Annotated in this window: 98 protein-coding genes (2 of these 98 cut by a window edge); 61 read left to right on the top strand and 37 right to left on the bottom strand. The window is 43.4% G+C overall.

From position 1 onward, the window contains the following. On the top strand, nt 1-524 hold the 3' portion of the coding sequence (pgmB, locus tag FFM64_RS04600; protein WP_137606836.1) for a beta-phosphoglucomutase. 148 nt of this gene lie to the left of the window's left edge; 524 of the gene's 672 nt are visible here — the last part of the coding sequence; its start codon lies beyond the left edge, outside the window; it ends in the stop codon at nt 522-524. 442 nt (nt 525-966) lie between these two features. Here the strand turns inward: pgmB and FFM64_RS04605 are convergent, their stop codons facing one another. From FFM64_RS04605 to dnaA, 22 genes are all read right to left on the bottom strand, one after another. Next, nucleotides 967-1,734, bottom strand: coding sequence for a Cof-type HAD-IIB family hydrolase (locus FFM64_RS04605; RefSeq protein ID WP_137606837.1), 768 nt, complete (start codon nt 1,732-1,734; stop codon nt 967-969). A 295-nt stretch (nt 1,735-2,029) separates the two neighbouring features. After that, on the bottom strand, nt 2,030-3,847 hold the full coding sequence (locus FFM64_RS04610) for a glycoside hydrolase family 13 protein (protein ID WP_137607059.1): 1,818 nt from the start codon (nt 3,845-3,847) through the stop codon (nt 2,030-2,032). Between the two features lie 21 nt (nt 3,848-3,868). Then, entirely contained in the window at nt 3,869-6,274 is a 2,406-nt protein-coding gene (locus tag FFM64_RS04615) for a glycogen/starch/alpha-glucan phosphorylase (RefSeq protein WP_137606838.1), read from the bottom strand. A gap of 19 nt (nt 6,275-6,293) precedes the next feature. Further along, complete coding sequence (gene glgA / locus FFM64_RS04620) at nt 6,294-7,733, bottom strand: glycogen synthase GlgA (protein WP_137606839.1); 1,440 nt, start codon at nt 7,731-7,733, stop codon at nt 6,294-6,296. Continuing rightward, the gene (glgD, locus tag FFM64_RS04625; RefSeq protein ID WP_137606840.1) at nt 7,726-8,898 is read right to left on the bottom strand and encodes a glucose-1-phosphate adenylyltransferase subunit GlgD; all 1,173 of its coding nucleotides are present in this window, start codon (nt 8,896-8,898) and stop codon (nt 7,726-7,728) included. Before glgD ends, glgA begins: the two co-directional genes overlap by 8 nt. Further along, on the bottom strand, nt 8,895-10,034 hold the full coding sequence (locus tag FFM64_RS04630) for a glucose-1-phosphate adenylyltransferase (RefSeq protein ID WP_137606841.1): 1,140 nt from the start codon (nt 10,032-10,034) through the stop codon (nt 8,895-8,897). The genes glgD and FFM64_RS04630 overlap by 4 nt, the downstream gene beginning before the upstream one ends. Then, nucleotides 10,031-11,914: a 1,4-alpha-glucan branching protein GlgB gene (gene glgB / locus FFM64_RS04635; RefSeq protein WP_137607060.1), complete on the bottom strand. Its 1,884-nt coding sequence runs from the start codon at nt 11,912-11,914 to the stop codon at nt 10,031-10,033. Before glgB ends, FFM64_RS04630 begins: the two co-directional genes overlap by 4 nt. A 433-nt stretch (nt 11,915-12,347) precedes the next feature. After that, entirely contained in the window at nt 12,348-13,598 is a 1,251-nt protein-coding gene (locus FFM64_RS04640) for a glutamate-5-semialdehyde dehydrogenase (RefSeq protein WP_137606842.1), read from the bottom strand. A 24-nt stretch (nt 13,599-13,622) separates the two neighbouring features. Next, nucleotides 13,623-14,411, bottom strand: coding sequence for a glutamate 5-kinase (proB, locus tag FFM64_RS04645; protein ID WP_171000289.1), 789 nt, complete (start codon nt 14,409-14,411; stop codon nt 13,623-13,625). A gap of 52 nt (nt 14,412-14,463) precedes the next feature. Then, nucleotides 14,464-15,669, bottom strand: a complete 1,206-nt coding sequence (locus tag FFM64_RS04650) for an MDR family MFS transporter (RefSeq protein WP_137606843.1) — start codon at nt 15,667-15,669, stop codon at nt 14,464-14,466. A gap of 126 nt (nt 15,670-15,795) precedes the next feature. Beyond that, nucleotides 15,796-17,223 (bottom strand): replicative DNA helicase, encoded by a 1,428-nt coding sequence (dnaB, locus tag FFM64_RS04655; RefSeq protein WP_137606844.1) that lies wholly within the window; start codon nt 17,221-17,223, stop codon nt 15,796-15,798. 15 nt (nt 17,224-17,238) lie between these two features. Then, nucleotides 17,239-17,691 (bottom strand): 50S ribosomal protein L9, encoded by a 453-nt coding sequence (rplI, locus tag FFM64_RS04660; RefSeq protein ID WP_137606845.1) that lies wholly within the window; start codon nt 17,689-17,691, stop codon nt 17,239-17,241. A gap of 12 nt (nt 17,692-17,703) precedes the next feature. Further along, on the bottom strand, nt 17,704-19,716 hold the full coding sequence (locus FFM64_RS04665) for a DHH family phosphoesterase (protein WP_137606846.1): 2,013 nt from the start codon (nt 19,714-19,716) through the stop codon (nt 17,704-17,706). A gap of 189 nt (nt 19,717-19,905) precedes the next feature. After that, a complete protein-coding gene (rpsR, locus tag FFM64_RS04670; protein ID WP_057705745.1) occupies nt 19,906-20,142 on the bottom strand; it encodes a 30S ribosomal protein S18 in 237 nt (78 codons plus the stop codon). A gap of 35 nt (nt 20,143-20,177) precedes the next feature. Continuing rightward, complete coding sequence (gene ssb / locus FFM64_RS04675) at nt 20,178-20,783, bottom strand: single-stranded DNA-binding protein (RefSeq protein WP_137606847.1); 606 nt, start codon at nt 20,781-20,783, stop codon at nt 20,178-20,180. A 34-nt stretch (nt 20,784-20,817) separates the two neighbouring features. After that, nucleotides 20,818-21,117 (bottom strand): 30S ribosomal protein S6, encoded by a 300-nt coding sequence (rpsF, locus tag FFM64_RS04680; RefSeq protein WP_137606848.1) that lies wholly within the window; start codon nt 21,115-21,117, stop codon nt 20,818-20,820. A 255-nt stretch (nt 21,118-21,372) separates the two neighbouring features. Further along, entirely contained in the window at nt 21,373-23,943 is a 2,571-nt protein-coding gene (gene gyrA, locus FFM64_RS04685; protein ID WP_137606849.1) for a DNA gyrase subunit A, read from the bottom strand. Nucleotides 23,944-24,376: 433 nt separating this feature from the next. Then, complete coding sequence (gyrB, locus tag FFM64_RS04690) at nt 24,377-26,323, bottom strand: DNA topoisomerase (ATP-hydrolyzing) subunit B (RefSeq protein ID WP_137606850.1); 1,947 nt, start codon at nt 26,321-26,323, stop codon at nt 24,377-24,379. After that, entirely contained in the window at nt 26,320-27,444 is a 1,125-nt protein-coding gene (recF, locus tag FFM64_RS04695) for a DNA replication/repair protein RecF (RefSeq protein WP_137606851.1), read from the bottom strand. The genes gyrB and recF overlap by 4 nt, the downstream gene beginning before the upstream one ends. Then, nucleotides 27,445-27,681 (bottom strand): S4 domain-containing protein YaaA, encoded by a 237-nt coding sequence (gene yaaA / locus FFM64_RS04700; protein ID WP_137606852.1) that lies wholly within the window; start codon nt 27,679-27,681, stop codon nt 27,445-27,447. Nucleotides 27,682-28,307: 626 nt separating this feature from the next. Next, nucleotides 28,308-29,447 (bottom strand): DNA polymerase III subunit beta, encoded by a 1,140-nt coding sequence (gene dnaN / locus FFM64_RS04705; protein WP_137606853.1) that lies wholly within the window; start codon nt 29,445-29,447, stop codon nt 28,308-28,310. Nucleotides 29,448-29,620: 173 nt separating this feature from the next. After that, entirely contained in the window at nt 29,621-30,982 is a 1,362-nt protein-coding gene (gene dnaA / locus FFM64_RS04710) for a chromosomal replication initiator protein DnaA (RefSeq protein WP_137606854.1), read from the bottom strand. A gap of 507 nt (nt 30,983-31,489) precedes the next feature. On the opposite strand from dnaA, the gene rpmH reads away from it, so the two are divergent. From rpmH to FFM64_RS04755, 9 genes are all read left to right on the top strand, one after another. Then, entirely contained in the window at nt 31,490-31,624 is a 135-nt protein-coding gene (gene rpmH / locus FFM64_RS04715) for a 50S ribosomal protein L34 (RefSeq protein WP_137606855.1), read from the top strand. A gap of 115 nt (nt 31,625-31,739) precedes the next feature. Continuing rightward, complete coding sequence (rnpA, locus tag FFM64_RS04720; RefSeq protein ID WP_137606856.1) at nt 31,740-32,084, top strand: ribonuclease P protein component; 345 nt, start codon at nt 31,740-31,742, stop codon at nt 32,082-32,084. A gap of 15 nt (nt 32,085-32,099) precedes the next feature. Continuing rightward, nucleotides 32,100-32,933 carry a membrane protein insertase YidC gene (gene yidC / locus FFM64_RS04725; protein WP_137606857.1) on the top strand — a complete coding sequence of 278 codons (834 nt, stop codon included), beginning with the start codon at nt 32,100-32,102 and terminating at the stop codon, nt 32,931-32,933. 359 nt (nt 32,934-33,292) lie between these two features. Further along, on the top strand, nt 33,293-34,186 hold the full coding sequence (gene jag, locus FFM64_RS04730) for an RNA-binding cell elongation regulator Jag/EloR (RefSeq protein ID WP_137606858.1): 894 nt from the start codon (nt 33,293-33,295) through the stop codon (nt 34,184-34,186). A 242-nt stretch (nt 34,187-34,428) separates the two neighbouring features. Next, nucleotides 34,429-35,820: a tRNA uridine-5-carboxymethylaminomethyl(34) synthesis GTPase MnmE gene (gene mnmE, locus FFM64_RS04735; protein WP_137606859.1), complete on the top strand. Its 1,392-nt coding sequence runs from the start codon at nt 34,429-34,431 to the stop codon at nt 35,818-35,820. Nucleotides 35,821-35,844: 24 nt separating this feature from the next. Continuing rightward, nucleotides 35,845-37,758 (top strand): tRNA uridine-5-carboxymethylaminomethyl(34) synthesis enzyme MnmG, encoded by a 1,914-nt coding sequence (gene mnmG, locus FFM64_RS04740; protein ID WP_137606860.1) that lies wholly within the window; start codon nt 35,845-35,847, stop codon nt 37,756-37,758. 223 nt (nt 37,759-37,981) lie between these two features. Beyond that, nucleotides 37,982-38,569 (top strand): signal peptidase I, encoded by a 588-nt coding sequence (lepB, locus tag FFM64_RS04745; protein ID WP_137606861.1) that lies wholly within the window; start codon nt 37,982-37,984, stop codon nt 38,567-38,569. A 165-nt stretch (nt 38,570-38,734) separates the two neighbouring features. Next, nucleotides 38,735-40,051, top strand: a complete 1,317-nt coding sequence (locus FFM64_RS04750) for a C1 family peptidase (RefSeq protein ID WP_137606862.1) — start codon at nt 38,735-38,737, stop codon at nt 40,049-40,051. A 20-nt stretch (nt 40,052-40,071) separates the two neighbouring features. Beyond that, complete coding sequence (locus tag FFM64_RS04755; protein ID WP_137606863.1) at nt 40,072-40,449, top strand: helix-turn-helix domain-containing protein; 378 nt, start codon at nt 40,072-40,074, stop codon at nt 40,447-40,449. Nucleotides 40,450-40,650: 201 nt separating this feature from the next. On the opposite strand, the gene FFM64_RS04760 is transcribed toward FFM64_RS04755, so the two are convergent. After that, nucleotides 40,651-41,517, bottom strand: coding sequence for a DegV family protein (locus FFM64_RS04760; protein ID WP_137606864.1), 867 nt, complete (start codon nt 41,515-41,517; stop codon nt 40,651-40,653). 196 nt (nt 41,518-41,713) lie between these two features. On the opposite strand from FFM64_RS04760, the gene FFM64_RS04765 reads away from it, so the two are divergent. The 3 genes from FFM64_RS04765 to FFM64_RS04770 all read left to right on the top strand — a co-directional run bounded on the left by FFM64_RS04765 (nt 41,714) and on the right by FFM64_RS04770 (nt 43,656). After that, on the top strand, nt 41,714-42,169 hold the full coding sequence (locus tag FFM64_RS04765; RefSeq protein ID WP_137606865.1) for a GNAT family N-acetyltransferase: 456 nt from the start codon (nt 41,714-41,716) through the stop codon (nt 42,167-42,169). A gap of 447 nt (nt 42,170-42,616) precedes the next feature. Next, complete coding sequence (locus tag FFM64_RS12455) at nt 42,617-42,739, top strand: hypothetical protein (RefSeq protein WP_263389435.1); 123 nt, start codon at nt 42,617-42,619, stop codon at nt 42,737-42,739. Nucleotides 42,740-42,855: 116 nt separating this feature from the next. Next, a complete protein-coding gene (locus FFM64_RS04770) occupies nt 42,856-43,656 on the top strand; it encodes a 2-keto-4-pentenoate hydratase (RefSeq protein ID WP_137606866.1) in 801 nt (266 codons plus the stop codon). A 64-nt stretch (nt 43,657-43,720) separates the two neighbouring features. On the opposite strand, the gene FFM64_RS04775 is transcribed toward FFM64_RS04770, so the two are convergent. After that, a complete protein-coding gene (locus FFM64_RS04775; RefSeq protein WP_137606867.1) occupies nt 43,721-44,257 on the bottom strand; it encodes a phenolic acid decarboxylase in 537 nt (178 codons plus the stop codon). Nucleotides 44,258-44,376: 119 nt separating this feature from the next. Between FFM64_RS04775 and FFM64_RS04780 the strand changes: the two genes are divergently transcribed. The 3 genes from FFM64_RS04780 (at nt 44,377) to FFM64_RS04790 (ending at nt 46,926) form a co-directional block, all read left to right on the top strand. After that, nucleotides 44,377-44,922 (top strand): PadR family transcriptional regulator, encoded by a 546-nt coding sequence (locus tag FFM64_RS04780; RefSeq protein WP_137606868.1) that lies wholly within the window; start codon nt 44,377-44,379, stop codon nt 44,920-44,922. 107 nt (nt 44,923-45,029) lie between these two features. After that, nucleotides 45,030-45,491, top strand: coding sequence for a universal stress protein (locus FFM64_RS04785; RefSeq protein WP_137606869.1), 462 nt, complete (start codon nt 45,030-45,032; stop codon nt 45,489-45,491). 64 nt (nt 45,492-45,555) lie between these two features. Next, entirely contained in the window at nt 45,556-46,926 is a 1,371-nt protein-coding gene (locus tag FFM64_RS04790; protein ID WP_137606870.1) for an Nramp family divalent metal transporter, read from the top strand. A gap of 48 nt (nt 46,927-46,974) precedes the next feature. Here FFM64_RS04790 and FFM64_RS04795 read toward each other — a convergent pair whose 3' ends face one another. Together FFM64_RS04795 and FFM64_RS12365 are read right to left on the bottom strand one after the other, a co-directional pair. Beyond that, the gene (locus FFM64_RS04795) at nt 46,975-47,286 is read right to left on the bottom strand and encodes a type II toxin-antitoxin system RelE/ParE family toxin (RefSeq protein WP_137606871.1); all 312 of its coding nucleotides are present in this window, start codon (nt 47,284-47,286) and stop codon (nt 46,975-46,977) included. Continuing rightward, on the bottom strand, nt 47,276-47,521 hold the full coding sequence (locus tag FFM64_RS12365) for a hypothetical protein (protein ID WP_179951200.1): 246 nt from the start codon (nt 47,519-47,521) through the stop codon (nt 47,276-47,278). The genes FFM64_RS04795 and FFM64_RS12365 overlap by 11 nt, the downstream gene beginning before the upstream one ends. Nucleotides 47,522-48,174: 653 nt before the next feature. Here FFM64_RS12365 and FFM64_RS04805 point away from each other — a divergent pair. From FFM64_RS04805 to FFM64_RS04845, 9 genes are all read left to right on the top strand, one after another. Continuing rightward, nucleotides 48,175-49,518 (top strand): 6-phospho-alpha-glucosidase, encoded by a 1,344-nt coding sequence (locus FFM64_RS04805; RefSeq protein ID WP_137606872.1) that lies wholly within the window; start codon nt 48,175-48,177, stop codon nt 49,516-49,518. A gap of 87 nt (nt 49,519-49,605) precedes the next feature. Next, entirely contained in the window at nt 49,606-51,471 is a 1,866-nt protein-coding gene (locus tag FFM64_RS04810; protein WP_137606873.1) for an alpha-glucoside-specific PTS transporter subunit IIBC, read from the top strand. A 37-nt stretch (nt 51,472-51,508) separates the two neighbouring features. Further along, nucleotides 51,509-52,009 carry a hypothetical protein gene (locus tag FFM64_RS04815; protein WP_137606874.1) on the top strand — a complete coding sequence of 167 codons (501 nt, stop codon included), beginning with the start codon at nt 51,509-51,511 and terminating at the stop codon, nt 52,007-52,009. 441 nt (nt 52,010-52,450) lie between these two features. Further along, nucleotides 52,451-53,131: an HAD family hydrolase gene (locus tag FFM64_RS04820; protein ID WP_137606875.1), complete on the top strand. Its 681-nt coding sequence runs from the start codon at nt 52,451-52,453 to the stop codon at nt 53,129-53,131. Nucleotides 53,132-53,332: 201 nt separating this feature from the next. Then, nucleotides 53,333-54,664, top strand: a complete 1,332-nt coding sequence (locus FFM64_RS04825; protein WP_137606876.1) for a 6-phospho-alpha-glucosidase — start codon at nt 53,333-53,335, stop codon at nt 54,662-54,664. Between the two features lie 220 nt (nt 54,665-54,884). Further along, nucleotides 54,885-55,661 carry a MurR/RpiR family transcriptional regulator gene (locus FFM64_RS04830; protein ID WP_137606877.1) on the top strand — a complete coding sequence of 259 codons (777 nt, stop codon included), beginning with the start codon at nt 54,885-54,887 and terminating at the stop codon, nt 55,659-55,661. Between the two features lie 202 nt (nt 55,662-55,863). Continuing rightward, on the top strand, nt 55,864-56,445 hold the full coding sequence (locus FFM64_RS04835; protein ID WP_171000291.1) for a PTS sugar transporter subunit IIB: 582 nt from the start codon (nt 55,864-55,866) through the stop codon (nt 56,443-56,445). Next, nucleotides 56,438-56,815: a hypothetical protein gene (locus FFM64_RS04840; protein WP_137606879.1), complete on the top strand. Its 378-nt coding sequence runs from the start codon at nt 56,438-56,440 to the stop codon at nt 56,813-56,815. The genes FFM64_RS04835 and FFM64_RS04840 overlap by 8 nt, the downstream gene beginning before the upstream one ends. Before the next feature lie 14 nt (nt 56,816-56,829). Further along, nucleotides 56,830-57,315 carry a PTS sugar transporter subunit IIA gene (locus tag FFM64_RS04845; RefSeq protein ID WP_137606880.1) on the top strand — a complete coding sequence of 162 codons (486 nt, stop codon included), beginning with the start codon at nt 56,830-56,832 and terminating at the stop codon, nt 57,313-57,315. Nucleotides 57,316-57,387: 72 nt separating this feature from the next. Here the strand turns inward: FFM64_RS04845 and FFM64_RS04850 are convergent, their stop codons facing one another. After that, nucleotides 57,388-58,107 carry a GntR family transcriptional regulator gene (locus FFM64_RS04850; protein ID WP_137606881.1) on the bottom strand — a complete coding sequence of 240 codons (720 nt, stop codon included), beginning with the start codon at nt 58,105-58,107 and terminating at the stop codon, nt 57,388-57,390. A gap of 198 nt (nt 58,108-58,305) precedes the next feature. On the opposite strand from FFM64_RS04850, the gene FFM64_RS04855 reads away from it, so the two are divergent. Genes FFM64_RS04855 through FFM64_RS04865 form a run of 3 tightly spaced genes read left to right on the top strand, consistent with a single transcriptional unit; the run spans nt 58,306 to nt 63,626 of the window. After that, the gene (locus FFM64_RS04855) at nt 58,306-59,655 is read left to right on the top strand and encodes a PTS sugar transporter subunit IIC (protein ID WP_137606882.1); all 1,350 of its coding nucleotides are present in this window, start codon (nt 58,306-58,308) and stop codon (nt 59,653-59,655) included. A gap of 25 nt (nt 59,656-59,680) precedes the next feature. Then, nucleotides 59,681-62,302 carry a glycoside hydrolase family 38 N-terminal domain-containing protein gene (locus tag FFM64_RS04860; RefSeq protein WP_137606883.1) on the top strand — a complete coding sequence of 874 codons (2,622 nt, stop codon included), beginning with the start codon at nt 59,681-59,683 and terminating at the stop codon, nt 62,300-62,302. A 52-nt stretch (nt 62,303-62,354) separates the two neighbouring features. After that, the gene (locus FFM64_RS04865; RefSeq protein WP_137606884.1) at nt 62,355-63,626 is read left to right on the top strand and encodes a glycoside hydrolase family 125 protein; all 1,272 of its coding nucleotides are present in this window, start codon (nt 62,355-62,357) and stop codon (nt 63,624-63,626) included. Nucleotides 63,627-64,266: 640 nt separating this feature from the next. On the opposite strand, the gene FFM64_RS04870 is transcribed toward FFM64_RS04865, so the two are convergent. Then, a complete protein-coding gene (locus FFM64_RS04870) occupies nt 64,267-64,911 on the bottom strand; it encodes a bifunctional 4-hydroxy-2-oxoglutarate aldolase/2-dehydro-3-deoxy-phosphogluconate aldolase (RefSeq protein WP_137606885.1) in 645 nt (214 codons plus the stop codon). Nucleotides 64,912-64,971: 60 nt separating this feature from the next. Beyond that, on the bottom strand, nt 64,972-65,787 hold the full coding sequence (kduD, locus tag FFM64_RS04875; RefSeq protein ID WP_137606886.1) for a 2-dehydro-3-deoxy-D-gluconate 5-dehydrogenase KduD: 816 nt from the start codon (nt 65,785-65,787) through the stop codon (nt 64,972-64,974). A gap of 306 nt (nt 65,788-66,093) precedes the next feature. Here kduD and FFM64_RS04880 point away from each other — a divergent pair, with 306 nt between their 5' ends. Next, nucleotides 66,094-66,855, top strand: a complete 762-nt coding sequence (locus FFM64_RS04880) for an IclR family transcriptional regulator (RefSeq protein WP_137606887.1) — start codon at nt 66,094-66,096, stop codon at nt 66,853-66,855. A 105-nt stretch (nt 66,856-66,960) separates the two neighbouring features. Here FFM64_RS04880 and FFM64_RS04885 read toward each other — a convergent pair whose 3' ends face one another. Beyond that, a complete protein-coding gene (locus FFM64_RS04885; protein ID WP_137606888.1) occupies nt 66,961-67,941 on the bottom strand; it encodes a 2-keto-3-deoxygluconate permease in 981 nt (326 codons plus the stop codon). Between the two features lie 114 nt (nt 67,942-68,055). Further along, nucleotides 68,056-68,901 carry a 5-dehydro-4-deoxy-D-glucuronate isomerase gene (kduI, locus tag FFM64_RS04890; protein WP_105451946.1) on the bottom strand — a complete coding sequence of 282 codons (846 nt, stop codon included), beginning with the start codon at nt 68,899-68,901 and terminating at the stop codon, nt 68,056-68,058. 347 nt (nt 68,902-69,248) lie between these two features. Here kduI and FFM64_RS04895 point away from each other — a divergent pair, with 347 nt between their 5' ends. The 10 genes from FFM64_RS04895 to tnpA all read left to right on the top strand — a co-directional run bounded on the left by FFM64_RS04895 (nt 69,249) and on the right by tnpA (nt 78,915). Next, nucleotides 69,249-70,244: a LacI family DNA-binding transcriptional regulator gene (locus FFM64_RS04895; protein ID WP_137606889.1), complete on the top strand. Its 996-nt coding sequence runs from the start codon at nt 69,249-69,251 to the stop codon at nt 70,242-70,244. 153 nt (nt 70,245-70,397) lie between these two features. After that, nucleotides 70,398-71,357 carry a sugar kinase gene (locus FFM64_RS04900; protein WP_137606890.1) on the top strand — a complete coding sequence of 320 codons (960 nt, stop codon included), beginning with the start codon at nt 70,398-70,400 and terminating at the stop codon, nt 71,355-71,357. 668 nt (nt 71,358-72,025) lie between these two features. Then, on the top strand, nt 72,026-72,730 hold the full coding sequence (locus FFM64_RS04905; protein ID WP_137606891.1) for a GntR family transcriptional regulator: 705 nt from the start codon (nt 72,026-72,028) through the stop codon (nt 72,728-72,730). A gap of 15 nt (nt 72,731-72,745) precedes the next feature. Continuing rightward, entirely contained in the window at nt 72,746-73,534 is a 789-nt protein-coding gene (locus tag FFM64_RS04910; RefSeq protein WP_137606892.1) for a PTS mannose/fructose/sorbose/N-acetylgalactosamine transporter subunit IIC, read from the top strand. Beyond that, complete coding sequence (locus tag FFM64_RS04915) at nt 73,527-74,324, top strand: PTS system mannose/fructose/sorbose family transporter subunit IID (RefSeq protein ID WP_137606893.1); 798 nt, start codon at nt 73,527-73,529, stop codon at nt 74,322-74,324. The genes FFM64_RS04910 and FFM64_RS04915 overlap by 8 nt, the downstream gene beginning before the upstream one ends. Before the next feature lie 19 nt (nt 74,325-74,343). Beyond that, on the top strand, nt 74,344-74,823 hold the full coding sequence (locus tag FFM64_RS04920; RefSeq protein WP_137606894.1) for a PTS sugar transporter subunit IIB: 480 nt from the start codon (nt 74,344-74,346) through the stop codon (nt 74,821-74,823). A gap of 100 nt (nt 74,824-74,923) precedes the next feature. Further along, nucleotides 74,924-76,072: a glycoside hydrolase family 88 protein gene (locus FFM64_RS04925; protein ID WP_137606895.1), complete on the top strand. Its 1,149-nt coding sequence runs from the start codon at nt 74,924-74,926 to the stop codon at nt 76,070-76,072. Between the two features lie 13 nt (nt 76,073-76,085). Beyond that, nucleotides 76,086-77,852, top strand: coding sequence for a glycoside hydrolase family 35 protein (locus FFM64_RS04930; RefSeq protein ID WP_137606896.1), 1,767 nt, complete (start codon nt 76,086-76,088; stop codon nt 77,850-77,852). Then, complete coding sequence (locus FFM64_RS04935; protein WP_137606897.1) at nt 77,840-78,247, top strand: PTS sugar transporter subunit IIA; 408 nt, start codon at nt 77,840-77,842, stop codon at nt 78,245-78,247. Before FFM64_RS04930 ends, FFM64_RS04935 begins: the two co-directional genes overlap by 13 nt. 203 nt (nt 78,248-78,450) lie before the next feature. After that, on the top strand, nt 78,451-78,915 hold the full coding sequence (gene tnpA, locus FFM64_RS04940; protein ID WP_137606898.1) for an IS200/IS605 family transposase: 465 nt from the start codon (nt 78,451-78,453) through the stop codon (nt 78,913-78,915). 243 nt (nt 78,916-79,158) lie between these two features. Here tnpA and FFM64_RS04945 read toward each other — a convergent pair whose 3' ends face one another. The 5 genes from FFM64_RS04945 to FFM64_RS04965 form a co-directional block, all read right to left on the bottom strand. After that, entirely contained in the window at nt 79,159-80,151 is a 993-nt protein-coding gene (locus tag FFM64_RS04945; protein WP_137606899.1) for a LacI family DNA-binding transcriptional regulator, read from the bottom strand. Between the two features lie 669 nt (nt 80,152-80,820). Next, complete coding sequence (locus FFM64_RS04950) at nt 80,821-81,954, bottom strand: glycoside hydrolase family 88 protein (protein ID WP_137606900.1); 1,134 nt, start codon at nt 81,952-81,954, stop codon at nt 80,821-80,823. 19 nt (nt 81,955-81,973) lie between these two features. Continuing rightward, nucleotides 81,974-83,830, bottom strand: a complete 1,857-nt coding sequence (locus FFM64_RS04955; RefSeq protein WP_137606901.1) for a DUF2264 domain-containing protein — start codon at nt 83,828-83,830, stop codon at nt 81,974-81,976. A 595-nt stretch (nt 83,831-84,425) separates the two neighbouring features. Beyond that, on the bottom strand, nt 84,426-85,712 hold the full coding sequence (locus tag FFM64_RS04960) for an MFS transporter (protein WP_137606902.1): 1,287 nt from the start codon (nt 85,710-85,712) through the stop codon (nt 84,426-84,428). Nucleotides 85,713-86,091: 379 nt separating this feature from the next. Then, the gene (locus tag FFM64_RS04965; protein ID WP_171000293.1) at nt 86,092-87,033 is read right to left on the bottom strand and encodes a helix-turn-helix transcriptional regulator; all 942 of its coding nucleotides are present in this window, start codon (nt 87,031-87,033) and stop codon (nt 86,092-86,094) included. A 182-nt stretch (nt 87,034-87,215) separates the two neighbouring features. Between FFM64_RS04965 and FFM64_RS04970 the strand changes: the two genes are divergently transcribed. The 8 genes from FFM64_RS04970 (at nt 87,216) to FFM64_RS05005 (ending at nt 95,702) form a co-directional block, all read left to right on the top strand. After that, the gene (locus tag FFM64_RS04970; protein ID WP_137606904.1) at nt 87,216-88,352 is read left to right on the top strand and encodes a glycoside hydrolase family 88 protein; all 1,137 of its coding nucleotides are present in this window, start codon (nt 87,216-87,218) and stop codon (nt 88,350-88,352) included. Nucleotides 88,353-88,367: 15 nt separating this feature from the next. Continuing rightward, complete coding sequence (locus FFM64_RS04975; RefSeq protein WP_137606905.1) at nt 88,368-90,236, top strand: DUF2264 domain-containing protein; 1,869 nt, start codon at nt 88,368-88,370, stop codon at nt 90,234-90,236. 67 nt (nt 90,237-90,303) lie between these two features. Then, complete coding sequence (locus FFM64_RS04980) at nt 90,304-91,548, top strand: MFS transporter (RefSeq protein WP_379858587.1); 1,245 nt, start codon at nt 90,304-90,306, stop codon at nt 91,546-91,548. Nucleotides 91,549-91,638: 90 nt separating this feature from the next. After that, nucleotides 91,639-92,751 carry a glycoside hydrolase family 88 protein gene (locus tag FFM64_RS04985; protein WP_223876892.1) on the top strand — a complete coding sequence of 371 codons (1,113 nt, stop codon included), beginning with the start codon at nt 91,639-91,641 and terminating at the stop codon, nt 92,749-92,751. 105 nt (nt 92,752-92,856) lie between these two features. Continuing rightward, nucleotides 92,857-93,687: a hypothetical protein gene (locus FFM64_RS04990; protein ID WP_137606908.1), complete on the top strand. Its 831-nt coding sequence runs from the start codon at nt 92,857-92,859 to the stop codon at nt 93,685-93,687. A 74-nt stretch (nt 93,688-93,761) separates the two neighbouring features. Then, nucleotides 93,762-94,781, top strand: coding sequence for a sugar kinase (locus FFM64_RS04995; RefSeq protein WP_137606909.1), 1,020 nt, complete (start codon nt 93,762-93,764; stop codon nt 94,779-94,781). A 78-nt stretch (nt 94,782-94,859) separates the two neighbouring features. Further along, nucleotides 94,860-95,315 carry a YueI family protein gene (locus FFM64_RS05000; RefSeq protein ID WP_137606910.1) on the top strand — a complete coding sequence of 152 codons (456 nt, stop codon included), beginning with the start codon at nt 94,860-94,862 and terminating at the stop codon, nt 95,313-95,315. Between the two features lie 147 nt (nt 95,316-95,462). Next, nucleotides 95,463-95,702 (top strand): hypothetical protein, encoded by a 240-nt coding sequence (locus FFM64_RS05005; protein ID WP_137606911.1) that lies wholly within the window; start codon nt 95,463-95,465, stop codon nt 95,700-95,702. Nucleotides 95,703-96,186: 484 nt separating this feature from the next. Here the strand turns inward: FFM64_RS05005 and FFM64_RS05010 are convergent, their stop codons facing one another. Next, a complete protein-coding gene (locus tag FFM64_RS05010; RefSeq protein WP_137606912.1) occupies nt 96,187-96,858 on the bottom strand; it encodes a GntR family transcriptional regulator in 672 nt (223 codons plus the stop codon). A gap of 214 nt (nt 96,859-97,072) precedes the next feature. Here FFM64_RS05010 and uxuA point away from each other — a divergent pair, with 214 nt between their 5' ends. The 14 genes from uxuA to FFM64_RS05080 form a co-directional block, all read left to right on the top strand. After that, complete coding sequence (gene uxuA / locus FFM64_RS05015; RefSeq protein WP_137606913.1) at nt 97,073-98,149, top strand: mannonate dehydratase; 1,077 nt, start codon at nt 97,073-97,075, stop codon at nt 98,147-98,149. 13 nt (nt 98,150-98,162) lie between these two features. Next, the gene (locus FFM64_RS05020; protein WP_137606914.1) at nt 98,163-99,788 is read left to right on the top strand and encodes a mannitol dehydrogenase family protein; all 1,626 of its coding nucleotides are present in this window, start codon (nt 98,163-98,165) and stop codon (nt 99,786-99,788) included. Between the two features lie 21 nt (nt 99,789-99,809). After that, a complete protein-coding gene (locus FFM64_RS05025; protein ID WP_137606915.1) occupies nt 99,810-101,378 on the top strand; it encodes a tagaturonate epimerase family protein in 1,569 nt (522 codons plus the stop codon). Between the two features lie 21 nt (nt 101,379-101,399). Next, on the top strand, nt 101,400-102,818 hold the full coding sequence (uxaC, locus tag FFM64_RS05030) for a glucuronate isomerase (protein WP_137606916.1): 1,419 nt from the start codon (nt 101,400-101,402) through the stop codon (nt 102,816-102,818). A gap of 669 nt (nt 102,819-103,487) precedes the next feature. After that, nucleotides 103,488-104,783: a glycoside hydrolase family 28 protein gene (locus tag FFM64_RS05035; RefSeq protein ID WP_137606917.1), complete on the top strand. Its 1,296-nt coding sequence runs from the start codon at nt 103,488-103,490 to the stop codon at nt 104,781-104,783. A gap of 406 nt (nt 104,784-105,189) precedes the next feature. After that, a complete protein-coding gene (locus FFM64_RS05040) occupies nt 105,190-107,784 on the top strand; it encodes a sigma 54-interacting transcriptional regulator (protein WP_137606918.1) in 2,595 nt (864 codons plus the stop codon). A gap of 126 nt (nt 107,785-107,910) precedes the next feature. Next, entirely contained in the window at nt 107,911-108,333 is a 423-nt protein-coding gene (locus FFM64_RS05045) for a PTS sugar transporter subunit IIA (RefSeq protein ID WP_137606919.1), read from the top strand. 18 nt (nt 108,334-108,351) lie between these two features. Further along, nucleotides 108,352-109,470 carry a glycoside hydrolase family 88 protein gene (locus FFM64_RS05050; RefSeq protein ID WP_137606920.1) on the top strand — a complete coding sequence of 373 codons (1,119 nt, stop codon included), beginning with the start codon at nt 108,352-108,354 and terminating at the stop codon, nt 109,468-109,470. Between the two features lie 13 nt (nt 109,471-109,483). Next, a complete protein-coding gene (locus tag FFM64_RS05055; RefSeq protein WP_137606921.1) occupies nt 109,484-111,655 on the top strand; it encodes an alpha-galactosidase in 2,172 nt (723 codons plus the stop codon). Between the two features lie 237 nt (nt 111,656-111,892). After that, a complete protein-coding gene (locus tag FFM64_RS05060; RefSeq protein ID WP_137606922.1) occupies nt 111,893-112,384 on the top strand; it encodes a PTS sugar transporter subunit IIB in 492 nt (163 codons plus the stop codon). A gap of 2 nt (nt 112,385-112,386) precedes the next feature. Beyond that, a complete protein-coding gene (locus FFM64_RS05065; RefSeq protein WP_137606923.1) occupies nt 112,387-113,187 on the top strand; it encodes a PTS mannose/fructose/sorbose/N-acetylgalactosamine transporter subunit IIC in 801 nt (266 codons plus the stop codon). Continuing rightward, a complete protein-coding gene (locus FFM64_RS05070) occupies nt 113,180-114,007 on the top strand; it encodes a PTS system mannose/fructose/sorbose family transporter subunit IID (RefSeq protein ID WP_171000295.1) in 828 nt (275 codons plus the stop codon). The genes FFM64_RS05065 and FFM64_RS05070 overlap by 8 nt, the downstream gene beginning before the upstream one ends. Before the next feature lie 19 nt (nt 114,008-114,026). After that, complete coding sequence (locus FFM64_RS05075) at nt 114,027-114,953, top strand: glycoside hydrolase family 43 protein (protein ID WP_137606925.1); 927 nt, start codon at nt 114,027-114,029, stop codon at nt 114,951-114,953. Further along, on the top strand, nt 114,950-115,343 hold the 5' end (the start) of the coding sequence (locus FFM64_RS05080; RefSeq protein WP_223876893.1) for a glycoside hydrolase family 43 protein. 1,187 nt of this gene lie beyond the right edge of the window; 394 of the gene's 1,581 nt are visible here — the first part of the coding sequence; it begins with the start codon at nt 114,950-114,952; its stop codon lies beyond the right edge, outside the window. Before FFM64_RS05075 ends, FFM64_RS05080 begins: the two co-directional genes overlap by 4 nt.

Genomic DNA, 115,343 nt, shown 5'->3' on the forward strand with positions numbered 1-115,343 from the left:
GTATTAGCCGGATGGATTCACTAAACTTAATTTTGGCACGTGATCATAAAGAAGCTGATTTCACGGATGCCGAAAAAGAAGCGTTAGCGACTGAAAAGAACGACAACTATTTGAAGTTAGTTGCCCAAATGACACCAGCCAACATTTTACCTGGGATTCAGGATTTCTTAGATGATTTAAAAGCTAAGGGCTACTTACTTTCATTGGCCTCAGCTTCTAAAAACTCACCATTGGTGCTCAAGCACTTAGGCTTAAGCGACTACTTCACTAAGTCCGTTGATCCAGCCAGCTTGAAGCACGGCAAGCCAGACCCAGAAATCTTCCGTCGGGGCGCTGAAATTCTCGACTTAGATCCAGCCCAATGTATCGGGGTTGAAGATGCTGCAGCCGGCGTTCAATCAATCAATGGCGCGGGCGAAACGTCAGTTGGGATTGGCAATCTAAAAGTCTTAGCTGCCGCCGACGTCAACTTCACCGAAACCAGCCAATTAACTTTAGCCAATATTGAAAAAGCCATGGCTTAATGCTAAAAATAACCCATAATGACTGCTTAATTGCATCATTTTAGATAGAAAACAGGAAGAAGATTCTCATAAATCGAGAATTTTCTTCCTGTTTTATTTTGTCTGGAACTAGTGACTAAGTCTACCTGGCGGAGTATCGCTATTAAAGTAAACTAGTCTTTTCAACACGCTATTTAAATAATAAGCCTATGTTCAAGACTTGAATTGCTGTATTTTTGCACTAGTTCTAATAGTAGTTGTTCACTAGCGTAGGTCGAGCCGGCTGATACTCAGTGGTGAAATTTCACTTGGTCGGCATCCTTTGCCAGTCTAGTGAAAGCTGGCTTGTGAGACCGCCCTTTGGCTCACAAACGGTACCACATTCCAGCGTCAGCCAGGTCGACCGAAGCGGCAAACTCAGCTATCCAGCATATTAACAGGACAAGATAGCCATTTTTCACGCTTAAATCAGGCCAAAATGAGCCAAACCATTTTTAATCCCATCGTGCATATTATCAGTCGTAATATAGGCAGCCAAGCTTTTGACATTGGCTAGGCCATTGCCCATAGCGATTGGTTTATCAACTAATTGAAACATCTCGATATCGTTGGCAGCATCCCCAAAGGCATACGTTGGGACACCGCTGAGTCCAGCTTTGACCAAAATATCACGAATCCCAGTGGCTTTGGAAACGCCCCAAGCCATCGTATCGAGTGCGCGCGGGTTATTGCGCACAAACGTTAAATGACCACGGTAACGCCACTGATACTTCTCCGCACTAATCGGATCAAATGTTAGTAAGAAATTAATATGATGCCGGCGATAAAAATCCGGTTGTACTAAAGCCTTTTGTCCCAAACTTCGATAATTCGCCACCGTCAATGCATCACGATGGCTCAACGCAAAACTGGCGTCATTATAATAAGCCAATGCATCTTGGTGGCGGTTGGCATAATGCGTAATATCTTGAAGTAAGTCCTTGTCTAGCTCATGAGCCGCCAAAAATTGGCCCTCATATTGCACATAGCTTCCATTGGCACTAACGATCGAATCAATGCCTGTCTGCCGCATTAAATCAGCGACCTCAAATACATTGCGTCCCGTTGCAATGACTGGCAACACGTGATTAGCTTTCAACTGATGAAGCGCGGCCACACTACTGGCTGCCACCGTTTTATCGTCTTGCATCAAAGTGCCATCCAGGTCGAAAAATACTACTGCTTGGTACACACAATTACCTCCTAGTGAAACAATTGAAAACTAGTTTCGCCTAATTTTCACTAGGACTATTATACCGCGGAACTCACTCCGCTATGAAAATCAGGTTTACTGATTTCAAACGCGTTTTTCGTAAAAATTTGCACCAAAAAAGCCACGACCAATCAAGGTAAGTCATGACTTCTTTGTCGTCTCTTAAGGATCGACGGGGATACTTCTTAATGACATAATCGCGGGGTGCTGATTAAGAAGTACTCTTATAATATAACCATCAGTCTCGTTTTAAACTATCGCATTCATGTAAACTTCAAGTAAAGTTTTCAATAAGTCGTAACTCATTCCCACTCAAAGTCTGCCCGACCAAGCGCTGCTTAATGGCCGTTGCCAGTGATTCGGGGACAACCGACAGCTTGCAAGCGGCTGGGGTAATTTCGTGCGTCATCGTTGTGACGTTGATGACCACCAACACTTGCTGTCCATCTTGCCAATAGACGTAACCGATCCCGTAATCGGCTAAATATAGTGGTGCAAAATTGGCGGTATTAAGCCAAGCATGATTTTGACGCCAATGAGTCCACTGCTCAACGACCCGAATTTCGGCTAAGTCAGCATTGGCCCACGGATAGAAGGCTCGATTATCTGGATCTTTACCACCCGTCATCTTAGCTTCGTCCCCATAATACAGGCATGGCACCCCAGGCAACGTCAACAACATCCCTACCGCTAAACGTAAGCGCGCCATATCTTCTTGTAGCATCGTCAAAATACGTGGCGTATCATGACTACCGATGTTGTTAAAGTTAAATTGGAACGTCGTTTGCGGATAGTTTTCTTTTAATGTCATCAAGTCACGCCACCAATCCGCTGGTGACATGGTTCCCGTTAAAACATGAATAATTAGGCGACGCAACGGATAATTCATCACCGCTTGTAGCCCGCCACCTTCCAAATAGTGCCGACGTTGGCCGTAAGCGAGTTTATGCGAGGCATCTTCCCAGACTTCACCAATCAGCACTTTATCGGGATAACGATCCAATGCTTTTCGAATGCCGGCAATAAAATCATCTGGTAACTCATCCGCAACATCTAGTCGCCAACCATCCACGCCCCGTGACGTCCAGTAATCAATGACCGAGTCATCTGACCCAAAAATAAAGTCCCGATAGGCTTTGTTTTCTTTGTCGACGGTCGGTAAGTCCGTAATCCCCCACCAACTGTCGTATTCTGTTGGATAATTAATGAAGGTAAACCAAGGATAATAGGGACTCGTCCGTGCTTGCGCAGCCCCGACCGTATCATAATGCCCACTCCGATTGAAATAGCGGGAGTCAACGCCCACGTGGTTGAAAACCCCGTCCAAAATCACGCGCATCCCGGCGCGGTGCAATGCGCTGACTAAATGGTCAAAATCAGCTAAATCACCTAACACTGGGTCAATTTTCAAATAATCACCCGTATCATACCGATGGTTACTCGTCGCTTGAAAAATCGGCGTGAGATACAAGATTGTGACCCCTAATTTTTTCAAATACGGAATCTTTGCTTCGATACCACGCAAATTGCCGCCAAAGAAATCCCAGCGCAAAATATCCTGTCCAGGACCGCGCACGTACATCGGTCGATCACTCGCACGCCCATAAATAAAACTGTTCGGTTTCGGCGCATTAACGTGCCCATCCGGATTGCCATTATAGAACCGATCGACAAAGATTTGATAAGCAACGCCCTCGCGATACCATTTCGGTAACGTTTCAACTGCCGCTAAAGTGGTCAATTGATACATTTGGACTTGTTCGCGGCGCGCATATTGCACACCGAGGCCGCCATAACCCCCGTCAATACAACCGTAAAAGACCGTTTCATTACTCGTGCTGACTTGAAAATAGTAAAAATAGAGTCCCGCTTGGGTGGGGGTGAAGCTGACCTGATAGCCCGTCGGCGTCTTCGCCGTCATTGGTAGATCTTTCTCCGCATCCCACTGACCATCGCGCACAATACATAAGGTAACCTGTCCGATAGTATCGCTCGTTTTAACATTGATCGTAAACTGGATTGGCGTCTGCTGTGGAACCGCGCCAAAGGGGGTCTTAAATTGGGGCTGAAACGAATCATACTCAAGTTGGATCATCATCCCCGCACCTCCTTTTTAATTGAGTAATTTGGTATGCGGCACTTGCCAAATATCATCACTATACCGAGCCACCGCTAAATCAGCCGAGAAAACGCCCGACGCAGCAATATTCGCCAAGGCCTTTTGTTGCCATAACTTTTGATTTTGAAAATCATGACTGATTTGTTTTTGCTGCTGAACGTAACTTTCATAATCTGCCAAGACGAAAAATTCATCGTTATAACGTAACAACGAGTCATAGATTTCTTGGCCTTCCGTACTAATGCCCGGAATGGTCCCATCAATCAACGTATCGAGGACGCGTTTTAATTCTGGATTAGACTTGTAAAAGTCAGCGGCATGGTAATCGCCACGTTCGTAATAACCGTAAACAGCCTTCGCCGTCAGTCCAAACGAATACTCATTGACTTCGCCAGCCGCTTCGATAATATCGATATTGGCGCCATCCAAAGTCGCCAAGGAAACGGCGCCATTGGCCATCAGCTTCATATTACTAGTCCCAGAGGCTTCCTTCGAGGCCGTTGAAATCTGTTCACTGACATCCGCTGCCGGAATAATTAGCTCACCCAAGGACACCCCGTAATTTGGAATGAACGCCACTTTTAGTCGATCCCCAATCGCAGGATCATGGTTCACTAAGTCGGCCAATGCATTGATCAGTTTAATGATCGACTTCGCATAATGATAACTTGGCGCCGCCTTCGCACCAAAAATATGCACACGTGGCGGCGTGACTGTTTTGGGCTCATCCTTGATTGCTAAATACTCCCGAATAATCTCAAAAACGTGTAGTAACTGGCGCTTATAGGCATGTAGTCGCTTAATCTGAACATCGAAAATGGCATCCGTCCGTACTGTAATTCCTAATTCCGACTTGATATAGGCCCCCAACGCGGCCTTATTGGTTGTTTTGACCGCTGTCAGTTGTTTTAAAAACTTAGCATCACTTTGGTAAGCTGTCAGTGTCTTCAATTGGTTCGGTTGGCGGCGCCAAGTTGGCCCGATCTTTGAATCAATCAAGCTGGATAACGGCTCATTGGCCAATTGCTGCCAACGACGCGTTGCAATCCCGTTCGTCTTATTATTAAAGCGCTCTGGGTAAACTTGATATAAGTCGCGCAGCACGTCTTCCTTCAGAAGTTGCGTGTGCAATGGTGCGACGCCGTTGACACTGTGACTCCCAATGACCGCTAAAAAGGCCATCCGAACTTGCCCGTTGCCCAGTGGTGCCGTGCGATTAACTAGGTCTTCGCCAAAGATCGGTGTTTGGGCCTCACGATAGCGTCGATCAATTTCAACGACAATTTGATAGATTCGTGGCAATAAGCCTTTGAACATATCGATTGGCCACGTCTCCAAAGCTTCTTGCATGATCGTGTGATTGGTATAACTCATCACCTGCGTTGTAAGAGCCCAGGCGACTTCCCAAGAACAATGATGTTCATCCATCAAAAGTCGCATTAATTCTGGAATCACCAGTGTCGGATGGGTGTCATTAATGTGAATCGCCACCTTTTTAGCCAAGGCTTTGACGCCTTGATGTCGCAAGCCATAATGGCGGACGATACTCTGCACCCCAGCGGATGAAAAGAAGTATTCTTGCCGTAAGCGAAGTGCTTGACCAGCCGAATTAGAATCATCCGGATATAGGACCTGCGTAATTTCATCGATTCGATCCCGCCTTGCCTGTGAGAAGCCCGTTTTATCGGCACTGGGCGGCAATTCCGCCGACCAAAGTCGTAACGTATTGGTCACGTCATTACGATAGCCTACTAACCCAGTATCGTAGGGCACGGCCCAAACATCGTCCGTATTCTCATACATCGCCTTTAGACTGCCGTCTGGTTGTGGCGCCATCCAGACATTACCACCAAAGCGAACCAGACAAGCCTTATTTTCCCGCCGAATCTCCCAGACGTTGCCGTTTCGCAGCCAGTCATCCGGTAGTTCAACTTGGTAACCATCCATGAACACCTGCTTGAAAAGGCCATAGCGATAACGAATCCCATTCCCGTTACCCGCGATACCTAAACTGGCCATGGAATCCATGTAACAAGCCGCTAGTCGGCCTAAACCACCATTTCCTAAACCAGGATCGGGCTCAGCCGTACTAATCTCGTCAAAGTCCAAGCCAAGGTCTTTTAGCCCCTGCCGAACCGTGTCCAGTAGGCCTAAATTCAGTAAGTTGGATTTTAATAACCGCCCCGGCAAGAACTCAATCGAAAAATAATACACTTGCTTGCGATCTTGTTCGCGATACTGGTCAGACGTATGCGTCCAATTTGGCCCATCGTAACGCCGAACCAAGTGGCCTAACGCCAGAAACTGACCAAACTTCGACGTGTCACTCAAATCAGTCGCGTACAACGTTTTGATTTCTGCTAAAAAGTCTTGTTTAAATTGTGCCTGTGTTAACTTCAAAAACCGCACCCCCTCAGTCCTAACTCGTAATCATCTGATAAATATGTTGATACTTCTTAGCCGATTTTCCCCAGCCAAAGTCTGGCATCATCGCTTGTTGCTGCAATTGCCGCCAAGCCTTGGGATCTTCGTGATATAAGGTAACCGCCAATGTCATGATTTTGCGCAAAACCACGGGCTGATAGTCATCGAAACCAAACCCGGTGCCCGCACCGGTATATTGGTTATAAGGCACAACCGTATCCTTCAAGCCACCGACTAGATGCACAAGCGGCAAGGTCCCATAACGCATGGCCATCATTTGTGATAAGCCTGAAGGTTCAAATGCAGATGGCATTATGAAAATGTCACTGCCGGCGTAAATTTGTTGCGCCAGTTTAACATCAAACTTAATTTGGGCCGCAACTTGGTCAGGATAGGCTAACTGATAGATTTCAAAAGCATGTTCTAACGCCGGATCACCCGTCCCCAAGACGATGACCTGCGCCGCTTGCTTTTTGAGAAACTCGTCCAAAGCATCCAGTAATAAATCCATGCCTTTTTGCGTGGTCAACCGTGAAACGACCGCCAACACCGGGACATCAGCCTCTGGCAGGCCCACCGCTTTTTGCAAGGCCGCTTTGTCGAGTGCTTTTGGCGTTAAGTCTTTTGCAGAATAAGTCGCCGTCAACGCCGCGTCCGTCGCTGGATCATACAGTTGCATGTCAATCCCATTCATAATGCCGCTCAGCTTCGCCTGATTAGCCCGTAAAACCCCGTCTAAGCGTTCCCCGAACTGTGGCGTTTGAATCTCTTGTGCGTAAGTCGGCGATACGGTATTGACCGCATCCGCAAAATTAATGCCAGCCTTTAAAAAGTTGACCTGATCGTAAAAAGCGATTCCGTCTTCGTTAAAAGTCTGCCAACCAATCTTAAAAAGGCTATCCAAAATCACTGGATCATAAATTCCCTGAAACTGCATGTTGTGAATCGTCAGGACGGTTTTAATCTGCCGGTAGGCCTTGATCCAGTAGTACTTTTCTTTCAAAAGAACCGGAATAAACGCAGTATGCCAGTCATTTAGGTGAAGCACATCCGGAATATAGTCGACCCGTTCTAACATTTCACAAATCGCCATCTGGAAAAAGGCGAACCGTTCACCGTCGTCCCAATAGCCATACAATCCCTCGCGGCCAAAGTAGTCCTGATTATCAATCAAATAATAGTCAAGTCCATCTAACTGGAGTGTTTTGATGCCACAATATTGTAACTTGTCGCCAACTTGGACCGTGAAATGCAACAAATCTTTGACCTGATCACGATACTTTTCCGGAAATAAGGCCTCATAGTAAGGAATCACCACCCGAATCTTGACGCCAGCCGCTTTCAACGCCTTGGGCAACGCCAGGCTCACGTCACCCAGACCACCCGTCTTATAAAACGGCGCAGCTTCCGCGGCAGCAAACAGTACCTTAGTCACTCGTGACCACCTCCGTTTGGCGAAAGATATGCTGGCCCTTGCTAATAACGAGCGGTTCCGTCGGCGTGCCCTTGAGAATCAAGTTGGGACCAATGACGACATTTTTATCAATGATCACATTTTCAATCCTGGTGCCGGCACCGATCCGAGTGCCTTGCATAATCACGGCATCCTTAATCTGACTGCCACGATTAATCAGAACATTCCGGAAAATGACTGAATGGTCCACTTGACCTTCAATGTAACCCCCGGTGCCGCAGAGACTCGCCCGAAATTGCGACCCTTCGGCGAAGAAAGTCGGCACTTCATTTTTAACTTTGGTATAGATCCGCCGAGAACTATAGAACAGTGCACGGAAATTAGCTTCATCCAAGATTGACATATTCGCTGCAAAATAACTGGCTAAATCATGAATATTTGCTTGGAATCCTGTATATTCAAAGGCATTGGCATTATGCTGAATCACCGCCTGCTTCATGAGTTCTTCCAAACTAATCAAGTCACCGCGCCGATTGGCTTCATCCAAGATTTCAATCAAATCCACGGTACTCATTAAATAAATATCCATATTTTTAGCAGCTTTTTTGGCCGTTTTTGGTAATTTCGCTTTTTCAGTTGGAATCACTGCCGTTGCCATACCTTTGTCTGTTAATTGCAAAATCGTATTCTGTGGCATCAATTGTTTAGGATCAACGCTCTTATACACGGTCGTGACCGGATTATCGCGTTCTTCGTGATAACGTAACAGCGCTTTCAAATCGATATTACCCACATTTCGTGTGCTCATGACTACCGAATATTCGCTGTGACTGCGCTTCAAAAATAGGATTGAATTATCATAATAATGATGAATCAGGGTCGCCTTCTTTTCAGGCGCAACCAGCTTCAAATCATTGTATGGATACATGAACAAACCGCCCCGAATGGTATCCAGATTCCAATCACGGCCGCTACGCAGATGATCGGAGACAGAACGTCCCGATCGTGGTGACGTGACCATTACATTTTGGATACCGGCGTTAATCGCACTTGATAACGGAAAATCTAATAGTCGATAGCGACCACCAAATGGCAACATGCCGACCGGACGCGCGGTGGTTAATGGTTCTAAGGCTTCCCACGGTTCCACTAGGTTAATAATTGCGCTTACACTTCCACGTTTCATGGTTTCTCCACCCCCACAACTTCGTTATAACCAACGACCGCAATATCTGTCGCGGTGCCTTTTACAATCGCATCATCGCCAATCACCGCTTCTTCACCAATCAAGGCATGGTCAATCACCACATTTTTGCCAATCGTTGCGCCTGGCATGACCATACTGTCAACGACTCGACTCCCCATACCAACAGAGACCCGCTGTGACAAGATCGAATGGTCTACTTCACCCGCAACGTAACAACTATCAACAATCATCGAATTGTTGACCTGACTCGTCTCGGTTAAAAACATTGGCGGCAAAACTTGCGCCTTGGAATAGATCCGCCAGTTATTATCTCCAATGTTGAGTCGATTATGCGGTGACAGAAATTCCATATTGGCTTGCCATAGACTCTGAATCGTCCCGACGTCGCGCCAGTATCCTTTAAAAGCATAGGCATAAACGGATTCGTTGTGTGCCAAGTATGATGGAATGACGTTTTTACCAAAGTCCTCCATTGATTTATCAGTTGCATAGCTTTTGACCAAATAATCACGTAACGTCGACCAATTGAAGATATAAATTCCCATTGAAGCCTTGTCACTCTTGGGATGTTCCGGCTTTTCTTCAAATTCAATAATCCGATCTGTTTCATCAGTATTCATCATCCCGAACCGCTTGGCCTCTTGCTTCGTCACCGGAATAACCCCTACAGTCAGTGAGGCTTTTTTGGCCTTGTGATAGTCCAACATCGCGTCATAATCCATTTTATAAATATGATCGCCGGATAAAACTAATAAATATTTTGGATTTTGTTGATCAATATATTCAATATTTTGATAAATCGCGTGGGCGGTCCCTTCAAAGAATTTCTCGCCTTCGCTGGATGAATAGGGCTGCAACACGGTTACACCGCCATTTAAATCATCTAAGCCCCAGCTCGCACCATTGCCGATGTGCGCGTTGAGTTCCAGTGGCTGATATTGCGTGATGACCCCAACTGTATTAACGCCCGAATTTGCACAGTTGCTCAAGGTGAAATCAATGATGCGATAACGCCCACCAAATGGTACCGCGGGCTTAGCCGTCCCTTTGGTCAACTTGCCTAGCCGGGTCCCCTGACCACCAGCTAAAATAATGCCTAACATGTCATCATTCATTTTTTCGACTCCCCTTTGACTTTGACAGGCCGAATTAGCAAGGCTCCCATGGCTGGCAATGTTGCCTCAAAGCTCGCCGGTTGCCCCTTATACGGCCGATTAACCGCTGTAAATGTCGTTTCCAATTGCGTCCAAGTTCCCCCGAAAGCCTTCGCCTCCGTATTGAGTAACAATTCGTATTCCCCGGGATATGGCACCCCAATGCGATATTGCCGCCGTTCAACAGGGACAAAATTAAACGCTGCAATCACGAAACTATATTTGCGCTTCGCTTGGCGAATGAAACCCATCGTGGAGCTAGCCGCATCATCCGTATTGCTATAAACGATGCCGGTTGACTCATGGTCGAGTTCCCACAACGGCCGATTCGCATGGTAGACCTGATTCAAAGCGGCCGTATAATGCTGCATCTGTCGATTAAGTGGGTCTTTTAAATCAACCCACTCCAGTTGATCCCAATCACGCCATTCCAAAAATTGACCCCATTCTGCGCCCATGAAATTTAACTGTTTGCCAGGAAATGCCGCCATATAAGCCATCATCGTCCGTAAATTAGCAAATTGGTTATAGCGATCGCCCGGCATTTTATGCATTAAGGACTTTTTGCCATGCACAACCTCATCGTGTGAGAATGGTAAGATAAACTGCTCGTCAAACATGTAAACAAACGCAAACGTGAGTAAATTGAAATGATCATGCCGATAGAGTGGATCCATTTCAAAGAAGTCTAGCGTATCGTGCATCCATCCCATATTCCATTTGTAATTAAAGCCCAAGCCGCCCTGATCAACGCGACCGGTAACCTGTGGAAAGGCGGACGATTCTTCCGCAATCATCAAAACGTCCGGATGTCGTTTGAAGATCTCTGTGTTTAACTCTTGTAAAAACGCGATCCCTGCCAAGTTGCGATTATCGCCATACTGGTTAACTTGACCTTCACGACCCTCGTCATAGTCTAAATACAACATATTTGAGACCGCATCAACGCGAAGCCCATCTAAATGACAGGTATTCAGCCAATATAAGGCACTTGAGATCAAGAAGCTCTGAACCTGTGTTTTCCCAAGGTCAAAGTTCCAAGCACCCCAACGACGATTATCAGCCTGATTCGGATCCGCATATTCGTAAGTCGGCGTGCCGTCATACTGATATAACGCATCGTAATTACGAATAAAATGCCCCGGCACCCAGTCCACAATCACACCAAGATTGGCTTGATGGCACTGATCAACAAAGCTTAAAAACTCATCGCGGGTCCCAAATCGGCTGGTCGGTGCAAAGTAGCCCATCTGCTGATAACCCCATGACGCGTCCAGTAAATGTTCCATGACTGGCATTAGTTCCAGATGCGAATAACCCATTTGATGCGCATATGGGATCAGTTCTTCCGCCAGCTCCGCGTACGTGTAATAATCGCCATTATCGTGCCGGCGCCACGATCCAAGATGAACCTCATATATATTAATTGGGCGATTTGCGGGGTTCGATTTCTTGCGCCGCGCTAACCACAAACTGTCATGCCACTGTTCTGCAATCGGTGCCACGACTATCGCCGCATCACCAGGTTTACGCTCGAATTGTTGCGCAAATGGATCAATTTTAAGCTGCTTTTCACCAGTTGCACTCGTAATCTCAAACTTATACAAATCACCTAGCTTAACTTGCGAAAATAACCCCTGCCAAATCCCCGTTGCCCCAACTGGCGACAACGGCGCTGCTTGCCAATCGTTGAAAGTCCCGACGACCCCGACCGCCTGAGCATGTGGTGCCCAAACCCGAAAGCTAACCTGACCATCAGTTTCAACATGACAGCCTAAATAATTCTGACTTTCAAATCCCCGTCCCGTATTAAATAAATAACTCTGGGTTGCTGACGTCATTTCTGAATCTGCCAAAATAGCCACACCCCCTGCATGTGATATATTGAACAATAATAAGACTTAACTTTAGTATACGTGGGCGAACTGGCCTTGCCTATCCTTGATAAGTTCGCCTTATTAAGTTAATAATAGCCACTATAAATACCGTTATATCGGGGTTTTAGTTAATTTTCGGGCACAAACACTGCAAACTGTTGCCAGAACCCTATTCACAGGAACTCGGTCACGACAAGGTTTGGCGTCGTATCGGTCGCCCTAAGCGAATTAGCTAGAAAAAACACCTTTTTTCGTCTTGTTCATTCGGTCACTTTCTAAATGAATCAGGTTAGCACTCGGCAACTCATCACGATGACTAAAAAAGCTGGTAATACCAATTACGATGATGTAATTAGTATTACCAGCTTTTTGGCGTTATTTAATTATTTATGAACGACTATTCCCGAACTTGACCGTTCCCGTCGATCACGTATTTGTAAGAGGTGAGTTCTGCCAGTCCCATTGGTCCACGGGCATGCAATTTTTGCGTGGAAATCCCAATTTCAGCACCAAAACCAAATTCAAAACCATCCGTGAAACGCGTTGAAGCATTAATATAAACACAAGCAGCATTAATCCGTTGTTGGAATAACTTACCGGCCTGATAATTATCAGTGACGATTACTTCTGAATGTTGCGTATTATAGTGATTGATATGTTGAATCGCTTCAGCTTCGGAATCAACGACTTTAACCGCAATAATCAAGTCGTTATATTCAGTTCCCCAATCCACTTCAGTCGCGGGCACAACATCGGGCACAATTGCTTGTGTCGCTGCATCCCCACGAACCTCAACCCCCTGATCTCGTAATGCAGTAATAATGGTTGGTAAATAGTCCGCAGCAACTGCACGATGGATCAACAATTTTTCAGTCGCATTGCAAACAGATGGCCGTTGCACTTTACCATTGACGACAATCGCCGTTGCCATCGGTAATTGCGCGGCTTGATCAACATAGACATGACAGTTACCAGCACCCGTTTCAATTACAGGAACCGTGGCTTTAGCCAGCACCGTTTGGATCAAACGTGCACTTCCGCGTGGAATCAAGACATCAATATAATCCGTCAACTGCATGAATTTAGCGGCCGTCTCGTGTGAGGTATCTTGAATCAACTGAATGGCATTTTCGTCAACACCAGCATCGGCTAAAGCGCTCCGCAAGACATTCACTAGCGCTTGATTGGAGTGTAACGCTTCTTTACCACCACGTAAGATCACTGCATTCCCGGTTTTAAAACAAAGCGCCGATGCATCCACAGTTACATTGGGCCGAGCTTCAAAAATCATCCCAATGACACCTAATGGTACGCGTTCCTTCGCAATCATCAAACCAGCTTCATTGCGCCAAGCACGGTCAACATTCCCGATTGGATCTGGTAAGGCCGCAACTTGCTTGAGTCCAGTCGCCATATCCTTCAGTCGATCCGCTGTTAATGTAAGCCGATCAATGAACTTATCAGCGACCTGTGGGTTCTCAAGGTCCTCTGCATTTGCTGCTAAAATAGCAGCTTGATTTTCATCAAGCGCCGTCGCCATTGCGAGTAAAACCTCATTTTTTTTGGCAGTACTCAGTAACCCTAACGCATAACTAGCTGTTTGTGCCTGTTGACCAAGTGTCTGTAAGGTACTTGTTGCCACATCCATCTGAATTCCTCCTGTCATTTCAAGTTAACCAAATAAAGTTCCGACGGGTTCACCCGCTAAAATTTGAAAAATAATTGACGGGTCTTCGCCATTTGCCAAAATCATTTGACCATCTGCCTTTAACATCCGCTCAGCCGCCTTTAACTTAGTGATCATGCCACCGGTTCCAAAGCGACTGCCACTGCCACCAGCAAGCTCATAGGTGTGTTGTGTGACCGTCTCAATATGCGGCAATAGGTTTGCGGCCGCATCGCCATTCGGATTGCCATCATAGAAGCCATCAATATCCGACAACATAATGAGCAAGTCAGCGCCAATGTTCGTTGCAACGATTGCCGACAGCTGATCATTGTCACCAAATTTTGTTTCATGGTCCAATTCATCAACCGCAACGGTATCATTTTCATTCACAATCGGTACGATATTTTGTGCCAATAAAGCGTCAAACGTATTGAGTACGTTGTGATGACTCTTTGGATAAACAAAAATATCACGAGTCAACAGTAACTGACCGATTTTTTGTTCATAGACAGCAAAGCGTTCCTTATAAATCGAAATCAATTCCGTCTGACCAATCGCAGCAACGGCTTGTTGTTCCGGAATGGCTTTGGGACGTTGTTTAAGTCCCATATAATTTAAACCGACGCCAATCGCCCCCGATGAAACGAGGACAACTTCACGACCACGATGCCGCATTGCGCTAATTACAAAAGCTAACTGGTCGATTGCGCGCAGATTAATCGAGCCATCAGGATAGACTAAGGTACTCGTCCCAACCTTGATGACCACTCGTTTTGCGCGTAACTTTCGCATGACTTTCACTACTGCCACCAACTTCTACATTATTTTGTTTCACGTGAAACATTCACTCTGATTTAATTTCCGTATTAAGATAATTCTTGGCTTGATGCTGATTAACATGAACGACACCCATGTTAACCGCTAGTACTATTAATAATACTACGAAGGCTAATAAGAACAAGGCTTTGTAAGACCAATTGTCGATCACAACCCCACCGAAAAGTGGCCCCAATGACCGGCCCAAAGCACTAAACGCTTGAACTAATCCTTGATAACGTCCCTTGGCACTAACCGGTGACAGCTGACTAACTAACGTCGGCATTGCCGGTGACCAAGTGGCTTCACCAATGGTCAACAAGACCATTGCGAAGACAAAGTGCAAATAATCATGGGCACTGACGAGCGACAAGAACGATAACCCAACAAATAACATGCCAAAGAAAAATTGATAATATAAGTTTTTAATTCGGTTGCCTAGTAAGCTCAGGATAGCCTGAATAATCACTAACAAGCCAGCATTCACAGTCCATAAAAAGCTATAATTTCGTAATGGCATGCCCAAATCTGTCATGTGTACCGATAAATTGCTGACCCACTGTTCGTACAGTAGCCAAATAATAAATAAGCTAATAAAAAATGTCCAAACCATGCGGGCATTGGCTTTAGGTAGTTTTACATTTCGAGCCTGACGAGGATCAACCCCAGTCACACCGGAGGAATCAACATTATACTCCAGAAAAGCGATGACTAAGAAAATGGCGTAGAGGCCCGTCACCATTGAGAAAAGCAATGCCATCCCCATGCTATAAACGATTCCGACAAACATTGTCCCAAACACAACGCCGAGATTAGCTGCTAAATACATGAAGGTAAATGTCCGCCGAACCTTGTCATGGGGCACACTCGCCGCTAGCGCATTAAACATCGTATTCAACCAGCCACTCGCAAAGCCAGTCACGACGAGTAAGATTGGGTACATCGGCCAGCCATGCAAGAAAATCAAACTAAAGTTGGCCACGCCATTTAGGATGATACCCATTAGTAAGAGATAGTATGGATTACTGCGGTCAAAAATACGACCACCTAACGTACTAGCCAAAACATTAGCAATTGAATTAAGCATCAGAACTACACCAGTTTCAGTCAGCGACTTTCCTAGCACATTGTGCATATAGATCGTCGTCAACGGCCAAATAAAGCTCATCCCGATGTTATTCATAAACTGTCCCACAATTAACCATGGAATCCCAATCGTTTGTTTCCGCCCCATTACATCGCCACCTTTTAAAAACACTATTTTAATCATAGCAAAATTTAATCAAAATAACAGGAACGCGGCCGATTTCACGAAAAATAAAAAGGCTCACAATCCGAAGATTGCAAGCCAGCCTTAATTTTAGCCTTGCGGTTCTTGTGCATACGAGACAGATGAAAACTTATTAAATGGTTTTACAAATAATAGTTTCACGGTCCCACGCGCACCCGCACGGTTCTTTTCAATAATTACTTCGACTTCACCAACATCTTGGTCATCCTCATCACGAGGATCACCGCCATTGAAGTCATTACCACCACCGCCAAAATTGCCGCCACCATTATCATCATCGCCATCTTCATCGCGATAATAATCTTCACGATAAAGAAACGCAACAATATCCGCATCTTGTTCAATTGACCCAGATTCACGAATATCTGACAATACTGGTCGCTTATCTTGTCGTTGTTCCACGCCACGCGATAATTGAGATAACGCAATGACTGGAATTCCGAGTTCCTTGGCTAATTTTTTCATTTGCCGCGAAATTTCGGAAACTTCCTGTTGCCGACTTTCAGTGTTGCCGCCTTCGATCAGCTGCAAATAATCGACAACAATCAGTCCCAAGTTACCTTGTTCCTTGGCTAAACGGCGACTCTTAGCACGGATTTCAGACATTTTGATTCCTGGGGTATCATCGATGAATATGCTGGCCTTGGAGAGACTCCCCATGGCAACCACCAAGTGTTCCCACTCTTCTTCATCTAATTGCCCAGTTCGCAAATGCCCAGCATCGATACTGCCTTCCGCGCAAAGCATCCGATTGACTAACGACTCAGCCCCCATTTCCAAACTAAAAATGGCAACGGTCGTATCGGTCTTGGTCGCCACGTTTTGCGCAATGTTTAACGCAAACGCGGTTTTCCCGACGGCTGGCCGTGCAGCCAAAATAATCAAGTTATCTGGTTGCAACCCAGCCGTCATTTTATCGAGTTCGCCAAATCCGGTCGGTAACCCGGTAATATCATCATCATTTTGGTATAAGCGATCAATTTCTTCAATTGATGAGTTTAAGACGTCCGCAATCGACTTAAACCCACTTTGATTCCGTTGTTCCGAGACATTCATGATATCTCGTTCAGCATCATCTAATAAGGTCGTGACGTCATCATTTTCGGTGTACGCTTTAGTCGTGATTTCAGTCGCCGTTTTGATTAATCGCCGCACGGTGGCTTTTTGGGCCACAATTTTGGCATAGTAACCCGCATTAGCTGCGGTTGGCACTGACCCAGCCAGTTCAGCAATATAGGCCATGCCGCCAACATCATCTAATTGATTTTGCGCAGTGAGTAAATCACTAACGGTCACCGCATCAATCGCTTCATCACGGTCATTTAAAGTAACCATGCTGGCGAAAATAATCTGATGCGCACGTCGATAAAAATCTTGGGCTTCCACGAATTCCATCGCTTCAACTAAGGCATCACTGTTTAAAAAAATGGCCCCTAAAACGGCTTTCTCGGCCTCAATATTTTGTGGTGGGGTTTGATCCAGCCCATCATTGTTCATGCGCAGTCCGTCCTTTTATTGTGCGACAACGTGGACGCGAATCTTGGCCGTTACTTCAGAATGTAACTTCACCGGCACATTGGTGTAACCCAACACCCGGATTGGCTCTGGTAATTCGATCTTGCGTTTGTCTAACTTAACTTGATATTGGTCTGCCAAAGCAGTTGCAATTTGTTTGCTAGGAATTGACCCAAATAATCGGCCATCTTTGCCGGCCTTCGCCGTCAATTCAACAACTGTGGTATCAGCCTCTAAAGCGGTCTTAGTCGTTTTTGCTTCTGCCAATTCTTCGGCTTCGCGTGCGGCTTCATTTTTTTGTTCAGCCTTTAAAGTACTGATTGCAGCTTTGGTAGCTTCTTTCGCTAACCCTTTTTTAATTAAAAAATTCGTGGCATAGCCATCGGGAACGTTCTTGATTTGGCCTCGTTGGCCCTTACCACGTACATCGTCTAAGAAAATAACTTTCATGTGTGTTCACTCCTAATTAGATTCTGGATTCTTATCTTCTGGTGCTGTCAGCAAATCAATCAAGGTTTGTTTGACCTCTTCGACTGATTGACCTTCAATTTGAGTAGCGGCATTTGATAAATGTCCACCGCCACCTAATTTTTCCATGTAAACCTGGACGTTGATCTCACCTAATGATCGGGCTGAAATCCCAATCCGACCATCTTCACGGCGCGTGATGACAAAGGACGCATCGACCCCAGACATGGATAACAACGAGTCTGCGGCTTGCGCAGCCGTGACCGGATCATAAACCTGATCATTTTCGCCGACACACAGCGCCATGTCCTGATTAACAAATTCAACCGATTCAATCAAATGATTGCGTTGCAAGTAACTATCAACGTTTTCTTTCATGAATTGTTGCACGAGCAAACTGTCTGCGCCAGCTGAACGTAAATAACTGGCCGCATCAAAGGTCCGTGAGCCGGAACGCAGCGAGAACGACTTCGTGTCAATGACGATCCCTGTCAGCATTGCTGTGGCTTCAATCTTATTGATTGGTTCCGCATCATGCGATTGATACTCGAACATTTCGGTAATCAGCTCACAAGTTGATGACGCATATGGTTCAATATAAACCAAAACTGGGTTTTCCGGAAATTCTTCGCCTCGACGATGATGATCAATAATCATCACGTGATTTTCAAGCCGTTCATAGAGTTCCTTGGACATTGAAATACTTGGCTTAGAATGATCCGCCATGACCAATAAACTTTGGTCGGTCGCTTTTTCCAACGCTTCAGCCGGTGAAATAATCGACGCTTCGATCTTTTCGTCGGCCTTTAGTTGGTCTAACAACCGTTGAATATCTGAATGTAAATTCTGTTCATCCAAGACGATCCAACACTGCTTACCGTTCATTTCTGCAATCCGTCGAATCCCCAAGCAGGCGCCAACAGCATCCATATCAGGTTGATGATGTCCTTGAACAAAGACTTGGTCCGATTGATTCATCAGTTCCTGTAGCGTCTGACTGATCATCCGAGCACGAACCCGCGTCCGTTTCTCCATTGGATTCGTCTTCCCGCCATAGAAACGAGCCGGTTCATCTTCGGCTTTGACCACGACCTGATCCCCACCCCGACCGAGCGCAAGATCCATATTACTTTGTGCCAAGTCCGCCAAGGTATTCATGTTCCGTTCACCGTATGCAATCCCAATACTCAACGTTAGCGGGAAGTTTTGCTTGGAAGTGGACTCACGAATCCGATCTAAAATCCTGAACTTATTCGCCTCAACCCGCTGTAAACTGCTAGCGTAACCTAATAGGAAAAAGTGGTCATCATCCAACCGTTTGAGATACATCCCAAACATTTGCGTCCATTTGGATAATTCATTAGTAACATAATTATTTAAATTCGAAATATCAGTATCAGCCATTGATTGAGTAATTTCATCGTAATTATCTAAAAATATTTGCCCAATCACAAGTTTCTCAGCTTCAAATTGATCTGCCAACTCAGCATACTTCGTCACATCCATCAAATACAACGTATTGGTACTCTGTTGGACGCGTAAATCAAACTGGTAATCTTGCCAACGGATTGTTGCGGGCGTCTCTAAATTAGCACTAACAGCCGCTGCCAGCTCCTCATCAACATCTTCAAGTCGATAACCAATCACATCTTGATTACCAAAGTATCGTTGCAAATAAGGATTGACCCATTCAATCGACTGATCAGCATTAAAAATCAACACCCCAATCGGCATTTGAATGAGGGCTTCTTGCTCCCCACGTTTGATTCGGTACGATAAATCCGAAATATATTCATTAGCACTGGAACTCAATTCGATCAGTGTATTGTACGACATAAAACCGGCCATAATGATGAGTACCAGCACCACCGTGCCAAAGATCCAGTTCATTAAATAACCGGTCACCAAAGTAATCAACGATAAGCCCACGATAACGATTGCTAGTAGGCGTAATTGTTGATTCTGTAAGAAAAATGGAATGTTTTCGCGCGAAAAAAACTTTTTCATTTGAAATTCCCTCAAGTGTTCTCAGTAATAATTATATTTTATCACAAACCAGGGTAACGTTTCAGCGATTGCGGGTGAAAAGGAAGGTTCAACTCGATTCCCGGCACCAAACTAATCAACTCGCCTCGTTTTCCAAAAATTAGGCCAAAATAAAAACCACAGAATAATCTGTGGTTTAACTGGCTTAAATTATTCTTCAGAAACGAATGGTAATAAGCCCATGATCCGTGCGCGTTTGATAGCAATAGTTAAAGAACGTTGGTTCTTAGCACTAGTACCCGTTACACGACGAGGCAAAATCTTGCCTCGTTCTGAAACGAAACGACGTAATAAATCAGTATCTTTATAATCGATGTATTCGATATGGTTAGCGGCGATGAAGTCGACTTTACGACGACGACGGCCACCTCTTCTTTGTTGTGCCATTGGTATTTCCCTCCTCGATATCTGTAGCTAAGCTACTAGAATGGTAAATCATCATCCGAAATATCAATTTGATCCCCATTATTGGCAAACGGATCTGCTTGGTTATTATTGGACCCACTCGTTGGGGCACCATTATTACCAGCAGGCGCATTAGTGCTTGTTGCACTAGTAGGCGCACCATTACCAAAAGGATTATTATTGTTATTCGATGAAGATTGTTGAGGAGCTGCATTTTGGTCTTGACGATTGTACCCATTGTTATTGTTGTACCCAGCGTTACCGCCGTTACCACCATTTGCAGCCTGATGACGTTCAGATTCTGCGCGTGATTCTAATAATGAGAAGTTGTCAACGACCACTTCTGTAACATAAACGCGTTGTCCTTGTTGGTTTTCATAATTCCGGGTTTGAATCCGGCCATCAATCCCAACAAGTGACCCCTTATGGGTAAAGTTCGCAAAGTTTTCAGCAGCTTTACGCCAAATGACGCAATTGATGAAATCTGCTTCACGCTCCCCATTTTGATTAGTAAAACTCCGGTTAACGGCCAAGGTGAACGATGCCACCGCGGCGCCACCAGAAGTGTATCGTAATTCGGGATCTCTTGTTAGTCGGCCAACAAGAACTGAACGGTTAATCATAGAAGTGCTCCTCTCGTAAATTATTTCGAATTAATTAGTCTTCGCGACGAACGATCATGTGACGTAAAATGTCATCATTGATCTTTGAAAGACGATCGAATTCGTTCAATGAAGCATCATCAGTAGTCGTTAAGTTAACGATATGATAAGTACCTTCGGTGAACCCGCCGATTTCGTATGCGAAACGACGCTTCGACCAGTCTTTTGAATCAATTACTTCTGCACCGTTATCGGTTAAGATTTTGTCAAAACGATCAACTAAGGCTGTTTTAGCAGCATCATCGATGTCTGGACGTACGATGTAAGTAATTTCATATTTCTTTGATTCACTCATGAAATTTGCACCTCCTTATGGACTTCAGGCCCTTTCTTTTGAAAGAGCAAGGAAAGTAATCTAATCAAGCTTAGATACTCACGAATTAAAAGTATAACATCTAACTCATTATGTTGCAAGGTTTGAAGCGGCCGACGTACAAAAAATCTCAATCACGTTACAGTTATCAGTTACGACTATTTCCCGGGAAATAGTTTTTATTTCAGAAAAAAAGTTGTGACCAGTGAAAAAATTGGTCACAACTTTTAAACTACTTTAAGCTTCTGAATCTGGTGTATCTGTTGTTGGTTCACTCGTTGCAGCTTCACTCGCTGTTGCATCGTTGCCGTCAGTTTGAGCTCCTTCAGCAGTCGTTTCACCATCAATGGCTTGATCACCGTCATCTTCTGGTTCTGGATCAACCTTCGCCATTGTTGCGACTTGCCCATTATCGTCCAAACGAATCAAACGAACCCCTAAGGTCGCCCGACCAGTTTGTGAGACAGTCGCAATATTAAAGCGAATCATAACCCCTTGGTTAGTCATCACCATAATATCTTCGAGCCCAGTCACAGTCGTCAAACCAGCTAAATGACCATTTTTGTCGGTCACGTTGGCTGTCTTGATCCCTTTACCGCCACGTCCCTTAATCGGATATTCCGCAGCAGGCGTCTGTTTACCATAACCTTTTTCGGTGATGATAAAGACGTTGCTGTCAGGTTTAAGAATATCAAAGCCAATGACAAAATCATCGTCACGAAGTCGAATGCCTCGAACCCCAGCAGCTGTCCGACCCATTGAACGCACCGTCTTCTCATCGAAACTAACAGCATAGCCGTCATGAGTCCCAATGATCATGTTTTGGGCACCATCCGTGATCGTGACACCAATCAATTCATCGTCATCTTTCAACGTAATAGCTTTCAGACCATTACTCCGGATATTTGAGAATTCTTGGACAGGTGTCCGCTTAACGACCCCTTTGACGGTTGTAAAGAACAAGAACTTATCACTATCACTGGCATCACCAGAGACATTGACAACCGCTTGAATCTTTTCGCCAGAGTTAACGCCCAGCAAGTTGATCACTGGGATCCCCTTGGCTGTCCGACCATATTCAGGAATTTCGTAGGCTTTCATCCGATAGACTTTCCCAGCATTGGTGAAGAACAACAACACATCATGCGTTGAAGTCGTCAACAGATGTTCGATAAAGTCATCATCATGGACGTCCATCCCTTGAATCCCACGACCACCACGATGTTGTGATTTGAATTCAGTCGTTGGAAGACGTTTGATATAACCGTTGTGTGTCAAGGTCACAGCGACCTCTTCTTCTTCAATCAGGTCTTCGTCTTCAATACTTAAGACTTCACCGACCATCAATTCAGTCCGACGCGCATCCCCAAATTTACGTTGAATCTCAAGTAATTCTTCGTAGATCAATTGGTTAATGCGTTCCTTGCTAGCTAAGATGGCTTTGTAATCCGCGATTGATTTCAACAGATCTTGATATTCGCTCTCAATCTTTTCACGTTCCAAGCCAGTTAAACGAACAAGCCGCATATCTAAGATAGCCTGTGCTTGCTTGTCAGATAACCCATAGTTATCCATCAACTGGTTCTTCGCAATATCACTAGTTTGTGATTGACGAATGATCGTGATGATTTCGTCGATATGATCAAGTGCAATCCGCAATCCTTCTAGAATATGAGCCCGCGCTTGGGCCTTCTTCAAATCAAACTGCGTCCGCCGCCGAATAACGTCTTCTTGATGTTCCAAATAATAAATCAAGATTTGCTTCAAGCTCAACACTTTTGGTGCGCCCTTAACGATGGCCAACATGTTGAAGCCAAAGTTTGTTTGCATCAATGTCATCTTGTATAAATTGTTCAGAATTACCGAAGCACTGGCATCCCGCCGAACGTCAATAACAACGCGCATCCCTTCACGGTCACTTTCATCGTTGATATCTGTGATACCTTCGATTTCTTTATCCCGTGCTAAGGAGGCAATCCGTTCGATTAATTTAGCTTTATTGACCATATATGGTAATTCGGTTACAACAATGCGTTCCTTACCATTCTTTTGGTCTTGAATATCCACCTTAGCGCGAATAATAATATTCCCGCGACCAGTTTCGTAAGCTTTCCGAATCCCAGACTTACCCATGACGATCCCGCCAGTAGGAAAGTCAGGTCCCGGTACAGCTTCCATCAAGTCCGCCGTCGTCGCATCCGGGTTATCCATCAATAAATGGATGGCCGAGATAACTTCAGACAAGTTATGTGGTGGAATATTTGTCGTCATCCCGACAGCAATCCCAGTCGCACCATTGACTAATAAGTTCGGAAAACGTGCTGGTAATACTTCTGGTTCACGTTCGGTGTCATCATAGTTTGGTTGCCAGTTAACGGTATCCTTGTTGATATCGCGTAACATTTCAACGGCAATTTTACTCAGTCGAGCTTCGGTATACCGCATTGCGGCCGCCCCGTCACCATCGACTGAACCGAAGTTCCCATGACCATCCACTAGCATATAGCGGTAACTAAAGTCTTGAGCCATCCGGACCATTGATTCATAAATTGCGGAGTCCCCATGAGGATGATACTTCCCCATGACGTCCCCAACAATTCTGGCTGACTTCTTGTACGGTTTGTCGGGGGTCACCCCAAGTTCACTCATCCCGTAAAGAATCCGCCGGTGAACAGGCTTCAAGCCATCACGCACGTCTGGTAAGGCCCGCGCCACGATAACACTCATGGCGTAGCTTAGAAATGACGTCCGCATGGTCTTGGACAAGTTCACATCGGTTATTCGATTTGGTAAATCTGATTCAGCCAAGTCTTGTATCCTCCTTCATCTGTGTTTGCCAATTCGTTTTTAAGTTTCTTGATTACTTATTTTGTGCTCGCTTCACCGTCCGCTCGTCGCCGTGACGGGCTGGAACGCTGTGAACACGACTTGAAGCCGACAACCCACGTCTCCAAGCTCGGTTTTCCCTAAGCCACCAAAAGAGCGACTAAGGGAATCCCACGGCTGAGCCCCGGCGACGAGCGGACTAATATTCAGTCCTCACAGTGTCAGGCTATGACGCTGGAGTCGACCAGTAATAACACCGTGGTAAGCCAATTAGCTGGATGTTTTACCCAGCTTAGTGGCTTGGCCAACTTTTCAGACGCGTTCTTCCGGCTGAAAAGCGCCCTGCAGACCGCTCTTTGGCTGCAGGTCTACCTCACAGTGTTATCACTGGTCGACGAAAGCAGCGAAATAACCGCTAGACGTCTAAGTCCTTAACGAACACAGCGTTGTCTTCGATAAATTCACGCCGTGGTTTAACTTGGTCCCCCATCAACATGGAGAACACGCCATCGGCATCCGCTGCATCTTCATCACGAACTCGAAGTAAGCGCCGTTTGTCGGGATCCATCGTGGTTTCCCACAATTGTTCTGCATCCATTTCACCAAGCCCCTTGTACCGTTGTACAACAGGTTTTGGTGATGGCGCTAATTGACCAACGACTTCTTTTAATTCTTCATCAGAATCAATATACTTCACGAATTTACCTTGCCGCACTTGATACAACGGTGGCTGGGCAATATAGACGAATCCGGCATCAACAAGTGGCCGCATATAGCGATAGAACAAGGTCAATAACAACGTCCGAATATGGGCGCCATCGACATCGGCATCGGTCATGATGATCAATTTGTGATAGTTGGCTTTACTTAAATCAAAGTCACCGCCGAAACCAGTTCCCATCGCGGTAAATAGTGACCGAATTTCTTCGTTAGCCAAGATCTTATCGATGCTGGCTTTTTCGACGTTTAAAATCTTCCCACGAATTGGGAGGATTGCTTGCGTCAAACGTGAACGGCCTTGCTTGGCCGACCCACCGGCGGAATCCCCTTCGACAATGAACAATTCACTGATTTCAGGATCTTTACTGGTGTTGTCAGCTAATTTACCAGGTAAATTACTGATTTCCAGACCGCTCTTTTTACGAGTCACTTCACGCGCCCGTTTAGCTGCAACCCGCGCTTTGGAAGCTAACGTCCCTTTATCGACAACTTTACGGCCGATGCTAGGATTTTCCATCAAGTACTTGCTGAAATGTTCAGAGAACAAGCGATCAACCGCAGCCCGCGCATCCGAGTTTCCTAATTTGGTCTTGGTTTGACCTTCAAATTGGGGATCTGGGTGTTTTACGCTGACAACGGCAGTCATGCCTTCACGCACATCTTCACCAGACAAGTTAGAATCATTATCTTTCAACATGCCATTCTTACGAGCGTAGTCATTAATGACCCGCGTTAAAGCGCGTTTGAACCCTTCTTCATGGGTCCCACCTTCGTAGGTATGGATGTTGTTCGTGAATGTCATCAAATTACTGTGATAGTCATCCGTATATTGTAAAGCGACTTCAACGGTAATCCCGTTTTGTTCACCTTCGACGTAAATTGGTTCAGGGAACAAGACCGTTTTATTTTTATCGAGGAATTCAACATAGTGCCGAATCCCGCCTTCATACAAGAAGTCTTTTTCAGTGGGTTCTTCTGGCCGTTCATCGCGAATTGAAATTTGGAGACCTTTGTTCAAGAAGGCCAATTCACGAATCCGAGTCGTTAAAATATCAATATCATAAGTCGTGGTTTCTCGGAAGATATCTGGATCTGGCAAGAAATGGACCACGGTGCCATGCGCATCTTCTGGGCAAGTGTCGATGACTTTCATTGGCGTTTTGACTTTACCACGGGCAAAGTCCATGTAATAAACTTGACCTTCATGGAAAACCTTGACGTCTAGTTCCGTGGATAAGGCATTGACGACCGAAGCCCCAACCCCATGTAACCCACCAGAAACTTTATAACCGCCACCGCCGAATTTACCCCCAGCATGGAGAATCGTGAAAACTGTTTCCAAAGCTGGCTTTCCAGTCTTTGCTTGCGTGCCAACTGGAATCCCACGACCATTATCAGTCACGGTGATACTATTGTCTTTTTCAACGGTCACGTGAATCTTGTCAGCAAAACCAGCTAACGCTTCATCAATCCCGTTATCGACAATTTCCCAGACTAAATGATGTAGTCCTTGACTACTGGTCGTCCCGATATACATACCGGGACGTTTCCGGACAGCTTCGAGGCCTTCCAAGACTTGAATTTGGCTGGCGTCATATTCGCGTGCCCGTTCAAGCTTGGTTTCTTTTTCATTTTCGGTCAATGCGGTTCCTCCTCATGTAAAATGCCATGGTTAACTTCAAATACTTTGGGTTCATTAATTAATTTTCTTGCAACGCCATCCAAACTCGGCGTTGTCAAAAAAGTTTGAACTTTATTTTGAATCGCCGTCAACAGATGTGTCTGTCGTGCGGCGTCTAATTCTGATAACACATCGTCTAATAGCAAGACCGGATATTCACCCGTTTCAGCTTTCATAAGATCAATTTCAGCTAACTTCACCGACAAAGCAGTCGTTCGCTGTTGACCTTGCGAGCCAAAAGTCTGTACATTTTTACCATTGACGCTAAATTGAAGATCATCGCGATGTGGTCCCAGCAACGTTGTGCCCTGAAAAATTTCCTTGGTTTGTTGCTGCGCGTACATTTTTTGTAGCGTTTGATAGATTTGGTCCACCGACGTTAACTCCTCGGTGGCAACTTGCGTCACATAATGAAAGCTGAGTTGTTCCTGGTCCTGTGTAATTTCAGCATGGATCACTTGAGCCCAGTGTTCGAGTTGTTTTAACAGTTCTAAACGTTTGGCAATAATTTCAGCGCCAAACGCCGCCAACTGGTCCGACAACACCCCGAGGTATACCTTATCCTTAGCTTCATGATGATTTAACTGGCGTAAGTATTGATTACGCTGTTTCAGAATTGCTCGATACTGACTAAGGTTATAAAGATAGCGCGGACTCATTTGCCCGAATTCCATATCCATGAAGCGGCGCCGAATTGACGGCGCCCCCTTCACAATCGATAGGTCTTCCGGTGCAAAGACGATCACGTTCAAATTGCCAATATATTGTGACAACTTGGCCTGTTCCAGGTGATTCACTTTGGCACGTTTACCTTTTTTGCCCAGTTCCAACTCTAACGGTAAGCTACCGGTTGCTTTATGTAACCGACCCTTTAAAGTTGCCGTGGACGCCTGCCAGCGAATGAGTTCCTTATCGTTAGCCGTACGATGGCTACGGGTCAGCGCTAAAACATAAATGGCTTCTAGCAAGTTTGTCTTACCTTGGGCATTTTCGCCCAACAATACATTGACACCCTGGCTAAAAGTCACCGCTAACTGCTCATAATTCCGAAAGTCATGCAGTTCCAAATTCTCTAAGTACATCTAATCAGTCGTTTCTGTCCGATTTGAGCGAATAAAAAATGACCCGTTCGCCTCAACTTCAATCGTGTCGCCGGGATAAAGCTTTCGACCACGTCGATCATCGGGTTCACCATTGACTAAGACTTTGGTCTCACGTAAAAACCACTTAGCCTGACCACCAGAACTAATAATGGCCTCTTCTTTTAACATCTGTCCCAAAGTAATAAAGGACGTGTCAATCTGTACTGGCTGTTTCAAAATGTCACCTGCCTAACTTTCAATTACAAGCTATCAAACGTCTGTGCCGAGTGTTTTTGCACACTCCTCAACAGGTTATATTATACCTGTTTTATTATGAAAATTCAATTTATAACGGCATTCAGAGCCATTTTAAGACGATTTAAGCAAAACTAATGTCGGGGTACTCACCTAGGGGTAAATTTGCTAGAATTCGAAAAATTTACGGATTTTCGCGAAATTGGTTAATTTTTTACATCAAAAGTTAGGTCAATTTCGTTTTCATACTGAAATAGACCTTAAATTGAGTCTATTTCGACCTGTTCGATTACAGCCTGAAACAGTTACATGCGCCGATAATGCTATTTTAAGCTCGCCAGACCTACTTTCTAATCCAATCAACGAGAATCGCTCAGATCGACAATCAGTCGACTTATTATCAAAACTGACCGTTGCTTTCCAAACTCACGTCATCTTTCAAACTAGAAATTGTATAAACGTCACTTAACGATGTCACTTTAAAAGTTACACCAGTTGTAATCCTATGATTGCCAAGCGTTTTCAAACCTATAAACCAACAAAAAAAGGCCTCCTATTTCGGTTGAAATTAGGTGACCTTTTGCGCTGATTGTATATTTATTCAGTAATTAGAACGTCCGTACTGGCGTAATCAATTGAATAAAGTTCTCGCCTTCTTCGGTTGGCACCAAAGTGAATGGACGCAATGCCATCGTGAACGAAATCTTGATCATCGCTTGGCCAAAGGAACGGAGTGCTTCTTTCATGTAATCTGGGTTAAATGAAATTTCGAGTTCATCGCCATCTAACTCAGCGGGTTGCAACTGTTCGGTTACTTCACCAACATCGGGTGAGTTACCAAAAATCGTAATAGTCTTATCAGTTGGATTGACTGAGAAACGAACCACGTTATTGCGACTTTCATGTGAAAGCAAGGATGCCCGTTCAATCGCAGCGGATAAAGCAGGTGCCTCAATTTCAACGGTCGTGTTTGATTCTTTTGGAATCAATCGTGAGGTATCGGGGTAGTTTCCTTCCAGCAATCGTGAATAGAACGAGGTGTTACCAAGGACAAAGAGCACTTGATTTTCAGATAAACGCATTTGCACGTCTGGGTTATCATCGCCGATCATCCGTGATAGTTCAGTCAAGCTTTTCCCAGGAATAATCACGTCGTAGTCGGCATTATTAGCTTCTGGTAACTTGATTTTCCGTTGGCTTAAACGATGAGAATCAGTAGCAACAGCCAAAAATTCACCATTAGCCAAAATAAAATGAACCCCAGTTAAAATCGGCCGGCTTTCTTGATTAGAAACCGCGATGACGGTTTGACCAATCAACTCTTTGAAAACATCACCAGCCAAAGTAATGGTGTTGGTCGTATCAATTTCTGGCAGATGCGGATAATTTTCAGGATCTAAGCCATTAATTGTAAAGGAAGCGGCGCCAGAAGTAATTTGGGTTTGAAAGCCGTCGGTAACGGCAACTGTCATCGTATCTTCTGGTAACTTTTTAACGATTTCGCTAAAGAAACGCGCTGGTAACACAATTGAACCGGTATCTTCAACAACTAATGTATTGTTATCGTCGTCTGCTGGAATTGTTGTTTCAATGGAAATGTCAGCGTCGCTACCCGTTAAGGTAATGCCTTCAGTAGCAACGTCTAATTTTAGTCCCGTTAAAATGGGAATCGTTGTTTTTGATGAAATAGCGCGTTGAACATTATTTAACTCTTTAATAAATGCAGATCGATTGATTGTGAACTTCATAACTGAATCCTCTCTTCTTCGTGATGTCTCTATATTAGATTAAGTAATAAAAGGTCGTAGTAATAGTAGAGCAGTGGGTAATGTGGAAAAGTTTTAGAAATGCGATGACTGTCGAGTTTTCCACATGTGCATAAGTTGTGGAAAACTTTTTGAGTTATGCCCTTTTATCCACACTAAGCTTTAAGCTGACTTTTCAAATCTCCGATGGCTTGTTGAAGATCAAGGTCAGTTTTAAGTGCTGCTGCAATTTTATCATAGGCATGGATGACCGTGGTATGATCCTTACCGCCAAATTCATTCCCAATGCGCGGTAAAGAGCTATCCGTTAATTCGCGGGATAGGTACATTGCAATCTGTCGTGGCATAACGATTTGCTTATTACGTTTTTTACCCTTTAATTCGGCCATTGTGACGTGATAATACTTCGCGACTTTTTCCTGAATGACCGGAATTGAGACTTCCGATAATTTATTGCTTAAATTGAGACTCTTCAAAGCATCTGCGACTAAACTTGTGGTGATTGGTGAGTTATTCAAACGTGAATAGGCTTGAACACGTGCCAAGGCACCTTCAAGTTCACGGACGTTGGAATCAATTTGTCCCGCGATGTAACTTAACGTGTCATCGGGAATGTCGATGCCTTCTAAATCGGCTTTATTCCGTAAAATTGCGATCCGGGTTTCAAGATCCGGTGGTGTGATATCAACAGATAAGCCCCATTTGAATCGAGAAACTAGCCGATCTTGTAATTTTGGAATCTCGTTTGGTAACCGATCAGAAGTGAGGACGATTTGTTTATCATCTTCATATAAAGCATTGAAAGTATGGAAGAACTCTTCTTGCGTTGCTTCCTTATTAGCAAAGAATTGAATATCGTCGACCAACAGGAGATCAACGTTACGGTATTCTTCCCGAAAAGATTCTTGCGTCCCCGTTTGGATGGCGTTGATCAAGTCATTCGTGAAAGCTTCACTCGTCACGTATTTAACCTTGCTATTCGGGTCGGTCTCTAATAATTTGTTACCAATAGCGTGCATCAAGTGGGTCTTGCCCAACCCGACGCCCCCATAGAAAAACAACGGATTATACATTGTGCCTGGTTCTTCGGACACGACTAAAGCCGCGGCGTGCGCCATTTGGTTACCTTTACCAATGACAAAGCTTTCAAATGTATATTTTGGGTTGAGTTTCGTTTCCCGCATAAATGTGGGGGTAGTTGCAGTGGCTGCTTCACCAGATGCAACGTTACCGGTAGTCGCTTGCGATTTTTTCGTAAGCTGCTGACGTTCTTCTTCAGTTATCATCACTGGCGTAATCTGCTCGTTAGTTGCTTGGAAGGCATAATCTGTAAATTTGGCCGCCAAGTTGTTTTCCCAATAATCGCGATGTAATTTAGTCGGAACTTCAATTGTCATCTGTAAATTATTGAGTTGGAGTGGTTTCGCCGGTTCGACAAACGTCTGAAAAGTGATCGATGAAAGATCACCTTTCATGGAGAACTTAATGATATTCCATAAGTCATTACGTTCCAGCACGTGGATACCCCTTTTCTTAAAAAACGTAATTCTATTCTAGCATGAACAACTGGAGTTTTCCACAAGTGGACAAACAGATGTTAAAATAAATCACAGGGTGTTTTTAGTGTTGTCCACAGGATGTTCAAAAAAAGTCCTTAGCTTAAATTTGTTCGAGTTATACACAACGGAGCGTTCAAAATTAAGCTTGCTACAATAGACTTTAGAAGAGTTATACACACTCAAAATAACTCTTGTGGATAACTAAATCACAGGCTGTCATTTTGTCGATAAGCCTGTGCACAAATTGGGGACAGCTAAAAAGGCTACGAGGTGTTTCCACAAGCTTTTTCCTAAAAGGATTAAATGTATAGGGCGTTTTAATATAAGGGCAAAACAATTTTATGGTTTTCAAAATTGACAATATATGCTATAGTATTCAGGAAATGCGTTTAGAGTTTGACTGCGTTTTGAAAATAACGACTTAATCGAATTGATTCATGTCATTATAGAGAAGGAGGTGTCATGATGAAGAGAACTTACCAACCAAAGAAGCGGCATCGTCAACGTGTCCATGGTTTCCGCAAACGGATGAGCACCAGCGATGGCCGTAAAGTGTTAGCCCGTCGACGCCAACGAGGCAGAAAAGTATTGTCTGCATAGGCCACTGATAATCAGTGGCTTTTTCTTTACAGTCCTAGACCTTCATTAGTCTAGGACTGTAAAGTTATGTAGCAATTCGCTCAGGTTAGCTTGAGTGCACACATGGAGATGGATTATGCGAAAATCATATCGGGTAAAAAAAGAAACTGAGTTTCAGCAAGTTTTTGAGACCCGCAACTCGTATGCCAATCGTCAATTTGTCATTTACGTTTTGGATAAACCGGAGCAACCGCATTTTCGGGTCGGCATCTCAGTCGGTAAAAAGATTGGGAATGCGGTGGCTCGGAACTGGGTTAAGCGCCGGATTCGGCAATCAATCACTGAGTTGAAACCGCAACTCAAACAAGATGCGGATTTTCTCGTCATTGCTCGACCAACCGTTGCCGGTAAGTCGCAAGCCGAAACCAAAGCTTATCTTAGCCATGCGCTAAAGCTAGCGCACCTGCTGGACAATGATTAAAGTGAGGACATTCGTTTGAAAAAGTACAGAAAAATACTGGCAATGCTGGCCGTACTAGCCTTAGTGTTAGTTTTGAGTGGGTGTAGTAATACCCCAATCACGGATAAGAGTACCGGGTTTTGGGATGGCTTGATCATCTTGAATTTCTCACGGGCGATTATTTGGCTGGCACACTTGTTTGGTCATAGTTATGGACTTGGGATCATCGCGTTTACGTTGATTATCCGAATCATCATCTTACCGTTGATGATTTTCCAAACTCGGAGCATGGTTGCGATGCAAGAAATCCAACCGCAGATGAAAGCTTTGCAAAAGCAATATTCATCACGCGATATGGAAACTCAGCAGAAGCTTCAATCCGAGATGAAGAAGTTATACTCACAGTATGGCGTTCATCCAATGGCCAGCATGTTGCCGTTGCTAGTTCAAATGCCAGTTTTGATTGCCTTATACCAAGCAATTTGGCGGACGCAAGCGTTGAAGACGGGCTCGTTCTTATGGTTGCAACTTGGGAGTAAAGATCCGTATTACGTTTTGCCAATCCTAGCGGCGTTGTTCACGTTTGCTAGTTCGTGGTTGTCGATGAAGTCGCAACCAGAGCAAAACGGGATGACCACTTCGATGACGTACTTGATGCCAGTGATTATTTTGATTACTGCCATCAACGTACCATCCGCGTTGTCCTTGTACTGGGTTATTTCCAACGCTTTCCAAGTTGGTCAAACCTTACTACTTCAAAATCCCTTCAAGATTAATCGCGAACGGGAAGAGAAGAAGAAAAAAGAACGTGATCGTAAACGCGACCTTGAAAAAGCTAGAAAGCGTGCGATTCGGAATCATAAACGTTAAATACAAATGGACCTGCCCATGTGGTGGGTCTTTTTTTGTAGAGTGGTAAAATCAACGGGTTGCTAGCGAGCATTATCGTGGCTAAATCATTGCTCGGCGTTTTTCCGAGCAGTGATTTAGCTGGGATAAGCGGAACTCGCAGTTGGTTTTACCACGTTTCGACTATAAAGCTAAGAAAAGTGCCTAATCCCCAGCCAAAATAAGCACGCCTTCAATTTTTACCATTCAGTCAACAATAATTCTCGTCGCTAAATTTATCCTTTCGTGACCAACAAACTGTCCAATCATGCCCTCGATTCCCGCCTGCCATGGTGTAATGCTATAATAGTCCTAGGTATTTTTATCGAGGAGGAAATCGGATGACAGTATTTGAAGGTAATACCGTCGCAGCTGCCATGGCAGCTGGTTTAAAACAAATGCAATTAAACCGCGATCAAGTTGAGCTTGAAGTTCTCGCGGAACCCAAGAAGGGCTTTTTAGGAATCGGTAAGCAGGCGGCTAAGGTTCGTTTAACTGCGAAACCACAGCCAAGTTCACAAGCAAAGGTGTCGGTAAGTGCGGCAACGATCGTTAAGCCACAATCACAAGCTGAGGAGCCTGCCACTAGTGCGCCAGTGGCTAAGAAGTCAGTGAAGACCGTGGCACCAAAAGTCAGTGTTTCAAAGCCAGTCGTCACTTCAGCACCAGTTTCAGCGCAACCAGTCGTGACTTCGGCGGCAACCATGAGTGTGACCGACACGGCTGCCGACACCACGGCCCCAGTGCGAACCCCGGAACAAATTGCGGCCCGGCAAGCGGCTAATGAAACGGCCGTCCGTGAGTTAAGTGCCTACTTGCTAGAAGTTGTGAAGCAACTTGGTATTACGGCTGATTTGGATGTCGACTTTGGCAATCGCTATGCCACGCTTAATTTTGATACGGCGAAGCAAGGGCTCTTGATTGGCAAACATGGTCGGACAATTAATGCTTTGCAAGATTTGGCACAGGTGTATATGAATCATCATGGCGCGTCTCACGTGAATGTTGTTTTGGACGTCGATGATTATCGTGAACGACGTGAGGAAACTTTGCAACGCTTGGCAGAAAGTACCGCGCGTGAGGCCATTGCGACTGGTAAGCAGGTTTTCTTGGATCCAATGCCCTCTTTTGAGCGCAAATTGATTCATGCGGAACTTGCCAATAATCGGCACGTTACAACGTTCTCAGAGGGCCGAGATCCGCATCGGGCCGTTGTTGTGGCCGCTCGTAAATAAGGAAATATTTGGCGGGCAAACAGGCGTTTGACAAACGACAAATGTGCTATTATAGTAAGTGTTAATCATTCTTATCTTTTAGATAAAGTAGTCAAAGTGCTTTATCCACGCTTTAAGGTGGCGTGGAGTAGGCACTTTTTTTCTGCATTTTAGGACATATTATTAACTAATTGACGGCAAAATTTGGTATGGTATTAGGCGGTAAAACGCTGAAACGACGTTAAGAAAGGACTTGATCGGTTATGCCAACGACCACGGAATTTGATACAATTGCGGCGGTTTCGACGCCACCTGGTGAAGGTGGGATTTCTATCATTCGCATTAGCGGTGATAAGACATTTGATGTAATAGCAAAGATTTTTAAAGGGAAGGATCTAAGAAAGGTTCATTCACACACAATTAATTATGGCCATATTGTGGACCCCGAGTCACAACAGGAAGTTGATGAAGTGATGGCTTCCGTCATGCGAGCACCTAAGACGTATACACGTGAAGATGTGATTGAAATCAACTGCCATGGTGGCCTTGTTGCGACTAACGAAATCTTGCAACTGATTCTGAGCCACGGCGCACGAATGGCCGAACCTGGTGAATTTACCAAGCGAGCCTTCTTAAATGGTCGTTTGGACCTCTCGCAAGCTGAAGCTGTTATGGATCTGATTCGTGCCAAAACGGATAAGTCCATGAAAGTGGCGCTAAACCAATTAGATGGTGACCTATCAACCTTAATTCGTCATTTACGTCAAGATATCTTGGATGTGTTGGCGCAAGTTGAAGTTAATATTGATTATCCTGAATATGACGCAGTTGAAGCGATGACAACCAAGATGCTGAAAGAAAAAGCAGCCGAAGTCAGTCAAAGTATCGACCAACTTTTAGCTACGGCCAAGCAAGGTAAAGTCTTGCGTGAAGGGCTGGCAACGGCCATTATTGGTCGGCCGAATGTTGGTAAATCGAGTTTGCTGAATCATTTGTTACATGAAGATAAGGCAATCGTGACTGATGTTGCTGGGACGACCCGGGATGTCATCGAAGAATATGTGAATGTCCGCGGTGTACCGTTGAAATTAGTCGATACTGCCGGGATTCGTGATACTGACGATAAGGTCGAAAAAATTGGGGTCGAGCGCAGTCGTAAAGCGATTGGTGCGGCTGATTTAGTCTTGTTAGTATTGGATAATAGTCAACCGCTCACGGCGGAAGATGAAGCCTTATTAGCCGATACAAAGGATTCTAAACGAATTGTGATTTTGAACAAAACTGATTTGCCAGCGCAACTAGATCAAACGAGATTAGCTAAATTTGTAGATGCGAGTGACGTGTTAAGCATGTCCGTCCTACAACGCGCGGGTGTTGAGCAACTTGAACAACGGATTGCAAAGTTGTTCTTTAGTGAAGGCATTGAGAGCAGTCAGAATAGCGTCATGGTGACTAATGCGCGCCATATCGGGTTATTAAATCAAGCTAAACAGGCGTTACAGGATGTCCAAACAGGGATTGCAACTGGCATGCCTGTCGACTTGGTTCAAATCGATATGACCCGTTGTTGGGAATTTCTCGGTCAAATTACCGGGGACAGTTATGAAGACGAATTAATCGACCAATTATTTAGCCAATTCTGTTTGGGTAAGTAAACGGTACGGAGGAAAGATTTAATTATGACAGAAGTAAAGGAATATACTGGTCGCGACTATGATGTGATCGTCGTTGGTGCCGGTCATGCCGGTTCTGAAGCTGCTTTAGCAGCCGCACGGATGGGCAATCGCACGTTGTTAATGACCATTAATTTGGATATGGTCGCCTTTATGCCTTGTAACCCATCTGTTGGGGGACCAGCTAAGGGAATCGTTGTGCGCGAAATTGATGCCTTAGGTGGCGAAATGGGTCGTAATATCGATAAAACCTATGTCCAGATGCGGATGCTGAATACGGGTAAAGGCCCAGCCGTGCGGGCATTACGGGCCCAAGCCGACAAGCATGCTTACCATTCAGAAATGAAACACACGATTGAACGCGAACCTAACTTGACCTTGCGTCAAGGAATTGTCGATGGGTTAATCGTTGAAGATGGCGTCTGCAAAGGGGTTATCACCAACACGGGGGCGCGTTATAGTGCCAAAAGTGTCGTCTTAACCACTGGGACCGCGGCTCGCGGGAAGATTATCATCGGTGAACTGATGTATTCTTCGGGTCCGAACAACTCCCAACCAGCCATGAAATTATCTGGTGATTTGGAACGCCTTGGTTTTGATCTCGAACGGTTTAAGACTGGGACACCACCACGAGTTGACGGTAATACTATCGACTACAGTGTGACCGAAGAACAACCTGGTGATCCAGAACCACATCACTTTAGTTTTGAAACTAAAGATGAAGATTACTTGGATTTGACGCATCAATTATCTTGCTGGTTAACTTATACTAATGAAACCACGCATAAGATTATTCGTGAAAACTTAGATCGCGCGCCGATGTTTACTGGCGTGATCGAAGGGGTCGGCCCTCGTTATTGTCCTTCAATTGAAGATAAGATCGTTCGTTTCGCTGATAAGAAACGGCATCAACTCTTCTTGGAACCAGAAGGCCGGAATACGGATGAATGGTATGTTCAAGGGTTATCGACTTCGATGCCTGAAGAAGTTCAACAACGGATTCTGCATTCAATCAAAGGGCTAGAAGACGCTGAAATGATGCGTCCTGGTTACGCGATTGAATATGATGTGGTTGCCCCTTACCAATTGAAGGCCACTTTGGAAACTAAGTTGGTTAAGAACCTCTACACTGCGGGTCAAACGAATGGGACTTCTGGGTATGAAGAAGCTGCCGGACAAGGCTTGATGGCCGGAATTAATGCCGGTTTACGTGCGTTGGATCGTGGTCAATTCACCTTGAAGCGGAGCGATGCTTATATTGGTGTCATGATTGATGACTTAGTGACTAAAGGAACCAACGAACCTTACCGTCTGCTAACGAGTCGTGCCGAATATCGATTGATTCTACGCCATGATAACGCCGATTTACGTTTGACCGACAAAGGGCGTGAACTTGGGCTGATCGATGATGATCGCTATGCGGTTTTTGAAGCTAAGCGTCAAGCAATCACAGACGAACTTGACCGCTTAGACAACATTCGAATCAAGCCCAATGACGCTGTTAACCAGTTCTTGATTGCGCACAATTCTGGCGCCCTTAAGGATGCAGTTTTGGCGACTGACTTCTTAAAGCGGCCGGAAGTGCGTTACGATGATTTGATGAAATTTATTCCAGCACCGGCTGAACCATTGGAACGCCACATTGTGGAACAAGTTGAAATCCAAATCAAATATGCGGGCTACATTAAAAAAGCCGAAGAACGGGTAGCGCATTTGAAGAAGATGGAAGCGAAGAAGATTCCTGATCGGATTGATTATGATGCGATTGATGGCCTAGCAACTGAAGCCCATCAAAAGTTGAAGAAAATCCAACCAGCGACAATTGCGCAAGCCTCACGAATCAGTGGCGTTAACCCCGCTGATATCGCTATCCTGAGTGTTTACATTCAACAAGGGCGAATCGCTAAGGTTCAAGATTAAACGAAATAAGTGATATATATATGAGCGCTAGTCATCTTTTACGGTGGCTGGCGTTTTTTTATAGTTGAGATTGTTGCCTACCCGACAGGCGGCAAGCAAGCATGGTTAAAGATTGAACAGTGAGGTTACGAATTTGTAAACCAATTGACTATTATCGGACAGGAACCCGTAATTGGGCTATAATTATTGAAAGTTACCATGGGGATAAGGGAGAAACGGGTGGATGAAAACTTTTAAAAATATCATGAGTTGGGTATTACCAATTGTCGTGGGGCTGTTGATTGCCATGGTGATTCGCCACTTTGTGTTCACGATGGTTCGTGTCGATGGGCCATCAATGGAACCTAATTTGGAGAATAGTGAACGTGTCGCTGTGGTTAAACCGGCCAAAGTTAAACATTTGAGCGTGATTGTTTTTTATGCGCATAATGTTGACCCGGACGCGCATTCCAAGACGGTGAAATATGTGAAACGTGTGGTTGGCATGCCTGGTGATACGGTTAGTTCGCGAGACGGCAAGCTATACATCAATGGCAAGGCGTTAAACGAGAAATTCATTAGCCAATTTGAACGGACACAAGGCACTGGCAATTGGGATCTAGGTGGTTTGACAGACAAGTATGGTTGGACCGTCAAGACGACGCGAGTGCCCAAGAATAGCTACTTTGTTTTAGGCGATCATCGCTCGGTTTCAAACGATAGTCGTTATTGGGGGTTTGTTCCGGCGAACAAGGTTTTAGGTGTTGTTAAGGTGCCGTTCTGGGACACCAACGCGACTAAACGTCATAATGTAAATTCAATCAGTTATTAGAAAAATAAACGGCTAACCATCAATGAAAATTTGGTGATTGGTCGTTTTTGTTTAGAAAAGTAAACAAATTGAGCCCGTTTACATTGAACTCCAGTGCCAACAAGGCTAAAATTGTGACCAATGAGATAAAATTAATTTTAAATGAGTATTGATGGAGGTAATTAAATGGCAACTGAATTAACGAAAGCCGCGCTGACTGCACTTCGTACTAAACAGGCAGAAGATCAACTCGCACCTGTTTTGACCCGCGCAATCACCAAAAACGGCATTAAAGCCACTAGTTATGATAACCAAGCAGCCAGCCGGTTAGATCGGACCTTTTCGATTGATCTGCCTACAGGCAAGGTTAGTAATCAGAAGCACAGTGGCCGTTGTTGGGAATTTTCATTATTAAATACCTTACGACACAAATTTGCGACTAAGTACCACGTCAAAGATTTTGAATTATCACAAAATTATTTATTTTTCTGGGATAAAATTGAACGCGCTAACATGTTCTACCGTAATGTGGAACAAACTGCTCGCCAGCCAATTAATGATCGTTTAGTCCAGTTTTTATTTGATAATCCTGGTGAAGATGGTGGTCAATGGGCGATGGCTGCGAGTCTCGTGCAGAAGTACGGTGTGATACCAGCGAGTGCAATGCCTGAGACTTTCAACACGACTAACACTAGTGATTTTCAAGAGGTTATGAGTCGGAAGTTACGTAAAGATGGGTTAAAGCTCCGTCAATTGGTCATGGATGGGGCCGATGAAGCCGAACTCCAGTCACTTGAAAAAAGTATGTTACAAGAAGTTTATCGCATTGCGGTGTATTCTTTCGGTGAACCACCAATGACTTTTGACTTGGAATACCGGGATGATGATAAAAATTATCATCGCGAAGCCGGTTTAACGCCTCAGGACTTCTATCAGAACTATTTTGATACTGATCTGGATGACTATGTGGTAGTGACTAATTCACCAGATAAGCCATTAAATCAGCTATATAGCTTACCAGATGAGGACAACGTCATTGGTGGTAAACCGATTGAATTTTTGAACGTCGATATGGGTGTTTTGACGGATGTGGCGGTACAACAACTCAAATCTGGCGAAACGATTTGGTTTGGTAATGATGTGTTACGCCAAATGGACCGGAAAGCGGGTTATTTGGATGCCCATTTATATGAATCTGCTAAATTATTTGGCATCAACGGTCATTTGACCAAGGCCCAACGGTTACAGACGGGCGAGGGTGAAGTGAGTCACGCCATGACGTTAACGGGTGTTGATATCGTTGATGACACACCAACTAAATGGAAAGTTGAAAATAGTTGGGGCGAAGCTAATGGTGACAAAGGCTATTTTGTGATGACACAAGACTGGTTCGATGAGTATGTCTATGAAGTTGTTGTTCACAAACAGTTTCTCGCACCAGAGTTTCAAGCATTGCTTAAGGAACCAGCACGGCGATTGCCAGCCTGGGATCCGTTGCACTAAACCTGATGGGAGGAAAACACATGAGTATTTTTGCAGAACGACTCGAAACCGCGATGCAGCACGCCCAAATGACGTCCGCCCAATTAGCCAAAGCGACCGGGATTGGTCGGTCATCGATTAGTCAGTGGTTGAGTAGTAAATATGTGGCCAAACACGATAAAGTTGTCACTTTGGCAACTGCACTAAAGGTAGAGCCGGAGTGGTTATTGGGTGCTAAAAGCTCTGTCACTGCTACGGAACCGGTGAGTTCAGTTGATCCCGAACTTGTCACGATTTGGGAACAGTTAGATGCGGCTGGACGCAAGAAGTTATTGAAGAAAGCTCATCGGTTAGTTGAGAAAGATAAAGCACCGACTGGCAAGAAAAAAGGTAAAAAGAAGAAAAAAGCGAAAGCTTAACTAAAAATGAGTCTGGGATAAGATCCCAGGCTCATTTTGTTATTCCTAATATTTATAGCCGAAACGTGGAACAAAAGGCTGCGACCGCCGCTTAGCTACGAAAGTCGAACGATTGAAAATGCCAATCATTCGACTTTCTAGGCTATGTTCGGTAGCAAACCGCCTTTTGTCCCACTCTCCTAATTTGATTTTTAAGTTAACTTATTTGGGCCATTTTTCCCAATCTTTAGCCCAGAATAGTCCCATGACCCCTTCGCCAACGTGAACGCCGACGACTGGACCGATTTCACTCTGGTCAATGGTCAAGCCAGGGAAGCTTTCGGCAATATCTGCGACCCAAGCGGCTTGCAATTTAGGGTTATTCCCATTAACAATCGTAATTCGCAATGGATAGTCGGTTGTTTCGATGGCAGCGGCCAATTTTGCCTTAATTGCAGCATAGGCCCGTCGCATGGTGCGTTCCTTCTCAATGGCGACGATTTTTCCATCTTCAAAAGTTAGCACTGGTTTGATACGTAATAAGTTACCAACCAAGCGTGACGCATTAGAAAGGCGGCCCGTGCGTACCAAATGGCTGAGGTTATCGACGACGAAGTAAACTTCGGTCGTATCGCGCAAATGTTTAAGTTGGGCAATCACTTCTTCAGGTGTCTTGCCTTCCGCGATTAATTTAGCTGCTAAAAGCGCCATGTTGGCCTCACCCGCGGCGGTAATTAAGGAATCAAATGGATAAACTTTAATGTTTGTAATATTTGGTAGATAGCTTTCAAGGTTAGTGATGAAACTGGTGATGCCAGAAGAAAGATGAATACTAATTACGGCATCATAACCGTCAGCAGCTAACTGGTCATACATCTGCTGCATCTGACCCAACGTGATTTGTGTGGTTGTTGGTAATTCTGGTGCGGTCCGCATCCGTTCATAAAATTCTTTGGACGTGATTTCAACGTTTTCCAAGTAAGTCTGTTGACCAAAGATAACGGTAATCGGAACGACAAAAATATTATATTTTTTGATATCGGCGGCCGATAGATAACTTGCACTATCGGTAACAATTGCTGTTCGCATTTTTCCCCTGCTTTCATCGTGACAGATTATGCTGTATTATACCGCTTGTGCTGTGTTGAATGCTAGTTTTCATGAATGTGTGCGCTAGGGGGCTGATTTACAAGATTATTTTCCCAGGGTAACAATTAGCGCTGAAGTTGTATTCTAATGCTAAAACCGCCATAATAACTTTAATGATGGGGGAGGGTGATCAACGATGGCAACAATTGAAATTAAAACGGCAACGGCGGCGGATCGAGCTGCGTTGGCTGAGATTTATTTGATTGACCGGCAGCAAGATTTTCCATGGGTGACAGATCCTCAATTGGCTGATTTTGAACACGATAGCCGCGGGGAATTTATTCAGGTTGCATGGGTGGACGGTCAGCGCGCTGGTTTCTGTTCGTTATATCGGTTAGCAAACTTTATTCATCTTTTATTCATTGCACCGGAGTTTCGACAAATGGGGATTGGTGAAAGCTTGTTGACGGAAATGCGTCAATACGCGACGGAACCTATGACGCTCAAATGTGTCATGGCCAATGAGGGCGCCTTAAAATTTTATGCACGGGTTGGGTTTCAGATTGTGAAGGCCGATCGCGATGCTTTACCCCCGAATTACACGTTACGTGATACGCATACTGAACAATATGTCGCCTTAAATTTAAATTAATTCACAAAACTGAATAAAATTATCAAGTGTGAGCAAAAAGGAATTACTAGCAATTTTGGTAATTCCTTTTACTCACATTTATTTTTAATAATGCACTTGACACAGACTAAATCACGCGCTAAACTCAATTCATAAATTAAATTTTGATTAAAAACTTTGAAAAGGAACGGAATTAAGCGTGTCCAGTTAGCGAGCTGTAGATTGGTGTGAGGCAGTCTGGATAACTTAGTTATGATCACCTTTGAGTTGAACCCCGAAATTAAGTGGAGGCGGTTCTGGATGGTACCCATTAGTGTACCGGCGTATCGCATTTTGCTGTACGCGCTAAGGTATTCATTGTGAGATGAATGCGAACAAAGGTGGTAACCCGTTATCGACGTCCTTTAACTAACTCAGTAGAGCTAGTGAAGGACGTCTTTTTTTAGTCAATTCAAGGTGGTGAGGACGATGAAATCGGACATTAGAGTGGCTGGTACCCAACAGAAATGGCCAAGGGGGGCCAGTCCACTGACGACTTTGACGGATAGCGATTTGAACGTCCAATCAGCTCAGTCGTCGAAACGGTCATAAAGTTCACATAGTAGTAATCAGCTTAGCTTGCGAGCTAAACACATAATAAGTTTTAACACATAGTAACAACACTTATCACTGAATTAATAACACACATAGAAATGGAGTCTTAGCTTATGACGACAAATACGAAAGCAACAGAAACTGAAGTGGCCCAGCAATTATTTGAGGCCTATCAAACGCAACATGCTTTAAAAATGGCAGATTTTGAGACGGCAGTTGCTGATGAAGACGCGGCCTATCGTGTTCAAGCTGAATTGACCGCGTTAAAAAAGCAACCGGTTGGCGGCTACAAGGTTTCGCTAACTAGTGCCGAAACTCAAAAGATGTTCGATGCACATACGCCATTATATGGCGCTCAGGTCGCAAGTCATTTTTTAGCAGCGCCAGCGATGGTTCGACTGGGACAGTTAATGGCACCACTCGTTGAGGTGGAATTGGTTTTTAAAGCTAAGGAAACTTTGTCAGCGACAGATTCACTAACTGACTTGTGGCATAAGACGACTGTGGCGCCAGGCTTAGAATTACCAGATTCGCGGTTTGCAGACTGGTTCCCAAGTTTACCAAAGAATTTGGTTGTTGCCGATGCGGCCGTTGGTGGTTTAGTTGTCTATGGTGAAGAGCATGATACGGATCAACGCTTTGATTCAGTTGATGCTGTTGCGACTGTCAACTGTCGTTTAACACATGATGGTCGAGAGCTTAAAACTGGTACAGCCAGCGAGGTGCTCGGAAATCCCTTAAAGTCGTTACACTGGTTGGTGGGCAAACTAGCAGAACAAGGAAAAACCTTAAGCGCTGGGCAACGGGTCTCTTCTGGCACTTTCGTGTTACCACCGCATTTAACAGCGGGGCACTGGCAGGCTGATTTTGATCAGCAACTTGGAGCAGTTGTTTTAGATGTCAGTCATGATTAAGTATATTAGAAAAAAACGGTCGTCACATTTTTGTGGCGGCCGTTTTGATGTTTCACGTGAAACATTATTTATTTAAACGATGATAATCTTTGTCAAAATAGTTACCATTACGAATATCGTCAGGTAAACCTTGATAAGGTTCTTCGCTGATGACATCGTCATTATTTTGACCAGCATCACCCATATACGTAATTGTCGCAAATTCTGGAACGACTAATTTTGGATAAGTTGCGTATTTTTCACGAGCTTCTTCCATTAAATCAATGTGTTCATTTTGGAAAGTTACTGTGATTTCAGGATGTTCTTGAACCCATTTCGGGAAGAAGATGGTGCCGTTAACTTTACCTTCGTTTGGTAAAAAGTCTAACGCAACGTCAGTACCAGTTGGTTCTGTCCAAGCAACCTTATAGATACCTTCGGTGAGCATAACGATATTAGCTTCCTGGTCTTTGACCCAACGACCAGCGACCATCCCGCCGTGAATTCGGTAGTCAACGGTATGATCGTTTTTAGCGTACCATTCGTATTCCCAACCGTTATCGTAAGTGTAGATAAAGTGAGTTCCTAGAAAATCGTCTAAAGTTTTAAATGTTTTAGTCATATTAGTTTTCCCTCCGTAATTAAAAGTACAAGTAAAGTAAAACATGTAACTTATTACATGTTTTAAACAACAAGGTTAGTGTATACTGAAGTTAATCATTCGTCAAGGAGGAAAGTCCCATGGCGCAAAAAAACAAACTACAATTCATTATTCTTGGGTTGTTAGATCAACAACCATTGACTGGTTATGACTTGACCAAAGCTTTTGATCACGAAATCGGTGAATTCTGGCAAGCACAACACAGTCAAATCTATCCGCAGCTAAAGCGGCTTGAGGAGCAGGGCTATATCACCCATGAAATCACGATTAGTGGCGAAAAACTCGAGAAAAAACTTTATCATACGACACCCACGGGGCAGGCAGTCTTAACGACCTGGATTACTGCTGGAACGCCGGAGCTCACCGCGACTAAAGATGAGTTTATTTTAAAGCTCTATTTTGTGCGGACGAATCGCGATCCACGCTTGCCAGAAATGTTGCTGGAACAGTTACAACTTCATGTTGATAAAAGTGAGCATCTACAGGCAAGATTGGCGACAGTCTTTCCAACTAAAAAGTCACAGGCTGAAAACTTTGGTCATTACTTGATTTTGCAACATGCGATTGGTCGAGAAAACTATTACGTGACTTGGTTAAAACAGACCTTAGCGGCCTTACCTAAATAAGCTGGTTGGATCGGAAAAAGCGTTAATGAACGCCCACGTTCGGCTGGTGAATGGGTTATAATAATAGTGGCAATTACCAATTCAACTCAATGAGGAGGGTCACAAAAATGGATAGTCATCAAATGAATGAACCGTTGATTTATCGTCGAATTCTTTTGACGGTGGATGAAGATGATAATACGTCTTCAGAACGGGCTTTTCGGTATGCAACGACCTTAGCACGCGATTATAGTGTGCCACTCGGAATCGTTTCCGTGATGGAAAGTGAAGATATCAATATTTTTGATTCACTGACGCCGTCTAAGATTCAGGCTAAACGAAGGCATGTCGAGCAAGTGGTACAAGACTATGTCAAATTAGCAGAAAATAGTGGGATTAAACAAGTTGAACCGCTGGTATATGAAGGCGGGGATGTCGACGATGTGATTTTGGAACAAGTGATTCCGGATTTTAAACCGGACTTGTTGGTCACGGGTGCCGATACGGAATTTGCACACTCGAAGATTGCTGGTGCAATTGGACCGCGGTTAGCGCGGAAAGCGCCAATCTCCGTAATTGTCGTGCGTTAAAAAATTAAAAATTTAGCTCAACCCCCTCAGGAGTTGTAGATACGCAGAAAGAGGGCGTACCGTTTTGAAAAAGGAAACGGGCGAAAAAAAGCAGTCCAGTAAGTTCATTAAAGAAACTGGCTCGCAACGTAAGAGCTTAGATGAAATCAATGGGACGATCGAGGTCCCAGAAGATAAAGGTTATTTTCGGACATTATTGGCTTATACGGGGCCAGGAGCGCTAATTGCAGTGGGGTATATGGACCCTGGGAACTGGATTACGTCGATTGGTGGGGGTGCGAGTTTTAAGTACACCTTATTGAGCGTTGTTTTACTTTCCAGCTTAATTGCGATGTTATTGCAAGCCATGTCCGCGCGACTGGGAATTGTGACTGGCCGTGATTTGGCGCAATTAACCCGGGAACGAACGTCCAAATGGGCCGGATTAGGCTTATGGGTCATCACTGAATTAGCCATCATGGCGACGGATATTGCTGAAATCATTGGTTCTGGGATTGCGCTAGAACTTTTATTCGGTTTCCCACTAATTGTTGGGATAACGATTACGGCGTTTGATGTGTTGATTCTATTGTTCCTAATGAAATTAGGCTTCCATAAGATTGAAGCAATTGTGGCAACCTTAGTGGCCGTCATTCTGTTTGTCTTTGCATATGAAGTGTTCTTGTCGAAACCGGATGCATTGGGCGTTTTAGGTGGGTATGTGCCGCGAGCACAGATTCTGACCAATCAGCCAATGTTGTATTTGGCTTTAGGGATTGTTGGTGCAACGGTGATGCCACATGATTTGTATTTAGGGTCATCGATTTCACAGACGCGGAAATATGATATTCACGATGAAGCTTCAGTACGTAAAACGATTCGGTTTACGATTGCTGATTCGAATATTCAATTGACGCTGGCCTTTGTGGTTAACAGTTTGTTATTAATCTTAGGAGCAGCGTTGTTCTTTGGGACGCATAGTGATTTAGGCCGCTTCGCTGATTTATTCAACGCATTGAATAATTCGAAAATCGTTGGCGCGATTGCTAGTCCGATGTTAAGTATGTTGTTTGCAATTGCGTTGTTAGCATCTGGGCAAAGCTCCACGATTACCGGGACTCTTGCCGGGCAGATCATCATGGAAGGTTTTATCCATTTACGGATGCCACTGTGGGCTCAACGGTTATTGACCCGGTTGCTATCAATCACACCAGTATTGATTTTTGCGGTTTACTATCACGGTAACGAAGCGAAGATTGAAGGGTTACTGACATTATCACAGGTCTTTCTGTCGGTCGCTTTACCATTTGCGATGATTCCGTTAATTATTTTTACGAGTGATAAAAAGTTGATGGGTGTCTTTGCTAATCGGCCTTGGGTGAAATATACTTCGTGGGTCGTGGCCGTTATTTTAATTATTTTGAATTTGCAATTGATTTGGACAACCTTAGTTTGAGGTTGAAAAAGGGCGAGTTTCAGTTCTTGATGAACTGGGACTCTTTTTTTAGTTGGACAGCGTGTGATTCTCAGATAAATAGCTGCGGAGTTGTTGATAGAAGTTTTCGTGTGTACCGGCAATGAGAAGTAGGACTAGTCTTTGAGTTGTAATTGTATAAGCAATACGATACTGTGTCCCCTTATATTTGAATGATCGAACATAAATACCGGCAAGGTCACCTTTCTTTTGGTTACCTGCAGTTGGTGTATTTGCAATTAAATCATAAATAATCGTTACAAAAGTTTGCTTGAGTGGTCGTTCTTTTAACTTTTTTAGATAGCGTCTAACTTGATTGGAAGGAACCACTTCATAAACCAATATCGTTTTCTAGCTGTTTTTTAGTCACAGGTGTTGCACGGGCCAAAGTTTCGTGCTCAATTTTTTTGATGGCTTGCGGTATCGCCTGCTGGCGTTTTTTAAACTCGTCAACTAACTTGTAGCTGGGAGTCTTCTCAGCAATTAGGTCTGTTAGAATTTCCGCGTCAAAGTTTAGAATTGGATTTTCTTCAACGAATCGGTAAAAGATACCATTAGTTGTTAACTCTGGTTCCACAGTTACACCAGCACCAATGTTGAAAGTACCAGGGACGGTTAGGGTGATTGAGTTACCTTGTTTTCTAGTCTTAGTTCGATTTTCAATTTAAAGTCTCCTTTTGTACAAACATGTAATTACGTTTAGAGCGTAACGTTTGTGTGATATAAAGACAAGACTAAAAAAAACGGTGATATGGCAGGAGAGTTAGCGGTGCCTGGATTTGATGCAACGGCCAGCGATGATGAATTTTGACTGAGCCTTGATGAATTGTGAATCAAAAATCTATCTAGAAAAAGCGAACGGTTAAACATGAAAAGGTCGTTAAAATAACATGTGAAAACATGAGCGAATTATGCCTTTCTTTTGAGAAAAAGGGTGCTGAATTAGCTCGCAGATATTAGATTAATCTGTATATACTTATAATAAAAATGTATGCTTAAATGATTTTTATTAGTTTACATAATTTACAAATGCCTATAAATGGGCATTTGTGAGTGGTGGGTACAAATGTATGAAAAAAATTTCATTAGCTGAAATTAATTTAATATCCTGAAACGCCATTCTAAATCCCGTTAACTTATTGCGGTCCAGTAGTGAGCATGCAATAATGAAAATATCAATTGATGAAAGCGCTTTATATGAAGCTATAAAAAGGTTTGGAGGGTATTTTTATGACTCACGCAACAGATGATCGTAAGTTTTCAGTTTTAATTGCCGGTGGTGGGAGTACTTATACACCTGGGATTGTTCTAACTTTATTGAACGGGCTCGACAAGTTTCCACTTCGTAAATTAAAATTTTACGATAATGACGGTGAACGCCAAAAGAAAATTGCGGATGCCGCTAGAATCTTAGTTAAGGAACGCGCACCAGAAATTGAATTTGAAGCAACGACTAATCCAGCCGAAGCTTTCACGGATGTTGACTTTGTGATGGCTCAAATCCGAGTTGGTAAATACGCAATGCGGAGCTTGGATGAAAAAATCCCACTTAAACATGGCGTTGTCGGCCAAGAAACAACTGGCCCTGGGGGGATTGCTTATGGGTTACGTTCAATTCCTGGTGTTATCGAATTAGTCGATTACATGGAAAAGTATTCACCGAATGCTTGGATGCTTAACTATTCAAACCCAGCTGCAATTGTTGCGGAAGCCACTCGTCGTCTCCGGCCAAACTCAAAGATTATTAATATCTGTGATATGCCAATTGGCATTATGGATCGGATGGCTAAGATCGTTGGGTTGAAGGATCGTAACGACTTAGTCTTCAGATATTATGGCTTGAATCATTTCGGTTGGTGGACGGATGTTCGCGATAAAACTGGTAAAGATTTGATGCCACAATTAAAGAAACATGTTGCAAAGCATGGTTATTTAGTTGATGACGACTATGAAGATGGTATCGAACCAAGTTGGGAAGAAACCTTCAAGATGGCTGCGGATGTCTATGCCTTGGATCCAACGACCTTACCTAATACTTATTTGAAGTATTACACATATCCAACCCAAGTTGTTAAACATTCAGACCCTAACTACACTCGAACAGATGAAGTTGAAGCCCATCGTCAAAAATTAGTCTTTGGCGAATGTGCACGAATTGTTGAAAACGGTACTGCTAAAGATACTGGGTTCAAACCAGATGATCATTCAACTTATATTGTCGACTTATGTACGGCGATTGCTTATGACACAAAGCAACGGATGCTAGCAATTATTCCTAACGAAGGGGCTATTTCAAATATTGACCCAACCGCGATGGTTGAAGTACCTTGTTTGTTTGGTGCCAACGGGGCAGAACGTTTAGCCATGGGTAAAGCTGCTACTTATCAAACTGGGATGATTACGGAACAAAATAGTGTTGAAAAATTAGCTGTTGATGCCTTATTAGAACATTCTTACACGAAGCTATGGCAAGCATTTAGTTTATGCAAGATTGTGCCTGACGCAGGTGTCGCTAAAGATATCTTAGATGATATGGTTGTTGCAAATAAGGACTACTGGCCAGAACTTAACTAGTTTTGACAAGTAGTAGTTAAGAAAGACTGTTGCAATCATTTGTACTAGTCTTTCTTTTTAATTTAAAAAAAGTGAGATGAATTAATCATGATGCAGAAATTGCAAAAATTCGGGGCTGCGATGTTCGTACCAGTTTTGCTCTTCTCCTTTGCTGGGTTGATTGTTGCTTTTGGCTCCCTGTTTACTAATGCTGCTATTTTTCCAAGTTTAGCTAAGACCACGACGACTTGGTACGGCATTTGGTACACCATTGAAGAAGGTGGGTGGACTATCTTCCGTCAAGTTCCATTGCTGTTCGTTGTTGGGTTACCAATTGGCCTAGCTAAGAAATCACAAGGTCGGGCCGCACTAGAATCATTAGTCACTTATTTAACTTTTAATTATTTTGTAGGTGCTATTTTAAGTATCTGGGGCCCAACCTTTGGTGTTAAAAATTATGCCGCTGAACTTTCTGCGAACTCGACTAACGGTGGGTTAACTATGATTGCAGGTATCAAGACACTTGATACTAGTATCGTCGGGGCCTTAGTTGTTGCTGGGATCGTGGTTTGGTTACACAATAAGTACTTTGACAAGAAGTTACCTGATTGGTTAGGAACGTTCCAAGGGTCATCATATGTTGTCATTTTAGGCTTTGCTGCAATGTTTGTTTTAGCTTTCGTGACTTGTTTAGTATGGCCAAAGATTCAATTAGGCATTTCTGCGCTACAAGGATTTATGAAGACATCGGGTGTCATAGGGGTCTGGGTCTACTGTTTCTTGCAACGTGTCTTGATTCCTACTGGGTTACATCACTTTATTTACATTCCATTCCAATATGGACCAGCTGCAGTTGCCGGCGGGTTGGAACCATACTGGTTACAACATTTATCACAATTTGCAACCAGTACCGCACCAATCAAGTCATTGGCACCAGAAATGGGCTTTGAATTGTTTGGTAATGAAAAAGTCTTCGGTATTCCTGCAATTTGTTACGCCTTCTATGTTACTGCTAAGAAGAGCCGTAAGAAGCAAACCGCTGCATTGTTAATTCCTGCTGGGTTGACTTCAATCGCTGCTGGGATTACTGAACCCGTTGAATTTACTTTCTTGTTTGCTGCTCCTGTTCTCTGGGTCGTTCACTCATTATTAGCTGCTACTTTGGATGCCACGATGTTCGCTTTTGGGATCGTCGGTCAATTCGATGGTGGGTTAATTAACTTCTTGAGTATGAACTGGATCCCACTGTGGGCTAACCATTGGCACACTTGGGTTCTTCAAATTGTAATCGGTTTAATTTTCTCAGTTATTTACTTCTTTGTCTTCAAGATTATGATCCAACACTTCAACTATGCAACGCCAGGTCGTGAAGCAGAAGGTGAAGATACTAAGCTAATCAATAAGAAAGAATACAAAGCAAAGACTGGTTCACCATCAAATCCATATATCGAACGTGCTCAAGCTTACCTTGAAGGTCTTGGCGGTGCCGGAAACATTGAGGACATGACTAGTTGTGCCACACGTTTACGGGTTACGGTTAAAGATCCTGAAAAGGTTGCCTCAGATGGCATGTTTAAAGCTAATAAAGCCGTCGGTGTAGTTCGGCATGGTAAGGCAATCCAAGTCATTGTTGGCTTAGATGTTGCTCAAGTGCTTGAAAAGATGACCGATTTGTCAAGTGGTCCACTCCAAATGGATACTGAATCAAAACCAGAAGTTAAAGAACTGACACCAATGCAACAGAATGCTGTTTTACTGATGGATTCGTTAGGGACTGATCAAAATATTGAAAATGTTGAAGATATTGCTAATGAATTAGTCGTTACTGTTGTTAATCCAGCTGAGGTTGACCAGGAGTCAGTCTTTAAAGAATTAAATATTGGCATTAACAGTGTTAAAGTTGATGCTAAGAAAGTAACAATTGATATGAAGGATCATGAAAAGTTTGCGCAAGCAATGTTGTCGTTGATTTAGTTGTGAATTACTAGTTAGTAGGTAGGGGGTCAGCCAGATGGTTGCAAAGAATGGTAGAATTTCAAGATTTTTTGACCGAGTCATCACCGGATTGCACTATGATTTACGGAAAGCGTTAAATATTTATATTGCAGTTTTGATGATTGTCCCAGTAGCTTACTTTGCTTATATTGCTCTGGCTTTAAACATGAATAACATGGGGTTAGAGACTTACTTTAAGCAGAGTCCAATTACAACGATTATGTTCATCGTGACACTGATGGATTTGATTGTTGCCTATGTCCTTTACTTTAGAAAGTCGGTCTTGCTAACCAATCGGATGACAGTAATTGTCACATTTAGTATTTTGACAATACTACAATTGATGGTTGGCAACATCATCTCAGTTATTCTTGGCTTAATTGTGCTCTATCTATCGAAAAATATTAATGCAGCGCAATCAACAACCATTGATAAACAAACTTTAGCCGTGATTATTGGAAGTACACCATTTTACCTAATCTGTACGTGGTTACTATTTACAATTGGTTTGAAATAACCGCCATTGGATTAAGTAAAGTTTGTGATAGTTGATTGAGGACAGCTTAGCCAGCACTTATTGTGATGACTGGGCTGTCCTTTTGTAAAAATAACTAAAAGTTGAAAGTTAAAAAGTTGCCGGTTTGCTCGAGGACATCAACAATTAGGTCATGAAAATTAGTCGATTATGGCCGTTTCTGGTTGTTGCGGATAACATGCGGACGAGGGACCGGTTCAAGCCTTAGGAACGTCTTGACCCTCGACCGGCAGCTTTGCCAAAACCGCAAATCTCCCGGACCGTCCTTTGGCTGGCGCCGTCCCTCACAGCACATCGGTTTTGACTGATGGAGCGCTAGTTTGGGCAGGTCTACTTTAGATGTGATGGTTACTGGTACAACGACATGTGTAATGCTATTGAGTCTTTCAACCTAGTAAAAATAACTATTTAGGAGTGATTAACATGATCAATACCATGATTTTTGACTTTAACGGCACAATGTTTTTTGATGCTGTTTTTCAAAAGGCTTCTTGGGGAAATTTTTTGGCCAAAAAGTTCAACGTTAAAATGACCGAATCGGAGTTTCAAAATCATATTGCCGGACGTAACAATCGTTATACTTTTGAATACTATTCGCATCGGCCAATTACTGAGACTGAGTTAGCAACCATGAGCGAAGAAAAAGAACAAGGTTATCGTGCCCTGTGTCTATCTCAGTCAGCTGATTTTCATCTGGTCCCTGGTTTACCGGAATTTTTGGATGACTGTCGTGCTCAGGGCGTTAAGTTAAATATTGCCACTGCTTCAGAACGACCCAATGTTGAGTTCTTTTTTAAACATTTGGATTTGGAACGTTGGTTTACTATTGATCAGGTGGCTTTGAATGATTCTTCACTACCTGGTAAACCAGCACCAGACATCTTTTTGAAAGCCATGGCGAACGTAGGTGCAGATCAGGCCGAAAGTGCTATTTTTGAGGACTCTGTTTCAGGTATCCAAGCTGCGAACCGCGCTCAAGCTGGTCAGGTTGTTTTGGTGACAGATCCACAAGAGAACAGTGTTAGCTTGCCGGTGGACCTACGTGTGGATCAGCGGATTAATGATTATTTTCGGATTGGTGAAACGCTATTAGGAAATCAATAGCGGTGCTCCAGGCGTTGAAAACCCCTTGTTTTAGGGATTCTAAAGCTAAAAAGGTGTTGAAATATATTTCAATTTATGAAACATGGGATGGCTTGTGAAACCGTTTCCAAGCTCGCTTCAAAGTATTGTAAGCGCTTAAATTTAGAGTAGTATTAAGCATGTAATCAAGTGAGACATAAATAGTTCTAGGAGGAATTACTCATGGATGATAGAAAGTTTTCCGTATTAATTGCCGGTGGTGGTAGTACTTATACCCCAGGAATCGTTTTAACTTTATTGGAACATATTAAAAAGTTCCCGTTACGCAAATTAAAATTTTACGATAATGACGGCGAACGGCAAAAGAAGATTGCTGATGCTTGTCGAATCTTAGTTAAAGAACGCGCACCAGAAGTTGAATTTGAAGCTTCTACTAATCCAGAGGAAGCCTTCTCAGATGTTGACTTCGTCATGGCCCAAATCCGGGTTGGTAAGTACGCAATGCGTAGCCAAGATGAAAAGATTCCGCTCAAACATGGCGTTGTCGGTCAAGAAACGACTGGACCTGGTGGGATTGCTTATGGTTTACGTTCGATTCCTGGTGTCATTCAGTTAGTTGACTACATGGAAAAGTATTCACCAAATGCTTGGATGTTGAACTATTCAAACCCAGCCGCAATTGTTGCTGAAGCAACTCGGCGTTTGCGTCCAAACTCAAAGATCATCAACATTTGTGATATGCCAATTGATATCATGGATCGGATGGCCGCAATTCTTAATTTGAAGGATCGTAATGAATTAGTCTTCCGTTACTATGGTTTGAACCACTTTGGTTGGTGGACAGACATTCGCGACAAGACTGGTAAAGATTTGATGCCTGCCTTGAAGGAATACGTTTCTAAGAATGGTTATTGGGTCGGCGGCGACTATGATAAGAATACTGAAGCTAGCTGGGAAGAAACCTTCAAGATGGCGGCTGATGTTTATGCTTTGGATCCAACCACGTTGCCTAATACTTATTTGAAGTATTATCTATATCCAACTGAAGTAGTTAAACATTCAGACCCTAACTACACTCGGACAGATGAAGTCGAAGCTTATCGTCAAAAGAATGTCTTCGGTGAATGTGCTCGAATCGTTAAGAATGGTAGTGCCAAAGATACTAACTTTGTTTCAGATCAACATTCAACTTACATCGTTGACCTATGTACCGCGATTGCTTACGATACCAAGCAACGGATGTTAGCAATTATCCCTAATGAAGGGGCAATTTCAAATATTGACCCAACTGCAACGGTTGAAGTTCCATGCTTGTTCGGTGCAACTGGTGCTGAACGAATTGCCATGGGTAAAGCTGCTACCTTCCAGAAAGGGTTAATCACTGAACAAAACAGTGTTGAGAAATTAGCTGTTGATGCTTGGGAAGAACATTCTTACACGAAGTTATGGGAAGCCTTCAGCTTATGTAAGATTGTTCCTGATGCTGGTGTTGCTAAGGATATTCTTGATGACATGGTTGTTGCCAATAAGGACTTCTGGCCAGAATTGAAGTAATTCGAAAAACAGAATAGGGACAACAATTGGAGAGCAAACTTTAGATAGTAAAATAAGGGTGCTCTCCTTTATTTTTATCAGTGATAGGTGATTATTTATGTCTGAGACTGTGGCAACTAAAAATTAAAATAGTCATTTAAGCAGCATGTTATAATCTAAGTGGTTTAGTAATTAGTAAGATTTACTAAATAAATAAACGAGTTAGATTGAGGGATGCGATTTGAACTTAGAAGCTTTGGAAAACGAACACTTTAGTGAATTGAATGAAACGGATAAGGAAATAATCCAGTTTATTAATCGAAATCGAACGATGGTTAGAGAGGCAAGTTTAGCAGATGTTGCAACGAAGTCATTATTTTCTAAGTCGTCCATATTTAGAGCGTGTCAGAAGTTAGGACTAACTGGGTTTAGCCAACTCAAATATTTACTACAAGAAGAAGCCAAACAAGTTCAAGATGTGAACATTGATTTTGTTTCACAAACAGTTAAATCGGTTTTATGGATGTCTAATCAATTTAAAAGTACTAAATTAGATGATATCTATGAAATGTTAAACCGGGCAAAAACGATTTTTATCTATTCGACTGGTTGGGAGCAACAAATTGTCGCACAACAACTGCAACGAAACCTGTATTTATCAGGAAAAATGGCCTTTAGTTTTCCGAGTGCAGTCGATGAAATGAGCTTGTCACGAACACATATTGATGCAAATGATGCACTGATTGTGATTTCTTATTCTGGCATGAATGATGTGGTTTTAAAGATGGTCCAAAACTTTAATTTGCAAGGGGTACAAACCTTGGCCTTTACATCGTTTCGACAAAACAAATTGTCACAAATAGCAAAGTACAATCTTTATTACGATACGGTCTCAAAGAATGTGAGTTATGAGAATCGAAAAGAACAATTCTTCTCAGATCTACATGTTTTAATAGATTTATTCAGTATGGGACTGATAAACTATATCAGTACGACTAATCAAGCATTAGAAGATTAGCATTTTTTTAAGCAGTAAATGTTAGCGGTTTCTTATTGGATTTGGGTCAAGTAATTTTAGTTGTTAGCTTGCCGATATTTTTCTAATTAAGTTCTGAATCGTAAATTTGAAATGGTTAATCAAGAAAAAGTTATGTTAAGTACAATCAGTTTCGCGACTTGTTTTACTTAGCAATTATTATTGATTCAGGAGGATGTCTAGAATGGGGAAAAAGAATAGCTTCTCTCAGCAGGCGGTTGATTATTTGAAGGATCTAGGCGGCAGCGCTAATGTCGATGAGATCGTTAATTGTGCCTCACGAATTCGAGTCACTGTGAATGATCCGACAGCGGTGGCTTCCAACGAGCAATTTATTGCGGATGGTGCCATTACGGTTGTTCGACGTGGCAAAGCGATTCAAGTAATTGTCGGTTTAGATGTCCCCCAAATACTTAGTGTAATGCGGCAACTCATATCCGGTCTGGACATTTATGATGCTGAACTTGATGAATATGGTCTGACACCGATTGGCGAGAAAGCCACGATGCTTTATGAGTGTTTTGGTTTAGATGGCAATATTCAGCAAATTACGGTGGTTAATGATCAGATTATGGTACAGGTTAAAGATGTCTCATGGGTAGATCCATTTGATATCATTTTACAGCTAGGAATTGGGGTAACGTCCGTTAAAACTGTTGATAACCGAATATTTGTTGATATTGCGGATGCTACCGATGTTGCGCGGCAAATGTTGATGATGAATGTGACTAAATCGAAAGAATTGATGCGGCATGACAGTGATTAAAAGATTAATTCATATTGAGTTACCAACAAATAGTGTTTATCATGTTGCTACGGATGAGCACAAAATGAAAATTGTGATGAAGTGCGAAGATACTAATATTTATGCACCGGTGGCAGGCGTTATCTCAGGTTATTCACAGCGCGATCGAACGATTGATATCATGATTGATGAGTCAAAGACATTACTAGTGATGCACTTGCCAGCAGTAGCCACTGAGCTGATTACTTTTTATGTGAACTTAGGCGAGCGGGTCACTAGCGGCTTAAAAATAGCGGATTTGAAAGCGCTAACGAGTAATTTGTTGATTACAACAGTTGATCTAGACGAAAATTGCCATTACGAGGTCTGTAAACGGCACTCATTAATTTGAACGGAGGATTTATTATGTTTAAACTATTTAAGAAGAACAAAACAGAAGCAGTGGTTGCACCAGCTACAGGTCAATTGATTAAGATTGAATCGGTCTCAGACGATGTGTTTTCACAAAAAATGATGGGCGATGGTTTTGCAGTTGAACCAGCACATAATGATATCGTTTCGCCAGTTGCTGGAACAATTTCAACCGTTTTCCCGACCAAACACGCCATTGGGATCACTACTGATGAAGGCCTTGAAGTCTTAGTTCATATGGGACTCGATACCGTTGAATTAAATGGTGAACCCTTCGAAATGCTCGTTAAACCTGGAGAACATGTTGAACCAAACACAGCTCTTGCAACCATGGATTTGGACAAGGTTAAAGCTGGTGGTAAAGGGACGACTATCGTCATCGTCTACACAAATATGGATAAGATTGATAGCGTTCCGACAGTCGAACCTCAATATGTTGATCACGGTGACTCAGTGGGCACATTAACTTATCAAAAGTAATGTGAGTCTGAATGATTAAAAAGGGCGTACAGCTAGGTCGACCTAGTTGTACGCCCTTTTTGTGACAACATGTTACCAATACTCGCTGCGATGGACATCGACGACGAATTTGGAATGGTCTTCGACAAATTGTGATGTGGAATATTCGAAAGCGTCGCCTTTTTGGTCATATGCGATTTGTTCAATGACTAAAAGTGGTGTGCCGACTGTGACGGCCAAGGCTTGGCTAGATTCTTCGGTAGCGGCTTGGGCATAGACGACCCGGCGTGCATCGGTCATGAAGATATTCTTTTTGACTCCGAGATAATCGTAAATGGAGCCAGCGAGGATCTTTTTGTCGAGCGGCGCAATGCGTGTTGGCATGATGGTATGTTCAAAACTGTAATGTTTCCCATCACGATAGCGAACGCGCTTAATTTCGTAAATGGGTTCATTAGCGGCAATTCGTAAATTTTTTTGTTCGTTTTCATCGGGTAACCGCGCACTGAATAGCAAAATCTTGCTAGTGATCTTTTGATCACGGTGAGTATAGGTTGTGCCAATGGGGAGGTCTAATGGCAGTAGTTCGCCATTATTATTGGCAATCTGCGACCGGACAATTGTTCCGGAACCTTGCTGACTGTAGATCAGCCCTTCATCACTCAATAGCTGCAATGACTTACGCAGCGTTAACCGACTTACTTTATATTTGTGTGCTAATGCTTCCTGAGTTGGCATAGCCGACCCAGCGCGATAATGATTTCGTAAAATGTCGCGTTTAATGTCAGAATAAATTTCTTTATACCTATACAACTTTTTTCACCCCAACCGTCCTGATTAATAGTCATATTGTAGCACAATTAAATTATATGTATACAAATATTGACAAAATTATAGAAATTTGGCAATACAAATCGGAATATTCCTCTTTACATTTGTACTATCCTTGCTATAATCAAAAGTGTTAGAAAACGCTTTCTGAAAAATAACTTATCAAAGGGGTAGCAGATTATGGCCTTCAATGTCGAAAAGTTCCAAGAACCGTTACTTAAAGCTTCCGGTTGGGTGCAACAAAATAGTATTTTGCAAGCAATTAAAAACGCTTTCATCATGACGATTCCTTTCTCAATCATTGGTTCTTTCTCCAACTTGATTAAGATGCAACTTGATGCCTGGATTAAAAATGCTCATATTACCAATGTTTGGCTCACAAATACGAGTGAGTTGTTTGGTTACTTAAATACCGCCACATTAGGAATTATTGGAATTATTGTTGTTTTGAGTTCGTCATATTCATATGCGCGGGAGTTAAAAAAGAAGTATCAAGAAGTTAACATTTTCTTGGCAGTTATTTTAGCACTAGCTGCTTACTTCGTCATGGTGCCAAAAAATATCAACTTTGCTGATCCTAAAGCCAAAGTGATTGAAGGTTTTGCGACTAGTTTCTTCGACTATTCTGGGATGTTTACCGGTTTAATTGTTGGGATGATTTCTGTTTATATCTATGCTCGCCTAAGTAAGAGCAAGATTACGATTAAAATGCCTGATAGCGTCCCACAAAATATTTTTGATTCGTTTGCATCATTGATCCCAATTACTGGGGCTTTACTGATGTTCGGGATTGTCCGGATTATTATTCAAAGTTTAGGTTTCGTTTCATTAATTGAATTAATCTCTGAAGTTTTGATTAAGCCACTCTTGACTGTCGGAACTGGGTTACCAGCGATTATTGTGGTGATTATCGTTGAACAAATTCTGTGGTTCCTTGGGTTACACGGATTCAACATCGTTTGGGGAGTCATGTCCGCATTCTGGTTACCGGTCTTCTTACAAGATGTTGCTAAGTATGCCGCAACGCAAAGCTTTGCCGGTATCACGATTGCACCAAACACGATGACTAACGTTTATGCCATGATTGGTGGTTCTGGTGCGACCTTTGGGCTGATTATTGCCATGTTGATTTTTACCAAAAAGGGTGAAAAAGAACGTGAAATTGCCAAATTAGGATTTATTCCAGGTTGCTTCGGGATTAATGAACCAATTATCTTCGGGTTACCAATTGTTTTAAATCCAATTATGTTTATTCCATGGTTAGTTGTCCCGCTGATGAATGCGATTATCGCTTACACGGTCACTAAAATTGGTTGGGTTGTGCCACTGGTTGTTCTGAACTCTGGTAATGAACCGATCTTCTTGAGTACTTGGATCTTAGGTGCGTTCCACACGAGTCCCGTTGTCTTGACCTTGGTTTTAGTTATTTTAGATGTCTTGCTCTATTCACCATTTGTCATTTTAAATCAACGAAGCGAACGCGCACAATTTGCAAAGCAAGCTAAGGCTGCCGCTAAAGAAGCTGCCTAGCCATCGTTAGAAAGAGAGTCGACTTATGAAAAAAGTTTCAGTAGTGGCACATACGCATTGGGATTTTGAATGGTACTTTACCCGTCAAGATGCTCGTGTACAGTTTGCCTATCATATGGATGAAGTTTTAGCAGCGCTGGCAAGTAACCAACTGGATTATTACTTGTTAGATGGTCAAATGGCCATTATTGATGACTATTTACAAAGTGATCCAGATCAAAGTGCTGTAATGCGAAAATTCATTAAGGCCGGCCGCTTATTTGTTGGCCCTTGGTACACGCAAATTGATGAAATGGTGACGACCGGTGAATCGATTGTCCGAAATTTGCAGCAAGGTCTTAAACTCTCAGCCGAACTTGGCGGGACCATGCCAATTGGTTATTTACCGGATTCCTTTGGTCAGGGCCAAGATATGCCGAAAATCTATAATGGTTTCGGCATTGATAAAGCAATCTTTTGGCGAGGAATGCCCAAAGAGAAGTCTGCACGTTACTTCTATTGGACGAGCGATGATGATTCTAAAGTATTAGTGACCAATTTACGTAATGGCTATCCCGTCGGTGCCGAACTGATGGAGAATGATAACTATGCCGAATTACTGCATAAGATTAGTTCTGATACAGCGGTCACCAACCTGGCTTTACCAGTTGGTGGCGATCAGCGCCCAGTTGATTTCAACCTTAAGGAACGGATTGCAGCGGCCAATGCCGCTCAAGATGAGTATGAATTAGCTGAAAGTACTTATCCTGAATATTTTAAATCACTCGCAAAAGAGACCACATTACCAACTTATCAAGGTGAATTTGTGGATCCTAGTACTTCTAAGATTCACCGCGGTATCTATTCTTCTCGAGCGGACCTTAAGCAACTTTATGATCGCATTGAACGCTTGATGACGTATGAGGTTGAACCATTGATGGCGATTGCCCAAGTGCATGGTATTCCAACGAAACAAGGCCTCGTCGGCGAAATTTGGAAGGCAGTTGCTAGAGGCCAAGCCCATGATTCATCGGGTGGTTGCAATAGCGATGAGACTAATCGTGACATTTTCCATCGGGGAACGGTTGCGCTGCAACTTGGTATTTCACTAAAAGCCTACTTGTTGCGTAAATTGAGTAGCAATGTGCAGGCCGATTTAGACTTGTTTTTCTGGAATGCGGCGCCTAGTTCACTGACAGCTGTTAAAGAAGTCAAAATTGAGTCACGCTTACCGAAGTTTATGTTAACCGATGAGCAACAGCAACCAGTGCCTTTCCAAGTCCTGAGCCAGCGAACGGTAGATTGGGCGACCTTACGGCATGACTCGGCCGAAATGACCGCAGACTTGTCTTATGAGACAACGGTGGCAGTGTCGTTAACGATTCCAGCAACGGACTGGACTGGATTAAAAGTGACGGAAATTGCAGGGAACTTCGGTGACCAAGCAACCACTAATATGATTGAAAATGAGTATTATCAAGTTTCTGCTAACTCGACCGGGATTACTTTGATTGACAAGCGTACCCAAACCACGTATCGGGATTTCCTAAAATTAGAAGATGGTGGCGATGAAGGCGACACGTATGACTATTCACCGGCCTATCAAGATTGGCTGTTAAACTTAGACTTCAAATCAGCTCAAGTGGCAGGCATTGCGGGACCGCTGATGTCACAATTGAAACTCACTGGTAGCTGGCGATTGCCAGCTGATTTGACTGAACGAGCTGATCAAAAGCGGAGTGCCAACATCCCTTATACGTTGACTTTAACTTTAAAGCAGGCAGATTCAGTGTTGGGTGTCGACTTAACGGTAGACAATCAAGCTAAGGATCATCGACTACGCTTGATGATTCAGACCGATGTGCAAGCACAAGCAAGCTACGCAGATACGCCTTTTGGCTATATCGAACGGCCGGTGATTGATCCGCATTTAGCCGATTGGCGCGAAATCGGGTACCATGAAGAACCGACAACTTTACGGCCATTCTTACACTTTGCCAATACCCACGATATGCAACATAGTTGGACCTGGCTGGGATTAGGTGAGAAGGACTTTCAGCTTGTCGGTAACCAGTTTGATCAGTTGGCAATCACGTTATATCGCGGTGTCGGCTACCTAGGCCGGCCGGACTTGTTACGGCGACCAAGCGATGCTTCTGGGTTGCAAACGAAGTATGTGCCAACACCAGATAGCCAACTGCTAGGAACGATGACCTTTAGTGGGGGCCTTTGTTTGGATGCGACATTTGATCCAGCATGGTTGCAAGCTCGTCACCATACCTTGTCGGCAGGGACGCTGGCGTATCAGAATCAGACTTTAGATCGATTTACGAGCCCGATTCAATACTTCCAAATTAATCCAATGACTGCTGGGTTAAAACATGCGCCCATCGTTGAGGCTAAGACACCGCAATTGGTTATTAGTGCTTTAACAACGACCACGGATCGGACCGGTTTTGTTTTACGGGTTTATAATCCAACGAAACAAGCCTTGCACCATCCTGGTGACCTGGTATTGGGTCAAAATAGCGTCATCAAACAACTTAACTTAAACAACGTTGTGACCAAACATCTGGCCACGAACGTGCTAGAATTAGCTTTAGCGGACTTTGGTCCTGGTGAAATTCGGACCTATGGCATTTATCCAGTTCAATCGGCTTGTTGCTAAACGACCAAACACCCTGCGTAACTGCGGGGTGTTTTAATTAGGAGGGGCTACAATGAAACTTGATTTAAACGACCTAACAGTAAAAATTGACGCTTTCGCTGCCAAGCAGACGTTGTCCACTGATGAAACGACGACTTTATTCCGTCACTTATTAAGTGATGCGGTCGCTAAAGCAACGAACGCCGAAGCCGATGGCACATTCTTTGTTAAGACTGGTGACATTCCCGCCATGTGGTTACGGGATGCGACTTTTCAGGTGCTACCTTATGTCAAACTCATGTCGGTCATTCCCGAGTTAAAAACGGTATTAGTAGGTGTCTTGCGTCGCGAGTTACGTTATATTCAACATGATCCATACGCAAATGCGTTTAATCAGACGGCATCAGGTGCTCATTGGAGTGATGATGAGTCTGATCAGCCCATCTCTGACTTAGTTTGGGAACGTAAATTTGAAATTGACTCGCTCTGTGCCCCGCTATTTTTGGCACTGAAACTAATTGAACAGACGGATCAAGTGGATTTTTTGGATGCCGAATTCTGGCAGACGCTAGCGCTAATCATGACGGTCTTGGAAACGGAGCAGCATCATGAACAGTCAACTTATTACTTCAAACGGGTCGACTGTCCAGCTAATGACACGCTGACGAACGATGGCAAGGGGACACCAGTGGGTTACACTGGAATGGTCTGGGATGGCTTTCGGCCGAGTGACAATGCGTGTGAGTACGGTTATCATGTGCCATCAAACTTGTTCTTAATTGCCGTTTTGACCCGGCTAAGCCCGTTTATTCCGAATGAGCTTGGTGACCTCAAGGATCGCGTCACAACGTTGGTTGCAGCCATTCAACAGGGGATTACTCGTTATGCATTGGTGACATTGCCAACTGGTCAAGTCGGCTATGCGTATGAAGTGGATGGGCTCGGCCATCAGAAATTAATGGATGATGCCAATGTCCCAAGCTTGCTGGCGCTACCGTTTATTGGTTATACCACTATTGAGGATGTCATTTATCAAAATACCCGTGAGTTCATTCTAAGTGCTCAGAATCCTTATTATTATCGTGGTAAGGTATTAGCAGGGATTGGCAGTAATCATACGCCGGAAGCTTATGTCTGGCCGATTAGCCTGGCTATGGAGGGCTTGACGTCGACGGATCAAACGGTCAAAGTTGCCCAACTTGAAAAGATAGCGACAACGGATAATCAAACTGGTCAATGTCATGAAAGTGTCAGCGTCGATGATGTTAGTCAGTATACCCGGGACTGGTTCTCGTGGGCGAATATGACCTACTGTGAATTAGCATTAGATGTCTTAGGGGTTTAGGCCCCTCGGCGTACGTTGCTCGACTCTTTCCGCTTCCGGTTGTTACTGATAACATGCGAACGTGGGACCGGTTCAAGCCATAGAAACGTCTTGAACCTCGCCCGGAAACTTTGCCAAAACCGCAAATTTCCCGGACCGTCCGTGGTGTAAGGCCGGCAAAAGAACGCCGGTCAAACGCCACCTGCACGTCCGATGCTATCAGCAACAACCTCCAGCTAAGTCAGTAGTTCATTTTTGGATAAATGCGTTATTTACGCTTAGCGGAGTCAGTCAGAATCGGTGTGCAGTGTCGGCAAGATTAGTCAGCGTTCTTGGCTGACTAATCTCGCGGGGCAATTCAAAGACGTGTTTTATCGGCTTTGAAGTGAGGTGCCAGACCGTACCTTGGCTGGCGCCGTCCCTCACAGCACACCGATTCTGACTGACGGAGCGTTCGTCATAAGTTATGAACGACAGTTACTGATATCACGGTAGTTACAATCGTTTTTGACCTTTCAACTTGTAATTAAATAAAGTATAAAAAATGGAACCCGTTAGATGAATTGCACTTTTCATCTAATGGGTTCCATAATTTTATAACAATATATAGGTTGAGGTAATAGAAGCGCTTAATAATTTGATGATGGATGAGTGGAAATGATTAAGCGTTTTTAATACGGTTGAATTCTTTCATGTACTTAACGGCATTTTCAGTGACGGTATCAAAGTCACCTTTGTCGCCAGGTCCAACTAGGTTACCACCGGCACCAACAACAGTTGCACCAGCAGCAAACCAATCTTTCAAGTTGTCAAGATTAACACCGCCAGAAGGCATGATGCTAATTTGTGGGAATGGTGCCTTGACGTCGCCAATCATCTTAGGAGATAAGATATTTCCAGGGAACATCTTAACAAGACTTGACCCATATTGCATTGCGGTTTGCATCTCAGTAACACTCATGCAGCCAGGAATGTAAGGAATTTCGTAGAGGTTACATAATCTAGCAACATCGGGATCAAAAGTAGGAGCCACGATAAATTTAGCGCCAGCAATAATTGCTAATCGAGCGGTTGGTGCGTCAAGCACGGTACCAGCACCAATAACGGCATCAGTATCGGCGTACTTTTCAGCTAACTTAGCAATGACTTCATTGGCATTAGGAACTGTAAAAGTTAATTCAATTCCTTTGACGCCACCTTTAATGGCAGCTTCAGAAGTTTTAATAGCTTGTTCTGGTGAGTTGCCGCGAACAACGGCAATGACACCAGCAGCTTCGATGTTTTTCAAAATTTCGACTTTTTGCATGTGTATTACTCTCCTGTAATCAATTCAATTTGGTACTCGTAGTAGAATGCCGCAGTTAGCTTAACGTACTAAGTAACCACCGTCAACAGCTAATAGATGACCATTGACATAATTTGAAGCAGCACTTGCTAAGAATACGGCAACACCCATTAATTCGTAAGTACCACCCCAATGACCGGCTGGAATACGATCAAGAATTTCTTTGTTCCGGGCTGGATCTTCACGAATAGGTTCCGTGTTAGCAGTCTTGATGTAACCAGGAGCGATAGCATTAACTTGAATGTTGTAAGCAGCTAATTCACTTGCAAATGACTTAGTTAAGCCGGCAACCCCATGCTTACTTGCGGTGTATGAAGGAATAAACTTACCACCTTGGAATGAAAGCATTGAACCAATGTTAATGATCTTACCTGATTTTTGCTTAGCCATAACTTTACCAGCAGCCAATGACATGTGGTAAACGGCACTTAAGTTAATTCCGATAACGCGATCCCAGTCTGAATCTTTTGATTCAAGCAATGGGTTACGTTTGATCATCCCGGCGTTGTTAACCAAGATATCGATGTGGCCAAATGTGTCAACAGCCTTCTTGATAACTTTATCAGCAATACCTTCTTCGGTTAAGTCAACGTCCATAAATTCAACTTTACGACCGCGCTTTTCAACCATCTTACGAGTATCTTCCCAACCAGTTTGACCAAAGGTAGGAATAAAGATGTCAGCACCGGCTTCAGCAAAAGCAATCGTGTAAGCTTGACCTAAACCAGTATCACCACCAGTAACAACGGCAACTTTACCCTTTAATGAGTACAAGTCCATATTGAAATGGTCCAAATCCTTTTCACGAGCTAAAATATCTTCGCGTGTATCTGCCATGTTAAAAACACTCCTTCAAATTTATATTTTTTCTTTATAGGAAATTGAATTTCCTTATCACACCTAATAATATAAAGCGCTTACGACAAAAAATCAAGTGTTATTTTAATTATCTTTGTACCAAATACGTAGAATTAACGTTTTGACGGTAATACTTGTTAATCTGGAAAGTAAACAGTATAATTTAGAATGAATTATTTTCCAGATAGGAAATATTGAAATTAGTCATCATTGGCTGATTGAATCATTTAGTGTAAAAGCATAGAGATTAAAAGAGAAAATCCATCAATTTGAGGAGAATAGCTGATGGTAAATGATAAACCAAAGCTTTATGGGTCAGTACTCATTAAAGCTAAAATGATTTTAGATGCAATTTTGACTGCTGAATCCGCACCAACATTGAATGAAGTGAGCCGAGCTGCAACGATTAATACACCGACAACCTTAAAAATTCTGACGACGTTAGAGGCTTTAGGGTTTGTCCGGCGCGATTCCGATTCCAAAAAGTATTATCTTGGTACCCAGTTCTTGATGTACGGTCAGAAGGCGTCTGAGAGCTTTGATATTCGTTCCGTCACGAGAACGTTGCTCCAGCAGTTACGGGATGCAACGGGTGAGACAGTTAATCTAGGCGTTTGTGAAGATGATCGCGTTGTTTTAGTCGAAAAGCTCGAGAGTCCTTCGAGTATTAAATTAAAGTCAACAATCGGTGGTCGCATGAACTTGTATTCTTCATCGATGGGGAAAGCGATTTTATCCCAGTACTCAGATGAGCAGTTAAAAGCTTACTTTGCCCGGACTAAATTATTGCCAGTGACGAAGAACACGCTCACGAAAATTCCACAGTTGCGAAGCGACTTAACGAATATCCGAAACGTCGGTTTTTCGATCGATGATGAAGAAAATGAGCCCGATATTTATTGTATTGGGGCGGCAATCGTTAAGGATCAACAACTTTACGGGGCGTTTAGTGTGAGTGCACCAAAGTATCGCGTTCCAGAAGAACAACGGCGCAATTTTATTCGGCTGGTGTTAGAAACCCAGCATCAAATTCAAGAATTGCTTTAAGCACTAAAAAAGGTTGGCACTGTGAGATTTCACAGTACCAACCTTTTTGGTTCCAATAGTGAAGCGACGAATTAAAACTCAATTAATCTAGGAGGGATCATGATTTTATTTAGTCGGATCCTTTGGAACAAGTCCTTTTCGTTGTAAACGACGGTAATACCACATGGTGACAATTGGCGTCAAAATCGCCGTAATCAAGACACAAGTTGCCACAATCGCTGTGGCTGACTCGGCAACTGGTTTAAACGATTTATCCATTTCAGCAATAACGACGGGGACAGAAATCGCAGCACCTGCAGTTGAAGAAGCCGCCCAGCCCGCTAAACCATCAGAACGCGCGATGTAACGATCGGCAAGATAGAGGACGAAACCACTGACAAAGACGACAGCAACGCCCATTAAGATACCGACTAGGCCAGACTTTAAGAGCATACTAAAGTTCATACTATAACCAATTGTAAAAGCAAAGAAAGGAATTAAAGCCCCACCAACTGGCTGGAACATCTTCCGAATTTCGGGATCTAAACCACCTAGAACGAGTCCTAAAACAAATGGGACCAAGGTCGAAACGAGTGCTTGCCAAGGGAAAGCGCCAATGCCGGCAATTCCCAGTGTCAGCATCGTAAAGAATGGTCCTGACTGAATACTAAAGAAAGGGTAGGCCGCTAAGTCAATTTCACGATTTGGAATCGTGGACATTAAGGCCGTATACAGACCACCATTGGCCGCGTTAAAGGAGGCAATTACGGCTAAGGTTGAGAAACCAGCAAAGACACCGCTGGTAATCCCAGTGATTGGCAATACCTTGTTGATAAGAATCCCAATCAGGGCCGCCAGTAAGACTTTGACGAGTAACATCGTGACCCCTTTGGCCGCGATTTTTCCAGAGGCTTTTAAATTAATTCCCGTACCGATACAGAAGAAGAAGGCGAATAATAAGGCCGAGGTTCCAACCATAAACGAGCCTGTGACCCCGGACAATTCAACGTCCAGCTTAGGCCACAGGGTGTGGATCAATACTCCAATAATGAGTGGCACAATCATTATGCCACCAGGTACTTTATCAATTGCTTTTTTAATTGGCATGCTAAAATCTTCTCTCTATGTCTCTTTTTTTGTGCAAGCGCTATCACTCTTGTGAATAATAAATGCAGAGCCGTGGCCCTGCATTTATCAGAACTATTAGTATTTTACTGATGATTAACGCAAGTCATGCATGTCGACTTGGTCCATGTCATCATAAGTTTGGTTTTCGCCACACATTGCCCAAATGAATGAGTAATTAGTTGTCCCAACACCACAGTGAATTGAGAAACTAGGGTTGACAACAGCTTGATCTGGTTCAAGGAAGATATGCTTAGTGTTGTTAGGTGTACCCATAAAGTGCGCAACACGAGTATCTGGATCGCCAAATTCAGTGTAAAGGTATGTTTCCATCCGACGAGCATGGGTATGAGCTGGCATCGTATTCCATGAGTTACCTGGTTCAAGAACCGTATAACCCATTTGTAATTGACAAGTGTCCATTTGTGAAGCATCGATATACTTGTGAATGACCCGCTTGTTCATATGCTTTTGATCACCTAAAGGCATTGAAATTGAGTCTTTATAGGCTAATTTCTTTGAAGGATAGGTCTTGTGAGCTGGTGTTGCAACGACGTAGAATTTGGCAGGCTTGTCAGCATCGTCTGATTCGAAGACGACATGCTTAGTACCCATACCAATGTAGTAACCGTCATGTGGTTCGATATGTTCTTTCTTACCATCGATTGTTACTGAGCCGCCTTCACCAATATTGATAAAGCCAAGTTCACGGCGTTGTAAGAAGAAGTCAACACCTAATTGTTTGTCTAATTTAATCTCTAATGGTTCAGTTGTTGGGGTAACCCCACCAAAGATCATCCGGTCGTTATAAGTATAAGTTAAATAAATATCACCGGCACTGAAAATCTTTTCCATTAAAAATTGTTCCCGCATTTGATCTGTATTGTAATGATCCATATCTTCGGGACTATGTGCATAGCGTGTTACCATGTTAAATGACATAAAATAAACCCTCCATTTTCTAAATAAGAAAACACATTTCTTGTTTGCGCTTACAAATTCAGTATAACGGCTATCAAAAAAAATGCAAGTGGAAAAAAGTAAGTTAGTAGTAAGTCCTTATTAACAAAACGCATAATATCAGGATTGTAAGAATCAAAATTTAATTAATACATGGGGATATTAGAGAGATGTGAGGAACATTTTCAGAAACTAGTCTAAAAAAGTATGACAACACGCCGGACAATCAAGGCATTGTATAGTAGGAAATGATAAATAGTTGGCAAACTGGTCTGACAACTACTAGAATGAAAGTAACTTATTGAAATTTGGAAGGGACTATCAATGCTATGGAAAAAGCCACCATTCAGGACGTTGCACTAGCGGCTGGCGTGTCCAAATCAACAATGTCGCGCTTTCTGAATCAAAATTACTCACATATGTCAGCTAAGACCCGTCAGCGGATTGCCAATACAGTGAAGGAAATGGGTTATCGTCCCAATCGACGGGCACAATCGTTAAAAACGAATCACAGTCGCCTGATTGGCATCATGATTGCCGATATTTCTAATATTTATGTTTCATTACTGTTGAAGGGCATTGATAGTTATTTAAAAACCTTAGGCTATCAAATGATCATTATGGAGTCTAGTAATTCAGTTGTGCAAGAAAAAGAACAGTTGGAGCAACTTTTGGATCAGTCGGTCGAAGGGATCATTTTGCAACCCAATTCTCGCCAATCGGCAGACTATGATTTTATTGCCGCGGAAAAGGTCCCAATGGTCCTCGTTGATCGTGAAACCAGTCCCTTACAATGGGATACAATTGTGACTAACAATTATAGTGCTTCACAGTATCTTGGTCAGTTGGGGCAGATTTCGGGGCAAAAGTACACCATGGGAATTTTTATTAGCGAAAACATTAAAGCGGTTTCAACACGTGAGCATCGGCTGGCAGGTTTTAAAGTGGGGATTGCGCCATTGCCTGTTGAAGTGATTGAATATGATGAGAATCAGGCTGAGATTCAGAAGCAGCTATCAGTTTTAATTGCGTCCGGTGAACATCCCTTGATATTTGCTGCGAATGGCAAAGTTTTAACCGGGGTTTTGCGTATCTGTCAGAATTTGAAGCTATCAATTCCAGCACAAGCTGGGGTCACGGGTTATGATGACTGGAATTGGGCCGGCCTGGTTAATCCTGGGATTTCAGCGGTTGAACAGTATCCAGATTATATTGGCCGGTTATCGGCGGAGATATTAATGGATTTGATGCAAGGACGTAATTGTGAGCCAGCTGCTAAAGTACATACGTTATCTGCGGATGTCATGGATCGGTATTCAATTTAAACTTTTGTGCTTTACCGGATGTGACATTATGATGAAGCGGTTGACAAATGCGACTAACCATCATAATCTATAAATTAGGAAACCGGTTTACAAACTCAAAAAATATAACAATAAAAATGATTATTTCGTCAATAAATAAGGAGTCGATTACCCATGAGTGAATTTTTAACAATTGGTGAGCCAATGGCATTATTTGCCTCACAAGATGAAGACGTGACTTTAAGAGATGCAACGCACTTTCAAAAATTTTTAGCAGGTGCCGAAGTTAACGTTGCTGTGGGAGTTTCGCGGTTGGGCCATTCCGTTGAATATGTCACGCAGTTGGGTGAAGATCCGATGGGCGATTATATTAAAGATCAGTTACATCAGAATCAAATTGGAACTAATTACATCAGTACGACGGCTGATTATTTAACTGGCTTTCAAATGAAGGAAAAAGTTAGTGCTGGTGATCCCAATACCTTCTATTTCCGTCGTGGTTCAGCTGCGTCGCACTTAGCTGCGAGCGCTTTGGACAAGATTGATTTTTCTGAATTAAAATTGGCACACTTAACAGGGATTTTCCCAGGTACCTCGGATGAAGCTTTGGCAACGTTCAAGGCATTGGTTGCTAAATTAAAAGCAAACCATATTCAAACGACTTTTGACCCAAACTTACGACCACAATTGTGGGAGAGTCGCGAAAAGATGGTCACAACAATCAATAGCCTGGCTGCCGACGCTGAAATTATCTTGCCAGGGATCAATGAAGGTGAAGTCTTGATGGGTTCACGAGATCCTGAAGCGATTGCCGATTTCTTCTTAGCTAATGGTGAGACTACCCAGACGGTTGTTGTCAAACTTGGTGCGAAGGGTGCGTTCTTGAAGACTAAATCAGGACGGACCTATAGTGTGCCTGGTTACAAAGTATCCAAGGTTGTCGATACAGTCGGTGCTGGCGATGGGTTCGCGGCTGGTTTTATCACTGGTCGCTTAGATGGGCTATCAATTGAAGCCTCAGCTTTACGAGGTAATGCAGTGGGATCATTTGCTGTGCAAGCCCCTGGTGATAATGATGGCTATCCAACGCCAGATGAATTAGAGTCATTTATGACGGCCTATGCACGACTTTAAATGTAAAGGTTGAAAGACTCAAAGGCAGCACAAATATACCGGTAACTGTTATGTCTAAAGTAGATTCATGCAAATTTAACGCTCCGTCAGTCAAAATCGGTGTACTGTGGGGGACGGTGCCAGCCAAAGGACGGTCTGGCACCTCAATTCAAAGCCGATAAAACACGTCTTTGAATTGCCCCGCGAGATTAGTCAGCCAAAAACGCCGACTAATCTTGCCGACACTGCACACCGATTCTGACTGACTCCGCTAAACGTAAATAACTGATCAATCACTTCAGACCGCGTTAGTTAGCTGGAGGCTGTTGCTGATAGCATCGGGCGTGCAGGTGGCGTTTGACCGGCGTTCCTTTTGCCGGCCTTACACCACGGACGGTCCAGGAGATTTACGGTTTTGGCAAAGCTTCCGGACGAGGTTCAAGACGTTTCTAAGGCTTGAACCGGTCCCTCGTCCGCATGTTATCGGCAACAACCGGAAGCGGCAGTATGCGATTAGTTTTTGATTGATTATTAATACAACAGAAAATAAATACTAGCGACTAACTTAGCCCTTAAAACTAAGTTAGTCGTTTTTTTAATAACAATTTGATTGGAACCGTTTACAAATCGTGAGAACCGTGCTAAATTATATTTGTTAGGTTAACCGGTTAACCGGAGGTGCTTAGGAAATGCAATTGAAATATCAACAAGTCGAACAGTTTTTATTGTACCAACTGAAGAATGGTGAATTTAAGGCAGGTGATAAGTTTTATTCAGAAGCCGAACTTAAAAAGCGATTTGAAGTGAGTTCTGCAACTGTCATTAAAGCAATTAACGAATTAGTTTCAAAAGGATTGCTAGTTAGACATCAGGGCAAAGGGACTTTTGTGTCACGTGCTCGAAATGGGCAAGTCGTTAAGATCTTCGATCGCGAAAGAAATAACGATGCTGATGAGAAAGTCAAAGTGTTATCGATTGATAAAGAACATGATCCGCGAATTCTTAAAGAATTAGGGTTAGCAACTGGCGATAGCTATTATCATATTATGCGGTTACGGCAAGCCAATGACATCCCCGTACAGTTGCAACATACTTATTTAGTTGCTGACTACTTCAATTTGAAAGCGCTTGATAATCCGAGTTATTACGATTCTTTATATGAGCGAATTCGAGATGATAGTGGCATCGATTTATTCAGTACCAAGATTGATGAAACGACCAATATTATTTTCCCAGTACCAACGGCCGAAAGTCAGTTATTACAGTTAGATTCAGCACAACAACCGGCAGCATTCATTCACCGCCACAGTTATTTGTTTGATAATACGGTGATTGAATATGTCGAAAGTTATAAGCGGTGGGATTATTTTGAATTAGAAGTGAAAACCATTTAAGGGGGATTTTGCATCATGACAATTCAATGGTGGCAAATATTATTAATTACGTTATATTCAGGTTTTGCAATTTATGATGGTAACAACACCACGTTTGGAACGGTTAAGCCGACGATGGCTGGCTTCGTTGCCGGCTTAATCATGGGTGACGTGCAAACCGGTCTGATTGTTGGTGGGACTTTGAACTTGTTAGTCCTCGGGGTTGGGAACTTTGGTGGTTCTTCAATGCCAGATTATATGACTGGGGCTTTGCTTGGGACGGCATTTGCAGTCTTGAGTGGCAAAGGTGCTGAATTTGGGGCAACCTTAGCTGTGCCAATTGGTCTATTGATGATTCAGTTGGATGTCTTGGCACGTTTCTGCAACACTTTCTTACAACATCATGCTGAAAAATTAGTTAGTGAAGGTAAGCTGAAATCAGCGACACATATGAACCTTTATGGGATTATCCCAACGTCACTTTCACGGATGTTACCAGTTTTCTTAGCATTAGTTTTCGGCTCACAATTCGTTCAAGATGTTGTCAATAACTTACCAATGTGGCTAATGAACGGTTTGAAAACGGCCGGCGGTATCTTGCCAGCCTTAGGGATTGCCATCTTGCTACGTTACTTGCCATTAAAGAAAAACTTTGCCTTTCTATTAGTTGGTTTCTTCTTAGCAGCCTTTTTGAAGGTCCCCGTTATCGGAGCCGCAATGATCGGTTTAGCCATGGCATTAATTGCGTTTGGCATGGACAATCAAAAATCAGCACAACCCGCTGCTGCCGACACTGATGATGAAGGAGATATGGAAGATGAGTAATAAAGTTGAATTGAGCAAAACGAATAAAAAGACTTTTTGGCGCTGGTACTTCTTCGGCCAAGCCGGTTGGAACTACGAAAAAATGCAAGGCTTAGGCTATTATTACAGTGTCTATCCGCTGATAAAGCAAATTTATGGTAAAACCGATGTGGCTGCCGAAGCTGCGATCAATGAATTACAATTCTTCAATACGAATAACTCGATGGCACCAATCATCTTGGGTGTCGACAGTGCGATTCAAGAAAAACAAGGGATTGCGGCAAAAGATACTGTTGCCGGGTTAAAAACTGGGATGATGGGACCATTCGCCGGAATTGGTGATACGCTATTTGCAGTTATTCCAAACACGATCATTGGTTCGATTGCCTCATACATGGCCTTAAAAGGTAATCCAATTGGGTTAATTCTATGGATTGCTTACGGGTTCTTACGTCTCGGAATTATGCGTAGCTTCTTCGGGATGGGCTATCGTGAAGGGGTCAAGTTGATTGATTCTCTCGGTAATCGACTCAAGAAGATTACGAGCGCAGCCAATATTCTTGGTTTGACGGTTATTGGGGCGTTGATTCCATCTGTCATCACCGCGGTCTTTGCTTACAAGTACAAACAGGGTGGCGTCAAGATTTCATTACAAGATATGGCTGATCAAATTATGCCAGGTCTTGCTCCTGCGTTAGTTGTCTTGCTGGCTTACTGGTTATTAGGTCGTAAAAAGATGAACTCAACTCGAGTTACCTTGATCTTGATCGTAGTCGGAATTTTAGCCTATAACTTGAAGATTTTTGCTTAAAGAGTAAGGAGCGCTAAACATGCAAGGATTTGTAAATATTAGAATTGATGATCGTTTGATTCACGGTCAAGTTGCCACGCGTTGGGCTACTGGTTTACGAGTCAACCGTATCATGGTAATTGATGATGAAGTTGCTAACGATAGCGTTCAAAAGAGTATCTTACGGATGGCAGCCCCTAGTGGCATTAGTACTTCAATTATTACCGAAGAAAAGGCAATTACGAATATTCAAGCCGATAAATATGCGAAACAACGGGTGTTATTAGTCGTTCGACGGCCCAAAGTTTTATTGGATTTAGTGAATGCTGGCTTAGATATTACCAAAATTAACGTGGGTAATATGTCTAATCGTGAAGGTACGGTGCAAGTCAAAAAGTCGGTCAGTCTCTTACCTGAAGAACGAGCTGATTTAGAAGCCTTGATTGCTAAAGGTGTTGACGTGACGGCGCAAATGGTACCGGATGATGCGGAAGTTGAAATGAGCAAGTTTTTGAAATAGTCCGTTAGAGATAAATGGTGGAGCCCGCAATTCGCTGACAGCGTCATTTCAGTGAGATCGCGGGCTTTTAGTTTAAAGTGAACGTGAGGAGTGGTGGAAAATGTTAAAAGCCCAAGCGACTGCGGCGTTAACGAAATTAGCAGCACCGGTAGATGACCAATGGGTAACAGATCGATTGATGGCTTGTGTTGAAAAAGTGCGCGCCCAAATGCCTAGATTTAGTGGTCACTTTCCATCAGCTTGCACGACAGAAATGCAATATCGGATTAAAGGCAATGATGACTGGACCAACGGGTTCTGGACGGCCATGTTATGGATGAGCTATCAAGTTACTGGTGATGAACAGTATCATCAGGTTGCCAGTGATCAGTTAGCCAGTTTTCAGCAACGATTGGATGATCATTTTGTTTTGGACCATCACGATATTGGTTTCTTGTATTCATTATCAGCAGTAGCTGGGTATCGGGTCACTGGTCAATATCAAGACATGATTATGCAAGCGGCGGATGTGCTTTTAAGCCGATTCCAAAGTAAGGGTCATTTTATTCAGGCTTGGGGTCAAGTCGGTGATCCTAAAGAGTATCGATTGATCATTGATTCTTTACTAAACTTACCGTTGCTGTTTGCTGCCACGAAGCTTTCCGGTGATGAACGCTACGCGGCTGCTGGACAAGCCCATTATCAACAAGTCGTTCAGCATATTGTGCGGCCGGATTACTCGACTTACCATACGTTTTACTTTGACCCTAAAACGGGTGCGCCACTAAAAGGGGCGACTTATCAAGGCTACTCGGATGAGTCATGTTGGGCTCGTGGGCAAGCTTGGATTTTGCTAGGGTTACCGTTGTATAAAAGTTATTTCCCAACGGCGGATGATCAGCAACTTTACGACCGGCTACTCACGTATTACCTGGACCATTCAGCGGCTGATCAGGTGCCTTATTGGGACTTAATCTTTGATGAAACTAGTGATGAACCGAAAGACAGTTCAACGGCAGCGATTGTCGCTTGTGGGTTGATTGAAGCTCAGCGACAAGGCTATGCGTTACACGGTCAACGCGAGGCGAAAGGGATTTTAAGCGCCCTCGATGCTTATCGTACGCAACCGGGTCAAGAAGGTTTATTACAACATGGGGTGTATGCCTATGCACAGGGTAAAGGAATTGACGAAGCCAATTTATGGGGCGACTACTTCTATATGGAAGCATTGATGCGCCTACATGATCCGGCTTGGCAAACATATTGGTGAGAAGTGATAAATTATGGAAAAATTTGAAGTTAAATCTCAATTTTATTTAAATAACCAACCGTTTAAGATTTATGCGGGGGCAGTTCATTATTTTCGCTTGGCACCAAGTGAGTGGGAGCCGACCTTGCGCGCCTTGAAGTTGTCCGGTCTGAATACGGTCGAGACGTACATTCCTTGGAATGTTCATGAACCAGTGGAAGGTCAATTTAATTTTACTGGCCAGGCAGATGTTCGAGAATTTGTCTTATTGGCGCAAAAGTTAGGTTTATATGTCATTTTAAGACCGAGTCCGTATATTTGTGCTGAATGGGAATTTGGTGGCTTTCCAGCTTGGTTACTACGTTATTCGGATATGCTGGTTCGTTCGAATACGCCTAGATTTATGAGCAAAGTCAAAGCGTATTACGCCGAATTGTTTAAGGTTTTGGTCCCCTTACAGATTACTCACGGTGGGCCAGTCTTGATGATGCAAGTTGAAAACGAATATGGGTCGTTTGGTAATGATAAGGCCTATTTACGGGCAATCAAGCAACTCATGCTCGATAATGGCGTTGATGTGCCTTTATTTACTGCGGATGGTAGTTGGCAACAAGCCTTAGCTGCGGGGAGTTTAATTGATGATGATGTGCTCGTCACGGCTAATTTTGGCTCGCATTCAGCGGAAAATTTAGCTGAATTACAACAATTTATGACAGCGCATGGTAAGCAGTGGCCCCTCATGTGTATGGAATTTTGGGATGGTTGGTTTAATCGCTGGCAGGAAGAAATTATCAAACGTGCTGCCTCTAGCTTTAAAACTGATTTACAGGAGCTGGTTGATGCAGGAGCTAGTTTCAATTTATACATGTTTCGTGGCGGGACGAACTTTGGCTTTTATAATGGGAGTTCGTCGCGGCAGGCGATTGATTATCCGCAAGTGACTTCGTATGACTATGACGCAATTTTGCATGAAGACGGTCAGCCTAATGCAAAATTAGCCGAATTGCAGGCGGTTTTAAAAGTGCCCGCGGTAATGCCAGATATGCCAGTTGTTAAGGCTTATCCAACGACTACAGCAACGGCACAGGTGCGGTTAATTGATGTTTTAGATGAGCTTGGTCAAGTTGCTGATTCGGTCACACCTTTGCCGATGGAACAGGGTAGTGGCTATGGTTATCAACTTTATCAAACGACGGTTGTGGGCCAGGAGCAGCCGGAAAAGCTTAAATTAGTCGATGTTGCCGATCGCGCTGATATTTATGTCAATCAAAAGTTGGTGGCGATGCAGTATCAAGCGAGTTTAGGTGATGAAGTAGAAGTACCGCTAGCGGCACAAAATCAGTTACAGATTCTGGTCGAAAATACTGGTCGTGTCAATTATGGGCAACGGTTATTATCGCCGACACAGTCCAAAGGGATTCGAACCGGGGTCGTCATTGACCGACATTTACATTTTGGTTGGCGCCAATGGTTTATTGATTTTAGTCGCTTGTCCCAAGTAGACTGGCAAACCAGTGCTACTGTTCAATACGGACCCACGTTGACGAAATTTAACTTTGACTGTTCGGAGAGACATGGTACCTATCTGGATTGTTCCCAATTTGGCAAAGGTGTTGTGATTTTGAACGGTCATAATTTGGGTCGATATTGGCGAGCAGGTCCGACGCAAACCTTGTATATTCCGAAAGATTTTTTGAAGTTAGGTCAGAATGAATTGGTTGTTTTTGAAACAACTGAAAAAGCAATTACACAAGTACAATTTAGTGATCAACCCAAGGAGGCAGACGGATGCGAAAATTAATATTAGTTAGTCATGGTGATTTGGCGCAGAGTTATTTGAATAGCTTGGATATGATCGCCGGTGGGCATAAAAATGTTGCGGCGGTAACTTTTGACGGTGAGATCAGCAAGGCTGAGTTAGGTCAGCGGATTGAGGCTGAACGATCAACCACGAGCGAAACTGTGATTGTGGTTGATTTGCCAGGTGGTACGCCTTGCAATGTTTGTTTGGAACGGTACGCCAATGACAAGCAAGTTAGCATTCTAGCGAGTCTTAATTTACCGATGATTCTAGACTTATATTTAAACTTGAGCAATGAGACATACCAGCCGGCGTCAGCTTTACTAGTTGGTCAAGATAATTTGTTTGATGTTGCCGCCCGGTTGGCGACAACCGATAACGACGATGATGAATAATAGCGTTACAAGGGATTGGGCAACGGCCACAATCTCTTTTTTTGTTTATGCCTTTAGGCCGAGTTGAGCACGCTAAAGCGTGCGAAACAAGAAACCACCCGCTATGCGGGCGGATGGCAAAGTGGTTAAACCAAAGCGCCTCCGATTGACTTAGAATGTAGGTGTCGAAGCCAATATTGTTAAATCGAAAGGGGACGCTTGAAATGGCGAATAAGCTAAATAGTCTTGGACATACCAAATGGCTGTGCAAATACCATATTGTATTCACTCCAAAGTATAGGAAAGAAATAATTTATAATCAATATCGTCGTGACTTACAAACGGATATTAGAATGTTATGTCAGTACAAAGGTGTCAAAATAATTGAGGGACATATGATGCCAGATCATGTTCATTTGCTGGTCAGTATTCCACCAAAATTGAGTGTATCAAGCTTCATGGGGTATCTAAAAGGAAAAAGTGCGTTAATGATGTTCGACCAGCATGCAAATTTAAAATATAAATTTGGTAACCGTCATTTTTGGTCAGAAGGTTATTATGTCAGTACAGTTGGTCTCAACGAGGCAACCATCAAGAAGTATATCCGAAACCAAGAAAAACATGATCAGGCGGTGGATAAATTAAGTGTACGTGAATATGAGGACCCTTTTAAGGGTCAAGGTAAGTAATAACGAATACCGCTTAAAGCGGTGGCAAAAGTGACAAGGGCAATTTGGCTTTGACCCACAAAAGCCAGCGCCTTGAGACGCTGGCCAGTACATGGGGCTTGTAGCCCTGGAGCAAACCACCCGTTTGACGGGTGGTTATGACTCTAGATTTTGTAGTCAAAAGTGAAAATTAATCAAGTATTACTGACTGCCAGAACGCTCACCACGATACTAATGTGGGAAGCAGCTGACTAATAAACCGCATTATTTAACTAAATGCACGGAGTCACCGTGAATGACGCGACTAGGGACATAGGTCGTTTGGTTAGTGAGTGGCTGTTGACCTTCAATTCGGCTAACGAGACTATTACTAATCATTTCACTCCATAGTTGCATACTAGGGTCCGCGGTCGTTAATTTGGGCTGAAAGATAGCTAGGTTGCTTTGAGTATTATCAAAGCCGACCACGCTAATGTCTTGTCCAATGGTTAAATTGAGTGCCTTGGCTGCTTGATAGACACCATAAGCCATCATATCGTTCAAACAATAGAAAAAATTGTATTGATGAGCCTGTAATAAACGTAGTGCAAGCTCACGAGCGGGTTCGCTACGGAAGTGAGCGTTGAAGGTGTCTGGCGTAATATCATAATGATGCTGACGCATAAAATAATCGTGATAGGTTTGCCAGCGACGTTTGGAATTATAAGAGTCGGGATCATTCGTTAAAAAACAGACTTTCGTATGGTCCGTATGCTCGTATAATTGGCTTAGTTTGGCGGTGGACTGCTGATTATCAGTGACAACGTTGACGACGTTGTTTAAAGTACTATCACTTGCCATGAGAACGGTGGGTAACTTGGAGGCCGTGACCATACTTTCCAGGTGCTGCTTTGAGGCTGGATAATTAAAGACAATTAAGCCGTCAAATAAACTGGCGTTTAGTAAACGTTTACTGTTATTGGCAATCATGACCAATGAGTAACCGCGCTTGTGCAGTTCCTGATTGATGTCTTCCGCAATGGTGCTACTAAAGACGTTTTGAAAATCATGAACTAGCATACCAATTAGCTTAGTATGCTGAGTACGCAAGCCCTGAGCGGCCATGCTTGGTTGATAGTGATGTGAGGTTGCGATTTTAATGATGCGCTCACGCGTGGTGGCACTGACGTTCTTTTTGCCTTTAAGTGCGTTTGAAACGGTAGCCACTGAAACGTTTGCGAGGCGAGCAATCTCGGTAATATTAACCGGTTTACTCATGATCCGCCTCCATTCTTTTCCTTAAAGTCTAGATATGATTTTCCTTAAAGTCAAGATAAGCTGTTAGGTCCCGGTGTAACGCGCAGACAAGGTTAACCCAGGATAACTAAAGATTATAGGTGGAAACTAGTCGATTACGGCCGCTTCCGGTTGTTGCTGATAACATGCGAACGAGGGACCGGTTCAAGACTTAGGAACGTCTTGAACCTCGCCCAGAAGCTTTGCTAAAACCGCAAATCTCCCGGACGGTCCGTGGTGTAAGGCCGGCAAAACACGCCGGTCAAACGCCACCTGCACGTCCGATGCTATCAGCAACAACCTCCAGCTAATCAGTTATTTATGCTTAGTGGGGTTAGTCAAAATCGGTGTGCCGTGTTGGCAAAATTAGTCGGTGTCCTGGCTGACTAATCTTGCAGAGCAATTTAAAGACGTGTTTTATCGGCTTTGAATTGAAACGCCAGACCGTTCTTTGGCTGGCGCCGTCCCCCCCACGGCACACCGATTTTGACTGACGGAGCGCTGAATTTGAACAACTTCACTTTAAGATATAACTGTAGCTGGTAATACACCTTATTGATGTTTTTGAGCCTTTCTACCTTTAGCAGGGTAACCTAAAACAAGCGTCATAACACGGGGGTCACCATGTTATGACGCTTGTTTAGAAGCTAATTACCAAGGATTAAAGGCTGTATCTTGATGAGCCAATTTCATCAGCGCTTCAATAAAGAAGTAATCAGCGTAAATAATTGGATATTCATGGCGGTCTTCATGGTATTCAGCTGAGCAGTGGGTAATGAAAGCATCATGGGTCGCGTCCCAATCAGCCCCAGTGTCAGCTAAAGCCTTGAGAATCCGTCCGGCAGCTTCACGATAGATCACTTGGTCGGCGGAACCAACTTGATCCGCAAGTGTCAACAAACCACTGGCAGCAATAGCTGCTGCTGAAGCATCTTCCAACCAAGGTTCAGCTGGTTGACGAAAATCAATTGGAATTTTATTGCTTGCTGGAATATTGGCAATAAAGTAATTGGCAATTTGTTGCGCGGTTGCCAAGAAGGAACGGTCTTTGGTATGAATATAGCTGAGTGCGAAGCCGTAAATCCCCCAGGCCTGACCACGTGTCCAAGAAGAACCATGACCATAGCCTTGGCCACCTTGAGAATGTAAGTAATCTCCAGTTTCAGGGTTAAAGACCGCAATATGTTTTACGGAGCCATCTGGCCGAATCATGTATTTCTGAGTGGTTAAAGCATGAGCATAGGCCATTTGTTTAAACCGGGGGTCTTTTTCCGTGTCACTAGCCCAATAGAGTAAGGGAAGGTTCATCAGACAGTCAATAATAGCCAGATCGGCACGATTGCGACCGTCTTCGTCGTTCCAAGCTCGGAAGTAGTGACCAGCTAGATTGAAGCGACCGGCCATATTGTTGGCGGCTAGCAACGCGCGATTATGAGCGGCCTCATCTTGGTCGTCTTGAAAATGGGCAACAGCGGTCAATAACCATTTAAAGCCGTTATCGTGGTCTAAATGTTCCGCTGACATTAAGTTGCCGTCTAGTTTGTGCTCTACTTCGAGGGCTTGTTCACGGTAAATATGGTTACCGGTCAAATGGTACAGTTCCCACATAATGCCGCCCCAGAACCCGTTAGTCCACCAAAAAGGGTCTTGCTGATAAACGTTAACGAATTGGTGCTGATCATCCGTGGTATAGGGAATAATACCGGTATTTCGGTTAATAACGGCGGCCATTTTACTGGTCACTTTATGCAATGTTTGTTCTGCAAATGCTTGATAATTTTCCATGTTAATTCCTCGCTAATTTTTAATTTGCTAGTTCGGTGAGGGTCACGTCTAAATGTTGTGACCCGATAGTGATGTGTGCGAGTTGGCCGTCGAGCTTAACGGTCACGGGTGGCACAACGTCAACTTGTTGATGAGCATCCCCTAGACAAGCGGTGATTACCAGTTGTTTACCTGGGGTGACTGACCCACTGATTAGTGGCAAAACCGTCTTGGGGAAAAAGACATTCGTATTTGGTTCCGGTTCACTGAGACTGGCGGTTAAGTTCGGCGTTAAACCGACAATGCCAGTCGCCCCAACGGAACTATTGTAGAGGGCCTGTTGGGGCTCGGTAGTTGTTAACGCAACGCCACCGTTGGGTGCACTGAAACTACCTTCCAACAAGTTCAAATTGCGCGCTGTCTGGATCAGATGAATACGGATGTGCCAAGGATATACTGGCACAATAAAGTTATCGATCGTGACGTCTGACCACGGCTGCCATTGGGAATAAACGTAATCATCATGGATGGCAAACTTTTGATAACCAAAGGCTGTCCGATAGTCGGTGTCAGTTTCGCTGATGGCTAAAGTGTTGTCGTAGGCACCTTGCTTAGGCAAGACACTGCCTTTCTTAACACTAAAACCAAAAGTCGTGGAATAGACGTATTTTTCGTATTTATCTTCGCCATGAGCATGTTCGTGAGAATGTTGACCAGCTGTAAAGGCTTGGAGTTCCTGTCCCTGATCAGCGTGAACAAGGAGCATACGTGACGCTTGATTGACCGTTTGAACTGGGAAACTTGGTATTGTGGTTGGCAACTGCCAGAAAGGATCATCATCGGGCAAGGCTAAGACAATGAAATTTTTCAAAGCCCAATAAGGTGAACCTGGGGCATTGTACCCTTCAGCGAAGACTAAGTTGGGATAGCCGTAACCGATACTTAACAAGTTATCACTGGTGAAAATTGGTAAGCTAAACCACTGATGCATGTTCGCTCCGAGCAAGTATTTGCCCTCGGCTTGAACCGTCGACGTGATGGGAAGCTTGGCAAAGGCACTGGCAGCCCAAAAAGCTGATTGTGCGAAGCGGTAAGTTTGACTGCGGCCGAATGGTAGGGCCGTCCCGTTTTTAACAAACCAATCCTTAAATGTTTTAGAAAATAGTTGTCCTCGTTGAGCAAATTTAGCCACATGCGCTTCAGTTTTATCGGCAGCTAAGACGCTGTACAAAACACCGTAGTATTGCATGGCGAATGGAATATAGTAGTCGATTTGATTGCGGTAGCCGTCAAAATACCAGCCATCTTCAAGGTAATAACTATCGAGAGCTGTTAGGTCCTGATCAATTTGGTCAGTCATGTCAGCTAACTGTGCTTTTTCGAAAAAAGTATTAACCAAAACGCGGAAAAAGAGCCAATTCGTTTGTGGAATCTTGCGGTGGTTGATTTGATCCAACCAGTGATAAATATTTTGCTGTTCCGTAGGGGTTAATCGATCATAGAAGAATGGCTTTGTTAAGATGAGCATGGTGGCTAATGAACCCATTTCGACAAAGAGTTGGTCATAATCGGTTAGGTCGCCCCAATAGAATGGTGACTGGGGGTCACAACCAGCAACAATACCTTGGGTTGCTGGCGTGAAGTATTGACGATACTGCTCAGCACGTTCAGCAGTGCTGCAGAGTGGACCAATGCCCCAAAGTGTACGTAAAAAGCCTTCAATTTCACGGCGCGGTTCATCGTAAACTGAGCCAGAATCACTAATACGAACGCGACCAAGCTTTTTTTCATCCGCCATTAGATCGTAAACTGGTTTGACCAAGGCTAATAATGCTTGGACATAATCGGCTCGCGTCTTTAACGGGTTGTCTTTAAGTTGACTATTGAAATGGTTCATCGTTTAGCTCACTGTTCCTTTCATAACGACGGCTTAACTTAACTAAGAGGTTGCAAGACTCATAAGCACTACAACTGCAGTAGTACCAACAACCGTTACGTTTAAAATAGACTTGCCCGAATTCAGCGCTCCGTCAGGCGGAAGCAGTGTGCTGTGAGGGACGCGCCAGCCAAAGTACGGTCTGACACCTCACTTCAAAGCCGAAAAACCACGTCTTTGAAGTGCCCCGCAAGATTAGTCAGCTGAAAACGCCGACTAATCTTGCCGACACTGCACACCGCTTCTGCCTGACTCCGCTAAGAGTAAATAACAGGTTCCTAAAAAAGAATCACTGATTAGCTGAAGGTTGTTACTGATAGCATCGGACGTGCAGGTGGCGTTTGACCGGCGTTTTTTGCCGGCCTTACACCACGGACGGTCCGGGAGATTTGCGATTTTGGCAAAGCTTCCGGGCGAGGTTCAAGACGTTTCTGAGGCTTGAACCGGTCCCTCGTCCGCATGTTATCGGCAACAACCGGAAGTGGCAATTTTTGACAATCTGATTATTGCGGTCGTGTAATAGGACAAGCATTTTTAACTTGCAACCTTTAGTAATTTAACGAACGCGACGGATGGCGGCAATTAAGACCCCACCGATGATTTCCATGATAACAGCGAAGATAAAGATGGCTTGATAGCCGAAACTCCCGACGATAGCTGCGGCAACAATGGCACCAAGCATTTGGCCCAAGGTGTTCGCTAAATTAATCAGACCTAAATCTTTACCAGCCGTATCGGAAGAAGGTAACACGTCCATGTTTAAGGCGCCGTCAACAGAGTTATAGAGGCCATTACCAAAGGCAGCAATGACGGCATAAGCAAACATCGCCCAGGCAGCCTTGGCAAAGAGTGGGAATAATGCAGCAATCCCTAACGCAAAGGTGGCAATAACGACGGGCATTTTAACCCGGTTTAATTTGTCAGCTAATGGGCCACTAACGAGGGCAAAGAAGACCCCAATGAATAACATGATTGACGAGAAAATTGAAATTGAACGGCCGGCATCACTAGTGCTTTGACCAATGTAATCGGTGAAAATATAGAGTTCAAAAGTCGTGACGATGGTTGAACCAACCACCATGAAGAATTTACCACTGAGTGCGAGATAGAAGTCACGGGCATCTTTAGTTGGAAAGAAGAAGTACTTTTTCAAGGTGTCTTTGTTTAACGGAATATGGTCTTCGGCTAAGTTGTCTTTTTCATTCATCAATAAAACATGGACGATAGAAAGAACGATTGAAGTCGCAGCCATGACATAGATACCAACTTTAACGTTACCCAAGAATTGAGCAGCAATCAAAGCGAAACCTTGTTGTGCGATAGTAAAGCCAACACCGTAGAAAGTCGACACGGTTCCTCGCCATTTCGGCGCGATCCGATCAGAAATCTGTGGGTACATCGCAGCCGCAATCGCATTTTCACCAGCTGCAGCAATAATCCAAATAAATATAATAGCTTTAATCGAAGAAATGTTAGCAATAACGGCTAAGAGGACTGCCATCACAACGGCACCTAAAACGATGTAGGGTTTCCGTTTCCCATAACGGGTTCGGGTGACATCTGAAAGGGCCCCAAAGGCAAGGTTAGTAATCGCACTAGTAACCGTGGCGACCGTGGCTAATAGCCCAACAGCCCAAACTTTATTAGCCGGATCAATTTGACTGAATAATTGTGGTAGTAAGACGTTACGTGCCCCAACGACGGGACCATACCAGCAGAGTGGTGCGAGGAACATTGCTGAGGAAACTAGCCAAGGTAATTTTGGCTGTTCTGAATCTTTAATTTTTGCATTAGTTATTTCGCCGACGACACTTGAAGTCGGTTTTTGATTTTTATCGGCCATTGTTTTCGCTCCCAAATATGTTTGACTTGTTGAAGAAAACTGATCATTGCGGTTCAGTCCTAGAATCCGCGCGATAAATTCTAGGAAAGCCGTTAGCCAACCGAATGAGGTTAACCAGATTACGACTTGGAACCAATAAATACTTAAGTAATTATTTTTAGTTAAACGTTTAACTAAAATCAACAAATTAAAATTAACACCATGTGAAAGCGCTGTCAACTGGCTCCGTGCAAAATTTCACAAAATGATTTTGTGAAGCTTGTAAAAGTTTATCCGCTGAATGAGAGACGAAAACCAGTAATCACGGCAATCGGTGGCATAAAATTGTTGTTGATTAATGGTTCGTTCAGTCACCAAATTAAGAACAAATTTTTTTGGTCTACTTCCTTGATTGGTTGTGAATACGCTTTGCATAGCTCGAAGGTGTCGTACCGGTATAGGTCTTAAAAGCAGCCGAAAAGTGATGAACGGAACTAAAGCCTAATCGGGCCGCAATTTGGGTGAAGTTCAGTTTTTGCGCACTAATGAGTTCCTTGGCGGCCGTCATTCGTAACGCTTTAAAATAGGCCATGATGCTCGTATTGGTTTCAGCTTTAAAGGTCTTTTTTAGACTTGAGGCACTGATTAAAAAGGCTTGAGAGAGCTGCTGGATCGTTAGGGGTTTATCAAGATTGAGCTTCATATAGGCCTTAATTTGATTGATTAGCAGCTGTTTGTAGAATGTATTAGAAATACGACGAGCGTATAATAATTGTTCTTGAGGGTCGCTACTAGTGGCAGAAATCGGCGACGTGGCCTTTTCGGGGCTAACTGTGGCTGGTAAGCGTTGCTTGATTTCCATTTTACACAGTGAGATGAGTAATTCGGTCGTGTGATTATAAAGTGACGCACAAGTGACGATAAAATATTCGCCGATTTCCATGTCATAGGACATTTCAGGTTTACGCCGCCGGAGGTCTAAAATTGTTTGACTTTCGGAACTGATTTTGTCGATTAATTGTGGTTGCGTGATGGCCATAGTCCGTCCGTCGAGTGCAGTTAAATGTTCCGAGGTGGCCTGAAAAATGATCACGAGCGCCGTTGTGTGAGGAACTGTCGCAAACACGTTGACAGCTTGATCAGTTGTTAAAAGCAGGCCTTCATGTGGGTTGAGGATGTACTCGGTTGAATGTTTTAGTAAGAGCTGGCCGGTCCGGACATAGACAAATAGCTTCGTCTGAGCTCGTTGATAGCGATAATTTTGATTCAGGGCATAACCTTGATCAAAAATACTCAAAATATAATCCAGTTGTAGATATTGAAAATTAAAAATGCCAGGCATGCCATGACCTCCAGTTAAAATCGGTACATAAAGAGCTAAATTAGTGGTCCGAATCGGTAACATCAAACTGATATGTCTGAAATTGTAACACAAAGTAGCAGAATCGGTATATTGCACACTTAGTGAAATAGATAATATAGTCAAAAAAGAAAGCGTTTTCTTAGACTGGTTGGTGTGATTAGATGCAATACAAATTAGATGAAAAGACCAAGCAACAATTACAACAGATTTGGCAGCAAGTTGAAACTAAACTGGCGGTTACGAGTGATCGCATTAAAACCAATATGCCATATATTGCCGTTAAACATCGATATGCTGATATCGGTCATCAGCAATTGACTTGGTGGACTAATGGTTTCTGGGCCGGAATTTTGTGGCAAATGTACCATGCAACCCAGGAATCAAAATACTTAAAGTACGCGCGTCAGATTGAAACGGACTTGGATCAAGCGTTAGCCCAATTTGATGACTTAGATCATGATGTTGGTTTTGTCTGGCTCAATGCGGCGGTGGCTGATTACCGAATGACGGCGAATCCTGCCGCTAAGCAGCGGGGACTACGAGCCGCCACGATTTTAGCGGGACGGTATAATCCAGCCGGTGGTTTTCTAGTGGCTTGGAATGGACCGGAACAGCAAGGCCAAGTCATCGTTGATTGTTTCATGAACCTGTCATTACTTTATTGGGCAAGTGAGGTCACTAAGGATCCGCGGTTTGCGGCGATAGCTACCCAACATGCGCAAACCGCCACTGCTGCGCTACTACGACCAGATGGTTCGAGTAATCATATTGCGGTTTTTGATCCGAAGAGCGGGGAGTTGCAGACAACTTTGGGTGGCCAAGGTTACGGTCAAGGTTCCGCTTGGGCACGCGGTCAAGCTTGGGTAATCTATGGGTTAACGCTGGCATTTTGTCATAATCACCAACCGCAGTATTTGGATCAGGCCAAGCAGGCGGCGAACTTCTTCATTGCGAACGTGGCCCTAAATGATTATGTTTCGGTGATTGATTTTAGGGCACCGGCAGACCCCGTTTATTATGATACGACTGCGACTGCCATCACAATTTGTGGGCTGCTGGAACTGGTTAAGTGGTTACCGGAAGCTGAGGGGCGTTTTTATCTACAGGCGGCTTTGAAGATGTTCATGGCGCTGACGACCAAGTTCTGTGACTTCGATATCGATCACGATGAGTTACTGACTAAGGGTTCTGCGAAATACCATCGGGCAACGGATCGTGAGGTTCCTATTATTTATGGCGATGCGTTTTATGTCGAAGCATTATTGCGATTACTAGATTTAGATTTATCAATTTATTAGGGAGGTTACAGCTCAATGGCACAATTAAAATTGAAGCATCGTAATGATTATGTGCAATTATTCAAGCAAGTTAATCAGCCATTACGACAACACTATCAGGGTTCAGCTCGCGTGATGTTTGGGTCAACTGGCGTCGGTTATGGCAATCGGATTGCTGGTGTGGAAGGCTTTGCTCGCATGTTGTGGGGCGCTGGTCCGGCGATTAAGGATCTTGACGTTGCTTGGCAAAATGAAATTAAACAGGGTCTCTTGGCTGGTACGGACCCGAATAGCCCTGACTATTGGGGCGATTTACACGATCGTGATCAACGCATGGTCGAAATGCCACCGATCGCGTTAGCACTACTGCATCATAAACAGTATCTGTGGCAACAATTTACAGCGCCCGAGCAGCAACAAATCGGCGCTTGGTTTAGTCAAATTTTTGAGCATAATTGCTCAGATGGCAATTGGCAGTTCTTCAAGGTTTTGATCTATCAGGTCTTACAGCAGTTGGGCGTCGAAGTCAGTGCCACCGCTCAAACTGATGTCCAAGCGGCTTTGCAAAAAATTGAAGCCTGCTATCAGGGCGATGGCTGGTATCAAGATAGTGCCCGTGGCCGGATTGATTACTATACGCCATTCGCCTTTCAATATTATGGGATTTTATATAGCGTTTTAGTGCCAAACGATACATTGAGCGTAACGTTCAGAAAACGGGCCAAGGCCTTGGCTCAGCAGTTCATCCATTTCTTTGCCGAAGATGGCGCGAACGTGCCATTTGGTCGGAGCTTGACCTATCGTTATGCGGCAGTCGCTTTCTGGGTTGCCATGATTTATGGCAACATTTGGCCAGAAAAAACGGCCGTTATTAAGGGCATTATCAATCGGAATCTTCGCTGGTGGTTGCAGCGACCGATTTTTAGTGAAAGTCACTTACTAACATTAGGTTATGGCTATGAACAGTTATTAATGACAGAGCCATATAACAGTCCGACTTCACCATACTGGTCCAATAAGATCTTCTTATTACTGGCATTACCAACAGATCATTCATATTGGCAAAGCGACGAAGCACCATTGCCAGATTTAGCAGCAACTAAATTATTGGCGGCACCGCACTTGTTAGCGATGCATGATCATGGTCACACGGTGCTCTTGAATGCTGGTCAACCAGGCCCGAATTACCACGCTTTAACGAATGAAAAGTATTTTAAGTTTGCTTATTCCAGTCAATTTGGCTTCTCGGTGCCACGAGAAAATCAGCTTAAGGAAGAAGCTGTGATGGATTCGATGATTGGTTTGCAGACGCTTGATACCACGATGGTTGCTAATCGGCATGGTGAGGATGTTGTTGAACCCGGCATGTTCTACACTCGTAATAATGTCTCCAATGTGGTCCAAACTGCTGATTATGTGGGATCAACTTGGCGCGTTAACGACAAAATGAAGGTTCGAACTTGGTTAATCGCCTTTGAGGGGTGGCAGATTCGAATTCATCATCTGGTCGTGACGGAGCCTAGCTTGGCCTATGAAACTGGTTTTGCAGTGGCAGACTCTCCCGATAATCCTGGCACTAACCAGACCACACCGACCGCGAGTTACTTTGACGGTCCGGCCGGTTTTAGTGGCATTGTCAACTTGTTGGGGAGCACCGTTGAACAAAATGATGGTACGATTGGTGGTTTTCCCAATACCAATTTAATGACGCCAGAAGTGGTAGCGCTACCAGGACGCACGACGGTTTTAACACCAGGGGAACACTGGCTGGTAACGGGAATCTACGCTAATGCGGATAGTACCTACGCTCGCAACAAGTGGCAACAACAGCCAATAGTCGGGTTACAGGATCAAAAGGTCAGTCTTCAATTAGGGGATCAAGTACGGGAATTAGAACTACATTAAGGTGTCTTTTGAAAGGAATGTTAATAAAATGGCAGCAAATCAGAAAGTAAATTTAAAAAAGCCGAATATGGCAATTAATGCTAAAGTAAAGGATGAACAACAACCGAAATTACCCGTTTCGTTTGCGCTGGCGATGTTCATGTCACCAGCCGTTTGGATCGGCCCAGTGGCATCTGCTAGAAGTACGCTGTTACCACAATTATTTAGTCAAATTGATTCTGTTAACAAAGTTTGGGCCGTTGGGATTTTAGGCATGGTTTCTTCGTTAACTGCGGCCATCGCGAATCTGTTATTTGGGGCTTTCTCCGATGTGACACGGAGTCGCTTGGGGAAGCGTAAGCCTTATATTATTTTAGGGACAGTTGTGACTTCGTTATCGCTGGTCGCAATTGCGAACATTCAGTCAATTATTGCGATTATTGCAGTTTGGGTCGTTACTGCGGCGGCCGAAAATGCTGTGGCAGCTTCGATCTATGCGCAAATTTCGGATCGAATCGCACCTAAGTGGCGAGGGACGATTTCAACCTTTTACGGGGTTGGGGGGACCATCGTGCCACAACTTTTTGCCATTCTAGCTGCTCAATTTTTAGGCGATGTACGGGTTGGCCTCTATGTCATGGCAGCGATTGCGTTAGTTTTGATGTTAGTGCATATTTGGTTAGCGGGCGAAAAATCCAATATGGATGAACCCAAGGTAACGTTAGATAAAAAGAATTTAGTGACACATTTTTCATTACCAACTAAGGGTGCCCGTGATTATTACTTAGCGTTATTTGGGAAGTTCTTCATGGTCTTAGGGCATACGATTATCACCACGTATCTGTTGTATATCTTCACTGATTATATGCAAATGAATGATAAGAGTGCCGGTGCGGCCATTTCAATCTTCTCGTCGATTATGTTGTTTATTGGCTTAACCTTTGCGTTAGTTTCAGGGGTCTTAGCGGATAAATTAAAGCGCGTTAAGTTGCCAGTTTCAATTGCAACTTACTTGTTAGGGTTAGCGGCATTGTTCCCACTATTTGATGCGAATCCTTGGACGATGTATGTTTATGGGGTACTAGCTGCGATGGGGACTGGGATTTATAACTCCGTCGATGGTGCCTTGAACTTGGATGTTTTACCATCAGCTGCAACGGCTGGTAAGGACTTAGGCTTAATTAACCTCGGGGTAACTGGTGCCCAAATGTTAGGGGCTTTGGTTGCTTCAATGATTGTTACTGGCTTAGGTTATGAAGCTATCTTTATGTTTTCAGTTGCGATGGAAGTTGTCGGTGGGATTTTAATCTCGGCAATTAAATCGGTTAAGTAGGCTTAAAGAAAAAACGCAGGCAAACTAGGTTCATGCAAAACAACCTAGGGTGATGCGTTTTTTGTATTTTTGAAAAGGGTGGTGAGGATGATGACGACAGATTGGGTCGCGCAGTATTTAGAACAATTTATCAAAAAAGTCGCACGCGAAAATGACCGCTTGGCAGGCAAGACGCCTTATATTCCATACGATGGCTTTTATAGCGATGTGATGATTGAACGGGGCTATGACTGGTGGGCCAATGGTTTCTGGGGTGGTATTTTATGGCAACTCTTTAATGCGACCGACCAAGACCAATTTCGTGAAGCAGCCATTATTCAAGAAAAACGATTGGACCGTGCCTTATATGAATTTAAAGATATTCATCATGATGTCGGCTTCATGTGGTTACTCACAGCCGTTGCACACTATCAGGTTACTGGGGACGAACAAGCCTATCGGACCGGACTCCACGCGGCTAGTTTGTTGGCTGGCAGGTTTAACATCGAAGGTAATTTCTTGGTTTCTTGGAACGATCATCCAGGTTGGGTCATCATTGATAGCATGATGAACATTCAGTTGCTTTATTGGGCCAGTGAGCAGACTGGTGATCCGCGCTTTGCAAAGCTGGCCACGCGACATGCACAAACGGTGGCGAAGTATTTAGTCCGTCCAGATGGGTCCGTGGGGCATATTGCCAGTTTTAATCCGGATACTGGCGCGTTTTTGACCCAATTAGCCGGCCAAGGGGTCAGTGCAGAGTCTGCTTGGAGCCGTGGCAATGCTTGGGCCTTATATGGATTCGCTGCAACTTATCGGCATACGCGACAACTAGAATTCTTGACCATTGCCAAACGGGTGGCGGATTACTTTATCCAACAATGTCAGCTGACCAATGATATTCCATTGGCAGATTTTCGAGCGCCAAAAGTACCACAGATTTTTGATACTAGTGCTGGTATGATTGCGGCGGCTGGTTTATTAGCTTTAGCTGAGCTATTACCGAAGTCACAACAGGCGCCATATCGGCAAGCAGCGATTAAAATTATCCAGGCGATTGTTGGTCGTTATGGCAATTGGCAACTCACCGAGGATGGCATTATCGGTGGTGGGACGGAGGCCTATTATCGCCCGGCGACCTATGAGGTGCCCTTGATTTACGCCGATTATTTCTTTGGCGAAGCTTTACTGCGATTGAAGGGGAACGCACTGATTTTATGGTGATTTTGATGTTCTTATAGGCGTACCGGGGTGTGAAATATGTTTAAATCGAGTACACTGAAAGTTAGTCTGAAAAAGATGGCTTAAATTGACTAAGGAGGAATTAGATTGAAAATTACGATTAAATTATTGGATCAGGCCGGACAAGTTAAGCAAGGGGTCTTTTCATACGATAAGGTTAGCAAGCCGTATCAAGTGACTGGTACTGATTTGGCGGTGTTAGGAATTAAGAATATGGTTTGGCAAACTGGTGAAAAGATTCAGGTTGATTTGGATCAGGGTGAACAGTATGTCTGGGTGCAGTTGGATGAAACTTTAGCACCAACCTTGGTTTATTTAGCACAACCTAGTTGGACGTACACCATCGCGACTGATAAGCATCAAATTGACACCGCTTTCGCCTCGAAACGGCACTGCATTACGGTTCGTAAAGCGACTACGGCCGAAATCACGGCTTATCGTAATTTAGCACTCAATCCACATGATCAGGCGGCTGATACTGGGGCTTATCCACATGCGGTGACGAATGTGACAGCTGAAACGAATCCAGCCTTTATTGCGCAAAATGCGATTGATGGTAAATTAGCCAACATTTCGCATGGCTCATATCCATACGGTTCATGGGGCATTCATCAACAAGCGGATGCAGCATTAACAATTGAATTTGGTCATCGTGTGACTGTTGATTGCGTTAAGTTAATGCTTCGTCATGATCATTTGGAATGGGATCACGATGGTTATTGGGATCAAGTGACATTGGGATTTGATGATGGCAGCACGATTGATTGCCCAACGACTGCGACCGCTGAATTACAAACTTTAAAGTTTCCAGCCCATGTAACGCAAAGAATAGTATTGAATAATTTGAAAAAAGCCGAAAACAGTGCTGAATTTACAGCACTCACTCAAATTGAAGTATACGGTTACAATAAGGCTTAACGCGCGTTTTAAAAAAGGTTATTATAGAAAATATCAGGAATATAATATTTAAAAATTAGATTGGGTGTGTCAAGATGAAAGTTTTAACTTTTGGCGAAATGATGTTACGTCTGAAGCCAAGTGAGAGTAAACGAATTTTACAAAGTGACCGTTTTGAAGCCACTTATGGTGGTGCCGAAGCCAACGTGGCAGTTTCATTGTCATTGCAAGGCGATCAAGCTGCTTATGTCACTAAATTTCCAGAGAACCTATTAGGTGATTCAGCCTTAGGAACTTTGCGCAAATTTGGCGTTGATACGCATAAAGTTTTACGTGGTGGGCCACGATTAGGAATCTACTTCTTTGAAAAAGGTGCCAGTGTTCGTGGGACTAACGTGGTTTATGATCGTGCTGGAAGCTCTTTTGCCACATCAAAGGCTGCTGACTTTGACTGGGAGAACCTGTTATCGGATGTTGATTACTTCTACTTCTCAGGGATTACTGCAGCGATTTCAACTGAATTACAATCGGCAATTTTGAAAGCGGTTAAATACTGTGCTGAACATCAAATTACGGTTGTCTTTGATACCAACTATCGTGGTAAGATGTGGACTCCGGCTGAAGCGCAAGCCTTTTCAGCAAAGGTGATGCCATACGTTAATGTTTGCCTTGCTAATGATGAAGATTTTGAATCAAGCTTAGGGATTAAAGCTTTTGATGGTGATATGGCCCATGGGATTGATCAAAAAGAAAGTTTCAAAGCTGGTATGAAGGCCGTTACCGACAAGTATCCGAATGTGCATACGGTTGCCAGCATCTTACGGAATATTCACTCCGTTGAAGACAGTCTTTGGTCTGCTTTGACCTTACGTGATGGTCAGTTCTATGAAAGTCCAGTTTACCAGTTGCACGTGTACGAAGGTGTGGCTAGTGGTGACGCCTTTGGTGCGGGCTTATTACATGGATTCCTCCATGGCTTTGATGGTCAAAAACAAGTCAATTATGCCATTGCAGCTAGTGTCTTGAAGCTGACGGTCAGTGGTGACTTGAACTTAGTTAGTGAAGCTGAAATTAGTGGGTTGATGGATTCCGGTGCGTCCGCAATGAATCGTTAGGCTTAGCTTTTATTTCGTCAAAATTTAGTTGATTAGTTAACTTGAAAGATTGGATTTCTTGAGTAGGGGTGATTACCCATGGCTGACAATGATCAAGCAATGGATAAACGTTTGCAAAACGCATTATTTGGAACGCCGCTGTTACATCCGGATGAACAAAATCGTTGCTTAGGAACTTTTCAAGAACGGATTGATTTGAGAATAAGTTTCCGTCAAGCCTTGCAACGAGACTTTTCGACCGAGATTTTATCAGAATTACAAAGACGGGAGAACCTAGGTTTGTTGATACACGCTAAGTTGGATAGTGATATTTTAAGTCGCTATGTTAAATTAGCCCAATCAGCGGGTATTCCGTTTGCGATTAGGAATAGCCAATATTATCATCATGACTGGGATAACGCTGCCATCATCTTGTGTGGAGACTGTGCCTTAAATGTTGCTAATATCAATATTGAGGAGCGCTATCCAGCGCCAACCTGCGAAGCGAAAACGGTCAAACCTAGGCTATTGCGATCATGGTTTCGTCAAACTTGAGTCACTATTGTAAGCGTTTTACAATAGTGAAAAGTAGCAAATTTAAAGCTATTTACTATTGATTTTACGTTTCTTACTAAAAACCGTGTTGACGCTAATCATTTCCATTTATATGATAATTATTATAAAGGGAAATGAGGGTTAATAATGGCAAAAGATAAAAAGGTAATGATTGATCCAGACAAGTTTGCTCGCGCCGTCGTGAGTGGCTCCAACTTAAAGGCTGAAGATGATTTACGAGCAAGTAAAGATGGCTTAAAACGTTATTTACAAGCTTACTTCTTGATCGAAAAGTTTAACAAACTCGAGTCAAATCAATTCAAGTTTACTAACAGCACTAATTTTGAGTACTTGGTCAAAGCTTTGGATCAAATTAAAATGAACTAATTTAAAAAGTCGTGAACATTGATTAAACGTCAATGCTCACGATTTTTTTAGTTAAACGACAAAGTGTTGAAAGCATAAGAAACATTATCACTACAGTGGTGCCAGTAACCGTTACATCTTAAGTAGACTTGTCCAAATTCAACGCTCCGTCAGTCAAAATCGGTGTGCTGTGGGGGACGGCGCCAGCCAAAGGACGGTCTGGCGCCTCAATTCCAAGCCGATAAAACACGTCTTTGAATTGCCCCGCAATATTAGTCGGCCAAGAACCGCCGACTAATATTGCCGACACTGCACACCAATTCTGACTGACTCTGCTAAGCGTAATTAACTGATTTACAAAAAAGAGTTACTGATTAGTTGAAGGTTGTTGTCGATAGCATCGGCCGTGATAGTGGTGTAAGACGTTTCTAAGGCTTGATCTGGTCCCTCGGTCGCATGCTATCAGCAACAACCGGAAGCGGTAACGATTGGCTATTTCCAAGATTTAAACAAAATAAGTTGGAAAGGCTTGTTGGACGGAATCTTCTTCGGCAAGCATCAAACGAATATGCATTAGCTCATGGAAGCGGACGTCAGTTAAGTCGTGGTTGATGACGGCGGTTAGTAAAGTTTGATGCTGGTCAATTAAAGGCTGCCATTTCAAATGATTGTTTTCAATGCGTAAGCGCCGAAAACGATCGAGATTGATGTTAATGAGTTCTAGCCAGTTCCAGCTCAGGTCGTGGTTAGTCATCACGTAAAAGTAGCGATGAAAAGCATTATCTAGCTCGAAGAAACGGGATAAATTCTTCTGTTGTAACGCGGCTGTCTGGGCTTTGAGATTCTGATTTAACCAGTCAATGTCGGTTGCCTGAATCGTGGCGGCTGCTTGTTGCATAATTTCAGTCTCAATTAATTCGCGAGTGAAACGCGATTCCTGTGCAATTTTAAGATTAATTTTAGCAACGTAGGCGCCACTCTGTGGAACCATGTTGACCAATTGCTCCTGTGATAGCCGTAAGAGGGCCTCACGTACGGGGGTTTTGCCCAATGAACTGGCCTCGGAAATGGAGGTAGTCGAAATTTTTGCGCCGGGTGCATAGTCTAAATTCATAATTTTGGTTTTAATAAACTGATAGGCTTGGTCACTCAGGTTAATTGTATTAGTAGATGCCATGATAACCCCTCTTTAAAAAGTTGGTGAACTGATATGTCAGTATTTGGAATTTACATAGTCGATAATATCATATTTTAAGATTAATGCGATATTTTAGTATTTATTATTGGCAGTTATCTCAATAAGCATTGACCTAAGGTGAAATAAACAGTACGCTACCGGTGAACTGATATTTTAGTTTTACGCATATTTGACGTAAGGATGTGGTTTAGTAATGAAAAATATGGGTTTCCGATGGTATGGTAGTGCGTCTGACGCAATTAAGTTACAAGATATTCGGCAGATCCCAGGCACGACACAAGTGGTTGGCGCTTTGTTTGATATTCCAGTTGGTGAGGTGTGGCCAGAAGACCAGATTGCCGCGTTGAAAAATCAAGTTGAGGCGGCTGGGTTAAAGCTAGAGGTCATTGAATCAGTCAATATTCATGATGATATCAAGATTGGTTTGCCGACGCGGGATCGTTATATCGAAAATTATAAGCAGACGATTCGTAATCTAGCTAAGTATGGCATAAAAGTTATTTGTTACAATTTTATGCCGATTTTTGACTGGGTTCGTACTAATCTACACTATAAGCTGGCGGATGGGTCAACGGATTTGGCATTTGAACATCAATTTGTTGAAGGGACACCGGATGAAATTATTGAAACAGTTCAAAATTCGTCCAACGGTTACGTCCTTCCTGGTTGGGAGCCGGAACGTTTAGCGGAGGTTAAGCAGTTATTTACGGCTTACCAAAATGTTGATGCGCAAAAGTTAACAGATAATTTTAAATACTTTTTGGAAGCAATTATGCCCGTTTGTGAAGAATGTGATGTCCGGATGGCAATTCATCCAGATGATCCACCACGTCCTTTGTTTGGCTTGCCACGGATCTTTAAAAATCGTGAAGATATGCTAACGATCGAGCAATTGTATGAGTCAAAATATAATGGCTTTACCATTTGTACAGGGAGCCTAGGTGAAAATCCAAAGAATGATGTTCCAGCCTTGATTCGGGAATTTGTTGCTAAAGATCGGGTGCCATTTGTGCATGCGCGCAACATTAAATTTATGAATGCTGCCGGCGACTTTCATGAAGCTGCCCACTTATCTTCAGAGGGCTCCTTGGATATGTACGAAATAATGAAAGCGCTTTATCAGAGCGGCTATGAAGGTTATATCCGTCCAGATCATGGCCGTGATATCTGGGGAGAACAAGGTCGACCGGGCTATGGATTATACGACCGTGCCCTTGGGATCTCGTATTTGAATGGTCTATGGGAAGCTTTAGAAAAAGGCAATCATTAGAGGTGAAAAACAGATGGTCAAATTATTAGCTGATTACGTTAATAATCCAAAACAATTTGAAGATGTAGGGATTACGGTTCCAAAGTTTGATCAGGAAAAGGCGAGTCAGGCAGGGCGTCAGCAGCCAGTTTGGGTCCACTTTGGTGGTGGAAATTTATTTCGTTGTTTTCATGCCGCCATTGCGCAACGGTTACTCAATACTGGTGCCTTAAAGGCCGGTGTCATTGTTGCCGAAACATATGATGCGGCAGTTATTAATCAAATGTATCAGCCTTACCACAATCGATTTTTACGCGTGGTGATGACAAATGAGCAGCCCTATGATCGGGAATTAGTCGCAAGTGTTGCTGACAGCTTGGCGTTAACGCCGACAGACAAGGAATCCTGGAATCGGTTAAAAGCGGCCTTTACCCAAGCCTCGTTACAACTAGTGACTTTTTCCATTACTGAGAAGGGGTACGGTTTAACCGATTTGGCTGGTCAGTTGATCCCAGCGGCAAAAGCTGATATTTCCCAGGGACCGGGTCACCCACAGACGAACATGGGAATTTTGGCGGCATTACTGTATGCACGCTATCAAAACGGCCAAGCACCGTTAGCATTAGTTAGTACGGATAACTTTTCGCAAAACGGCCAAAAATTGGAAGATGGTATGCTAACAATCGCTCAGGGGTGGTTGCAGCAACAACTAGTGCCACAGGAATTTGTCGCTTATTTACAAGATCGGACCAAGATTACTTTTCCTTGGAGCATGATTGATCGGATTACCCCTAATCCGGCCGAATCAGTCGCGCAATATTTGGCAGCACATGATTTTGAAGACACGCAAATTTTGCATACCGCTAAAAGAACGAATATTGCACCGTTTGGAAATACTGAAGCAGCTCATTATTTAGTGCTAGAAGATGATTTTCCTAATGGCCGACCAGATTTAACTCAGGCGGGGGTCATTCTAACGGATCGGGCAACAGTTAATCTAGCTGATCAAATGAAGGTTACGGCTTGTCTGAATCCGTTACATACTGCGTTAGCTATCTTTGGCTGCTTGCTTGGCTATCAGTCGATTGCGGCTGAAGTTGCTGACCAGGATCTGTTGGCCTTGATTAAGCACTTAGGTTATCAGGAAGATTTACCGGCAGTGGTTAGTCCAAAAATTATTGATCCTAAACAATTCATTGATGAGTTAATTACGAAACGGCTGCCCAATCCCAATATTCCAGATACACCACAACGGATTGCAACGGATACTTCCCAGAAAATGGCTGTGCGATACGGCGTGACCTTAACACATTACGCGAAGGCTGATCCCGACGAGTTAGCAAAACTAACCGCGATTCCGTTAATCATTGCTGGCTGGTGTCGCTACCTAATGGGACTCGATGATCATGGTGAAACAGTTACCCTTAGTCCGGACCCATTATTGGCTGATTTGCAACCGCTATTGGCACCAATTCAGTTAGGCACAACTGATGTGGACGTTGTTCATAACAGCTTACAACCGATTTTAAGTAACCCGGCGTTTTTTGGTCATGATTTGTATGCCTTAGGGCTGGGCGAGACGATTGAAAAAAACTTCATGGCGATGATTAGTGGTCCTGGAGCGGTTCGTGAAACGCTACATGCCGCAATAGCGCTTTGAAATTAAATGGAGGTAGTTAAAATGGTTTTGCAAAAATTGTTGAAGGATGTCAATGAAATTATTGCTGCACAGGGCAACTACGATCAGTTGTCAGATGATCAAATTTATCAACCGTCGATTCAAGTTGATCGTCGCAATGTTTATTTTATTTTGCATGAATCAGTCGCGAACAAGATTCAAAAATCTTTAGTTGTCTATGAAGATCAAGCGGCGATTGGTGACTTTGAAGCCCGTGAAAAATGTCCTGATGCGGATAAGGTCCTGATTGTCGGTGACCTAAACGAAAATAATTGGCAGGCCTTGGCAAAGCGTTTTGCTTGGATCAAGCCAACCTCACGCCATGGCTATAAATATACCTTTGGGTTGGGAGACCGGTTAGGAATCGCGTCAAATGCGCATTTACGACTGTTTAAAGGCCGTGGTATCATGCCGGTATTGGCCCAACAGTCGATTCGTGAATTGTTATTAATGAATCGTACGAATACGGACGTGTTGTTAGATGCTGGTTGGTCGGTATTTGAAGAAGGCTATACCGATGGCTGGGCTGCGGATGGCGATCACGTTAAGAATCCTTACGAAGTTGATTATGCCGTTAAAGCTGGTTGTAGCATGATTACTTTGGACTGCACGGAAAAGATTCATAATGAAGTTGCAGATTTGGATGATCAAGCCTTGGATGCTCAATATCAAGCTTTAGATACTGATTTAACGGCTCGGTTTGATAAAACTTATCTCGATCAGACTTTCCAGATCAATGAGGCGTCCCAAGTTCATTTTTCTAAGCGCGATTTGGAACAATCTGTCTTGATTTTCTACGGGGCCGTGCGTTATGCGACTTATATCTATCATAAATTTGTGGTGCCATATCAGTTAGATTTCGAAATTTCCATGGATGAAACAATCGTCCCAACAACCCCCGCCAATCATTATTTCTTTGCTAATGAACTCAACCGTGAGCATATCACGCCAGAAACCCTGGCTCCTAAGTTTTATGGCGAATTTCAAAAGGCGATTGACTACCTGGGTGATGTTAAGCGTTTTGAACGGGAATACAAGATTCACGAAGCCATTGCGGAACACTTTGGGTATAAATTAAGTATTCACTCGGGTTCTGATAAATTGTCGGTTTATGAAATTATTGGTCGAATTTCTAAGCAACATGGTTGGCACGTTAAAACGGCCGGAACTAACTGGCTGGAAGCACTGCGAGTTGTAGCTAAAGTTGAACCGAAGTTAATGGTTGAACTATATCAGTTCGCTTATGACAACTTGGATGATGTTGCGTCATTCTATACGTTCAATGCGCAAACCGATGGCAAGGCACCGTTACCGACAACCATCAATGTTGATAATGTCATGTCACTATTGAGTGATGATGATGGTCGACAAGTTTTGCACACCATGTATGGGTCGATTATGAATGCGCAACATAGCTATCAGTATGTTTATCGTGATCGGATATTTGATATCTTAGAGACCCACCAAGCACAATATGACCGTTATTTGAATCTTCACATTGCAGAACACTTGGATTTACTGCAGGGAATTGAAACCAGTAAAGCCGCAGTGCAAGCTAAATACGAATCATAGTTAGAAAGTGGGTGAATGACCGTGCAATTTTTAGCAGATGACTTTTTACTGGATAGTCCAATGGCCAAAAATTTATTTGAAAATTATGCTAAATCAATGCCAATTATTGATTTTCATTGTCATTTAAATCCGGTAGAAATTTATGAAAATAAAAATTATCCCAACATCACTAAGATTTGGCTGAACGAAGGCGTTTATGGCGACCATTATAAATGGCGCTTGATGCGAGCGAACGGTGTGCCAGAACGGCTGATCACGGGTGATGGTGATGATTATGATAAGTTCTTGGCTTGGGCCGAAACGATTGAAAAGTCATTGGGAAATCCGTTGTACGAGTGGACACATTTGGAATTGCGGCGCTTTTTTCACATTAATGACCTCTTAAGTCGGAAAACGGCGCCGGATATTTGGTGTCGTGCGAATGAGCTGCTCCAAACGCCAAGATTTAAGCCACGGAATTTAATCAAAAATTCGAACGTCAAAGTGGTTTGCACGACCGATGATCCAGCTTCGACACTGAAATATCAACAACTTTTAAAGGCTGATGAGGGCGAAAATGGTTTTCGGACGCTGCCGGCGATGCGACCGGATAAATTGATGCAAATTGACCGGGATGGTTTTGGGCAGTACTTAACTGAATTAGCAACGGTATCAGGCCATAAAATTGCCCATTTTAGTGATTTGAAGGTGGCTTTACGGCAACGTTTTGACTACTTTAATGCCCTTGGTGGGCGTTTATCAGACCAGTCGCTACTGACTTATCAGTTTATCGAAGCAACTGAGCCAGAGCTAGATGCTATTTTGACGAAGGGTCGCCAGAATCAGGCGTTAACTGAACGTGAAATAAATCAGTATTTAACGATGTTGCTAGAGCAGCTCATGCAACTTAATACGCAATTCGATTGGACGATGCAGTTCCACATTAACTCGGTTCGTGATTTGAATCGGCCGATGTTTGAACAACTCGGTCCGGATACTGGTTATGACGCGGTTGGCATGCAAGCGGACATCGTTGGCGAACTGACCAAACTATGTACTCGGATGCAGACACAACAGGCGATTCCTAAAACGATCTTTTATTCACTGAATGATAATGACTGGATGCAGTTGGCAACGATGCTGGGGGCTTTTCAAGCCGGTGGTCGTCAACGACTGCAATTGGGCGCTAGCTGGTGGTTTAATGACACCGCTGAAGGCATTGAAAAACAGTTGCGAATCTTCGCTCAGACCAGTCTATTACCGAATTTTGTAGGGATGCTGACGGATTCGCGTAGCTTTTTGTCCTACCCACGCCATGAATATTTCCGGCGGGTTTTATGCCACTTCTATGGTCAATTAGTTGAACAAGGGCGAGTCCCTAATGACGAAGCCATGTTGGGAAAAGTCGTTCAAGATATTGCTTACAATAATGCCAAAGATTATTTTGGCTTATTAGCTTAAAGGTTGAAAGTTAAAAATTTCCGGTCTGCACGACTACGTCAACAATCAGGCGGTGAAAACTAGTCACATACTGCTGTTTCCGGTTATTGCCGATAACATGCGGACGAGGGACCGGTTCAAGCCTCAGGAGCGTCTTGACCCTCGCCCGGAAGTTTTGCTAAAACCGCAAATTTCCCGAACCGTCCCGTGGTGTAAGGCCGGCAAAAGACGCCGGTCAAACGCCACCTGCACGTCCGATGCTATCAGCAACAACCTCCATCTAAGTCAGTGTTTTGAGGGAACAAATCAGTTATTTATGTTTAGCGGAGTCAGTCAAAATTGGTGTGCAGTGTCGGCAAGCTCAGTCGGCGTTCTTGGCTGACTAAGCTTGCGGGGCAATTCAAAGACGTGTTTTATCGGCTTTGAACTGAGGTGCCAGACCGTTCTTTGGCTGGTGCCGTCCCCCACAGCACACTGATTTTGACTGACGGAGCGCTGAATTTGGACGAGTCTACTTTTGGTGTGGCAGCTACAGTTGTGATGTTTTTGGGCCTTTCAACTTTTAGTTATTAGCTTAGTTAATCGAACAGATTGAGATTTTAACGGATACACAAGCTCCTTTTAGAGATAGAGAATGATTACGAAAAGTTATTAGTCTATTGGAATTTTTCAAAGAAAGAAGTGTTTTAAATGTTGAAGTTGAGTCAATTTCAGCCCCATGGTGACGGTCAGACGTTGGATACCGAAATTTTACAAACGGCGTTAGATCAAGCTGCTCAAACCCGAGAAACTTTGGAAATCGGTGCTGGAACGTATTTAACGGGATCCCTATTTATCGCTGCACACACGCAAGTGAAGTTCGAAGCCGGCGCAAAATTAGTTGGTTCCACTGAGTTGGATGATTATCGGATGATTGAAACCCGTATTGCTGGCGTTGAGACCCAGTGGCCTGCAGCGATTCTCAATGTTTTGTCAGGAACCGATGTTAGCATTAGTGGTCCTGGAGAAATCGATGGCCAAGGTCCGGTCTGGTGGGAACGCTACTGGGGGACTGATCAGCAAGGTGGGCAGCGTAAGATATACGATGCAAAGAATTTACGCTGGATTGTTGATTACGAAGTTAAACGGCCACGAGAAATTCTGCTGTATCAGTCGGATCATTGTGTTGTAAGTGATTTAACGTTACGTCGATCTGGTTTTTGGAATTGTCAGATTACTTATTGTGATCAGATTGAGGTTAAAAATTTAATTGTTACCGAAAATAATGGTCCTAGTACGGATGGCATCGACGTGGATTCCTCAACAAATGTTCATATTCATCATTGTGATTTGAGTTGTGGTGATGACTGTATTGTGGTTAAGTCTGGTCGTGATGGTGATGGTTTGCGGGTCAATCGACCAGCCGAAAAGATTGAGATCGACCATTGTGTGATTCATTCTGGTTATGGTGTGACGATTGGGAGTGAAGTTTCGGCTGGCGTCCACGATGTCCATGTGCATGATATGGTGTTTGAAAACACGGACTGTGGTTTTCGGATGAAGTCATCTGCTGACCGTGGTGGAACTATCAGTAATATCTTGGTAGAACATCTAGAAATGCATAATGTGCAGTTCCCATTTTCATGGCTGATGAACTGGCATACTCAATATAATAAAAAAACGATGGCGGTCACGCCAGATATGCCGCCGATGTGGGCCGCCGTTGCCGCCCAGATTCCAGTTGAGCAACAAAAGACGTTAGTGCGTGATATCACGGTTCGTAATGTTGTGGCGACTTTGAGTGCAGATTATGCAAAGGAAGCGCGAGCCTTTGATTTGAAAGCTTTCCAAGACAAGCCGATGCAAAACATTACGTTCACGGATTGTCATTTAACTGCGTCCGAGTTCGGTCATCTCATCGCTGTCGAAAATTTATTGATGAATCGGGTCTACGTCTCGGTTAAACATGATAACGATCAAGCTTTGGAGAAATTTGATACACGGTAAGAATGGGATACAAAATGAGAGCCTGAAAAATTTCAGACTCTTTTTTTCTCGTCCTGAATAGTCATAGTTTCGACGTATTGAGATATTAAGGGGTGTAAGCTACTGGACTATATCAATAATCAGGCAATAAAAAAGTCGACGATTGCCGCTTCTGGTTGTTGCTGATAACATGCGGGAGGGACCGGATCAAGCCTGGGAGCTTTACTAGCACCATAAATCTCTTGGGCGTGGTATGAGGCCGGTTAAACGCCACCTGCACGTCCGATGTTATCAGCGAGTTCAGTTAGTGTTTAACCAAATTAAACACTAACCATTTTAAACACAAGTTGCATTTGGTTAGTTTTCGTGATAGGTTTTCAGTAATGCAATTGTAAGCGTATACATATAGACGAGGGGGGACTTTCTTTTGGCAACAAATGATACTGCTCAGGAACGAGTACGTAAGGCTTTAGAAAAAGTGATGACCGAACAAGCAGCCGTGACGACCGGTGAACTGGCTCAAAGTTTAGAATTGAGTCGATCCGTGACTAGTCATTATTTGTCACAATTATTGAAGGCTGGTGAAGTCAAAAAAATTGTTGGTAGACCGGTACGTTGGTATCTTGATCAACAACCGATTTCGGTCGCTAAGATGAGACCTTTTCAAAATTTAGTAGGCGCAACTGGTAGTCAAAAAGCATTAATTGAAAAATGTTTAGCTGCGGTTAATTATCCCGCTGGCGGTCTGAATATGGTTATTACTGGGAATAGTGGCGTCGGTAAGACTTTTTTGGCACAAATGATCGGTCAATATGCACGTGAATCTGGTGCCATTGATACAGAGGCTCCTTTTAAAGTGCTAAATTGTGCTGACTATGCGAATAACCCAGAATTGTTATCATCAATTCTCTTTGGTTATGTTAAAGGCGCCTTTACAGGTGCTCAACAAGATAAGGCAGGTTTGTTAGCTGAAGCTGATGGGGGCTATCTATTTTTAGATGAAATTCATCGGTTATCAGGTGAAAATCAAGAGAAACTGTTTACCTTTATGGATACCGGTCATTTTCGGCCGATTGGCGAGAATCAACACGATGTTGCAGCCAAAGTGCGTTTTATTTTTGCGACGACTGAAGATCCTAAGACGGCGTTACTAGATACTTTTACACGACGAGTCCCCGTTAGCATTCATATTGAAACTTATGCGGAGCGGCCATTAGACGAGCGCCTAGAGCTGATTACAACTTTATTTAGACAGGAATCTAAAAGACTACAGCGTTCATTGGAAGTTATGCCAGAGGTAGCTGCGTATCTCTTAAATTTAAATCCAGAAGGAAATATTGGCACATTGAAAAATCGAATTAAAGTCGCTTGCGCACGGGCTTATAATCGGGCAACAACGATGGGACTCCAATTGACCTTAGCAGATTTTGATGATGTGAAACTAGCGCGGTCGGATTTCGAAACACTAGGGGTATTATCGCAGACACCATTAGAGGTCGATTTTAGACAACCATTACTTCCGAATCAACAAATGCAACAGTCTTTTTCAACCGCATTAGTTGAGATAATGGCTAGTAACGCTGAGTTTTCTTTATCACAGGTACGCAATCTATTACAAAGTTATGCGCTAATGCAGCCGAGAGCGACCAATTCATATCTGCATGCCGTTCATGCGGACCTGTTTAAGAAAATTGTTGAGCAACAATTTGGGCTTAAAAACGGCCATTCTTATGAATTGCTATTGTTTGATCTCTATCAACAAAAAATCGTTCTCCCTGCTGAAAAAGCGGTGCAATTAAGCCAGTTTGTTGATGGGCATTGTGCCCGCGCTAAGCATGTTGCTGCCAATTTTTATAAACATTTACCAATTTTGGAACCAACGAGTCATAAATTGTTAGTTTCGTTATTAGCAATTGGATTAAGCGATATGGTCGATGAATCGATTAGTATGCATTGTTTAATGGTTGCGCATGGTAGTGCAACTGCGACTAGTATCCAAGCAGTAGTTAATCAGCTTTGTGGGACCTATCTAGTTGATGCGTTAGATATGCCCATTGAAACTTCAGTTAACGACATTATTGAGCAGAGTCGGCAGGCAATTGCGTCATTTGATACGACCAATGGTTTTGTTCTGATTATTGATATGGGCTCATTAGGCCAACTATATCGACAGATCAAAAGTAAATTAACGGGAGATTTGCTCGTTATCAATAACTTAACCACGGTAACCGCTTTAGATACTGCCTTGAAGATTCAGCAGAAAATGCCATTTAATCAGTTGGCTGAACATGCGAGTGCCGACTATCAAATTTCAACACAGTATTTTGAGGGCTTTTCACAGCAGCCTAATATCGTCATCTCATGTATGTCAGGTTTGGGGATTTCCGAACAGTTGCGTGATATTTTACAGACTTATTTATCCCAACAAGTTAGCGTTATTACGATGGATTTTTCGACCTTACAGCAGAGTGTTGCCGAGAATGATGTGGCTGCCTTTGATGCAACCTTATTAGTGATTACAACGACTAATTTACCGGATAAGTTTGCAATTAAGCATTTGAATATCTATGATCTTTTAGATCCGCAAGGTCAGGTACTTCTCAACACTATTTTGACGCCATATCTGGATGCCAAGACCTTTGATCAACTTTATAATCAACTTGTGCGATTTCTATCGGTTGAGGGAGTCACAGAACGGCTTTCTTTCTTGAATCCCAATATTATTATTCAAGAGGTCGAGACCGTGATTCTTAAATTTGAAAATTATTATCAGGTTAAGTTTGCTGGAAAAATAAAGCTAAATTTATATATGCACATTTCGTTGATGGTAGAACGCTTGATGACAGGGTTGGAATCACAGCGGTCGTATTCGATGCCAGTCCCAACAGATTCCAAACAACAGACGTTTTATGAGGTTGCTCATGGCATTTTTAAACCGATCGAATTAAAATACCACATTACGATTGATGGCTACGAACTTTCATTGCTGTATGAACTATTTAAAGCCGCACTGACGCTTTAAATAGTGTTTAAAATTCGCAAAATCATTGCACAGACGACGCTGATCAGGCGCGAACACTGACTTGGCATTGTTTTTGCTTGTATATTGATGTAATCATTAAATCGTAATTTGGGGAGGCCTTTTTTCATGAAGAAAATATTAGTTGCGACCCATGGCCGGATGGCAAGTGGTATTCAAAGCTCAATTAAAATATTAACGGGTTTACAAGATCAATTAGCAGTTATTGATGCCTATGTGGACAATTGTGATCTACAAGCAGAGGTGCAAAGCTTTATTGAACAAACGCATGGTCAGCCCTGTATTATTTTAACGGATATTGTGGGTGGTAGTGTTGCCCAAGCCGTTTCGATGTTATCAGCAAATCAGAAAAATGTTTTTTTAGTCAGTGGCGTTAATCTACCGATTGTTCTGTCACTGTTAATCAACACAGAGCCATTAACTGCGGCGCGAATTGATCAATTAATTTCAGAATGTCAGGTTCAACGTGTTACGTCGGAGGTTAAGGTACCAAGTGAGAATATGAAGCATGAAGACTTTTTTGCGAGTTGATGAAAGTGAGAAGACAAAATGACAGAAGTTGAGATTTGGGCAAAGCAAGTCCTATCACAGTTGGACCTTAAATTGACGGCAGAAGCCCAACGATTAGGCAATCAGATCCCTTATATTCCAGAGAATGGGCATTATGTGGATATGGGAAAACGGGACATTACTTGGTGGACGAATGGTTTTTGGGCCGGAACGCTATGGTTAATGTATCACGCGACGGGTAAATCGCTTTATCGACAGACTGCCGAAGCGAATGAAGCTCGCTTGGATCAGGCATTTGATAAATATACTGGGCTACATCATGATGTTGGCTTTATGTGGAATTTATCGGCGGTGGCGGATTATCGACTTACAGGTAATGAGCGGTCAAAGGCCCGAGGATTGCACGCGGCACATTTATTGGCAGGACGCTACAATCCTCGTGGCCATTTTATTCGTTCCTGGAATCATGGCAATCCGGGTGGTGTCATCGTTGATAGTATGTTAAATATTCCACTTTTGTATTGGGCGAGTGAGACATTGAATGATCCACGGCTAACTTATATTGCGGAGGAGCATGCCGACACCGTCATGCAACACGTGGTACGGCCCGATGGTTCAGTTAATCATATTGTGATTCTTGACCCGGCGACTGGGGCGCTATTGGAGACACCGGGAGGCCAAGGGTATGCCCCAGGGTCAGCTTGGTCTCGAGGACAGGCTTGGGCATTGTACGGGTTTACTCTAAGTTATGCGCATACCAAAAAGGTGGCCTATTTAGAGACGGCTAAACGGATAGCTGCCTATTTTATAGCGATGGTTAGTCAACATGGTCACATTTCAATTGTTGATTTTCGTGCACCAGAACAGCCGGAAATTATTGATACCTCTGCTGGTTTGTGTGCAGCCTGTGGTTTGTTAGAGATTGCTAAGTGGGTGCCAATTCATGAACAGCAATTTTATCGCAAGGCGGCTATCCAGATATTAAAAGCAACCGTTGCTCAGTATACTGATTGGGACTTGAAGACGGATGGCATTGTTCAGTGTGGTACTGGGGCATATCATGATCAAACTAATCGCGAAGTGCCCTTAATTTATAGTGATTTTTATTTGGTGGAAGCCATTGTGCGTCTGCTAGGAAAAGACTTTTTGATTTGGTGAGGAGTGATTACAATTGAATCCCAAACAAGTTTTACAACAGTACGACTTAAGGACCGCTAATTGTCAACTATCTATCGGTGTTTTGGCAAGTGGTCACTTATGCTTGTTATATTTTGGGAGAAAATTGCCAGTGCAAACGGACCTAAGAAGTGTGATTGAAGATTTACCTAAGGCAAGTTATTTAGCCGATACAGATGGTATCAGTGATTTTAGGCTCGAACAATTACCGTTAATGTATCCTGCGTTTGGCACGCCAGATTTAAGAGCACCGGCCATTCGAGTCAGGGATGATAGTGGTAGTGCAATTATTAACTTGAAATTCAAGGAAAAGCGTTTGATTGCCGGTAAGCCAGCATTGCCGGGATTGCCAGCAACCCATGTGGCCGGCCAGGTTAAGACGTGGGAATTTGATTTGGTAGATAGCGTTACTGGTTTAACGGTTACCTTGGTGATTAGTGCTTTTGTTGATTACGACATTTTTACACAGTCCGTCCGAGTCAAAAATACAGCGACAACACCACTAAGACTCGATGAAGCCCAGTCACTTAGCCTGGATCTATTAAGCGATCGATTTGACTTGGTCACTTTAAATGGGGCTTGGAGTCGCGAAAATCATATTCAGAGAACCCCATTGCGACCAGGTATTCAGGGGACTGATAGCAAGCGCGGTGCTAGTGGTCATGGGCAGAATCCTTTTGTGGCTTTAGCGACGCCAGATACAGATTGGCAACATGGCGAGATCTATAGTGCCAATTTAATTTACAGTGGTAATTTTGTGGCTACGGCAACGGTTGATATGCATCAGAACACGCGGTTACAAGTGGGCATCAATCCCTTTGAATTTGAATGGAAGCTGTCACCGGGACAGTCATTTGCGACACCAGAGGTTGTTTTTAGTTATGCCAACAAGGGCTTTAATCAGATGAGCCAACGGTATCACCGATTTTATTTGGATTGTCTCTTGCCAAAACAATTTGCTAAGCAATCGCGTCCCATCCTCATTAATAATTGGGAGGCAACTTATTTTGACTTTAATCGGCAAAAGTTACTGGCATTGGCGAAGCAAGCCAGTGAATTAGGCATCGAGTTGTTTGTTTTAGATGATGGCTGGTTTGGTAAGCGTGATGATGATTCATCTTCGTTAGGTGATTGGGTCGCTAATGAGACTAAATTAGGTGGTTCCTTGTCAGCATTGACGACGGATATTCAGGCGCTAGGCTTGCAGTTTGGGCTGTGGATTGAGCCGGAAATGGTTTCACCAAATAGTGACTTGTATCGTCAACATCCAGATTGGGTGATGAGTGATTTACGGCATCGGCCACAGTTAGCCCGTCATCAATATGTCTTGGATCTATCACAATCAGTCGTTCAAGACTATCTAATTAAAACAATTGATCAGTTACTGACCGAAAACTCAATTGATTATTTAAAGTGGGATATGAACCGTAATATCACGGATGCATATAGCCATGGCTTAGCGGTTGATCAACAGGGAGAGGTCTATCATCGTTATTTGCTGGGACTGTATCACGTCCTAGGAACGATTACGATGCGCCATCCCCAAGTGTTGATCGAAAGCTGTGCCGGAGGTGGTGGTCGGTTTGATGCAGGTATGCTAGCTTATACGCCACAGATTTGGACTTCAGACGATACGGATGCTTATGAACGGCTACAAATTCAGCGTGGTACGGCTTTAATCTACCCACCCGTGACGATGGGGAGCCATGTTTCAGCAGTACCGAATCACCAAGTGGGCAGGATAACAGACTTGGCAACTCGTGGGACTGTTGCAGAGCAGGGAAATCTAGGTTATGAGCTTGATCTACTCGCATTGACAACAACAGAAAAACAACAGATTCAGCGTCAAGTTACGATTTATAAAGCTTATCGTGAAACGCTACAGTTTGGCAAATACACCGTATTACCGGTGGATGAGGCTAATGAGTGGGCGTGGTCCAAAGTTGGGTATGGCTTTGTCATTGTCGATCATATTACCATTTGGGCCAGACCTAATACGGTTCCTAAACGGTTGAAAGTGGTTGGCTTAACGCCAACGAAACAATATCAGGATGTTAGAACGCAGCGATGCTATTCGGGCGCCTTTTTAATGTCGGTCGGTTTAGTAATCGACCGGCAGAACCGTGACTTTGCAAGTCAACGCTGGATTTTTAAGGAATTACGTTAGTGTTTAATCAAAGGTGCATCTCTCGTAGTTTTGGCTGTAAAGTGGCAGTTACAACAATTGGTTAATAGTGGCTGTGTTTAGAATAGTTTAAACACAGCTGCTATTTTAGTTTATTAGCCAGTGTAAAAGGTGTCCTATCAACGATGGCATGGTTTTTGCATGTATCTTAGTGTAAGCAGTGAATGACGTTATCTGGTGCACCAGATAACGCAATATTGTAAAAGTGAGGGTGAAACAATGATTGAAATGATAAGGGTTGATGATCGGTTAATCCATGGTCAAGTGGCATTATTGTGGTCACGTGAGTTACAACTGAATCGAATTATTGTTGCCAATGATCAAGTTGCCAAGAGTGAAATTCAGAAAAATGCGCTTTTATTGGCTGCACCAACAGGGATTAAAGTTGCGGTAGTGTCAGTTGCTAAAGCGATTGATTTGGCGAATGACCCCCGCAGTGCAAAGTTAAAAATATTGATGATTGTGAATAATGTCGATGATTTATATCAACTAAATGAACAAGTCCAAGAGAAACCTAAATTGGATATTGCCAATGTTGGTCGAATTACCGGTGACTTGAAAAAGAAGCAAAAAATTTCTGAAACAGTGTACTTAACTACGGAAGAAATCGAGGTTGTTAAGGCAATCGATGAGTCAGCAGCTAAATTAGTTTATCAACCATTACCAAATGATAATGAAACTAACTTTATGACTCTCGTGAAAGGAGAATAGTCATGATACTCTATCAAGCGTTTGTAGTGGGCTTAGCGATGGCTTTCGGTAAGTGGATTAATGCTTATGGGTCATTTGCACAGCTGATGCCGTTTATCACATATATTTTATTAGCAATTTTACTGGGTAAGAATCCGGCTCAAGCTTTAATCATTGGGGCGGCCGTTGAACTAGCCTTTTATGGTGTCATGCAAATTGGCGCGGTCTTGCCTCAAGATACTGCAGTTGGTGGTGTTTTAGGGGTGGCTTTTGCTTTGATATTAAACCAAAAGCCCGCGGTTGCAGTTGCGTTGGCAGTGCCAATTTCAATGTTGGCAGTGATTGTTTGGAATTTGTTGAAATTTTGGTTTACGGCCAATGTTGAAGTGTTTGAAAAGTACATTGCTGAACGTAATAGCCACAAATTCAATCGTCTATGGTGGATTCAAATTGGTGTTTATGAGTTGGCTTATTTCTTGTTAGCATTCTTAGCTATTTTGCTGGGTACTGCTGGTATTAAAGCGTTTGTTAATAGTATTCCAGCACAATTCTTGACAGGATTAACCGTTGCGGCTGGGATGTTACCAGCTGTTGGGATGGCTATGTTATTGAAGTATGTTTGGAATATTGCCTTTTTACCATTCTTCATCGCTGGGTTTGCATTGGCGGCATATCTACAGTTACCAATTATGGCGATTAGTATCTTTGGGATTGTCTTTGGGCTAATCATGTTCTTTATTGATCGAGATATTAATAATATTAAAACAGATAAAAAAGTAAGTAATTCAAAGTCTAATGATGAGGGGGATTTCTTCGATGACTAATAAAATTAAGTTTACTGATCGTGAAAAAAAGCTAACGAGAAGACTATTTTGGCGCAATATGTTTTTAGGCTTTAATATGAGCTATACTCGCCAACAAGGGGTTGCTTGGGACTGGGTTCACCAGCCAGTTTATCGTGATATATATAAAGACGATGACCAGTATTGGGAAGCCATGCAACGAAATCTTGAGTTTTTTAATACCACGCCAAATATGGTTGGGACGGTTTCAGGATTAGCGGTTTCGATGGAAGAAGAAAATGCTAAAGCACCTAAGGGCACCTTCGATACTGCCGGGATTAGCGGTATGAAAATTGGGTTAATGGGACCATTGGCCGGGATTGGCGATACGTTCTTCTCAGGTGTCTGGGGCCTTATCATTATGGGGATTGCAATTAGTTTTGCTAAACAAGGTAATCTGGTTGTGGCGGCTTTGCCATTAATTGCGTTAATTCCTAATATCTTGATTCGGTGGTACGGTCAAAAATATGGGTATAAATTAGGGAGTCAGTATATTCAAAAGGCCGTTGAAGACGGCGTCATGACAATGTTTACTAAGGCATCTTCAATTGTCGGTGTAACCGTTGTTGGTGGGATGATTGCCACATTGGTAAAAGTACCAGTTGTCTTCAAAACTAAGATCAATGGCACTGTGTTTGAATTGCAAAAGGTTTTAGATCAAATTTTACCAGCAATGCTACCGTTGATTGTGACGATCATTTGTTTTTGGTTATTACGTAAAAATGTTAGTCCAGTTAAAGTCTTGATTGGTGTTGTCATTGCGGGGTTCCTCTTAACATTCTTAGGGATTACTGGGGCTTAATTAGTGAGGTGCGTGAAGCGTGAATAAAAACGGACAAATGTGGTTAGATGACCAAGGAAAGCCAATTCAAGCTCACGGCGGGATGATTGCCAAGTTTGAGGACCACTACTATTGGTATGGTGAAGAGAAATCGGCACCGAATATCCAATCAAGTACGGGTGGTAATATGGTACCGATGATTGGGATTGCGTGCTATCAGTCCAATGATTTACAGCATTGGCAGGCCTGTGGCATTGTATTAGGCGCGGCTAATGACCCTAGTCATACGCTAAATGAGCGCGCTATTCTAGAAAGACCTAAAGTTGTTTATAATCGTCAAAATCACCAATATGTCATGTGGTGCCATTATGATACTGAAGATTATCACTATGCGGGCTGTTGTGTCAGCGTTGCTGACTCACCAACTGGACCGTTTACTGTCAAAAAAATCTTCAAACCGAATTTTCAAGATAGTCGAGATATGACCCTTTATCAAGAGGGTGATCAAGTCTACTTGTTACACAGTTCAGCTGGAAATCAGACGATGATTCTAGCTGAATTGACGACTGATTACTGTGATACAACGGGACGTTATACTCGTTTGTTCATCGATCAGGCTCGTGAAGCACCGACGATGTTTAAAACTGCAGATTGGTATTTCACGATTACGTCGGGGTGCACTGGTTGGCGGCCTAATCCGGCTTTATTCTCGCGTTCACATCAACTCTGGAATGGTGCGAAGTTAATTGATAATCCTTGTAATGGACCACGTGCCAATCGAACCTTTGATGGTCAGCCAACATTTGTTTTCTCAGTAGGACACCAATTCTATCTGTTATTGGATCATTGGCAACCCACTCGTTTGAGCCAATCGGGTTATAGTATTTTACCGATTATTATTAATGATCGAGATTTGGTCGTACCGTGGTCCGAAACACCATTTGGCAAAGAAGGTGTTCCGAAATGACGACAATGGTCAAAAATCCTATCTTAAGAGGATTTAATCCTGATCCGAGCGTGCTTAAAGTTGGTGACGATTATTTTCTGGCGACGTCAACGTTTGAGTGGTGGCCCGGTGTCGAGATTTATCATTCTAGGGACCTTGTCAATTGGAAATTAGTGGCCGAACCACTGAATGATCCTGAACAAGTCCCGTTGCGAGGTGTCGATAATTCTCAAGGAATCTGGGCGCCAAATCTAAGTTACAGTCTGGGAAAGTATTGGCTCACTTATACGATCGTCCGTTCAGGAACGGCATTTAAAGATACTTTGAACTACGTCATTATGAGCGCTCAAATTGATGGACCTTGGAGTAAGCCGACCTTTGTGACGGCCAGTGGTTTTGATCCGGCGTTTT

It is taken from the genome of Lactiplantibacillus daoliensis (genome assembly GCF_005405005.1).
Classification (GTDB): Bacteria; Bacillota; Bacilli; order Lactobacillales; family Lactobacillaceae; genus Lactiplantibacillus; species Lactiplantibacillus daoliensis.

Coding starts and splice junctions, on each gene's coding strand:
- kduI (WP_105451946.1), bottom strand. CDS start 68,901: ATGTCATTTAACATGGTAACACGCTATGCACATAGTCCCGAAGATATG.
- FFM64_RS04880 (WP_137606887.1), top strand. CDS start 66,094: ATGGTAAATGATAAACCAAAGCTTTATGGGTCAGTACTCATTAAAGCT.
- FFM64_RS05045 (WP_137606919.1), top strand. CDS start 107,911: ATGAAGAAAATATTAGTTGCGACCCATGGCCGGATGGCAAGTGGTATT.
- FFM64_RS04975 (WP_137606905.1), top strand. CDS start 88,368: ATGGCACAATTAAAATTGAAGCATCGTAATGATTATGTGCAATTATTC.
- FFM64_RS05010 (WP_137606912.1), bottom strand. CDS start 96,858: ATGGCATCTACTAATACAATTAACCTGAGTGACCAAGCCTATCAGTTT.
- dnaN (WP_137606853.1), bottom strand. CDS start 29,447: ATGAAGTTCACAATCAATCGATCTGCATTTATTAAAGAGTTAAATAAT.
- FFM64_RS04825 (WP_137606876.1), top strand. CDS start 53,333: ATGGATGATAGAAAGTTTTCCGTATTAATTGCCGGTGGTGGTAGTACT.
- rpmH (WP_137606855.1), top strand. CDS start 31,490: ATGAAGAGAACTTACCAACCAAAGAAGCGGCATCGTCAACGTGTCCAT.
- recF (WP_137606851.1), bottom strand. CDS start 27,444: ATGTACTTAGAGAATTTGGAACTGCATGACTTTCGGAATTATGAGCAG.
- FFM64_RS04785 (WP_137606869.1), top strand. CDS start 45,030: ATGGATAGTCATCAAATGAATGAACCGTTGATTTATCGTCGAATTCTT.
- dnaB (WP_137606844.1), bottom strand. CDS start 17,223: ATGAACAATGATGGGCTGGATCAAACCCCACCACAAAATATTGAGGCC.
- FFM64_RS04920 (WP_137606894.1), top strand. CDS start 74,344: ATGCAAGGATTTGTAAATATTAGAATTGATGATCGTTTGATTCACGGT.
- FFM64_RS04860 (WP_137606883.1), top strand. CDS start 59,681: ATGAAAAAAGTTTCAGTAGTGGCACATACGCATTGGGATTTTGAATGG.
- FFM64_RS04930 (WP_137606896.1), top strand. CDS start 76,086: ATGGAAAAATTTGAAGTTAAATCTCAATTTTATTTAAATAACCAACCG.
- FFM64_RS05025 (WP_137606915.1), top strand. CDS start 99,810: ATGGTTTTGCAAAAATTGTTGAAGGATGTCAATGAAATTATTGCTGCA.
- FFM64_RS04815 (WP_137606874.1), top strand. CDS start 51,509: ATGGTTGCAAAGAATGGTAGAATTTCAAGATTTTTTGACCGAGTCATC.
- FFM64_RS12455 (WP_263389435.1), top strand. CDS start 42,617: ATGAAATCGGACATTAGAGTGGCTGGTACCCAACAGAAATGGCCAAGG.
- FFM64_RS05060 (WP_137606922.1), top strand. CDS start 111,893: ATGATTGAAATGATAAGGGTTGATGATCGGTTAATCCATGGTCAAGTG.
- ssb (WP_137606847.1), bottom strand. CDS start 20,783: ATGATTAACCGTTCAGTTCTTGTTGGCCGACTAACAAGAGATCCCGAA.
- FFM64_RS04910 (WP_137606892.1), top strand. CDS start 72,746: ATGACAATTCAATGGTGGCAAATATTATTAATTACGTTATATTCAGGT.
- uxuA (WP_137606913.1), top strand. CDS start 97,073: ATGAAAAATATGGGTTTCCGATGGTATGGTAGTGCGTCTGACGCAATT.
- proB (WP_171000289.1), bottom strand. CDS start 14,411: ATGCGAAAGTTACGCGCAAAACGAGTGGTCATCAAGGTTGGGACGAGT.
- mnmG (WP_137606860.1), top strand. CDS start 35,845: ATGACAGAAGTAAAGGAATATACTGGTCGCGACTATGATGTGATCGTC.
- mnmE (WP_137606859.1), top strand. CDS start 34,429: ATGCCAACGACCACGGAATTTGATACAATTGCGGCGGTTTCGACGCCA.
- rpsF (WP_137606848.1), bottom strand. CDS start 21,117: ATGAGTGAATCAAAGAAATATGAAATTACTTACATCGTACGTCCAGAC.
- FFM64_RS04980 (WP_379858587.1), top strand. CDS start 90,304: ATGGCAATTAATGCTAAAGTAAAGGATGAACAACAACCGAAATTACCC.
- FFM64_RS04760 (WP_137606864.1), bottom strand. CDS start 41,517: ATGCGAACAGCAATTGTTACCGATAGTGCAAGTTATCTATCGGCCGCC.
- FFM64_RS04895 (WP_137606889.1), top strand. CDS start 69,249: ATGGAAAAAGCCACCATTCAGGACGTTGCACTAGCGGCTGGCGTGTCC.
- FFM64_RS04755 (WP_137606863.1), top strand. CDS start 40,072: ATGAGTATTTTTGCAGAACGACTCGAAACCGCGATGCAGCACGCCCAA.
- FFM64_RS04805 (WP_137606872.1), top strand. CDS start 48,175: ATGACTCACGCAACAGATGATCGTAAGTTTTCAGTTTTAATTGCCGGT.
- tnpA (WP_137606898.1), top strand. CDS start 78,451: ATGGCGAATAAGCTAAATAGTCTTGGACATACCAAATGGCTGTGCAAA.
- FFM64_RS05070 (WP_171000295.1), top strand. CDS start 113,180: ATGACTAATAAAATTAAGTTTACTGATCGTGAAAAAAAGCTAACGAGA.
- FFM64_RS04865 (WP_137606884.1), top strand. CDS start 62,355: ATGAAACTTGATTTAAACGACCTAACAGTAAAAATTGACGCTTTCGCT.
- FFM64_RS04650 (WP_137606843.1), bottom strand. CDS start 15,669: ATGGGGCGGAAACAAACGATTGGGATTCCATGGTTAATTGTGGGACAG.
- FFM64_RS04900 (WP_137606890.1), top strand. CDS start 70,398: ATGAGTGAATTTTTAACAATTGGTGAGCCAATGGCATTATTTGCCTCA.
- FFM64_RS04995 (WP_137606909.1), top strand. CDS start 93,762: ATGAAAGTTTTAACTTTTGGCGAAATGATGTTACGTCTGAAGCCAAGT.
- FFM64_RS05020 (WP_137606914.1), top strand. CDS start 98,163: ATGGTCAAATTATTAGCTGATTACGTTAATAATCCAAAACAATTTGAA.
- glgB (WP_137607060.1), bottom strand. CDS start 11,914: ATGACGTCAGCAACCCAGAGTTATTTATTTAATACGGGACGGGGATTT.
- FFM64_RS04885 (WP_137606888.1), bottom strand. CDS start 67,941: ATGCCAATTAAAAAAGCAATTGATAAAGTACCTGGTGGCATAATGATT.
- FFM64_RS04845 (WP_137606880.1), top strand. CDS start 56,830: ATGTTTAAACTATTTAAGAAGAACAAAACAGAAGCAGTGGTTGCACCA.
- FFM64_RS04925 (WP_137606895.1), top strand. CDS start 74,924: ATGTTAAAAGCCCAAGCGACTGCGGCGTTAACGAAATTAGCAGCACCG.
- FFM64_RS04770 (WP_137606866.1), top strand. CDS start 42,856: ATGACGACAAATACGAAAGCAACAGAAACTGAAGTGGCCCAGCAATTA.
- FFM64_RS04630 (WP_137606841.1), bottom strand. CDS start 10,034: ATGAATGATGACATGTTAGGCATTATTTTAGCTGGTGGTCAGGGGACC.
- FFM64_RS04750 (WP_137606862.1), top strand. CDS start 38,735: ATGGCAACTGAATTAACGAAAGCCGCGCTGACTGCACTTCGTACTAAA.
- jag (WP_137606858.1), top strand. CDS start 33,293: ATGACAGTATTTGAAGGTAATACCGTCGCAGCTGCCATGGCAGCTGGT.
- kduD (WP_137606886.1), bottom strand. CDS start 65,787: ATGGCAGATACACGCGAAGATATTTTAGCTCGTGAAAAGGATTTGGAC.
- FFM64_RS05000 (WP_137606910.1), top strand. CDS start 94,860: ATGGCTGACAATGATCAAGCAATGGATAAACGTTTGCAAAACGCATTA.
- FFM64_RS04960 (WP_137606902.1), bottom strand. CDS start 85,712: ATGGCCGATAAAAATCAAAAACCGACTTCAAGTGTCGTCGGCGAAATA.
- FFM64_RS05005 (WP_137606911.1), top strand. CDS start 95,463: ATGGCAAAAGATAAAAAGGTAATGATTGATCCAGACAAGTTTGCTCGC.
- rnpA (WP_137606856.1), top strand. CDS start 31,740: ATGCGAAAATCATATCGGGTAAAAAAAGAAACTGAGTTTCAGCAAGTT.
- glgD (WP_137606840.1), bottom strand. CDS start 8,898: ATGAAACGTGGAAGTGTAAGCGCAATTATTAACCTAGTGGAACCGTGG.
- lepB (WP_137606861.1), top strand. CDS start 37,982: ATGAAAACTTTTAAAAATATCATGAGTTGGGTATTACCAATTGTCGTG.
- FFM64_RS04640 (WP_137606842.1), bottom strand. CDS start 13,598: ATGGATGTGGCAACAAGTACCTTACAGACACTTGGTCAACAGGCACAA.
- FFM64_RS04855 (WP_137606882.1), top strand. CDS start 58,306: ATGGCCTTCAATGTCGAAAAGTTCCAAGAACCGTTACTTAAAGCTTCC.
- FFM64_RS04820 (WP_137606875.1), top strand. CDS start 52,451: ATGATCAATACCATGATTTTTGACTTTAACGGCACAATGTTTTTTGAT.
- FFM64_RS04905 (WP_137606891.1), top strand. CDS start 72,026: ATGCAATTGAAATATCAACAAGTCGAACAGTTTTTATTGTACCAACTG.
- FFM64_RS05035 (WP_137606917.1), top strand. CDS start 103,488: ATGTTGAAGTTGAGTCAATTTCAGCCCCATGGTGACGGTCAGACGTTG.
- FFM64_RS04810 (WP_137606873.1), top strand. CDS start 49,606: ATGATGCAGAAATTGCAAAAATTCGGGGCTGCGATGTTCGTACCAGTT.
- FFM64_RS04835 (WP_171000291.1), top strand. CDS start 55,864: ATGGGGAAAAAGAATAGCTTCTCTCAGCAGGCGGTTGATTATTTGAAG.
- FFM64_RS04915 (WP_137606893.1), top strand. CDS start 73,527: ATGAGTAATAAAGTTGAATTGAGCAAAACGAATAAAAAGACTTTTTGG.
- FFM64_RS05065 (WP_137606923.1), top strand. CDS start 112,387: ATGATACTCTATCAAGCGTTTGTAGTGGGCTTAGCGATGGCTTTCGGT.
- FFM64_RS04765 (WP_137606865.1), top strand. CDS start 41,714: ATGGCAACAATTGAAATTAAAACGGCAACGGCGGCGGATCGAGCTGCG.
- FFM64_RS04780 (WP_137606868.1), top strand. CDS start 44,377: ATGGCGCAAAAAAACAAACTACAATTCATTATTCTTGGGTTGTTAGAT.
- FFM64_RS05050 (WP_137606920.1), top strand. CDS start 108,352: ATGACAGAAGTTGAGATTTGGGCAAAGCAAGTCCTATCACAGTTGGAC.
- FFM64_RS04935 (WP_137606897.1), top strand. CDS start 77,840: ATGCGAAAATTAATATTAGTTAGTCATGGTGATTTGGCGCAGAGTTAT.
- rplI (WP_137606845.1), bottom strand. CDS start 17,691: ATGAAAGTTATTTTCTTAGACGATGTACGTGGTAAGGGCCAACGAGGC.
- FFM64_RS04970 (WP_137606904.1), top strand. CDS start 87,216: ATGCAATACAAATTAGATGAAAAGACCAAGCAACAATTACAACAGATT.
- FFM64_RS04950 (WP_137606900.1), bottom strand. CDS start 81,954: ATGGAAAATTATCAAGCATTTGCAGAACAAACATTGCATAAAGTGACC.
- FFM64_RS04965 (WP_171000293.1), bottom strand. CDS start 87,033: ATGCCTGGCATTTTTAATTTTCAATATCTACAACTGGATTATATTTTG.
- FFM64_RS04665 (WP_137606846.1), bottom strand. CDS start 19,716: ATGAAAAAGTTTTTTTCGCGCGAAAACATTCCATTTTTCTTACAGAAT.
- rpsR (WP_057705745.1), bottom strand. CDS start 20,142: ATGGCACAACAAAGAAGAGGTGGCCGTCGTCGTCGTAAAGTCGACTTC.
- FFM64_RS04955 (WP_137606901.1), bottom strand. CDS start 83,830: ATGAACCATTTCAATAGTCAACTTAAAGACAACCCGTTAAAGACGCGA.
- FFM64_RS04985 (WP_223876892.1), top strand. CDS start 91,639: ATGACGACAGATTGGGTCGCGCAGTATTTAGAACAATTTATCAAAAAA.
- FFM64_RS04945 (WP_137606899.1), bottom strand. CDS start 80,151: ATGAGTAAACCGGTTAATATTACCGAGATTGCTCGCCTCGCAAACGTT.
- FFM64_RS04775 (WP_137606867.1), bottom strand. CDS start 44,257: ATGACTAAAACATTTAAAACTTTAGACGATTTTCTAGGAACTCACTTT.
- FFM64_RS04870 (WP_137606885.1), bottom strand. CDS start 64,911: ATGCAAAAAGTCGAAATTTTGAAAAACATCGAAGCTGCTGGTGTCATT.